This is a genomic window from Pantoea sp. SGAir0184 (assembly GCF_043544755.1).
Map to the genome: position 1 here is coordinate 3252106 of NZ_CP028050.1, position 113428 is coordinate 3365533.

General features: G+C 57.4%; 107 protein-coding genes, 4 tRNA genes, 3 rRNA genes and 1 pseudogene (2 of these 115 running past the window's edge). 40 read left to right on the plus strand and 75 right to left on the minus strand.

What is annotated here, in order from left to right; all coding sequences use genetic code 11:
* On the minus strand, positions 1 to 358 hold the 5' portion of the coding sequence (gene aroL, locus C1N60_RS15510; RefSeq protein WP_150058507.1) for a shikimate kinase AroL. 167 nt of this gene lie to the left of the window's left edge; only the first 358 of its 525 coding nucleotides appear in the window; its start codon is at positions 356 to 358; its stop codon lies beyond the left edge, outside the window.
* A gap of 332 nt (positions 359 to 690) precedes the next feature.
* Here aroL and C1N60_RS15515 point away from each other — a divergent pair, with 332 nt between their 5' ends.
* Positions 691 to 1377: a DUF2076 domain-containing protein gene (locus C1N60_RS15515; RefSeq protein ID WP_058775202.1), complete on the plus strand. Its 687-nt coding sequence runs from the start codon at positions 691 to 693 to the stop codon at positions 1375 to 1377.
* Here C1N60_RS15515 and C1N60_RS15520 read toward each other — a convergent pair whose 3' ends face one another.
* A complete protein-coding gene (locus C1N60_RS15520) occupies positions 1378 to 1821 on the minus strand; it encodes a YaiI/YqxD family protein (protein ID WP_010616571.1) in 444 nt (147 codons plus the stop codon).
* Between the two features lie 144 nt (positions 1822 to 1965).
* On the opposite strand from C1N60_RS15520, the gene proC reads away from it, so the two are divergent.
* On the plus strand, positions 1966 to 2778 hold the full coding sequence (proC, locus tag C1N60_RS15525; RefSeq protein ID WP_021507232.1) for a pyrroline-5-carboxylate reductase: 813 nt from the start codon (positions 1966 to 1968) through the stop codon (positions 2776 to 2778).
* Positions 2779 to 2851: 73 nt separating this feature from the next.
* Here proC and C1N60_RS15530 read toward each other — a convergent pair whose 3' ends face one another.
* From C1N60_RS15530 to iraP, 4 genes are all read right to left on the minus strand, one after another.
* Complete coding sequence (locus tag C1N60_RS15530) at positions 2852 to 4378, minus strand: FAD-dependent oxidoreductase (protein WP_282954321.1); 1527 nt, start codon at positions 4376 to 4378, stop codon at positions 2852 to 2854.
* A 146-nt stretch (positions 4379 to 4524) separates the two neighbouring features.
* The gene (lpxO, locus tag C1N60_RS15535) at positions 4525 to 5436 is read right to left on the minus strand and encodes a lipid A hydroxylase LpxO (RefSeq protein WP_021507234.1); all 912 of its coding nucleotides are present in this window, start codon (positions 5434 to 5436) and stop codon (positions 4525 to 4527) included.
* 199 nt (positions 5437 to 5635) lie between these two features.
* Entirely contained in the window at positions 5636 to 5941 is a 306-nt protein-coding gene (locus tag C1N60_RS15540) for a PsiF family protein (RefSeq protein WP_031279663.1), read from the minus strand.
* A gap of 85 nt (positions 5942 to 6026) precedes the next feature.
* Positions 6027 to 6281: an anti-adapter protein IraP gene (gene iraP / locus C1N60_RS15545; RefSeq protein ID WP_021507236.1), complete on the minus strand. Its 255-nt coding sequence runs from the start codon at positions 6279 to 6281 to the stop codon at positions 6027 to 6029.
* Positions 6282 to 6299: 18 nt separating this feature from the next.
* Here iraP and C1N60_RS15550 point away from each other — a divergent pair, with 18 nt between their 5' ends.
* On the plus strand, positions 6300 to 6452 hold the full coding sequence (locus C1N60_RS15550; protein WP_155519908.1) for a hypothetical protein: 153 nt from the start codon (positions 6300 to 6302) through the stop codon (positions 6450 to 6452).
* A 489-nt stretch (positions 6453 to 6941) separates the two neighbouring features.
* A complete protein-coding gene (locus C1N60_RS15555; RefSeq protein WP_394521069.1) occupies positions 6942 to 10028 on the plus strand; it encodes a beta-galactosidase in 3087 nt (1028 codons plus the stop codon).
* On the opposite strand, the gene C1N60_RS15560 is transcribed toward C1N60_RS15555, so the two are convergent.
* On the minus strand, positions 9961 to 11259 hold the full coding sequence (locus C1N60_RS15560; RefSeq protein WP_058775196.1) for a multidrug efflux MFS transporter: 1299 nt from the start codon (positions 11257 to 11259) through the stop codon (positions 9961 to 9963). The two genes, C1N60_RS15555 and C1N60_RS15560, sit on opposite strands and share 68 nt — an antisense overlap.
* Before the next feature lie 393 nt (positions 11260 to 11652).
* Between C1N60_RS15560 and C1N60_RS15565 the strand changes: the two genes are divergently transcribed.
* Positions 11653 to 11904, plus strand: coding sequence for a biofilm development regulator YmgB/AriR family protein (locus C1N60_RS15565; protein WP_021313231.1), 252 nt, complete (start codon positions 11653 to 11655; stop codon positions 11902 to 11904).
* 12 nt (positions 11905 to 11916) lie between these two features.
* Here the strand turns inward: C1N60_RS15565 and C1N60_RS15570 are convergent, their stop codons facing one another.
* Both C1N60_RS15570 and C1N60_RS15575 read right to left on the minus strand, forming a co-directional pair.
* On the minus strand, positions 11917 to 12234 hold the full coding sequence (locus C1N60_RS15570; protein ID WP_021507239.1) for a hypothetical protein: 318 nt from the start codon (positions 12232 to 12234) through the stop codon (positions 11917 to 11919).
* Positions 12235 to 12484: 250 nt separating this feature from the next.
* Entirely contained in the window at positions 12485 to 12784 is a 300-nt protein-coding gene (locus C1N60_RS15575; protein WP_058758053.1) for an I78 family peptidase inhibitor, read from the minus strand.
* 533 nt (positions 12785 to 13317) lie between these two features.
* Between C1N60_RS15575 and C1N60_RS15580 the strand changes: the two genes are divergently transcribed.
* Both C1N60_RS15580 and C1N60_RS15585 read left to right on the plus strand, forming a co-directional pair.
* Positions 13318 to 13965: a CPBP family intramembrane glutamic endopeptidase gene (locus C1N60_RS15580; protein ID WP_021507241.1), complete on the plus strand. Its 648-nt coding sequence runs from the start codon at positions 13318 to 13320 to the stop codon at positions 13963 to 13965.
* A 93-nt stretch (positions 13966 to 14058) separates the two neighbouring features.
* The gene (locus C1N60_RS15585; RefSeq protein WP_166710228.1) at positions 14059 to 15078 is read left to right on the plus strand and encodes a LacI family DNA-binding transcriptional regulator; all 1020 of its coding nucleotides are present in this window, start codon (positions 14059 to 14061) and stop codon (positions 15076 to 15078) included.
* Here the strand turns inward: C1N60_RS15585 and C1N60_RS15590 are convergent.
* On the minus strand, positions 15073 to 15957 hold the full coding sequence (locus C1N60_RS15590; protein ID WP_166709662.1) for a LysR substrate-binding domain-containing protein: 885 nt from the start codon (positions 15955 to 15957) through the stop codon (positions 15073 to 15075). The two genes, C1N60_RS15585 and C1N60_RS15590, sit on opposite strands and share 6 nt — an antisense overlap.
* Before the next feature lie 152 nt (positions 15958 to 16109).
* Between C1N60_RS15590 and C1N60_RS15595 the strand changes: the two genes are divergently transcribed.
* Positions 16110 to 17489 (plus strand): NAD-dependent succinate-semialdehyde dehydrogenase, encoded by a 1380-nt coding sequence (locus C1N60_RS15595; protein ID WP_215800338.1) that lies wholly within the window; start codon positions 16110 to 16112, stop codon positions 17487 to 17489.
* 51 nt (positions 17490 to 17540) lie between these two features.
* Here C1N60_RS15595 and C1N60_RS15600 read toward each other — a convergent pair whose 3' ends face one another.
* The 5 genes from C1N60_RS15600 to C1N60_RS15620 all read right to left on the minus strand — a co-directional run bounded on the left by C1N60_RS15600 (position 17541) and on the right by C1N60_RS15620 (position 21414).
* Complete coding sequence (locus C1N60_RS15600) at positions 17541 to 18980, minus strand: glycoside hydrolase family 1 protein (RefSeq protein ID WP_238561145.1); 1440 nt, start codon at positions 18978 to 18980, stop codon at positions 17541 to 17543.
* A gap of 12 nt (positions 18981 to 18992) precedes the next feature.
* Positions 18993 to 19307 carry a PTS lactose/cellobiose transporter subunit IIA gene (locus tag C1N60_RS15605; RefSeq protein ID WP_010618140.1) on the minus strand — a complete coding sequence of 105 codons (315 nt, stop codon included), beginning with the start codon at positions 19305 to 19307 and terminating at the stop codon, positions 18993 to 18995.
* The gene (locus C1N60_RS15610) at positions 19307 to 20623 is read right to left on the minus strand and encodes a PTS sugar transporter subunit IIC (protein WP_394521070.1); all 1317 of its coding nucleotides are present in this window, start codon (positions 20621 to 20623) and stop codon (positions 19307 to 19309) included. The genes C1N60_RS15605 and C1N60_RS15610 overlap by 1 nt, the downstream gene beginning before the upstream one ends.
* Before the next feature lie 88 nt (positions 20624 to 20711).
* Entirely contained in the window at positions 20712 to 21020 is a 309-nt protein-coding gene (locus tag C1N60_RS15615; protein WP_031279665.1) for a PTS sugar transporter subunit IIB, read from the minus strand.
* A gap of 208 nt (positions 21021 to 21228) precedes the next feature.
* On the minus strand, positions 21229 to 21414 hold the full coding sequence (locus C1N60_RS15620; RefSeq protein ID WP_021507248.1) for a hypothetical protein: 186 nt from the start codon (positions 21412 to 21414) through the stop codon (positions 21229 to 21231).
* A 211-nt stretch (positions 21415 to 21625) separates the two neighbouring features.
* On the opposite strand from C1N60_RS15620, the gene C1N60_RS15625 reads away from it, so the two are divergent.
* Positions 21626 to 21796 (plus strand): hypothetical protein, encoded by a 171-nt coding sequence (locus tag C1N60_RS15625; protein ID WP_190286072.1) that lies wholly within the window; start codon positions 21626 to 21628, stop codon positions 21794 to 21796.
* Positions 21797 to 21907: 111 nt separating this feature from the next.
* Positions 21908 to 22147 carry a hypothetical protein gene (locus C1N60_RS15630; protein ID WP_021507249.1) on the plus strand — a complete coding sequence of 80 codons (240 nt, stop codon included), beginning with the start codon at positions 21908 to 21910 and terminating at the stop codon, positions 22145 to 22147.
* Positions 22148 to 22258: 111 nt separating this feature from the next.
* Here the strand turns inward: C1N60_RS15630 and yniD are convergent, their stop codons facing one another.
* The 6 genes from yniD to C1N60_RS15660 all read right to left on the minus strand — a co-directional run bounded on the left by yniD (position 22259) and on the right by C1N60_RS15660 (position 27958).
* Positions 22259 to 22366, minus strand: a complete 108-nt coding sequence (gene yniD / locus C1N60_RS15635) for a small membrane protein YniD (protein ID WP_021507251.1) — start codon at positions 22364 to 22366, stop codon at positions 22259 to 22261.
* Between the two features lie 79 nt (positions 22367 to 22445).
* Positions 22446 to 22874, minus strand: a complete 429-nt coding sequence (locus C1N60_RS15640) for an OsmC family protein (protein ID WP_021313986.1) — start codon at positions 22872 to 22874, stop codon at positions 22446 to 22448.
* Between the two features lie 62 nt (positions 22875 to 22936).
* On the minus strand, positions 22937 to 24127 hold the full coding sequence (gene lldD / locus C1N60_RS15645) for an FMN-dependent L-lactate dehydrogenase LldD (RefSeq protein WP_058769356.1): 1191 nt from the start codon (positions 24125 to 24127) through the stop codon (positions 22937 to 22939).
* Positions 24127 to 24912, minus strand: a complete 786-nt coding sequence (gene lldR, locus C1N60_RS15650) for a transcriptional regulator LldR (protein WP_058757996.1) — start codon at positions 24910 to 24912, stop codon at positions 24127 to 24129. Before lldR ends, lldD begins: the two co-directional genes overlap by 1 nt.
* Positions 24909 to 26558 (minus strand): L-lactate permease, encoded by a 1650-nt coding sequence (lldP, locus tag C1N60_RS15655; RefSeq protein WP_088516210.1) that lies wholly within the window; start codon positions 26556 to 26558, stop codon positions 24909 to 24911. Before lldP ends, lldR begins: the two co-directional genes overlap by 4 nt.
* Positions 26559 to 26785: 227 nt before the next feature.
* Positions 26786 to 27958 (minus strand): cyanate transporter, encoded by a 1173-nt coding sequence (locus C1N60_RS15660; protein ID WP_394521071.1) that lies wholly within the window; start codon positions 27956 to 27958, stop codon positions 26786 to 26788.
* 87 nt (positions 27959 to 28045) lie between these two features.
* Here C1N60_RS15660 and C1N60_RS15665 point away from each other — a divergent pair, with 87 nt between their 5' ends.
* Both C1N60_RS15665 and C1N60_RS15670 read left to right on the plus strand, forming a co-directional pair.
* A complete protein-coding gene (locus C1N60_RS15665) occupies positions 28046 to 28906 on the plus strand; it encodes a LysR family transcriptional regulator (protein ID WP_031279666.1) in 861 nt (286 codons plus the stop codon).
* An 89-nt stretch (positions 28907 to 28995) separates the two neighbouring features.
* Entirely contained in the window at positions 28996 to 30357 is a 1362-nt protein-coding gene (locus tag C1N60_RS15670; RefSeq protein WP_394521072.1) for an amidohydrolase, read from the plus strand.
* Between the two features lie 109 nt (positions 30358 to 30466).
* Here C1N60_RS15670 and C1N60_RS15675 read toward each other — a convergent pair whose 3' ends face one another.
* Positions 30467 to 30664, minus strand: coding sequence for a hypothetical protein (locus C1N60_RS15675; protein ID WP_010618157.1), 198 nt, complete (start codon positions 30662 to 30664; stop codon positions 30467 to 30469).
* A 391-nt stretch (positions 30665 to 31055) separates the two neighbouring features.
* On the opposite strand from C1N60_RS15675, the gene dbpA reads away from it, so the two are divergent.
* The 3 genes from dbpA (at position 31056) to C1N60_RS15690 (ending at position 35894) form a co-directional block, all read left to right on the plus strand.
* On the plus strand, positions 31056 to 32435 hold the full coding sequence (dbpA, locus tag C1N60_RS15680) for an ATP-dependent RNA helicase DbpA (RefSeq protein ID WP_058758000.1): 1380 nt from the start codon (positions 31056 to 31058) through the stop codon (positions 32433 to 32435).
* A 141-nt stretch (positions 32436 to 32576) separates the two neighbouring features.
* A complete protein-coding gene (locus tag C1N60_RS15685) occupies positions 32577 to 33539 on the plus strand; it encodes a chemotaxis protein (RefSeq protein WP_394521073.1) in 963 nt (320 codons plus the stop codon).
* A gap of 798 nt (positions 33540 to 34337) precedes the next feature.
* Entirely contained in the window at positions 34338 to 35894 is a 1557-nt protein-coding gene (locus C1N60_RS15690; RefSeq protein WP_058758001.1) for a methyl-accepting chemotaxis protein, read from the plus strand.
* A 99-nt stretch (positions 35895 to 35993) separates the two neighbouring features.
* On the opposite strand, the gene C1N60_RS15695 is transcribed toward C1N60_RS15690, so the two are convergent.
* From C1N60_RS15695 to C1N60_RS15710, 4 genes are all read right to left on the minus strand, one after another.
* On the minus strand, positions 35994 to 37283 hold the full coding sequence (locus C1N60_RS15695) for an HAAAP family serine/threonine permease (protein WP_021507261.1): 1290 nt from the start codon (positions 37281 to 37283) through the stop codon (positions 35994 to 35996).
* Positions 37284 to 37681: 398 nt separating this feature from the next.
* Entirely contained in the window at positions 37682 to 38677 is a 996-nt protein-coding gene (locus C1N60_RS15700) for a glycosyltransferase family 2 protein (RefSeq protein WP_059011023.1), read from the minus strand.
* On the minus strand, positions 38674 to 39981 hold the full coding sequence (locus C1N60_RS15705; protein WP_058758004.1) for an oligosaccharide flippase family protein: 1308 nt from the start codon (positions 39979 to 39981) through the stop codon (positions 38674 to 38676). The genes C1N60_RS15700 and C1N60_RS15705 overlap by 4 nt, the downstream gene beginning before the upstream one ends.
* Before the next feature lie 16 nt (positions 39982 to 39997).
* On the minus strand, positions 39998 to 40975 hold the full coding sequence (locus tag C1N60_RS15710) for a glycosyltransferase family 2 protein (RefSeq protein ID WP_394521074.1): 978 nt from the start codon (positions 40973 to 40975) through the stop codon (positions 39998 to 40000).
* A gap of 1203 nt (positions 40976 to 42178) precedes the next feature.
* Here C1N60_RS15710 and C1N60_RS15715 point away from each other — a divergent pair.
* Positions 42179 to 44077 carry a flagellin N-terminal helical domain-containing protein gene (locus C1N60_RS15715; RefSeq protein ID WP_394521075.1) on the plus strand — a complete coding sequence of 633 codons (1899 nt, stop codon included), beginning with the start codon at positions 42179 to 42181 and terminating at the stop codon, positions 44075 to 44077.
* Positions 44078 to 44086: 9 nt separating this feature from the next.
* Here the strand turns inward: C1N60_RS15715 and C1N60_RS15720 are convergent, their stop codons facing one another.
* Positions 44087 to 45004: a LysR family transcriptional regulator gene (locus tag C1N60_RS15720; RefSeq protein WP_104189145.1), complete on the minus strand. Its 918-nt coding sequence runs from the start codon at positions 45002 to 45004 to the stop codon at positions 44087 to 44089.
* 104 nt (positions 45005 to 45108) lie between these two features.
* On the opposite strand from C1N60_RS15720, the gene C1N60_RS15725 reads away from it, so the two are divergent.
* The gene (locus tag C1N60_RS15725; protein ID WP_394521076.1) at positions 45109 to 46527 is read left to right on the plus strand and encodes an aldehyde dehydrogenase family protein; all 1419 of its coding nucleotides are present in this window, start codon (positions 45109 to 45111) and stop codon (positions 46525 to 46527) included.
* 183 nt (positions 46528 to 46710) lie between these two features.
* Here C1N60_RS15725 and C1N60_RS15730 read toward each other — a convergent pair whose 3' ends face one another.
* The 14 genes from C1N60_RS15730 to proB form a co-directional block, all read right to left on the minus strand.
* Complete coding sequence (locus tag C1N60_RS15730) at positions 46711 to 47433, minus strand: hypothetical protein (protein WP_394521077.1); 723 nt, start codon at positions 47431 to 47433, stop codon at positions 46711 to 46713.
* Positions 47434 to 47984: 551 nt separating this feature from the next.
* Positions 47985 to 48578: a hypothetical protein gene (locus C1N60_RS15735; RefSeq protein ID WP_264239402.1), complete on the minus strand. Its 594-nt coding sequence runs from the start codon at positions 48576 to 48578 to the stop codon at positions 47985 to 47987.
* Between the two features lie 3 nt (positions 48579 to 48581).
* On the minus strand, positions 48582 to 50096 hold the full coding sequence (locus tag C1N60_RS15740) for an RNA-directed DNA polymerase (protein WP_394521078.1): 1515 nt from the start codon (positions 50094 to 50096) through the stop codon (positions 48582 to 48584).
* A 484-nt stretch (positions 50097 to 50580) separates the two neighbouring features.
* A complete protein-coding gene (locus tag C1N60_RS15745) occupies positions 50581 to 50904 on the minus strand; it encodes an ogr/Delta-like zinc finger family protein (RefSeq protein WP_264239400.1) in 324 nt (107 codons plus the stop codon).
* A 302-nt stretch (positions 50905 to 51206) separates the two neighbouring features.
* A tRNA-Thr gene (locus C1N60_RS15750) sits at positions 51207 to 51282 on the minus strand.
* A 197-nt stretch (positions 51283 to 51479) separates the two neighbouring features.
* Entirely contained in the window at positions 51480 to 53225 is a 1746-nt protein-coding gene (locus tag C1N60_RS15755; RefSeq protein ID WP_021507268.1) for an amylovoran biosynthesis protein AsmF, read from the minus strand.
* A 50-nt stretch (positions 53226 to 53275) separates the two neighbouring features.
* Complete coding sequence (locus C1N60_RS15760) at positions 53276 to 53479, minus strand: hypothetical protein (RefSeq protein ID WP_125310414.1); 204 nt, start codon at positions 53477 to 53479, stop codon at positions 53276 to 53278.
* Complete coding sequence (locus C1N60_RS15765) at positions 53427 to 53720, minus strand: hypothetical protein (protein ID WP_136547604.1); 294 nt, start codon at positions 53718 to 53720, stop codon at positions 53427 to 53429. The genes C1N60_RS15760 and C1N60_RS15765 overlap by 53 nt, the downstream gene beginning before the upstream one ends.
* Positions 53717 to 54061: a DUF7940 domain-containing protein gene (locus tag C1N60_RS15770; RefSeq protein ID WP_031279668.1), complete on the minus strand. Its 345-nt coding sequence runs from the start codon at positions 54059 to 54061 to the stop codon at positions 53717 to 53719. Before C1N60_RS15770 ends, C1N60_RS15765 begins: the two co-directional genes overlap by 4 nt.
* A 2-nt stretch (positions 54062 to 54063) precedes the next feature.
* Positions 54064 to 54531, minus strand: coding sequence for a lysozyme family protein (locus C1N60_RS15775; protein WP_021507272.1), 468 nt, complete (start codon positions 54529 to 54531; stop codon positions 54064 to 54066).
* A gap of 178 nt (positions 54532 to 54709) precedes the next feature.
* Complete coding sequence (locus C1N60_RS15780; protein WP_394521079.1) at positions 54710 to 54988, minus strand: transcriptional antitermination N peptide; 279 nt, start codon at positions 54986 to 54988, stop codon at positions 54710 to 54712.
* 413 nt (positions 54989 to 55401) lie between these two features.
* Positions 55402 to 56133, minus strand: a complete 732-nt coding sequence (locus C1N60_RS15785; protein ID WP_031279669.1) for a S24 family peptidase — start codon at positions 56131 to 56133, stop codon at positions 55402 to 55404.
* Between the two features lie 353 nt (positions 56134 to 56486).
* A complete protein-coding gene (proA, locus tag C1N60_RS15790; protein WP_394521761.1) occupies positions 56487 to 57740 on the minus strand; it encodes a glutamate-5-semialdehyde dehydrogenase in 1254 nt (417 codons plus the stop codon).
* A gap of 10 nt (positions 57741 to 57750) precedes the next feature.
* Positions 57751 to 58854 carry a glutamate 5-kinase gene (gene proB, locus C1N60_RS15795; protein WP_159377483.1) on the minus strand — a complete coding sequence of 368 codons (1104 nt, stop codon included), beginning with the start codon at positions 58852 to 58854 and terminating at the stop codon, positions 57751 to 57753.
* 246 nt (positions 58855 to 59100) lie between these two features.
* On the opposite strand from proB, the gene ompC reads away from it, so the two are divergent.
* Positions 59101 to 60183, plus strand: coding sequence for a porin OmpC (ompC, locus tag C1N60_RS15800; protein ID WP_021507277.1), 1083 nt, complete (start codon positions 59101 to 59103; stop codon positions 60181 to 60183).
* Positions 60184 to 60264: 81 nt separating this feature from the next.
* On the opposite strand, the gene crl is transcribed toward ompC, so the two are convergent.
* The 3 genes from crl to gpt form a co-directional block, all read right to left on the minus strand.
* Entirely contained in the window at positions 60265 to 60666 is a 402-nt protein-coding gene (gene crl / locus C1N60_RS15805; RefSeq protein ID WP_021313042.1) for a sigma factor-binding protein Crl, read from the minus strand.
* A gap of 109 nt (positions 60667 to 60775) precedes the next feature.
* Positions 60776 to 62023 carry an esterase FrsA gene (frsA, locus tag C1N60_RS15810; protein ID WP_394521080.1) on the minus strand — a complete coding sequence of 416 codons (1248 nt, stop codon included), beginning with the start codon at positions 62021 to 62023 and terminating at the stop codon, positions 60776 to 60778.
* A 120-nt stretch (positions 62024 to 62143) separates the two neighbouring features.
* Positions 62144 to 62602, minus strand: coding sequence for a xanthine phosphoribosyltransferase (gene gpt, locus C1N60_RS15815; RefSeq protein ID WP_021507279.1), 459 nt, complete (start codon positions 62600 to 62602; stop codon positions 62144 to 62146).
* A 254-nt stretch (positions 62603 to 62856) separates the two neighbouring features.
* Between gpt and pepD the strand changes: the two genes are divergently transcribed.
* Positions 62857 to 64317 carry a beta-Ala-His dipeptidase gene (gene pepD / locus C1N60_RS15820; RefSeq protein WP_021507280.1) on the plus strand — a complete coding sequence of 487 codons (1461 nt, stop codon included), beginning with the start codon at positions 62857 to 62859 and terminating at the stop codon, positions 64315 to 64317.
* Between the two features lie 109 nt (positions 64318 to 64426).
* On the opposite strand, the gene dinB is transcribed toward pepD, so the two are convergent.
* Positions 64427 to 65482, minus strand: a complete 1056-nt coding sequence (gene dinB / locus C1N60_RS15825) for a DNA polymerase IV (RefSeq protein ID WP_058758014.1) — start codon at positions 65480 to 65482, stop codon at positions 64427 to 64429.
* A gap of 244 nt (positions 65483 to 65726) precedes the next feature.
* Here dinB and dpaA point away from each other — a divergent pair, with 244 nt between their 5' ends.
* Positions 65727 to 66470 (plus strand): peptidoglycan meso-diaminopimelic acid protein amidase, encoded by a 744-nt coding sequence (gene dpaA, locus C1N60_RS15830; RefSeq protein ID WP_021507282.1) that lies wholly within the window; start codon positions 65727 to 65729, stop codon positions 66468 to 66470.
* Here dpaA and C1N60_RS15835 read toward each other — a convergent pair.
* Positions 66441 to 67208 carry a class II glutamine amidotransferase gene (locus C1N60_RS15835; protein ID WP_132466338.1) on the minus strand — a complete coding sequence of 256 codons (768 nt, stop codon included), beginning with the start codon at positions 67206 to 67208 and terminating at the stop codon, positions 66441 to 66443. The two genes, dpaA and C1N60_RS15835, sit on opposite strands and share 30 nt — an antisense overlap.
* A gap of 48 nt (positions 67209 to 67256) precedes the next feature.
* On the minus strand, positions 67257 to 67835 hold the full coding sequence (gene lpcA / locus C1N60_RS15840; protein ID WP_021507284.1) for a D-sedoheptulose 7-phosphate isomerase: 579 nt from the start codon (positions 67833 to 67835) through the stop codon (positions 67257 to 67259).
* Between the two features lie 229 nt (positions 67836 to 68064).
* On the opposite strand from lpcA, the gene fadE reads away from it, so the two are divergent.
* The 3 genes from fadE (at position 68065) to C1N60_RS15855 (ending at position 72618) form a co-directional block, all read left to right on the plus strand.
* Positions 68065 to 70515 carry an acyl-CoA dehydrogenase FadE gene (fadE, locus tag C1N60_RS15845; RefSeq protein WP_394521081.1) on the plus strand — a complete coding sequence of 817 codons (2451 nt, stop codon included), beginning with the start codon at positions 68065 to 68067 and terminating at the stop codon, positions 70513 to 70515.
* A 184-nt stretch (positions 70516 to 70699) separates the two neighbouring features.
* Positions 70700 to 71860, plus strand: coding sequence for a pyridoxal phosphate-dependent aminotransferase (locus tag C1N60_RS15850; protein WP_394521082.1), 1161 nt, complete (start codon positions 70700 to 70702; stop codon positions 71858 to 71860).
* Positions 71848 to 72618 (plus strand): amidohydrolase, encoded by a 771-nt coding sequence (locus tag C1N60_RS15855; RefSeq protein WP_394521083.1) that lies wholly within the window; start codon positions 71848 to 71850, stop codon positions 72616 to 72618. The genes C1N60_RS15850 and C1N60_RS15855 overlap by 13 nt, the downstream gene beginning before the upstream one ends.
* A 47-nt stretch (positions 72619 to 72665) precedes the next feature.
* On the opposite strand, the gene katG is transcribed toward C1N60_RS15855, so the two are convergent.
* The 10 genes from katG to hpxU all read right to left on the minus strand — a co-directional run bounded on the left by katG (position 72666) and on the right by hpxU (position 82376).
* On the minus strand, positions 72666 to 74864 hold the full coding sequence (katG, locus tag C1N60_RS15860; protein ID WP_394521084.1) for a catalase/peroxidase HPI: 2199 nt from the start codon (positions 74862 to 74864) through the stop codon (positions 72666 to 72668).
* A gap of 294 nt (positions 74865 to 75158) precedes the next feature.
* Positions 75159 to 75494, minus strand: coding sequence for a hydroxyisourate hydrolase (gene uraH, locus C1N60_RS15865; RefSeq protein ID WP_021507290.1), 336 nt, complete (start codon positions 75492 to 75494; stop codon positions 75159 to 75161).
* The gene (uraD, locus tag C1N60_RS15870; RefSeq protein ID WP_058769329.1) at positions 75491 to 75985 is read right to left on the minus strand and encodes a 2-oxo-4-hydroxy-4-carboxy-5-ureidoimidazoline decarboxylase; all 495 of its coding nucleotides are present in this window, start codon (positions 75983 to 75985) and stop codon (positions 75491 to 75493) included. The genes uraH and uraD overlap by 4 nt, the downstream gene beginning before the upstream one ends.
* A gap of 12 nt (positions 75986 to 75997) precedes the next feature.
* Complete coding sequence (hpxK, locus tag C1N60_RS15875; RefSeq protein ID WP_058758022.1) at positions 75998 to 77257, minus strand: allantoate amidohydrolase; 1260 nt, start codon at positions 77255 to 77257, stop codon at positions 75998 to 76000.
* A complete protein-coding gene (locus C1N60_RS15880; protein ID WP_275026178.1) occupies positions 77254 to 78489 on the minus strand; it encodes a pyridoxal-phosphate-dependent aminotransferase family protein in 1236 nt (411 codons plus the stop codon). Before C1N60_RS15880 ends, hpxK begins: the two co-directional genes overlap by 4 nt.
* A gap of 21 nt (positions 78490 to 78510) precedes the next feature.
* On the minus strand, positions 78511 to 79242 hold the full coding sequence (locus C1N60_RS15885) for an amino acid ABC transporter ATP-binding protein (RefSeq protein ID WP_021507294.1): 732 nt from the start codon (positions 79240 to 79242) through the stop codon (positions 78511 to 78513).
* Positions 79223 to 79879, minus strand: coding sequence for an amino acid ABC transporter permease (locus tag C1N60_RS15890; RefSeq protein WP_021507295.1), 657 nt, complete (start codon positions 79877 to 79879; stop codon positions 79223 to 79225). Before C1N60_RS15890 ends, C1N60_RS15885 begins: the two co-directional genes overlap by 20 nt.
* Positions 79876 to 80544: an amino acid ABC transporter permease gene (locus tag C1N60_RS15895; RefSeq protein ID WP_021507296.1), complete on the minus strand. Its 669-nt coding sequence runs from the start codon at positions 80542 to 80544 to the stop codon at positions 79876 to 79878. Before C1N60_RS15895 ends, C1N60_RS15890 begins: the two co-directional genes overlap by 4 nt.
* Before the next feature lie 12 nt (positions 80545 to 80556).
* Positions 80557 to 81342, minus strand: a complete 786-nt coding sequence (locus C1N60_RS15900; RefSeq protein ID WP_031279673.1) for a transporter substrate-binding domain-containing protein — start codon at positions 81340 to 81342, stop codon at positions 80557 to 80559.
* A 194-nt stretch (positions 81343 to 81536) separates the two neighbouring features.
* On the minus strand, positions 81537 to 82376 hold the full coding sequence (gene hpxU, locus C1N60_RS15905; RefSeq protein WP_211726407.1) for a MurR/RpiR family transcriptional regulator HpxU: 840 nt from the start codon (positions 82374 to 82376) through the stop codon (positions 81537 to 81539).
* Positions 82377 to 82568: 192 nt separating this feature from the next.
* On the opposite strand from hpxU, the gene C1N60_RS15910 reads away from it, so the two are divergent.
* Genes C1N60_RS15910 through hpxZ form a run of 4 tightly spaced genes read left to right on the plus strand, consistent with a single transcriptional unit; the run spans position 82569 to position 86132 of the window.
* Positions 82569 to 84155, plus strand: a complete 1587-nt coding sequence (locus tag C1N60_RS15910; RefSeq protein WP_394521085.1) for a gamma-glutamyltransferase family protein — start codon at positions 82569 to 82571, stop codon at positions 84153 to 84155.
* Between the two features lie 11 nt (positions 84156 to 84166).
* A complete protein-coding gene (gene hpxX / locus C1N60_RS15915) occupies positions 84167 to 84352 on the plus strand; it encodes an oxalurate catabolism protein HpxX (protein WP_010616983.1) in 186 nt (61 codons plus the stop codon).
* Positions 84349 to 85746, plus strand: coding sequence for an AtzE family amidohydrolase (locus tag C1N60_RS15920; RefSeq protein ID WP_262256386.1), 1398 nt, complete (start codon positions 84349 to 84351; stop codon positions 85744 to 85746). The genes hpxX and C1N60_RS15920 overlap by 4 nt, the downstream gene beginning before the upstream one ends.
* Before the next feature lie 2 nt (positions 85747 to 85748).
* Positions 85749 to 86132 (plus strand): oxalurate catabolism protein HpxZ, encoded by a 384-nt coding sequence (gene hpxZ, locus C1N60_RS15925; RefSeq protein ID WP_058769325.1) that lies wholly within the window; start codon positions 85749 to 85751, stop codon positions 86130 to 86132.
* Between the two features lie 63 nt (positions 86133 to 86195).
* Here the strand turns inward: hpxZ and puuE are convergent, their stop codons facing one another.
* The 3 genes from puuE to C1N60_RS15940 are packed head-to-tail and all read right to left on the minus strand — an operon-like array spanning position 86196 to position 88635.
* A complete protein-coding gene (gene puuE, locus C1N60_RS15930) occupies positions 86196 to 87149 on the minus strand; it encodes an allantoinase PuuE (protein WP_021507302.1) in 954 nt (317 codons plus the stop codon).
* Between the two features lie 35 nt (positions 87150 to 87184).
* On the minus strand, positions 87185 to 87916 hold the full coding sequence (gene hpxA / locus C1N60_RS15935) for an allantoin racemase (protein WP_132466310.1): 732 nt from the start codon (positions 87914 to 87916) through the stop codon (positions 87185 to 87187).
* Entirely contained in the window at positions 87913 to 88635 is a 723-nt protein-coding gene (locus C1N60_RS15940) for a GntR family transcriptional regulator (RefSeq protein WP_058758029.1), read from the minus strand. Before C1N60_RS15940 ends, hpxA begins: the two co-directional genes overlap by 4 nt.
* 144 nt (positions 88636 to 88779) lie before the next feature.
* Between C1N60_RS15940 and C1N60_RS15945 the strand changes: the two genes are divergently transcribed.
* On the plus strand, positions 88780 to 90273 hold the full coding sequence (locus tag C1N60_RS15945) for an NCS1 family nucleobase:cation symporter-1 (protein WP_104092601.1): 1494 nt from the start codon (positions 88780 to 88782) through the stop codon (positions 90271 to 90273).
* A 100-nt stretch (positions 90274 to 90373) separates the two neighbouring features.
* Here C1N60_RS15945 and C1N60_RS15950 read toward each other — a convergent pair.
* Both C1N60_RS15950 and dnaQ read right to left on the minus strand, forming a co-directional pair.
* Positions 90374 to 90450: transfer RNA gene (locus tag C1N60_RS15950), tRNA-Asp, on the minus strand.
* Between the two features lie 134 nt (positions 90451 to 90584).
* Positions 90585 to 91316, minus strand: coding sequence for a DNA polymerase III subunit epsilon (gene dnaQ, locus C1N60_RS15955; RefSeq protein WP_021507306.1), 732 nt, complete (start codon positions 91314 to 91316; stop codon positions 90585 to 90587).
* Between dnaQ and rnhA the strand changes: the two are divergent.
* Positions 91270 to 91837 (plus strand): annotated as a pseudogene (rnhA, locus tag C1N60_RS15960) (ribonuclease HI). The gene dnaQ and the pseudogene rnhA overlap by 47 nt on opposite strands.
* Here the strand turns inward: rnhA and C1N60_RS15965 are convergent.
* Complete coding sequence (locus C1N60_RS15965) at positions 91822 to 92556, minus strand: class I SAM-dependent methyltransferase (RefSeq protein ID WP_021507307.1); 735 nt, start codon at positions 92554 to 92556, stop codon at positions 91822 to 91824. The pseudogene rnhA and the gene C1N60_RS15965 sit on opposite strands and share 16 nt — an antisense overlap.
* A gap of 40 nt (positions 92557 to 92596) precedes the next feature.
* On the opposite strand from C1N60_RS15965, the gene gloB reads away from it, so the two are divergent.
* Complete coding sequence (gloB, locus tag C1N60_RS15970) at positions 92597 to 93352, plus strand: hydroxyacylglutathione hydrolase (protein WP_262256387.1); 756 nt, start codon at positions 92597 to 92599, stop codon at positions 93350 to 93352.
* Between the two features lie 71 nt (positions 93353 to 93423).
* Entirely contained in the window at positions 93424 to 94800 is a 1377-nt protein-coding gene (gene mltD, locus C1N60_RS15975) for a murein transglycosylase D (RefSeq protein ID WP_394521086.1), read from the plus strand.
* Between the two features lie 193 nt (positions 94801 to 94993).
* Here the strand turns inward: mltD and C1N60_RS15980 are convergent, their stop codons facing one another.
* Both C1N60_RS15980 and C1N60_RS15985 read right to left on the minus strand, forming a co-directional pair.
* Positions 94994 to 95794 carry an endonuclease/exonuclease/phosphatase family protein gene (locus tag C1N60_RS15980; RefSeq protein ID WP_031279675.1) on the minus strand — a complete coding sequence of 267 codons (801 nt, stop codon included), beginning with the start codon at positions 95792 to 95794 and terminating at the stop codon, positions 94994 to 94996.
* A gap of 148 nt (positions 95795 to 95942) precedes the next feature.
* Positions 95943 to 97121 carry an MFS transporter gene (locus tag C1N60_RS15985; RefSeq protein WP_021507311.1) on the minus strand — a complete coding sequence of 393 codons (1179 nt, stop codon included), beginning with the start codon at positions 97119 to 97121 and terminating at the stop codon, positions 95943 to 95945.
* Positions 97122 to 97221: 100 nt separating this feature from the next.
* Here C1N60_RS15985 and yafC point away from each other — a divergent pair, with 100 nt between their 5' ends.
* The gene (gene yafC, locus C1N60_RS15990; protein WP_021507312.1) at positions 97222 to 98130 is read left to right on the plus strand and encodes a DNA-binding transcriptional regulator YafC; all 909 of its coding nucleotides are present in this window, start codon (positions 97222 to 97224) and stop codon (positions 98128 to 98130) included.
* Positions 98131 to 98142: 12 nt separating this feature from the next.
* On the opposite strand, the gene dkgB is transcribed toward yafC, so the two are convergent.
* The 7 genes from dkgB to gmhB all read right to left on the minus strand — a co-directional run bounded on the left by dkgB (position 98143) and on the right by gmhB (position 105423).
* Positions 98143 to 98946: a 2,5-didehydrogluconate reductase DkgB gene (dkgB, locus tag C1N60_RS15995; RefSeq protein WP_262256389.1), complete on the minus strand. Its 804-nt coding sequence runs from the start codon at positions 98944 to 98946 to the stop codon at positions 98143 to 98145.
* Between the two features lie 170 nt (positions 98947 to 99116).
* Positions 99117 to 99193, minus strand: a tRNA-Asp gene (locus C1N60_RS16000).
* Between the two features lie 100 nt (positions 99194 to 99293).
* Positions 99294 to 99409 (minus strand): 5S ribosomal RNA (rrf, locus tag C1N60_RS16005).
* Positions 99410 to 99631: 222 nt separating this feature from the next.
* Positions 99632 to 102537 (minus strand): 23S ribosomal RNA (locus C1N60_RS16010).
* A 215-nt stretch (positions 102538 to 102752) separates the two neighbouring features.
* Positions 102753 to 102827 (minus strand) — tRNA-Glu (locus C1N60_RS16015).
* Between the two features lie 88 nt (positions 102828 to 102915).
* Positions 102916 to 104457 (minus strand): 16S ribosomal RNA (locus C1N60_RS16020).
* Together the 16S, 23S and 5S rRNA genes with 2 tRNA genes alongside form the textbook arrangement of a ribosomal RNA operon.
* Before the next feature lie 405 nt (positions 104458 to 104862).
* Positions 104863 to 105423, minus strand: a complete 561-nt coding sequence (gene gmhB, locus C1N60_RS16025) for a D-glycero-beta-D-manno-heptose 1,7-bisphosphate 7-phosphatase (RefSeq protein ID WP_021507462.1) — start codon at positions 105421 to 105423, stop codon at positions 104863 to 104865.
* A 188-nt stretch (positions 105424 to 105611) separates the two neighbouring features.
* Here gmhB and metN point away from each other — a divergent pair, with 188 nt between their 5' ends.
* From metN to proS, 6 genes are all read left to right on the plus strand, one after another.
* Positions 105612 to 106643, plus strand: coding sequence for a methionine ABC transporter ATP-binding protein MetN (gene metN, locus C1N60_RS16030; RefSeq protein ID WP_058759540.1), 1032 nt, complete (start codon positions 105612 to 105614; stop codon positions 106641 to 106643).
* Entirely contained in the window at positions 106636 to 107289 is a 654-nt protein-coding gene (locus C1N60_RS16035; RefSeq protein ID WP_021507464.1) for a methionine ABC transporter permease MetI, read from the plus strand. Before metN ends, C1N60_RS16035 begins: the two co-directional genes overlap by 8 nt.
* Positions 107290 to 107326: 37 nt before the next feature.
* The gene (locus C1N60_RS16040) at positions 107327 to 108142 is read left to right on the plus strand and encodes a MetQ/NlpA family lipoprotein (protein WP_021507465.1); all 816 of its coding nucleotides are present in this window, start codon (positions 107327 to 107329) and stop codon (positions 108140 to 108142) included.
* A 127-nt stretch (positions 108143 to 108269) separates the two neighbouring features.
* Positions 108270 to 108671, plus strand: a complete 402-nt coding sequence (gene rcsF, locus C1N60_RS16045) for an Rcs stress response system protein RcsF (RefSeq protein ID WP_021507466.1) — start codon at positions 108270 to 108272, stop codon at positions 108669 to 108671.
* Positions 108668 to 109375 (plus strand): tRNA (N6-threonylcarbamoyladenosine(37)-N6)-methyltransferase TrmO, encoded by a 708-nt coding sequence (tsaA, locus tag C1N60_RS16050; RefSeq protein ID WP_058774790.1) that lies wholly within the window; start codon positions 108668 to 108670, stop codon positions 109373 to 109375. Before rcsF ends, tsaA begins: the two co-directional genes overlap by 4 nt.
* Before the next feature lie 91 nt (positions 109376 to 109466).
* Positions 109467 to 111185: a proline--tRNA ligase gene (gene proS, locus C1N60_RS16055; protein WP_058774791.1), complete on the plus strand. Its 1719-nt coding sequence runs from the start codon at positions 109467 to 109469 to the stop codon at positions 111183 to 111185.
* Positions 111186 to 111216: 31 nt separating this feature from the next.
* On the opposite strand, the gene arfB is transcribed toward proS, so the two are convergent.
* Positions 111217 to 111627: an alternative ribosome rescue aminoacyl-tRNA hydrolase ArfB gene (gene arfB, locus C1N60_RS16060; RefSeq protein WP_021507469.1), complete on the minus strand. Its 411-nt coding sequence runs from the start codon at positions 111625 to 111627 to the stop codon at positions 111217 to 111219.
* Between the two features lie 216 nt (positions 111628 to 111843).
* On the opposite strand from arfB, the gene C1N60_RS16065 reads away from it, so the two are divergent.
* Together C1N60_RS16065 and rof are read left to right on the plus strand one after the other, a co-directional pair.
* Positions 111844 to 112044: a YaeP family protein gene (locus C1N60_RS16065; RefSeq protein WP_021507470.1), complete on the plus strand. Its 201-nt coding sequence runs from the start codon at positions 111844 to 111846 to the stop codon at positions 112042 to 112044.
* Positions 112031 to 112294: a Rho-binding antiterminator gene (gene rof, locus C1N60_RS16070; RefSeq protein WP_021507471.1), complete on the plus strand. Its 264-nt coding sequence runs from the start codon at positions 112031 to 112033 to the stop codon at positions 112292 to 112294. Before C1N60_RS16065 ends, rof begins: the two co-directional genes overlap by 14 nt.
* Positions 112295 to 112333: 39 nt before the next feature.
* Here rof and C1N60_RS16075 read toward each other — a convergent pair whose 3' ends face one another.
* Positions 112334 to 112642, minus strand: coding sequence for a c-type cytochrome (locus tag C1N60_RS16075; RefSeq protein ID WP_394521762.1), 309 nt, complete (start codon positions 112640 to 112642; stop codon positions 112334 to 112336).
* 15 nt (positions 112643 to 112657) lie between these two features.
* Positions 112658 to 113428, minus strand: partial view of a tRNA lysidine(34) synthetase TilS gene (tilS, locus tag C1N60_RS16080; RefSeq protein WP_394521087.1) — the 3' portion only. 528 nt of this gene lie beyond the right edge of the window; the window shows 771 of its 1299 coding nt (coding positions 529-1299); its start codon lies beyond the right edge, outside the window — the gene reads right to left on this strand; its stop codon occupies positions 112658 to 112660.

The following is a 113428-nucleotide window of genomic DNA, read 5'->3' on the forward strand; positions in this document are numbered from 1 at the left end:
GCTGTGCCGCTTCTGGCTGGCGCTCCAGCCGATCGGCCAGCACGCCAGAGGGCGCGTTGAGCCAGATGACCTGGCCTTGCTCACGCATGAAGTGGCGATTGACATCAGCCAGCACCATGCCGCCGCCGGTGGCGATTACGCTGGCAGGCGCGGTAACCGCTCGCAGCGATTCACTTTCACGCGCGCGAAAGCTGTCCCAGCCTTCCGTTGCCACAATCTCTGCCACGCTACGCTGTGTGGTGAGCTGCAGGTGGTGGTCGGTGTCACGAAAGGCATAGCCCAGCGCTTGCGACAGCGCCTGGCCAATGGTGGTTTTACCGCAACCGCGTGCGCCGATCAGATAGATGGGTAATGACATCCGGGCTCATCCTCCGCCGTAGTCTGCCGCGCGGGCAACGTCATCAGGTCAATAATGCGTCGCATGATACCTGGATTTTATTTTATCAGCCAGCCGCGAAGCACGAATTACGCGTATTTCAGCGATAGCTAATGCCATTAGTTTGATTTTTAACGGGAAACCGATGCGCATTTCGTGCATCAGGCGATTTGTAAGCGCGGGGCAACATTTGCTTACCAGGCCGCTGATTTACTTTCTGTCACGCAGCCCGCATATACGCTTTATAGTTCAGGCAACGGACGTCCTGTTGGTCGCCTGAAGAACAACACGCTATGCCTAACCGGAGGTTCACCATGCAGAGCCAGGAACAACAACTTATTGAAAGCCTGTTCAGCCGTCTGAAACAGGCAGAAAGCCAGAGCGGCCCGCGTGATGCCGGTGCCGAACAGTTAATCAATCAGCATTTACAGAGCCAGCCCGGTGCGCCCTACTACATGGCGCAGGCGATCCTGATTCAGGAAGCGGCGATGAAAAAGCTCAACGCGCAGGTGTCTGAGCTGGAGAGCCGTCTGGCGCAGGCGCAGCAGCAGGCCCCGCAGCAAAGCAGCGGCGGTTTCCTGTCGAGCCTGTTTGGCGGCGGTTCACGCCCGGCGCAGCCGCAACAGCCGGCATGGAACAGCGCACCGCAACAGCCACAATATGCCGCACCGCCTCAGCAGCAGTATGCTGCACCGGCGCGCGGTACCGGTTTCCTGGGTGGCGCACTGCAAACGGCTGTCGGCGTGGCCGGCGGTGTGGTGATGGCGGACATGCTGACCAGCCTGTTCCACCATTCGCAGCCGGAAGAGATCGTCAATATCATCAACGAACCGGCGCTGCCGCAGGTGGATGATAATCTGGATACCTTCAACGGTAATGACAGCAACAATGCCTTCCTGAATGATAATTCAGGCTGGGACAACAACAGCTTTGCCGATAACAATGATTTCAACGATTTCGGCAGCGGCGGTGATTTTGACGACGACGACAGCTTCGTCTGATTAACGCTGACGTAACCATTTATCCAGTTCGTTGGCAAACTGCTGGCGGTCACGTGGGCTTAATGCCGATGGGCCGCCGCTCTGAATGCCGCTGGCGCGCATTGTTTCCATAAAATCGCGCATGGTCAGACGCTGGCGAATGGTATCGCTGCTGTAACGCTCCCCGCGCGGATTCAGCGCTGCCGCCCCTTTCTCCAGCACTTCTGCTGCCAGCGGAATATCGCCGGTAATCACCAGCTCGCCCGGCTGTACGCGTTTCACAATCTCGTTATCGGCCACGTCAAAGCCGGCAGCTACCTGCAGCGTTTTCAGAAACGGCGACGGCGGTACGCGCAGCGGCTGGTTAGCAACGAAGGTCACGGTGACTTTGGTGCGCTCAGCGGCGCGATACAGCACCTCTTTGATGACATTGGGACACGCATCGGCATCCACCCAAATCGACATGTTTAATCCTTATTAACGGGCAATGCCTGCGATCTTGCCGCGCTGACCGCGAATGGCAAATGTTATTTGTGCGCGACTTGTTATTCACCGCCGCTGACGTAAGCTAACCCACTGAGAAAACCGAACCACGTTAAGGATAAAGCGATGCTGGAGAAGAAAATCGGGTTTGTCGGCTGCGGCAATATGGCGAAAGCCATCATCAGCGGCCTGGTAAACAGCGGGCAGATCGCCCCGGCCAATATCTGGGTGCACGATCGAAAACCCGACACCAACCAGGCGATGGCGCAGCAGTATGGCGTGACGGCGGCGGAAAGCGTCGAGAGTCTGGCACGTGAAGTGGACATTCTGTTTGGCGCGGTGAAACCCAACGTGATTCTCAAAGTGCTCAAGGATCTGGCCGGCCAGCTGAAGAAAGATGCGCTGGTGGTGTCGATTGCTGCAGGTGTGACGCTGGATTCGCTGGCGGCGGTGCTCGGCCACGACCGTAAAATCATCCGCGTGATGCCGAATACGCCGTCGCTGGTCAATGAAGGCATGACCTCTATTACGCCGAACGTGCTGGTGGAACCGCAGGAAGTGGACGAGGTGGTGACCATTTTTGAGAGCTTCGGCAAAGCGGCGGTGGTGAACGAGTATCTGATTCATGCCGTGGTGGGTGTCAGCGGCTCGGCACCGGCTTACGTGTTTATGTTTATCGAAGCGATGGCTGATGCCGCCGTGCTGGGCGGCATGCCGCGGGCGCAGGCTTATCAGTTTGCGGCGCAGGCGGTAAAAGGTTCCGCCCAGATGGTGCTGGAGACCGGCAAACATCCTGGCGAACTGAAAGATATGGTGTGCTCACCGGGCGGCACCACCATTGAAGCGGTGAAGGTGCTGGAAGAGAAAGGCTTCCGCGCTGCGGTGATGGGCGCGATGCAGCAGTGCATGGCGAAGTCCGAGGCGCTGAGTAAGCAGTGATGGTGCGGATTTCCCCTCACCCTAACCCTCTCCCGCAGGCGGGAGAGGGGACTGTTGGGTGCGGACTTGAACCTTAACCCTGATACGCTTCAAACAGCGCCAGGCCTTGTTCCAGCGTCATTGGCTGCTGCATCTCATGCACCAGCGCGGCGGTGAGCGTATACATGCCGGCTGAACACACTGCCGCAATCATGCCCTGCTGGCAGTAAAAAGCGATGAAGCGTTTGTCCTGCAGCGATCCCAGCAGGCGATAATCGTCCCACTCCTCTGCATGCCCCAGATACTCATAGCGGGTGCCGTAATGCGCAGTCCAGAAGAACGGCACGCGATCGTACATGATGCGTTTGCCCAGCATATTCAGCGCGGCAATGCGCCCCTGCTGATGCGCCACGCGATAGTGCTCAATGCGCTGCACGCCACGCGGCGTGAGATAGCTGGCAATATCTCCCGCGACCCAGATGTTTTCACTGACCCGCAGCTGACTGTCGGCCAGCAGGCTGCCATCCTTCTGTAAGGGCAGGTCGTGAATAAAATGGGTGGCCGGCACAATGCCGGTGGCAAACAGCACCTGGCTGGCTGGCACGGTTTTGCCACCTTTGAGCCGCACGCCACTCACTGCGCCTTCGCCGGTCAGCGCTTCCGGTTCACCCTCGACAAATTTCACGCCGTTGCTGCGGTGCAGCTCATAAAAATGACGGCCAATCTCTTCGCCGAACTGGCTGGCAAACGGCAGCGGATGACGCGCCACCACCGTGACATCAATGTCACGGTTTCGCAGCGCACCGGCCACTTCCATACCGATAAAACTGTTGCCGATAATCACCAGCTGCTGCGCCTCATCCACCTGGGAAATCAGCGCATCGGCCTGGCGCAGTGAACGCAGCAGGTGCACGCCTTCCAGATCCTTGCCCGGGATATCAAGCGGCTGCGGCACGCCGCCGGTCGCGATCAGCAACTGGTCAAACTTCACCTGCTGCCCGTCTTTCAGCACCAGCGTCTGCTCCTGCGCCTTCAGCTGCACCACCTCCCCCTGCAGCCACACCACCGGGCCCAGCACATCCTGTTTCAGCAGCTTTGGTACCTCATCGATGGCCATCTTGCCGGAAGGGACAAATTTACTCAGCGTGGTGCGATCGTAAGGTGCGTCGCTTTCACGCTCGATACGCACAATACGGCCGCTAAAGCCTTCATCGCGCAGCGTCCAGATCGCAGCACTGCCCGCCGCGCCAGAGCCGAGAATCACGCACACCGGCGCTTCACCCTGAGCTACCGGCGCACTGGCCGGCGACATCGCCTGCGGATTGATCAGCACCTGCCCCTGTTCAATGCGCACCGGATAGCGTTTGAGATTGGCCAGCGCCAGCGGCTCGCACATTTTGCCATCGCGCAGCTCAAATACCGCCTTATGCCACGGACACACCAGTTTGTCGCCGCACACTGCGCCCTGCTCCAGCGGCGCGCCCGCGTGCGGACATTTTGCCTGCAGCGCCTGCACGCGGTCGCCGTCGCGAATCAGCACCATATCCGTTTCGCCGACGGTCACTTTAGTGGGTTTACGCTGCGCCAGCGCCTTGAGTTCCACGACAGATTGATAGCTCACGGTTCGCCTCCTTCGGGGTTATTCGTCTGATACGACAATTCCTTACAAAGAGTAAGTGTGGCAAAGCGTGAGGATTTAGCAGGAGAAACAAAGCGAAACGGCGGTTAACTGACTGTTAAACCGCCGTTTTAAGCGGCACGAAAGGATCAGAAGAAGACGCTGGGCACGATGATCAGCGCGAAAATCGCCACAATCAGTCCATGTTTGACCCAGTAATACAACCGGCGATTGCGTTTCTTCAGGTTCTGACCGGCATCGCGCAGCGCATAAACGTATTTGAAGATGCGGTTGAGGAAGCCGGTACGATCGTTTTCGTCGTTGGGCGATGCCGCTGCTGACATTAACGTCGAGCCCACCCAGTGATTGACCGCCTGCGCCCAGCGCCATTTCATTGGCCGCTCGATATCGCAAAACAGGATGATACGCGTCTGCTCGCTTTCATTCTGCGCCCAGTGCACGTAAGTTTCGTCGAAGATCACCGCCTGACCGTCGCGCCAGCTGTGGCGCTGACGATCCACTTCAATAAAGCAGCGATCGTCGTTCGGCGTTTGCAGCCCGAGGTGATAGCGCACCGAACCGGCATAAGGATCGCGGTGTTTGCCCAGATGGCTGCCCGGCGGCAGTTCAGCAAACATGGCCGCTTTAACGCCGGGAATGTTGCTCACCAGTTCGGTGGTTACCGGACAGAGTTCGCGCGCTGACGGATGTGCATCGCTATACCATTTTAAATAGAAACGCTTCCAGCCACGCTTGAAGAAGGTATTAAATCCGGCATCGTTATGCGTCTGCGCCGCTTTAATGTGATCCTGCAGGCGAATGGCTTCATCGCGAATCACCTGCCAGTTATCGGTCAGCTGACGCAGCTCAGGAAAATCCTCAACCGGAAAATAGGGCTGTTTAGCCGGCAGTCGCGACAGCCCGGTCATAAACATATTGATCGGCGCCATAAAAGTGGAGTGATCAAATAACTGACGGGAAAACTTTTGCTTTTCCACGCCGCGTGAGTGAGCGTAAAGCACACTAATAATAAATACACCAATAATGATCGCAGCGACCATACAACAGGTTCCTTATGTTGCACGTAAAGCCGCTCTGGCCACGGTTAAGCGTCAGAGAGACTGGATGGGGAGAAATGGAATTTTATGTAAGGATTTTGTAAAGTTTTGGCAACGCGTGCCGTTTATGACAGAAAAAATACCTCGCGCGTTAACCCTGCGAGTGCGGACACAAAAAAGCGGCCCGCAGGCCGCCAGAGGTTTAAGCACTCTTCTTCAGACAGTTGCTCATAAAGGTTTTACGCGCATCGCCGCTGAGTTTTTTCTCTCCTGCTTCGCTATTACAGCTTTTCATTTTCATCTGCTGCGGCGTCATATTGCCCATTTTGCTGTCTTTCTTCAGGCATTCGCTCATAAAGCTTTTACGCGCATCGCCTTTCAGATTTTGCGCGCCTGCATGCTGATTACACAGCGTCATTTTTTCCTGCTGCGCGGTTTTCTCCGCCGCGCCCGCACCGCCAGCCAGCAGCAGGCCTGCTGCCATTATTGCCACAAGACACGATTTCATTGCCGGTTTCTCCGTGTGATTATTGCCTGTTAAGCATGGCACGGAATAAGCAAAGCGGAAAAAAATCTATGCGCGTACGGCGGGATTATTCGCGCGGGTGGTTGAGTAACTTTTCGACGTAATTGCGCAGCATCAGCGCGTCCGGATTTTCCTGCACGGAAGCGGCGGGCGGCATCGCGCGATCAATACCCGCCGCGATGTCGCTAACCTGGGCGGCATCCAGTCTGCGCAGCATGGCGGTGAGCACGATTTCCAGCGCCTCAACCTGGACCACTAATTCTTTAGACTCTTCTTCTTTTTCTGCCAGCTTGAGCAGGAGTTCCGCAATCAGGTTTTTCATGCGATGGACTCAGTCAGAATGGGAAAACAAAAATTAGCATTGGCAGGATTAAAACAACAAGAATTTTTGCCGGCCAGAGGAAAAATAATGGTTAGCCGAAGCGTAAAAAAAGTGGCTGAAATTCAATATATAACGGCGAAACGTTTCACTGACAAAATACGCCGCAGATAAAACGTTTCGCATCGCTGCATTAATTATGCGCTGGCGCTAAATTAACGCGGACCCTGATACCCATGGCCGGGACCGCCACCGCCAGGACCACCCCAACCTCCTCCGCCGCCGCCCGGCGGGGGAAAAAGACAACCGCTTAACGCGGACACCAGCGCCACAACGGCAGCGAGCTTAACGATACGGATCATATTGACCTCAGGTTGCTGAAATTGCGCTGAGTGTATGAAGCGGCGGTTAACACGACAATACAGAATGCTCCGCAACCCGGCGCTATTCATGCCTGCTCACCACGCTTAACGTTTTAGTGGCAAGAAACCGCTAAAAAAGCCTCACAGACCGCTCAATACGCCAGCTTAAGTTACAGCGAACGCTGTGCCGCAAACGTCAGTGCTGCTCGCTGTGCGCGCAGTAACAAAATTGCGCGCTGCGTCTTTACAGCTAACGCCATTTCACGCAATGTGAGCGCAATACAATTAATGAGATCTCACTATGACCTTAGCGGCTATTTCTCTGAGTGAAGTGCTGGCGCGCCGTGACTGGGAAAACCCGGTTATCACCAGCCTGCATCGCCTGGACGCGCATCCACCGTTTGCCAGCTGGCGCGATGAAGTCAGCGCGCGCGATGGCCATCCCTCACCTGCGCAGCAGCGGCTGAATGGTCAGTGGGCCTTCAGCTATTTTACCGCACCGGAAGCGGTGCCGCACAGCTGGCTGCTACAGGACTTACCGGACGCCGCAACGCTGCCGGTGCCTGCCAACTGGCAGCTGCACGGCTACGACGCGCCCATTTATACCAACGTGCAGTATCCCATTCCGGTCAATCCCCCTTTAGTGCCACGCGAGAACCCCACCGGATGTTACTCGCTCACATTTACAGTTGATTACGGCTGGTTAAGCCAGGGGCAGACGCGCATCATCTTCGATGGTGTCAGCTCGGCCTTTTATTTGTGGTGCAACGGACAGTGGATGGGCTATTCGCAGGATAGCCGCTTACCCGCCGAGTTTGATCTCAGCCACGCGCTGCAGCCGGGAAACAACCGTCTGGCGGTCATGGTGCTGCGCTGGAGCGACGGCAGCTATCTGGAAGATCAGGATATGTGGCGCATGAGCGGCATTTTCCGCGACGTGACGCTGCTGCACAAACCGGACACCCGCCTGAGCGATGTGCAGATCGAAACCGCGCTCAGCCCGGAATATCTGCGCGGCGATTTACGCGTGAGTGTCAAAATCCATGCCGGCGCGCGCCCGCTCAGTCAGTGTCGGGTGCGCGTCACGCTATGGCGCAACGGCGACTGTATTGCGCAGCACGAACAGCCGCCGGGCAGCGCCATCATTGATGAACGTGGCCACTATCCGGAACGCACCCTGCTGGTGTTGCCGGTGCTACAACCGCTGTTGTGGAGCGCCGAAACGCCTCATCTCTACCGCGCGGTAGTCACGCTGCTTGATGATGCCGGCGAGGTGATTGAAGCCGAAGCTTATGATGTGGGTTTCCGTCGCGTCAGCATTGAGCACGGCCAGCTGTGCCTCAACGGTAAGCCGCTGCTGATACGCGGCGTTAATCGTCATGAGCATCATCCCGAACGCGGTCAGGTGGTGGATGAAGCCAGCATGCGTCAGGACATTGAACTGATGAAGCGCCACAACTTTAACGCGGTGCGCTGCGCTCACTATCCTAACCATCCGCTGTGGTATCGGCTGTGCGATGAGTACGGCCTGTACGTGGTTGACGAAGCCAATATCGAAACGCACGGCATGCAGCCGATGAACCGCCTCTCCGACGACCCGCGCTGGTTTGCCGCCTATAGCGAACGCGTAACGCGCATGGTGCAGCGCGATCGTAATCATGCCTGCATCATCATCTGGTCGCTGGGCAATGAGTCCGGCCACGGCAGCACGCACGATGCGCTGTACCGCTGGGTGAAAAGCAGCGATAGCACGCGCCCGGTACAGTATGAGGGCGGCGGTGCCAACACGGCGGCCACCGATATTCTGTGCCCGATGTATGCGCGCGTCGATCAGGACCAGCCCTTTCCGGCGGTGCCGAAGTGGTCACTGAAAAAATGGATCAGCCTGCCGGATGAAGCGCGTCCGCTGATCCTGTGTGAATACGCCCATGCGATGGGAAACAGCTTTGGTGGCTTTGCCAAATACTGGCAGGCGTTTCGTCAGTTCCCGCGGCTGCAGGGCGGCTTCGTCTGGGACTGGGTCGATCAAAGCCTGACGCGCTATGACGCACACGGCCAGCCGTGGCAGGCGTACGGCGGCGATTTCGGTGACACGCCCAACGATCGCCAGTTCTGCATGAACGGGCTGGTGTTTGCCGATCGCACGCCGCATCCGGCGCTGTTTGAAGCACAGCGCGCCCAGCAGTTTTTCCGGTTTACGCGCGATCCCGGCGATGCGTATCGCGTGACCGTCACCAGCGAATATTTATTCCGCCGCAGCGACAACGAACGGCTGCGCTGGTGGATTGAGCAGGACGGTGTAACCCTCGCGCGCGGTGAATGGGTGCTGGATCTCGATGCCGAAGGCAGCCACACCTTTACCGTGCCCGCGCCTGAAGCGCTGCAGGGTGAAGCGTGGCTCAACCTCGCGGTGCATCAGATCGCCGCCACGCCCTGGTCTGAGGCGGATCATCGCGTGGCCTGGGATCAGTGGGCGCTGCCGGCCGCGCTGCCGGTTACGTTGCCGCCGCTCAGCGCCTGCACGCCCCAGCTGGAAACCAATCACAATCTGGTGGCGGTGGTGCTGCCCACGCAGCGCTGGCACTTCTGTCGCCGCAGCGGCGCGCTGCTGCAGTGGTGGGTGAACGATCGTGAAACCATGCTGACACCGCTGGAGGAGTGCTTTATTCGCGCACCGATCGATAATGATATCGGCACCAGCGAAGCTGCCAATATCGACCCTAACGCCTGGGTCGAGCGCTGGAAACGCGCGGGCTATGATCGGCTGCAAACAGAGCTGCTGGCGATGCAGGTCGACAGCCTGCAGCACGGCGTGCAGATTGAAACCTGGCATCGCGTACTGGGTGAGGGTCAGCACCTGTTTACCAGCCATAAGCGTTATGGCATTAGCGGCGATGGCGAACTGACTATCAGCGTCGATGTACAACAGGCCGCTGGTCTGCCGCCGCCCGCGCGCATCGGCCTGCGCTGCCAGCTGGCTCAGGTCCCGCACCAGGTGAGCTGGCTGGGACTGGGGCCTCATGAAAACTATCCGGATCGCCAGCTGGCGGCGCAGTTTTCACGCTGGCAGCTGCCGCTGGCGGCGCTCAGCACCGGCTACGTCTTTCCGGGTGAGAATGGCTTGCGCTGCGGCACGCGCCAGCTGGATAGCGGCAGCTGGCAGATCAGCGGCGACTTTGCCTTCTCGCTCAGCCGCCACAGCCTTGAGCAGCTGCGCGCCACCTCACACCGCCATTTGCTGCAGGACGAACCCGGCTGCTGGCTGCATCTCGACGGCTTCCATATGGGCGTCGGCGGCGACGATTCGTGGAGCCCGAGCGTCAGCCCGGAGTTTTTGCTTTCTCAGCGGCGCTGGCACTATGCGCTGACGCTGCGTCAGCCGGTTTAGTAGCGGCCGCCGGGCTAAGGGGTTTCAGCTCGGTTTTTGGCCGGCGATAGAAGCGCTGCAGCAACAGCACATTGAGCAGGACGACGACCGCGGTAGCGAAGAATACCCAGCGGTAACCGGTGGCGGCAGAGACCGCTGCGCCCAGCAGCGGTCCGGCGACGTTACCGAGGTACATGAACGACTGGTTATAACCAAAAATACGGCCGGTGACGTTATCGCGTGAATGACGCACCAGCAGGGTTTGCACCGCCGGCATCATCGCGCCATCGGCAAAGCCGAGCAGAAAGCGCAGGACGCCCAGCTGCGTGGCGCTGGTGACAAACGACATGGCAATCAGCAGCAGCAGCGAGGCGATCATGGTCGCCAGCAAAATACGCTGGGTACCGATGCGATCGCCGAGTTTGCCGAGACGCGGTGCGGCGATGAGTGCCGACACGCCGGGCAGTGCGGCAATCACACCACTGAGAAACGCGATATTCTGCGCATCCGGCGCCAGCTCACGCACGAACAGCGTCAGGATAGGATTCACCGAGCCGTTACACATCTGAATCACCATGGTGGTGACGAACAGGCAGAACATCAGGCGTGGATTATCGAGGCTGCGCATTACCTCGCGTCCGCTCAGTTTGTCCTGCTTGCTCACCGGCGTGTAGCCGGTCTCCTTAATCAGAAACAGCGTCACCAGAAAGCTGACCATCAGCAGTACCGCGGTAACGATAAACACCATGCGCAGGCCCAGCCAGTCAGCCAGCAGACCGCCAATCATCGGCCCGAGGATCACGCCGCCAATTTGTCCGGTCGACACGCAGCTCAGCGCCCAGCCGCTGCGCTCACGCGGCACCTGCGCGGCCACCAGCGCCATGGCGTTGGGAATATAACCGGACGTCAGTCCCATCAGCGCGCGCAGCAGCAACAGCTGCCACGCCTGAGTGACAAACGCCTGCAGCAGAATCACCGCGCCCATGCCAAACGAAGCGCGCAGCAGCATCAGCTTGCGTCCTTTGCGATCGGCAAGGCTGCCCCACAGCGGCGCCACGGCGGCAGAAACAATAAAGGTGACACTGAAGGTCAGGCCTGACCAGATACTGAGTGCGTTGCCGCCACGGATACCCAGCTCTTCCACGTAAAGCGGCAGGAAAGGAATGATCTGACTGATGGCCAGGCCGGTAAAAAAGCAGCCAAACCAGACGGATATCAGATTGATCTTCCAGGATTCGATGGAGCGTAGCATGAGCGCAGATGTCAGAAAAAATGAAACGAGGGTTCAGTCTAACAACCTCGTAACATTACCGGACGGCAAAACATGGCATGAGGATGAAAACGCAGTTTTTCGCTGCCGGGCGTGATTCTGCTCACAGCAAATAGGGCGATGCCTCACTTTTGTAGTGTCTTTATGTGCGGTTACCTGGCATAAGGCCCGATAAGCGCATCGCGAAAGACGGCAAACGTGAAAAAATATGACGATTCGTTACTGACAATATTCCACACCGCATCTATGTTTAAAAAATCACCAGTCATCACTGGCGAGGCGCTGCCCGTCCTGGACAGTCCGCATGCTTAATTCAGGTTTTCAGATGCTGCCCGTCGTGGGTGGCAGGCTTCGTTGTCTCTGCGGAGGTCGGCTATGAGAACGCACCATGACAGCGCCAGTCGGGCGATTACCGACTATTTCAACAGCCCCGCCTGGCACGCGCCGCACGAGAGCGATTTGCTGGCCGCCATCATGCGCGAGCTGATGGATGATGGCCAGCCCGCCACCAATAAAGCGGTAATTGCCCGCGTGATTACCCGGCTGGAAGTGGAAGGCGATGAACAGCGCCTGCAGAGTTACCGCAACCTGCTGGCGCAGCTGTTAGAAGCAGGGCCGCAAAAATAGCGGCCCCGGAGATTATTTCACCACCCGCAGCTGGTCGGCTTCGCTGACCACTGCTTTACCGCTCTGACGCTGATACAGGCACAGTTCCCGCCCCAGCTGATTTTTCATGTGCTTTTGCGGATAGCGGCCTTCGAGCAACAGCGCATCGTAGCCAACGCTGTCGTCGTACATGATCGGCTTGCCCACCACTTTCACCGCTTTCAGACCGCTGGCCTGCACACATGCCTGCTGCAGGTTTTTATCGTGCTGCTGCCATGCCGCCTCGCTTGAGGCCTGCGCCAGCGGGCTGAGCAGCAGCGTCAAACACAGCGTTCGGGTCAGGTATTTCATCGTCACTCCTGTAAGGTCAGTCTGTTATTGCTGCCTGTACGCCTGACGCCGCAGAACCGCGATTAAACGCGCGCTATGGCGGGGGCAATATGGCGCAGCAGGCAGGTTATAGCGAAAAAAATTCCCGCCGTAGCGGGAAGAAACAAGACGAGCATTGCATATTCGAGAGTGACGAGGAAATCTCCGTAATGCGCAGCTATCCTCGCCCGCCGCCGTGACAGCCCGATGACAATGCCGTGTCCGTTTGGTGTTACCCGCAGTAAACCCGGGAAATTTTCCCGTTCTGATCGCCGAGGAAATTCAGGCGGCGCAGATTGAAGTCCATGGTGGCGGCACCGTTCCACGGAATCGCGCGCACCGGTACGGCAAAGCGCTGGGTATCAAGCGCGCTCAGCGGCTGACCGAGGTAGTTCTGATACTGCGAGGCACCGCACTGGTCGGTTTCCGGATCGTGGCTGACGGCGTGACTGCTGTCAGTTTTACTGGCTGACTGACAGGCCGTTAAGGCGAGCATCGCCGTGAGCAGCAGCGCTTTTCCATAATGGTTCACAATTTTCTCCTCCTGGATAATGAACAAGCGGTTCCTGAGAGTAACAAAGCGTGCCGCCGATGCGAAAATTTTTCCAGCAGACTGGTCGCATTGCGTGACAAAAGGCGCGATTTTCTGCTCACATTTTCGGATTAATCGCACGCTGTGTCTAAAAATCACCCGCGCAGACGCTACAATTATCTAAGACTTTTCTGAGGAGATAATGATGGAACTGGCTATTTTTATCGGCTTCGCCATCGTGATGACCTTCGTGGCCGTCCGGGTGCGTTAAGCCTCGTTAATTTTCTCTCTGCCGTTGTGCACCAAACGGTGCCAGCGGCATCCTCCGCGCCAGATAAGTGATTCGGTTCCCTCTCCGCCTGCTCGTCAGCGATGAAAGCGCAAGCTACCATGCCGCGCATCGCCTGCGATGAGACGGTCGGTTAGCGCCGCGATTGTGGCGTATCTGAACCGGCGAAAATCTCCGCAAACGCACCTCGACAGCACCGATCGCCGTTGCTACTATGCGTCTTCCTCTGCCCGCTGAGTCGCCTATGGACACCCAATCCGACAAAGTTACGTTGACCCTGTTTTACGTGGGTAGCTTTGTGGTTTATTACCTCGTGACCATGCTGATTACGCTGTTTCCCAATTACGGGACGCTGCGCAATAACGGCTTGCTGGTGCCAGTGCTGTGCCTGTTTGAATTTGCCGTGATTTATCCCCTGTACCGTTTCTACTGCCAGCGCCGCAGCGACATTCCCCTGGGCTTTCTGCGTCCCGGCCAGGCACTGCTGTTTATCGGCGCGCTGTTTGTACTGATGGTGGCGCAGACGCAGTTCCTGCAGCCGGAAGGCTGGCTGATTGAACAGAGCCAGCAGGGACGCAGCTCAATGCTGATTCTGCTGCTCACCGCCGTGCTGCTGGCGCCGGTGTTTGAAGAGGTGCTGTTCCGCGGCTTCCTGCTGCAGGCGTTTTTGCTGTGGGCGCCCAAAAGCCGTTTTGCCTGCATGTTGCTCACTTCGCTGCTGTTCGCTGCGTTACACACGCAGTACGTGCACTGGGAAACCATCGTTGCGCTGACGCTGTTCTCACTGCTGCTGTGCTACGCGCGTCTGCGCAGCAACAGCCTGGCGTTGCCGATTTTTCTGCATACGCTGAATAACCTGATCGCCATCCTGCCCGCCTGGTTCTACGCCTGATCCCTCTCACTGTTTGCTAACGATGCCATTAATTTCCCTGCATTTTCAGGTACTATCGCTTTTTAGCCTGCAGGAATGATGGTCGAAGCGCTGATGATTACTATGCTGGATGTGGCCCGCAAAGCGGGCGTTTCTAAAGCCACCGTGTCGCGCGTGCTGGCGGGCAACCGCTATGTGAGCAAATCCACGCAGCAGAAAGTGTTTCAGGCGATAGAGGAAACAGGCTACCGCCCGAATCTGCTGGCGCGCAGTCTGGCGACGCAAAAATCGCAGAATATCGGCCTGATCGTCACCCATTCGCTGTTTAACGGCCCCTATTTCAGCGAGCTGCTGTACCAGACGGCCACGCTGACCAATAACTATGGCCGCCAGCTGATCCTCGCCGATGGCAAAACCAGCGCTGACGATGAGCGCGCGGCAATCGAGTTTCTGCTCGATCTGCGCTGCGACGCCATCATTATCTACCCGCGTTTTCTCGACACCGCCGCGCTGGAAGCGATCATCGACCAGCACGATATCCCAATCATGGTGGTTAACCGCCGTCTGACGCAGCACGCGGCGAACTGCGTCTGGGCTTCGCACCAGCAAAATACCCGTGATGCGGTGAACTACCTGATTGCGCGCGGTCACCATGACATTGCGTTTATCACCGGACTGGCGGGATCGCCCACCGCCGCCGCGCGTCTGGCTGGCTATCAGCAGGCGCTGGCCGACCATCAGCTGCCGTATGACGCGGCGCGCGTACTGCCGGGCGCGTGGACGCCGGAGAGCGGTCAGGCGGCGGCACGCCAGCTGCTGAGTGCCGGCGTACCGTTCAGCGCGCTGATGGCCAGCAATGACGATATGGCGATTGGTGCCGCGCTGGCGCTGAATGCGGCGGGCAAACGGCTGCCGCAGGATGTATCGCTGATGGGCTTTGATGATATTCGCATGGCCGAATTTTTCCTGCCGCCGCTCACGACGGTTCATGTGCCGGTGGCGGAGATGATTCAGCACACGCTGGCGCAGCTGGTGGCGATGCTGGAGGGCGAAGCGATTGCGCCTTTGCCGCCGTTCAGCGGACGGCTGATTGAGCGCGCTTCCGTGGCCGATGGACCGTTTCGCTGCTCATAACGCCTCGCCGGCATCCTGCGTGACCAGCCACTGCTCCAGCTGCTGTAGCGTAGCAGCCTTAACGCTCTCCTGCGGGCGCACCAGGTAATAGGTGTGCCGGCCACAGTCCAGCTGGTAATCCTCCATGGCGATCAGCGTGCCCGCCTTCAGCTCCGCTTCCACCAGCACGCGCTGCGCCAGCGCAATCCCCTGCCCTTCAATAGCGGCCTGATAGGCCAGCGCCGAACTTTCCATCTGCCGCCGGTGCGGCAGCGCGTCCATTTCCACGCCAAATGCTTCGCACCAGCGCTGCCAGTCATCAGGACGTCCGCGCACCAGCAGCAGGGTATGCTGCGCCAACCCGGCCAGATGCATGCTGGCGCGCCGGTCAGCCGTCGGACGACACACCGGCACCAGCACGTTTTTCACCAGCGGCGTGACGTGCTGCTGCGGCCACGTACCGTCACCAAGCCGAATCGCCGCGTCGCAATCCACCGTATCGTCCCATTCCGACGCGGTCGTCAGGCGCACGTCAATCGCCGGATGCGCCAGCTGAAACAGTGCCAGCCGCGGAATAAGCCAGCGGGTGGCGAAGGTGGTGAAGGAGTGCAGCCGGATGACCGTGCGGCCGGCATTGCGCTGCAGCGTGGCGCTCGCCTGGCGAATACCGTCGAGGTGCTGGCTGATTTGCAGAAAATAGGCATTGCCGGGCAGCGTCAGTACCAGCCCGCGCCCCTGACGCTGAAACAGCGCCGTGCCAAAGTACTCTTCCAGCAGACGAATCTGACGACTCACCGCGCCTGGCGTCACCGACAGGCCATCAGCCGCTGCCCGCACGCTGCCGCTACGGGCGACATATTCAAACGCCAGCAAGGCATTCAGGGGTGGCAAATCACGCATCAGTTAACCGTTCAGTTTTTCTCAATGATGGAGCAATTTTAATCGATTGTGGCGAAAAGGCCAGACGCGCATCATTTCTGCACAGCGGCAGCCAGCCCGATAACGCTGACTGCCAGGTTGTCACATTGATTCTGACACTGGAGCACACTGGAATGATTAAAGTCACCAATCCTGCCGACGGCAGCCTCGTCGGCGAAGCACCGTTCATGCGCCACGACGAGGTCACGGCCGCTATCGATCGCACCTGTGCCGCGTTTCCGGCATGGGCGGCAAAAAGCGCAAAACAGCGCAGCGACCTGCTGCGTGGCTGGTACGATCTGGTACGCGCCGATAAGCACCTGTTTGCTGAACTGATGGTCAGGGAGAACGGCAAATGCCTGAGCGAAGCGCTGGGCGAAATCGAGTACGGTCTCGGCTTTATTGAGTGGTATGCGGAAGAGGCCAAACGCGTCAACGGTGATACCCTGCCGTCGCACGATGCTAACGCCTCCGTGCTGGTGGTAAAAGAGCCGGTCGGCCCGACCGCGGCCATCACGCCGTGGAACTTCCCGTTTATGATGATCACCCGCAAAATTGCTACCGCGCTGGCCGCAGGCTGCACCATGATCATCAAACCGGCAGAAGAGACGCCGCTTACTGCGTATAAACTGCTGGAGTATGCACGTCAGGCCGGTATTCCCGCTGGCGTGTTTGAGATGGTGACCGGCGATCCGCAAGCCATCGGCGAAGCTTTTACCAGCGATACGCGCATCCACAAAATCTCCTTCACCGGATCTACCCGCGTCGGCAAACTGCTGGCGCAGCAGTGCGGGGCCACGCTGAAAAAGATGACCATGGAGCTGGGCGGCAACGCGCCGTTTATCGTGTTCGCCGACAGCCCGCTGGAAGAGAGCGTGGCCGGGCTGGTCAGCGCCAAACTGCGTAACTCCGGCCAGGTGTGTATTTCGCCTAACCGCATCTTTGTGCATGACGCGATTTACGATGCCTTTGTGCAGCAACTGGTGAAAACAGTCAGTGAGATCCGTGTCGATCAGGGTATGCAGCAGGAATTTGTGGTTGGCCCGCTGATTAACCGCATGGCGCTCGATAAAGTCACCGCGCTGGTGGATGATGCGGTAGCGCAGGGGGCGACGCTGCGCCTCGGCGGCAAGCCACACGCGAAGGGCGGGCTGTTCTATGAACCCACCATCCTGTGCGATCTGGACGCCTCGTTTGCCGTGCACAACACCGAGATTTTCGGACCGGTATTTGCCCTGTACCGTTTCAGTGATGAAGAGCAGGTGATTCGCTGCGCTAACGACACCGAATACGGTCTGGTGGCATATGCGTGGACGCGGGACGTTGGCCGCGCTTTCCGCCTGTCGAAAAAACTGGAAGCCGGCATGGTGATCCTCAATTCCGGCTCAGTCGGTACGGCGTCAGTGCCGTTTGGCGGTATCAAGCACTCCGGCTACGGCCGCGAGGGCGGCCATTACGGTATTGAAGAGTATGTGCAGGTAAAATATGTGCTGATGGCGGGACAACACCGCTAATCACGCTGCTGGCGCGGCGGCGACCCAGCCGGGATGCCGCCGCGCCGCGCGTTAGTATTCCACCTCCGCATCAGGCTGTGCACCGTTATTGCGGATCAACTGCTGATACCAGAAAAAGCTCTTCTTGCGATAGCGCGCCAGATCGCGCAGATCGTGTTCATCGCGGTTAACGTAGATAAAGCCGTAACGTTTGCTGATGCCCTGGTGGGTGCTGACCAGATCGATGGCCGACCACGGACAGTAGCCAAACAGCTCGACGCCATCGGCAATGGCCAGCCGCAGCTGAGTGATATGCTCGCGCAGATAGGCAATGCGATAGTCGTCATACACTTTGTTGCCCGCCTCCAGCGTGTCGAACGCACCGAGACCGTTTTCTGTCACAATCAGCGGCAGGCGATAGCGCGCGTAGATCTCCCGCGCGGTAATGCGGAAACCGACCGGATCGATATACCAGCCAAACTGATTCTGCTGCAGATGCGGATTGTTGCAGCCGACGTACACCGATTTGTCGATGCCGGCCATCTGCTGGTCGGCCTGCTGCTTGCTGTTCAGCTCACCACGCGCGACCTCAGGCATGTCAGCACTGACTGTGGCCGATGCATAATAGTTGAAGGCGATAAAGTCCGGCTGACCGGCGGCGATGGTCGCCATATCCTCCGCCTCAATGTGCGGCAGCCAGCCGCGCTGCTGCAGAAACGCCCACACCACGTTGTTGTAATGACCGTGCACCGCCAGGTCGAGGTAGAGCCAGTTGCGGATCGCTGAAAAGTTATCGGCGGCCAGCACATCTTCCGGTCTGGCGCTGGCGGCATAGATACAGGAGATGTTCGGTGCCGGGCCAATTTTGGCCTGCGGCAAGCGCTGGTGACAGGCAATCATCGCTTTAGCCTGCGCCAGCATCATATGGTGGTTCTGCTGATACAGCGTTTTCTGCGCATCCACCGTGCCGGCCGGCAGCGTGCCAATCACCTCGCCTTTGAGGATCATCATGTTCTGTTCATTGATGGTCAGCCAGTATTTCACCCGGTCGCCATAGTGCTCGAAACAGGTGATGGCGAAGCGCTCAAAGGCGGCCACGGTGCGCCGGTTTGACCAGCCGCCATCCTGCTGCAGCGCCCACGGCAGGTCGAAGTGATAGAGCGTGACCAGCGGCTCAATGCCGTGGCGGCAAATTTCATCAATCAGCTGCTGATAAAACGCAATGCCCGCCGGATTCAGCTCGCCGTCTCCCTGCGGATAGATGCGGCTCCAGGCGATGGAGAATCGATAGGTTTTCAGGCCAAGCTCCGCCAGCAGCGCGATATCTTCCCGGAAGCGATGATAGTGATCGCTGGTGACGGTGAAATCCGTCATCCCCTCAGGAAAATGGCCTTTATCGATCACCGACGGCCCTTTGCCGTCTTCGTTCCAGGCGCCCTCAACCTGATACGCCGAGGTTGAAGCGCCCCACAGAAAGCCGTGCGGAAACGCACCGGGGTTAGGATGTTGCATACTGCCTCCTTGTTAGTCCGCAGCCAGCTCGCGCCGCAGCTGGATGATCTCTTCCGCCAGTTCACGGCACAGCATGGCGTTCATCAGATGATCCTGCGCATGCACCATGATCAGATTGACCGGAATTTTGCCGCAGCCTTCGTCGGCACCGATCAATTCGGTCTGGATACGGTGCGCGGCTCTGGCCGCCTCGCTGGCTTCGCTCAGCAACGCATCGGCGCGTGGCCACTCTTTGCGCCGCGCCGCGCGCAGCGCTTCCATCGAGCAGGAGCGCGCTTCTCCCGCCTGAATAATCAGTTCCATGACCGTGCTCTCATCAATTTCCATCATGCCTCCTTAACCGGTTGCGCTGCGGCGGCCTGCTCAAGCTCCTGCAGCAGCAGTTGCCGCTCATAAATTTTGAAAAACGGGTAGTAAATCAGCGTGGCGATGGTTACCAGCACGGCAATCAGCACGATGACGCGCCAGTCCCAGCCGGTCGACCAGGCCGCCCCGATCGGTGCCGGCGTGGTCCAGGGGGCCAGCGACACCACGTGGTTAATCAGCTGGGTTTTGGTGGCTGTCCAGGCGAGCGTGGCGTTGACTAACGGCGCGCAGATAAACGGAATGAACAGAATCGGGTTCATCACCACCGGCGAACCGAAGATGACCGGCTCGTTGATGTTGAACATACTGGGCACAATGCTCAGCTTGCCAATCGAGCGCAGATGGGCCGAGCGGCTGCGCAGGTAAAGCAGCACCAGCCCCATGGTGGAACCGGAGCCGCCAATAACGATGAAAAACTGCCAGAACGGCTCGATAAACACGTGTGTGATCGGCTCACCGGCGTTGAGCGCCTGCTGGTTGAGGCCAAGGTTAGTCAGCCAGAACGCCTGCAGAATGCCGCCGACAATCACCGCACCGTGAATGCCAGCGAACCACAGCATGTGGCACAGCAGCACCGCCACCAGCACCGCCGGTAACGAATCCGAGGCGGAGATAATCGGTGCGAACAGCGCCATGATCGCCTGCGGCAGCAGCAGGCCAAACTGCGCCTGCACCCACAGGCTGAGCGGAAACAGCGTGATGAAGATGGCGATGATCGGGATCAGCAGATCGAACGACTGACGAATTTTGGGCGGCACCTGCTCCGGCAGCTTAAAGCCGATGTTGTGCTTTTGCAGGAAGTGCATCAGCTCAGTGGCGAACAGCGCCACCAGAATCGCGGTGAAAATGCCCTCGCCGCCGAGTGAGCCAACCGGCAGCGTGCCGTTGCTCTGCGGCGCGGCCACCACCAGAAACGCCATCAGCGCCAGGCTGGCCGCCATAAAGCCGTTCATCTTGTAGCTGTTCGCCAGGTTATAGGCGATGGCGCTGGCGATATACAGCGCCATGATGCCCATGGTCATGTTATACGGCATCATGATTTGCGCTTCATGCGCGCGCACCATACCGAGCCACCACTGGGCAAACGCCCATGAACTGTCAGCTGAGAACGGCGGATGGGCAAACAGCAGCATAAACGAGCCCACAATCAGAAACGGCATCGAGGCGATAAATCCATCGCGGATGGCAATCACATGGCGCTGGCTGGAGAGGCGTCCGGCCAGCGGGCTGATGCGGTTTTCAATCACACCAAATAACGATTCGCTTATGCTGCTCATCGGCGAGCTCCTTGCATCAGGCAACAACAGAATAAGCCTGTGCATTGGCGCACAGGCGTAAACAATTATTTTATTTTCGGAACAATCGTCAGGCGTGAATCAGCTTTAGCGAATCATCTAATATTTTCGCGCCATTCATCATGCCGTAATCCATGCTATTAATCACAGTGATAGGCTTATTTAGCTGCTGCGCCAGCGGCTGGAAGTCCGCCAGTTTGTATTTAATCTGCGGCCCGAGCAGGCAACAGTCAAAGTTCGCGATCTGATCGTTAAACTCTTCAATGCCAACGGCTTTTATCTCAACCTCGACGCCCTTCTCTTTGGCGGCCTTCTCCATTTTCTGCACCACCATGCTGGTGGACATTCCGGCGGCGCAGCAGAGTAGAATCTTTGGCATCATTCAATCCTCAGTGTGGGGTTTAATTAACGAATACCCGCGCTAAAGATTTTCTGCAACCGGTTTCAGATTTGCGTTACGGATCTGTGAGAAATATCAAAAAGCGCACTGCAAATTTAATCGGGATGCAATAATAAACGGAAGAGATTATGTGAAAGTCGGGGAACAGTGGCGCGGCCAGACACAGCGCGCCACCGGGGGCAGAACGTCAGGAGATGGCGGAATCTTTTTGCTTGTCGGCTTCGAAGTGTGCCTTGAACTGTTCGTAGATGGAGATCATATTGGAAGCATCGCCGTGCAGCGGGCTCAGTTTACCGGCGCGTACCAGTTCGATGACCAGTTGCAGGGCGGCCTGTTTTGGGCTGCTGGCCGGATGGGCAATTTCATGAGACATCAGATATCACTCCTTATTGTTGTCAGTGCCGCACAGTTTAGCCCAGATTGTGCTGCTAATGGGCGCGGCGCTGGTTATCATCATCCTGTTCGGACAAAAAAGCCGCTCAGGCTGTTCATTGACGCCTGAGGCGTTTAGCTATACTGGATCAAAAAAAGGAACACACAGCCACGCATTCCGTACCACGGGAATGGTGCAGAAGGAGTCGGTTATGTTGATTGGTTTTGTCTTGTTAGTGAGCGCCTGCGGCCACGATGCCTGTGATGCCCTGCCGGTGTCGGAGCGGATTTACCCCACGAAAGTGGCCTGCGAAGAGATGGCCGATCGCATCCATAAAGTCCGGCCGAACGTGGTGCTGCTTTGTGGGGAAGTGCACCGTTAATTCGGTGCCAGTGCGTCATCAATTGCATAAAAAACAGCCAGACGGCATTGCAACCTGGGCCCGCAGCGTTCAAAATATAAGCTGCTTTACACTATTACAGTTGTGAATCCCATGAAAAAAACTCGCCCCCGTCGTCCCAACGGACGCTGGGTTTATTACATTTTGTATGACGGCATTCTCTGGCCCTGTCCGGTGCGCTGGGAGTGGGAGAGCGGCTTCGGCGGCTGGCTGCCGTTTTACTATTCGCCCACCTTTGAATTTGTCGCGGGCGATCCGCGCAAGGCCTACCGCATTGCGCGCAGCAGCGTGCGCAATCTGCGCCAGCATGAGCATGACGGCGAATATGCCTGAGGCGTCAGAACTGCCACGGCAGCCACGAGGCCGTCAGCAGGTAGTGCACCAGTTCCAGCACCAGAATAATCATCACCAGCACCCCGAGCTTGTGGCGGCATACCCAATCCTTTAGCCCCATATCATCGCCGCCCAGCGAATCAGCATCAGCGCGCCGCAGATGCACAGCAACACCACAATCATCTTCCAGTGTTTTGTCGCAGCCAGTTTTTTTGCCACGTTTCCTCCAGACAGCAGAAAGCAACGATGCGCCCGCAGGCGCATCGCATAGTCTACCGCTGGTCACCCGTGAGGGCGATTAATTATTCAGCGTATAGTCGAGGGTGATTTCGGCATTCAGCACCTGAGACACCGGGCAGCCGGCTTTGGCTTTCTGAATGATTTCATCAAATTTGGCATCATCGATGCCCGGCAGCGCAATGGTGCTGTTGAGGGCAATTTTGGTGATGGCGAAGCCGTCGCCCTTTTTGTCCAGTGAAACATCGGCGGTGGTGTCGATGCTTTTCGGTGGATGACCGGCCTGGCCCAGCATCAGCGACAGCGCCATGGAGAAGCAGGCGGCGTGTGCCGCGCCAATCAGCTCTTCCGGATTGGTGCCCTTCTCGCCTTCAAAACGGGTGTTAAAACCGTATGGCTGGTTGCTGAGCACGCCGCTTTCAGTGCTAACCGTGCCTTTGCCTTTGATGTCGCCTTCCCAATGGGCCGATCCTTTCTTATGAATGGTCATGTCATTCCTCCTGTTAGTCAGACAGCTATTCAGTATAGACAAGAGCCGGCGCTTTGCCTGGCTTAGCGCACCGCGTGTGGGCGCGCCGGGCTGAGTCCGGCTTCGCTCAGCAGCGCATTCGCCTGCACCAGCGAATCCTGCGTGATGTCCGCAATGGTTTTCGCGCCGGTCAGCGTCATCGCCACCCTCATCTCTTTCTCAACCAGACTCAGCAGATTCTCCACGCCGCGCTGGCCGTGCGTCGCCAGCGCATAGATAAACGCGCGTCCCAGCAGCACGCTGTCAGCCCCCAGCGCAATCATGCGCACCACATCCAGCCCGTTACGAATGCCGCTGTCGGCCAGAATGGTGATGTCGCCCTTTACCGCGTCGGCGATGGCCGGCAGCGCGCGCGCCGACGACAGCACGCCATCCAGCTGACGTCCGCCGTGGTTGGAGACCACGATGCCATCGGCGCCAAACCGCACCGCATCGCGCGCATCTTCCGGGTCGAGAATGCCTTTGATCACCATCGGCCCTTCCCAGAATTCGCGAATCCACTCCAGATCCTGCCACGAGATCGACGGGTCGAAATTGTTCGCCAGCCAGCCGATATAATCTTCCAGTCCGGTAGGGTTACCGAGGTACGTGGAGATATTGCCGAGATCGTGCGGACGCCCGTGCAGCCCGACGTCCCACGCCCACTGCGGATGGGTGACCGCCTGCCAGTAACGGCGCAGCGCGGCATGCGGGCCGCTCATGCCGGAGTGCGCATCGCGGTAGCGCGCGCCCGGCGTCGGCATATCGACGGTAAACACCAGCGTCGAACAGCCTGCCGCTTTGGCCCGCTCCAGCGCGTTGCGCATAAAGCCGCGATCGCGCAGCACATACAGCTGAAACCACATCGGGCGGTTAATCGCCGGTGCCACCTCTTCTATCGGGCACAGCGACACCGTCGACAGGGTAAATGGAATACCGCGATTGGCTGCCGCACGTGCCGCCTGCACTTCACCGCGTCGCGCGTACATGCCGCACAGGCCGACCGGCGCCAGCGCCACCGGCATCGACAGCGTTTCATTGAACAGCCGTGTTTCCAGGCTCAGCTCAGCCATGTTTTTCAGCACGCGCTGACGCAGCGCCACGTCAGAGAGATCGGCCACGTTGCGCTTCAGGGTATGTTCTGCGTAGGCCCCGCCGTCCAGATAGTGAAACAGGAATGGCGGCAGGATACGTTGCGCCGCGGCGCGATAGTCACTGGCAGCAGAAATAATCATCAGTTGTCTTCCTTACGGGTAGCCTGCGTGGCGCCCGGTAACCGCGTGATGCGGGCCTGGCGCGCTTCGTCTTCATGCAGCGTTTTCATGGTGGTATGAACAAAGCCGAGGTGATCCATCGCCGCCTGGCGCGCCGCGTCGGCGTCGCCCGCCATCACCGCATCGAACATCGCCTGATGCTGGGCGTTGAGCTGGTTAAAAATCACCGGCTGGGTGTACATACGCTGGCGGCTGTGCAGCACGGAGGATTGCAGCAGATCAAAAAATCCGCGCATGGTCTGCAGTAGCACCAGATTATGCGAGGCTTCGGCAATGGCGAGGTGGAAGCGCAGATCCGCCTGCGCGGCCAGTTCGGGATCGTCGCAGTCGTTCATTTGTATCAGCGCGTCAAAGGCATAGCGCAGCCGCTCTTTATCCGCCTCGGTGGCGCGCTGCGCGGCGTGCCAGGCGGTGCTGGCCTCAATCGCGTGGCGCGCCTCAAGAATATCCCAGCGGTAGTCAGGATCGGCGGCCAGCAGCTGGCGAATCGGCTCGACGATGCGCTGTTCTGACCACGGCTCCTGCGGCTCGCACAGCCAGGTGCCGCCGCCGCGTTTACTGATCAGCACGCCACTGCTGATCAGCTGCTGAATGGCCTCACGCACCGACGAGCGCGACGCGCCGAAGCGGGCGGCCAGCGCACGCTCCGAAGGTAAACGCATGCCGGGTTTCAGCTGATGCTCTTCAATCCAGGCGCTAAGACGCGCGCGCAGCGTATCCGCCAGCCGCGGTGTGGGTTCAGTCATGGAATCATCCAGGTAAAGACATACGCCTGCAGCGTGGTGATCACGCCGACCATACAGGTAAAAATCAGGCTGTGTTTAACGGTAAACCGGAACAGATCGGACTCGCGCCCCACCAGCCCCACGGCGGCGCAGGCGATGGCGATCGACTGCGGCGAAATCATTTTACCGGTGACGCCACCGGTGGTATTGGCGGCCACCAGCAGCACATCCGACACACCAATCTGCTGCGCGGTGGTCGCCTGCAGCGCGGCGAACAGCGCGTTGGAAGAGGTATCGGAGCCGGTCAGAAAGACGCCCAGCCAGCCGAGGAACGGCGAGAAGAAGGTGAAGGCCTGGCCGGTGTGCGCCAGCGCCAGGGCCAGCGTGGCCGATAGCCCGGAGTAGTTTGAGATGAACGCAAAGGCCAGCACCATGCCGATGGAGTAGATCGGCAGCGCCAACTCCTTCAGGGTTTCGCCAAAGGTGCGCAGCGCCGCCGCCGGCTTCATGCGCAGGAAAATCACCGAAATCACCGCTGCCAGCAGAATCGCAGTGCCGGTGGCGGAGACCACGTCAAATTTGAACAGCGCCGCATACGGCGTTGCTGCGCTCACTACCGGCGGCATGCGTGCCACCAGCTCGTGCAGCAGCGGCACCGGCACGCTAAACACCCAGTCATACAGCGCGCCGCCTTTAGCGAACAGCGCTTTAAACGGCGGAATACTCCACAGCGTAACGGTCGCGGTAAGGAACAGGAACGGCATCCAGGCACGCACAATCTGCGCCAGCGTGTAGCGTTGCGTCCCTGAGGGCGCAGCCTCTGGCGCGGGTTCTTTAAAGCGGAAGATGCGCACCGGCTGCCAGCGGCGCAGAAACAGCGTCAGGCAGATCAGCGAAGCCAGCGACGAAATAATGTCCGGCAGCTCCGGGCCAAGGAAGTTAGAGCTGAGGTACTGAGCGATGGCAAACGAGCCGCCGGCCACCATTACCGCCGGCCAGGTCTCTTTGATGCCGCGCCAGCCATCCATGATCGCCATGATCCAGAACAGCACGATGAGGGTGAGAAACGGCAGCTGGCGTCCCGCCATCTGGCCAATCTGGAAGCTGTCCAGCCCGGTGACCTGACCGGCGACGATGATCGGAATCCCCATCGCGCCGAATGCCACCGGCGCGGTATTGACGATCAGGCACAGGCCGGCGGCATAGAGCGGATTAAAGCCCAGCCCGACCAGCAGTGCGGCGGTGATCGCCACCGGTGCCCCAAAGCCTGCCGCGCCCTCTAAAAACGCGCCAAACGAAAAGCCGACGATCAGCATCTGCAAACGCTGGTCTGGCGTGATGGAGAGAATCGAGGCGCGAATGATATCGAACTGGCCGGTTTTCACCGAGATCTTGTAGACAAACACCGCCGCCACGATGATCCAGGCAATCGGCCACAGGCCGTATAAAAAACCATACGCCACCGACGCCAGCGCCTGGGGCACCGGCATGCCGTACAGCAGCAGCGCCACCAGCAGCGCCAGCACCACGGTGATCGTACCGGCCTGATAGCCTTTCAGCTTGAGCTTAATCAGCGCGAAGAAGAAAAAAACAATCGGGATCACCGCCACCAGGCTGGATAGCCACAAATTGTTGAGCGGATCGTAGTTTTGTTGCCACACCTGCATGCCGTTTCTCCAGAGGTCACCAGAGGGATGCGGCGCATCGGCAAAAGCAGGCGTGCGCCGCAGATTGTTGCCCGGTTCCGCACCACAATTGGTAGGACCACATTGCGGCTGACGGGCTTTCTGGCTCCAGATAGTTAATGCATTGTTAACCCAAAGCAACGCGGCAGGCGTGATTTTTCGTGTTATGTGACCATGTGGCTACATTTTTATAACATTGGTAGGACCAATCAGCGCGCTGCCGCACCAAAGGCGCGCGCATAGCTGCGCGGATGAAAACGCAGATTGAGTCCGATCAGCCCCAGCGTCACGATGCCCTGCATCAGCCATACGCTGGCAAAGCTATGGGTGAGCACCTGCAACTGACCGGCAATAAACGGCATGCAGCCGGCGATGATGAATCCTGCGCCCTGCATGAAGGCCACCAGCCGCGCGCCTGCCTGCGGCTGCGGCAGATGATCGAGCGCCAGCACCATCGCCAGCGGGAACGCGGCACCGAGACCGAAGCCGGCGATGGCGGCCCACAGCCACGGCGCCAGCAGCGGCGCAAAAAGAAACCCGCTCATCCCGGCCAGCTGGCACAGCAGACTGACAATCAGCTGCGGACGGCGATCGGCACCGCGCGCCAGCAGCGGCATCAGCAGCGCGCCGGCAACCTGGCTCAGAATCATCACGCCCAGCAGCGAGCCGCCGGCCTGCGCCGACCAGCCCAGCCGGTGATACGCATCCGGCAGCCAGGCAACGCAGGTGGCATAGCCGCCGTTGACCAGGCCAAAGCTCAGCGCCAGCGACCAGGCGCGCGGCTTACGCCACAGCGGCGGCAGCGTTACCTGCGCGGCATCCGGCGCAGCAGGCACGCGCACCCGTAGCCACAGCAGGATAGCCAGCAGCACCGGCAGCGCCCAGCCGCTGAGCGCCAGCGGTACGCCAAGCTGCGCGCTGAGCCACGGCGACAGCGCCGCGCCCAGTCCGCCGCCGCCCATCAGCGCGCCCGCCCACAGCCCGGTAACCGCCGCGCTGCGCCGGCTAAAACGCTGTCGAATCAGTCCCGGCATCGCCATCTGCACCACGCCGACACCGATGCCAGCAAACAGCGCGCTGAGCACCAGCCCGCTGCCGCTATCGATCACGCCGCGCGCCGCCAGTGCCAGCAGCAATAACGTCAGCCCGGCCAGCAGTAAGGGCTTTAAAGCCATGCGCTGCATCAGCGTGGCGCTGAACAGCGCCACCGCGCCCATCATCACCATCGGCACCGCCGGCAGCAGCGAGGCGGCCAGCCCTGACAGATGCAGGCTGTGGCGCAGCTGGCCCAGCAGCGGACTGACCGAGGTCAGCAGTGGGCGCATGTTCAGCCCGGCCAGTACCAGCGCAGCCAGCGTTAACGTATTGGCATGTCGGTTCATAACCCATCCTGCAGTGAAAAGGTTGTCAGCATCGCAGCAGACAGTACTATTTGGAAATGAAATAACACCATGATGGGCAGTGGATAAATGAATCGTCAGCCAATGTTTACGCCGCAGCAGCTATTAAGCTTTGTGGCGGTGTGCGAGACCGCCAGCTTTACCCGCGCCGCCGAGCGTGTGCACTTGTCGCAGTCGACGGTCAGTCAGCAGGTGCGGCGGCTGGAAGAGATGGTGGGTAAAGCGCTGTTACAGCGCACCTCACATCAGGTGGCGCTGACCGAAGAGGGAGAAAAATTGCTCGGCTACGCGCGTCGCATCATCGCCCTTAACGGCGAAGCGCACGATGTGCTGAGCGATAAGTGGCGCGACGGCATTGTGCGCATTGGCGTGCCGGAGGATTTTGCCGCCCCGACCGCCAGCCTGCTGGCCGGATTCAGCCGACAGCATCCGCAGCTGCGTCTTGACGTGATGAGCGGCATGTACGTCGATTTGCATCGCGCATGGCAGCGCGAAGAGCTGGATCTGATGCTGATCAAGCAGCCGGGCGGCGATCGCCCGCTGGCCGCCCGGCCCGAGCCACTGCTGTGGCTGGACAGTGCCGAACACCCCTGCTTTGACCAGACGCCGCTGCCGCTGGTGGTATTTCCGCAGCAGGGGCTGTATCGCGAAGAGATGTGTCAGACGCTGGATGCGCTCGGCCGCAGCTGGCGCATCAGTTACAGCAGCGCCAGCCTGGTGGCCCTCGCCAGCGCCAGCGCCGCTGGTCTCGGCCTGACGCTGCTGCCCGCCAGCTGCCGCCTGCCCGGTCACCGCGTGCTGGGCAGCGCTGAGGGTTTACCGGTCATCAGCCATTTCGAGCTGGCGCTGTTCTGCCGTAAGCCGCAGGATGCGCTGCAACAGGCACTGGCCGCTGCGCTGGTGCAATTCTGCCAGCTACAGTGGCAGTGATTTTTCCACTGCCAGGCAGTGGGAAATATCGCAGCGCGGCGGCGTCGGTTTTGCCAGATTAGGTTTTTTCCTTTTGCCTGGAGTTTCCGATGCCTCTGACCGCTTCCAGCCGCCGTGATTTTCTCAGCCACGGCGTCCGCCTTACTGCCGCAGGCAGCCTGATGATGGCTGGCATGAGCAGCGCTGCCCGTCCCGACACACCACCGGTCTCGTCCACCCCGCCGCCTGCCGTGGCGCACTATCAGTTGCTGAATGTGCGCCTCGAAGAGGGATTTGAGCGCGACGGCGCGGAGATAGTAGCCACTCGCACTGCGCTGTACGACATCACCATTAAAGAAGGCAAGTTCAGCGCCATTAGCGCCGCCGGCCAGGCGCGCCAGCCTGCCCTGCCGCAGTGGGATGCCGGCGGTGCGCTGCTGTTACCGCGCACGCGGGACATGCACATCCATCTGGATAAAACCTTTTACGGCGGACCATGGCAGGCACCGCGTCCGCGGCAGGGCAAGACCATCATGGATATGATTGCGCGCGAGCAGGTGCTGATTCCCCAGCTGCTGCCAACCTCGCAGGCGCGCGCCGAAGCGCTGATTGGCCTGCTGCAAAGTAAAGGCAGCACCGAAGCGCGCAGCCACTGCAACATCGATCCAGTCAGTGGCCTGCAAAGTCTCGAACATCTGCAGCTGGCGCTGGCCAACCATCCGGCGTTTCGCTGTGAGATCGTTGCTTTTCCGCAGCATGGTTTGCTGCATTCGCAGGTCGATGGTCTGATGCGTGAGGCGATGCAGCTCGGCGTGCAGTATGTCGGTGGGCTGGATCCCACCAACGTGGATGGTGCCATGCAGGCTTCGCTTGATGCGATGTTTCGCATCGCGCTCGATTACGATCGCGGCGTGGACATTCATCTGCATGAGACCAGCGCCGCCGGCGTGGCAGCCATTCAGTACATGGTCGCCACCATCGCCCGTAACCCGCAGCTGAAAGGCAAAGTGACACTGAGCCACGGTTTCGCGCTCGCCACGCTGGAAGGTAAGGCGCTGGATGAGATTATCGCCGGCATGGCCGAACAGCAGATGAGCGTGGCATCAACGATTCCGATTGGCAAGCTGACGATGCCATTGCCGCAGCTGCAGGCAGCGGGCGTGACAGTGATGACCGGCACCGACAGCGTGATCGATCACTGGTCGCCGTTCGGTACCGGCAGCATGCTGGAGAAAGCCAATCTGTATGCCCAGCTGTATCGCGGATCGGATGAGTTTGGCCTGAGCCGCGCGCTGCATATCGCCACCGGCGGCATTCTGCCGCTCGCCAATAGCGGTGAGCGCCAGTGGCCGCAGCTGCAGGATGAAGCCAGTATGATGCTGGTCGACGCCAGCTGCTCGGCGGAAGCCGTGGCGCGCATTGCGCCGGTGCGCGCTACGTTCCAGCACGGCACGCCGATATTCAGCGCCTGAAGGCGCATCGCAGCCAGCACCAGCACGCCAGACCCGGCCACAAAAAAGCCTCCCGCAGGAGGCTTTGGAAGGTGACACCGGCGCGGCAAGCCCGATGATAATGCTGGATTTAAGACAACATCTGAATCGCCAGCGCATACAGGCGCTGGTGCTCATCGTCATTAACAGGCTCTTCTTCCGCATAACAGGCAATCATGGAGCTGACTTTATCGGAGGATAACGTCTCTCCATGCAGATGCAGCGTTAGCACGGCGCGGCCGACGATTTTCAGAACGTCTTCGTTTTGTCCCTGGACATAGTGACTCAATGAGGTGACCTCTGAAGTAATTATTAATTGCCAAATGGCGCGCTAAATATAAAGCAAAGCGGTTAGGATTTTTACTCAGATTTTCCGCATAACGCGTAACATATAAGCGAAATCTTACTGAAAATAGCCGTAACATGCCGCGATATTGCCGCTTACCTGCCGCTAATATCATTTTTTCCCTCGAAAAAGCGTTTTTACCGTTCGTGCTGCTTCGTGTGAAATTCGGAACATTCATTAAAACTTTGCGATAGTTGCACCTCATCATTGACCTGACAAAGCGCAACGGCTGACTAATTTCACCGCGTGATTATTGCCGCAATTGCCGTTGCCGATAGCCCGCCTTTCTGCCAGACTGGCCGCCGCTATTCCTGCTACTACCTGAGATGCTCCTGTGACTGCTTTTTCTACCCTGACGCAACTGCCTGCCAGCCAGCTCGATAACCTGCGCGAGATGGGCTTCGACGCCATGACGCCGATTCAGGCCGCTTCCCTGCCGGCCATCCTTAGCGGACGCGATGTGCGGGCGCAGGCGCAAACCGGCAGCGGCAAAACCGCCGCCTTCGGTATTGGCGTGCTGAACCGCATCGACAGCGGACGTTTTCATACCCAGGCGCTGGTGCTGTGCCCGACACGTGAACTGGCCGACCAGGTCAGCAACGTGCTGCGTCAGCTGGCGCGCTTTACCCGCAATATCAAGATCCTGACGCTGTGCGGCGGCCAGCCGATGAGCGCGCAGCGCGACTCGCTGGTGCACGCGCCGCATATTGTGGTCGGCACGCCGGGGCGCATCCTCGATCATCTCAAGCGTGACAATCTCGATTTGAGTCAGTTGCAGAGCCTGGTACTGGACGAAGCCGATCGCATGCTGGAGATGGGTTTCCGCGACGATATGGAAGCCATCATTGGCTTTACGCCGGATTCGCGTCAGACGCTGCTGTTCTCCGCCACCTGGCCCGATACCATTGCCAGCCTGAGTCAGCGCTTTCAGCGCGATGCGCTGGCGGTAGCGACCGAAGCGCAGTCGGAACTGCCGGCAATTGAGCAGCAGTTTATTGAAGCCAGCGCCAGCGAGCGTATTAACCTGCTCAGCGCTCTGCTCAGCCAGCAGCAACCGGCTTCCTGCGTGGTGTTCTGTAACACCAAACGGGAATGCGATGAGATTGCAGCCGCGCTCAACGATCGCCAGATCAGCGCGCTGGCGCTGCACGGCGATCTGGAACAGCGCGATCGCGAACGCGTGCTGATTCGCTTTGCCAACGGCAGCATCCGTGTGCTGATCGCCACCGACGTCGCCGCGCGCGGCCTCGACATTAAATCGCTGGCGCTGGTGGTTAACTTCCAGCTGGCGTGGGATCCGGAAGTACACATTCACCGCATTGGCCGTACCGGCCGCGCCGGCGAACAGGGGCTGGCGGTCAGTTTTGTGGCGGCCGACGAAATGGTGCGCGCCCATGCGCTGGAAGATTACCTGCAGCAGAAGCTCAACTGGCAGCCGGCCAGCACGCTGAAAGGCAAAGGCGCACAGCCGCTGCCGGCGGCAATGATGACGCTGTGCATTGACGGTGGGCGCAAAGCCAAGATGCGTCCCGGCGATATTCTGGGCGCCCTGACCGGTGAAGCCGGTTTCAGCGGCGATCAGATCGGTAAAATCGATCTCACCCCGACCCATGCGTATGTCGCCATCGACGCCGCGCAGGCGAAAAAAGCGCTGATCAAGCTGAAAGAGGGCAAGATCAAAGGCAAAAGCGTGCGCGCGATTCTGCTGAAGTAACTGTCGTGAGCGTGAGGGCGATCGCCCTTACGCTAAATTTTCATCGCCCTTCCCTTCATTTTTTTCCTCCGCTGCCGATAAGTTAATCATGGCGCTATTGCCCTGCCCTTTACTCCGCCCAGATTCTGCCCCGAGGCCACAATGGATAATTTTCAGAAAGAGATCGATGAACGCGCTAACCTTGCGCTTTCTAACAAATTCGAACTGCTGCTGTTCCGGCTGGGTTCCGATCGGCTGAAAGGCAAATCTGAGCTGTACGGCATCAACGTATTCAAACTGCGTGAAATTGTGCCGATGCCGACGATTACCCGCGCCGCCGGCATGAATTCACCGCTGCTCGGCATGGCCAGCATTCGCGGCCAGTTTATTCCGGTGATCGACCTGCCGGCCGTAACCGGCTGCAAACCGGAAACCGGCCTCAACCTGCTGCTGGTGACCGAATACGCGCGCAGCACCCAGGCATTTGCCGTGGAATCGGTGGAGAACATTGTGCGTCTCGACTGGAATCAGGTGCACACGGCGGAAGCGGGCATCGGCAGCCGTAACATCACCAGCATCGCCTGTCTGGACACCGACGGTCAGAGCAACAATCTGGCACTGGTGCTCGACGTCGAGCAGATTCTGTATGACATTATTCCGTCGGTGCGCGGCGTTGAGCCGAGCGAAGAGACGGCGAAGAATTTCAACCTTAAACCCGGCCAGGTCGCGATTGTTGCTGAAGACTCGAAAGTGGCGCGTCAGCTGCTGGAACAGGGGCTGAAAAGCATGGGCATTCCGGCCATCATGCACAATACCGGGCTTGAAGCGTGGATTAAAATCAGCGAGATGCAGAAAGAAGCGCAGGGTAACGGCGAGTCGATTCACGACAAAATCGCGCTGGTGCTGACCGACCTCGAAATGCCGGAGATGGACGGCTTTACCCTGACGCGTAACATCAAGCGCGACGACGCACTGCGGCAGATTCCGGTGGTGATTCACTCGTCGCTTTCCGGCAGCGCCAACGAAGATCACGTGCGCAAAGTGGGCGCTGACGGTTACGTCGCTAAGTTTGAAATCAACGAGCTTTCCAGCGTGATTTATCGCGTGCTGGAGAAGAAGCGCTAAGCGCTTACCCCGATTATCCCCTCAGGCGCGATGTTCGCGCCTTTTTTGTGCCCGCTCGCCAGCCTTCAGCAGCGTTACCGTAACGGCGTATTTATCCTGTCTTACTGATCTATTAATCGTCCCAGGTCACCATGAATGGTGACCCTACAGGGTCTCTGCGCGTTTTTTGCAGGGGGCATAATTTATTGCGCATTCCGCCACGGTGCGGGAAATGAAATGCGCGATGAATCGCGCCGCTACGGTTTGTGCGACGGGATAATGCAGATATCCCATCCGCAATGAATCATGATGGCGCGACTTATCGTGCAGATATTCCTTTCATGTGATGCCGCTGATAACCGCACGGTTGACTGATATTCCTTCCATGTGATGCCGCTGATAACCGCACGGGTGGTAGCGGCGCAATTTATTGCGCATTCCGCCACGGTGCGGGAAATGGAATGCGCGATGAATCGCGCCGCTACGGTTTGTGCGACGGGATAATTCAGATATCGCATCCGCCTCTGCGCGTTTTTGTAGGGTGCGCAATTTTGCGCACCGGCATAGGCCGTGATGCCACCTAATTACGACCAGTGATTAATCAACCTTAAGCCCTCTTAACCGTTTTGTGACAAATCCCTAAAAAATTAAAGTTAAAACATTAGCAACCGATAACTTTAGCGCCTGCGCAGGTGGCGCCAGACCCGTCTCGCCGCAACGGCAAAAAATCTTTCCTTTACACATCATCGACATATTGCAGACCCATCGTCTGCGTTTCCGTTTTAATACAACAGCATTCTGGCATTGCGGGGAGATCCAATGTTGAGCTTAAAGAATATGAAGGTCGGCGTCCGCCTGGGCATCGCCTTTGGTTTAGTGGTGGCACTACTGGTGGTGATTGGTATTACCTCAATCATGAAGATCAACAACATCAAGAGCGGCATTACCTCGATTGTGGAAGATCGCTATGTAAAAGTGCGGCTCGGCTTTGACGTGCGCGATGGCGTCAACGATCAGATCAAATACCTGCGTGGCATCGTCATCGATACCACCCGACCGCAGTTCAACGTGCAGCGCTTTCAGCAACTGGCAGACGCCACCGCCCGCACCAACGCGGCGATGAAGAAGATCGAAGCGATTCAGATTACCGCCGTGGGCAAGAAGAAAATTGCCAGCCTGCTGGCTGCCAGTCAGCAGTTTGAACAGCAGAAAAATGAGGTGCTGGATCTGGTGCGGGCCGGTAAAGCCGATGACGCCAGCTACTACGTGCTGAAAAAAATTACCGCCGTGCAGAATGCCTACCTCGACCTGGCGGTGGCGTTTGCTGATTCCCAGTCCTCGCAGCTCCAGCAGGAAGGTGCCGGCATTATCGACGATGGCACCACGGCGATTGAAGTCACGCTGGTGTTCTCCGCGCTCGCCATTCTCGCAGCCGTGGTGATGGGCTGGCTGCTGACCCGTTCGATTGTGCATCCGCTGAATGAAGCGGTGACCATCGCCAGCAAAGTGGCTGCCGGCGATCTCAGCTCGCGCATTGAAATACGCAGCAAAGATGAAACGGGCGCGCTGATGCAGGCTCTGCAGGCGATGAACGATAACCTGCTGACCATTGTTTCCGACGTACGCGCCGGATCCGACACCATCGCGGTGGCGTCCAACCAGATCTCCAGCGGCAACATCGATCTCTCTTCGCGCACTGAACAGCAGGCCAGCTCGCTGGAAGAGACGGCGTCCGCGATGGAGCAGATGACCGCTACCGTGAAGCACAACGCCGACAATGCGCGCGAAGCCAACTCGCTGGTGGCGAAAACCTCCGGCGTCGCCAAAGAAGGCGGTGAAGTGATGGAGCAGGTGATTGTGAAGATGGAGGCGATTGCCCTCTCCTCGAAGAAGATTGTCGACATCATCAGCGTGATCGACTCTATCGCCTTCCAGACCAACATCCTGTCGCTCAACGCGGCGGTCGAAGCGGCGCGCGCTGGTGAACAGGGTCGCGGATTTGCCGTCGTCGCCACCGAAGTGCGTAACCTGGCGCAGCGTTCTGCCTCCGCGGCGAAAGAGATCAAAGTGCTGATTGAAGACTCGGTGGCGAAGGTGGATGAAGGCAGCCGTCTGGTGACGCACGCCGGTTCAACCATTGGTGAGGTGGTCAATAGCGTAAGCAGCGTGGCGGAGATCATGAGCGAAATCACCATTGCCAGCAGCGAACAGAGCAGCGGCATCAGTGAAATCAATCAGGCCATTACGCAGATGGAAGCGGTGACGCAGCAGAACGCCGCGCTGGTGCAGGAAGCGTCCGCTGCGTCTCAGGCACTGCAGGAGCAGGCCGATCGTCTGGCGCAGTCGATGAGCGTGTTTAAAACCGCTGCGGTTTAAAACAGACAGCCCCGTTCTGCATGCGTCAGACGGGGCCGTTTAGTGTCGCTGGCGTTGTCATGGCGGTGCGCATCGGGTCCGGCGCACCGCGTCCTGCTGTTAATTCATCAGCGAATAAGCGATGGATGAAATCGCCAGAATCCCCACCAGCACCACAAACAGGTTGCTGATTTTGCCGCTGTACTGGCGCATCGCCGGGACTTTATGAATAGCGTACATCGGCATCAGGAACAGAATCATCGCAATCACCGGCCCGCCCAGCGTCTCAATCATGCCGAGAATGCTTGGGTTCAGAGTGGCAACCAGCCAGGTGGTCAGCAGCATAAACAGCGTGGTCAGGCGATTCATTTTCTGCGGCGTGATGGTTTTACCGCGGCTGCGCAGCGACTTCGCTACCATGCCGTTGAAGCCTTCACGCGCGCCCAGATAGTGGCCGAGGAACGATTTGGTGATCGCCACGATGGCGACAATCGGCCCCATCCAGGCAATCATCGGCACGTTAAAGTGGTTCGCCAGATAGGACAGAATGGTGATGTTCTGCGCCTTTGCTGCCTGTAAATCGGCGGGCGACAGGCTCAGCACGCAGCTGAACACAAAGAACATCACGGTCACCACCATCATCAGATGGGCGCTGGCCAGAATGCGTGAACACTTCTTCTCCGCGCCGGCGCCGTACTCGGCGCGTTTCGCCACGGCAAAAGACGAGATAATCGGCGAATGGTTAAAGGAGAACACCATCACCGGAATCGCCAGCCACAGCGTCATCCAGATACTACTGTCGCTGCCGCTTTGCGCAAACGATAAGGTCTCCAGCGCCGCGCCGTGCCAGTGCGGCACCAGATACGCAGCCAGCAGCATCAGCACCGCCACAAATGGAAACACCAGCACGCTCATCGCTTTGACAATCATCTGCTCGCCGAAGCGCACCACCGTCATCATGCCAGCAATCAAAATCAGCGACAGCAGCGCACGCGGCGGCGATACCAGCCCGAGCTGGTGCACAATAAAGCTGTCCACGGTATTGGTGATCGCTACGCTGTACATCAGCAGGATCGGGTAGATGGCAAAGAAGTAGAGCAGCGTGATGATCTTACCGGCGCCGACACCGAAATGCTCTTCCACTACGTCCGTGATATCCGCACCGGGATTTTTGCCGGAGAGCACAAAGCGCGTCAGCGCACGGTGCGCAAAGAAGGTCATCGGGAAGGCGAGAATCGCCATGATGAGTAATGGAATCAGCCCGCCCGCGCCGGCGTTAATCGGCAGAAACAGCACCCCTGCGCCAATCGCGGTGCCGTACAGGCCCAGCATCCACACTGTATCACTCTTGCGCCAGCCGGTTGCTGCCGCCTCCACCGTACCGAGGGTACCGGTTTGTGAGTTATCCATCTGTCTCTCCAAAATTGTCTCAAATGCAGCCGGAACGACGGCTAAAAATTCGCGGCGGCCTGCAGCGTGCGGTCGCTTCACAAAACGCGCCTATGCTACCCGTTTTTGCCCGGCGTGGATTGCCGCAACGCAAGACATGCATCACAAAGGCGGTAAAAATGCGCGAGATGGCGATAAAAGCAACAATAACGCACGAAACACGCACGCAATCGATTGCCTGTGCGCTATTTGACCTGAGAAGCGTCAGGAGTGCAAGACTCAGCGCGAAGTGGACATGAGCGGGAGAATGAAGTGCGGGGATGTTGCCAGCAGCAGAGCGCTGTGAAGGAAACTCCCCCGGCAGCTAGCCTCGGGCAATGCTTTACTTCGCCAGAGGATAACGCCGGGAGAATTGAAAATCAGAACGCCCGCATTCTGTAGAGGGCATAAAGGAAATAGTACGCTGTGATAGTATTCAAATTCATAATCATGTACTTCAGTTTTTCATTTTTATTCAGCAGCGTAAAAATACCTTTAGAATATTTTCCGCGCTTGATTTGATTAATTTCCTGCGCAATATCAGCAGGTGAAAACGAGGCGTGATACATAGCGGTGACAATCTGCATATCCAGTGCCAGCACGCGTTTCGAGATTGCTTTTAAAAAATGGTCGAGATTACCCGACGCGTACTTTTCCACAATCGAATCGTACAAATCGGTAAGCGACTGTTTACGCACTTTCAGTTCGCTGTACTGCACTTTACGTTTCGACAGCGATCCCGCCACATCCTCATAATGATAAGCCGCGCCTGGGGTAATGAGAAAATTACTGACGCAGCTGAAAAACTTCAGGTTAAACAGCAGGTCCTCACTCATCGAGACGCCTTCCATGAAGCGCAGATGAAGATCGTCAATAATCTGGCGGCGATAACATTTGTTGTGCAGATAACCGATGTTATCGCTCATTTCCAGTTCACCCAGCACGTAAGGAATGTCCTGCTGGCTGAAGAATCCCGCCTGCGAAATCTTACCGATGCGATTGTCGTTGAGATTTCCCACCATTAAATCCACCGACTCGGCCGGCCAGGCATTGAGATTGAGTTTGAAACTCATCAGAAAGTTATCGTCGACCCAGTCGTCGGCATCGAGAAACAGGACATATTCCCCGCAGGCCTGCTGCAGCCCGCTATTGCGTGCCGCACTGACGCCTGCATTAATTTGATTAAGCACCGTAACCTGCGGATAGTGCGCAAATTCCTGCAAAATCCGGGCACTGTTATCGCGACTGCCATCGTTGACAACAATTATTTCATAGCTACTGAAGGTTTGATTTAATACGCTTTGCAGCGTACGCCGGATAGTGTTTTGCGCGTTATAGACGGGAATGATAATACTAAATAGCGTTTTTTCATTCATGATAAACTCTCTTTACTGTCTGAGGTTTTGATAGTGCTAAAGAGCTGCCATAGTTTCCTGGGGTTGAAAAAGATCAGATGAATACGCATGACCGGCTGTGCCGGGAAAAAGTAATTCAGCAGGGAGAACGATAAAAACTCGGTTAATACCACGCTCATGGCGGCACCGGTTAAGCCGAAATGCGGCACCAGCAGCAGCGACGACAGCAGGCAAATGACTAATACCGCGAAGGTTTTCTTCACCAGATAGCGGTAGCCGTTATATTTAATGATGAAGCGATCCATAACGCTGCTCAGCACCGCGCACATCGCACCGAGGCTGAGTAATAACGTCGGCGCGACCGCATCAAGATATTGCTCACCGTAGAAGTCACGAATAAACCAGCCCGACAGCAGCCAGATCGCCACAATTACCGCAGCGGAAACGCCAATTACCAGCAGATGCAGTTTCTGCGCTTTGACGATCGCCTGCTGGTCATTCCGCTCAGCAAAAAACGCCGGATAAAACGACGCCAGCAGCGCGCTGGGTAAAAATACCCAGGCGGTTGACAACGTCAGCGCCACGGAAAAAATGCCCGCCTCTTTCACGCCGAGAAAATAAGAGACGCTGATTTGATTCACGCGGGTATAGAGCGCAACGGCAATCGCAGAGAAGATCAGCGACATGCCGGACACCAGCATGTAGCGCGAATACTTTTTCACGTGGCGCAGCGCCGGAAGCGGTGCACGCCGCTCATACAGCAGAAACAGCGTTAACTTGATGGTGAAAGGAATAAAGGTGGCGAGCACAATCGGAATCGCCAGCCAGGCCGGTTCCAGCTGGTAATAGGAGATCAGAAAGCGCACCGTCAGGCTGATAGCCAGGCCAATGACGTTGGCAATCACATTGAGACGCGCGTTGAGCCTCGCTTCGTTGTAAATATTGACCAGGTCAATGGATGAGAACAGGCAGGCAATGGCTGCCGCGCAGATAAAGACCAGCGCGTCGGCGCTCCACTCCTCTTCCATAATCGCCATGCCAACAATCGACAGCACGCAATACAGCACCAGTACCAGCAGGAAGGTCGCCATCATCAGGCGCAGGCCGGAGTGATGATTCTGCGCGATGCGTTTCAGCAAAATCACATCGCTGCCCATCAGTGCGATGGTCTGAATAAACTGAAATACCAGCATGGCGATGGAGATAATGCCGAAGGTGGTGGGCCCGACGTATTTCGCCACGTAGGAGGTGACAAAGATCAGGCCGAATACCGCAATCAGCTTTTCGGCAATCATCCACATGGAGTTTTTTAATTTGTCTTTCACAACGCCTCCGGTGCGATTATTTCTCTGCCAGCCGGCGCAGCCGTGAAACCAGGCGCGGGCTAATGAAAAACAGCGCAAAGTACAGGCTCCACGGATTAAGTAGCGGTCCGGCGGAGCACCAGCTGCGGAAACTGCGGCGATAGAGCGTGATGTATTCATCAATAAAGGCGCGGCTCAGGCTGTCGCTGTGCAGCCCTTTGTGGATGTAAGACGCCGTGACTTTTAAATAGAGGTGGTAATAACAGCGATAATGCTGGCTCGATAAAAATGCTTTCATGCCGCTGAACGAGCGGGCAAAAGAGAAATGTTTTTCCCGCAGCGCCGAACGCGTGGCGGAGTGCGTGGATTTGACGTAGTGATAAACCACCCGCTGCGTTATCACTACCTGGCGATCCTGCTGCAGATGCAGGTAGTTCATGACAAACAGCAGGTCTTCGAAATTGGCGATCTCTTCGTTGAACCGCAGTCGGTGCTGACGAATGACATCGCCGCGAAACACCTTGTCGCAGATACCGTGGCGCGGGTGGTAATAGAGCAGATCGTTAATCGCCGCCGACACCGACAGCACGTGCGCCTGTTCACGGTTGGCGGGAAAATCCAGCGGTGCGCCGTCCGGGTTGAAGTGTTGTGACTCGCCCACCACCATCGCCGTTTCATCACTCATCAGCCGCACATACGTCGAGAAGGCCTGGGGCGGCAGGAAGTCATCGGCGTCTAAAAAACACAGCAGCCGGCCGCGCGAGGCGCGAATGCCCCGGTTGCGCGCCGCCGAGACGCCCGCGTTGGCCTGGCTGATAAGGTGGAACTGCGGATAACCGGCGTAACGCTGCAGGATCGCCAGCGAGTCATCGCTGGAGCCGTCATTAATAAAAATGGCCTCAAAGCGAACCTCATCCTGCTGCAGCAGGCTGTCGATGCATCTTTCCAGATAAGCTGCGGCGTTATACACCGGCACAATGACGCTAATCAGCACGTCGTTAACGGGAGTTTGCATATGACCTCAAAACATAATTTATTGCGGGTTGAACCCGCCGTGACAAAATAAAAATCGATACTGAACCGTTAATGCTTAACGTTTAACGGCCTATGCTTTCATGCGGCTTAACATTAATACACCGCTGTTTTCAGAGTTTCCTCAGCAAAATATGACCGCCGGAATAAGACTATTTTTCGCTGGCGCCAGATAAGAATTTCGCTATATATTCAGGTCAGGTTTATCTGGCGATTTAAAGGGTAAAAACCGCAGGCTACCGCCCCTGGCTTACAGCGACCAGCGTGCTGGAATTCTCTTTGGTGCATTTTCAGGCGTAAAGAAGGGGCGCTGCACTCCGCAGAGTTCAGTTATTTATCAGCCAGTTAGCCCCAACATCTCCTGCGCAGCAACGTATTTATTGCGTTGCTGCCGGGTAAAACATTTATCAGATAGAGGTTTATTCGTTATCCTGATCGGCGCTACCTCTCCAGCTATTTTTTGCCGCATCAGGAGAACGGGAACTGCCGACCGCGGTTGAAAAGGTGCATCTTTCGACGGGCCTTCGCAACGAGCGTCACGACATTAACGATATTTGCTGTATGCCCTGCACTTTTATTACGCCGCGATGTGTGTTGCGCGGCGCGGGGTGCAAGTGGCGTTAATTCAGTCCGGCTATCGCAGCCGGACTGCAAATGGCACAAGGCCAAAAATTGCGATCTGATTCAAAACTTTTACCGCATTCTTACCAGGCGCAGTTATAAGGTCAATGCCTTCCAGACCAAAACGGAATTTACTCACCCGCCCCGCCACAATATTTCGCGCTGACTGATTAGCATGGATAAAGCGCAACCGCGGCGATTGATAAGGGCGGCGCGCGCTGCTGACCAGGAATAAGAGCAGGGAAACCGGCGGATAAGTCCAGTAGCGTCCCAAGCGGTTGTTATTGCAATGGGTTACGCCCTCGCCGTCCCGCTTAAGCAGTAATAATCTTTATTCATTCTGCTGACCTGCTATTTTTAGTAGTCGTCAAGCCCTGCCTCTATAAATTAGCGCCGTGCAGAAAAATACAGATCCTTACTGCAGCACAAACTCAACTTAGCGCGATTTCATGCTGCTTATTTTAACAATCAGCGCTTCGCTGACGTGACTTAGGCCAAATATTTTTTTAAAGAAAGCCGGTAAATGCCGATAACGCTATCAGTGTATTTATCAGTGAGCCCGGAAATGATCAGCCTGCAAACCAATCTCTCTGCCCTCAACGCCAGCAAGCAATCTGCCAGAAGTGGCGCGGCGCTGGGCGATGCGATCCGCCATTTATCGTCGGGTATGCGCATCACCAGCGCGCGTGACGATGCGGCAGGTCAGGCGATTGGTAACCGTTTTAGCAGCCAGCAGAACGGCCTGGCGGTGGCGCAGCGTAATACCGGTGACGGCCTGTCACTGGTCGAAACCGCGGAAAGCGCGCTGGATGAGATCAATAACCGCCTGCAGCGGATTCGCCAGCTGGCGGTTCAGGGATTAAACAGCACCAATTCGCAGAGCGACTCAGACGCCATTCAGGCGGAGATTAACCTCAATCTGAAAGAGATTGACCGGCTCAACACCACCAGCAGCTTTAACGGCATCAGGCTGCTGGATGGCAGCGCCGGTAAGCTGGGATTCCAGGTTGGCGCTAATGACAACGAGAAAATCAGTCTCGACCTGTCGGCACCCGGCTTCAGCGTGGAGGCACTGGGACTTAAGGATTTGGTGATCAGCGGCATCAGCGGCAAAGTGACCAATGTCACCACCCTCACCGGCCTCGCCACCAATATGGCGTTCAGCAACCCGGCGATCACCGTGAACTATCTGCCCGCCAGCGGCTCACCGCAGCTGGTGCGCAGCAGTGGTGATAACCGCCAGTACGTGCAGAGCAGCGATGCCGACGGCAAGCCGGTCTATTATCTGGCCGCCGTCAGTGCGCGCTGGGACACCGCCACGGCTGCCGGTAACGTCTCGATTAGCCGCAGCAATCCGGCGCCGCTGTACAGCAACGTCAGCAGCATTGCGTCGCGCACCATCCCGGCGGTTAATTTTCAGGACAGCAGCGGCAGCGCGCTGAGCACCACGCCCGCAGCCACGTTAACGCAGGATAATGGCCAGTATTATATTGAGCAGAACAACAGCTGGTATCCGGCCACGCTCAGCTTTGGCAGCAGCGGCGCGGTAACGGCACGCATGACCGGCGGTGCCGCCAAAACCGACAGTGATTTCGCGACCCTGCCGACCACGGTGACCGACACGCCGGCGATCGACACCAGCACCGCCAGCCTTAGCTTCAGCGATGCCAGCGGCAACGCGGTGAGCAATGGCCGTCTGCTGCGCACCAGCGGCGGGCAGTATGTAATGGAAGTGGATAACGGCGGTGGTAACTACCAGTATTATAACGCCGCCGTCAGCGCGACCTCGGATGGCACCAGTAATGCCCTGAGCATCGTCGCGACCAGCGCCAGCAGCATTAATAGCTTCAGTGCGGTAAACAGCGTGACCGGCACCTCTTACATCACGCTCGATCCGGCCAATGTGGATGTGCGCTATACCGATGTCGATGGCAACAGCAGTAATGATGTGCTGAAACTCGACGCCGACGGCAATTACTACATGGATGTGCCGAACGGCAATCTGGATAAAACCGCCACCTTCGTCCGCAGTGACAATAGCGGCAACCTGATGCTGAAAACCCTGCAGGGCGTGGGTGACGTGCAGATTTACTTCCAGGCGGCTTTGTCGTCAGTGACGGATGCCTCCACCAACTTTACGACGCTGCGCGTGGCCGAGACCGGTTCAGAGATCCGCCTGAAGCATCCGGACGATCCGCTCGCCACGCTGGATCGCGCCATCGGGCAAATCGACAGTCAGCGTACCCGCCTGGGCGCCGTTGCTAACCGGTTGCTCTCGGCGCAAACGCTGCAGGGCAACGCCACCGCCGCGATTGCGGCATCGCGCTCCCGTATTGAGGATGCGGATTACGCTACGGAAGTCTCCAGCCTGTCGCGTCAGCAAATTCTGCAGCAGGCCAGCAGCGCCCTGCTGGCGCAGGCTAATCAGCTGCCGCAGCAGGTGCTGAAGTTACTGAACGCCTGATAAAGGACGTCATCCGGCTTCAGATGAGGCAGAAGCATCACGCTGCTCACGCACAAATTCGCTGAGCGCCCGCAGCGCCGGCGGCACCAGCCGGTGTCCCGGATAGTAGAGGCACAGCGCACCGAGAGGCACCTGCCAGCCGGGCAGCAGGTGCACCAGTCGGCCCGCCTGCACATCCGCCGCGACCTGCTGTTCCGTCATGCAGGCAATGCCCAGACCCGCCAGCGCCGCCTGGTGGATGGCGCTCATGTCGCTGGCCGCCATACGCGGCTCGCCCTGCAGCCGATAACGCTGCTGCTGCTGGCTCAGCTCCCAGCGGTAAACGCTGCCGTCCGCCATGCGCATACACAGGGTTTGATGCTGCCCGAGCGCCTCTGGCGTCTGCGGTGTGCCCGCGTGTGCGAGGTAGGCTGGCGCGGCCACCACAATCATGCGCATTTCCGGCGTCAGCCTGACGGCAATCATATCGCCCGGCACGTCCTCTGCCAGCCGAATACCGGCATCGAAGCCGTCGGCCACGATATCCACCCGCTCTTTCTGGCTGTAAATATCGACGCGAATGCGTGGATAGCGCTGCAGGAACGGCAGCAATATCGATGCGTACCACAGCGCACTGCTCTCGGGCGGCACGTTGAGACGCAGCATGCCGGCCGGATCGCCCGGATCGCTGCCGGCTTCCTCAGCCGCGCTGCGGATCATCGCCAGCGCTGGCACAATTTTCTCGCTGAAACGCCGTCCGGCATCGGTCAGCGCGACGCTGCGCGTGGTGCGGTTGAAGAGCCGCACGCCCAGCCGTTTCTCCAGCGCGGCAACCGCATTGGTCACCGCCGAAGGCGACATCTCCAGCTCGCTGGCCGCCGCTTTAAAGGTGCCGCGCCGCGCGACCGCCAGCACAATTTCCAGTTCAGTCAGACCTGTCCGGTTCATCTATTATTCCGTTTCGCGCAATACCCTTTGCAGGCGGAGGCGGATTATCGCCGCCGGTGGTGCGTGCTACTTTGCCGCCACGCAACATGCAAAGGAGCATAGCCATGCACATGATTGAACACATCTATATCAACGGCCAGTTTGTCACTCCTGACGGCGATGAATGGCTGGATATTATCAAACCTGCCGACGGCAGCGTAATCGGTAAAGCGCGTCTGGCCGATGCGCAGGATGCTGAACGCGCGATTGCGGCGGCCGCGGCGGCGTTTCCCGCCTTCGCCGCGACCACGGTGGCGCAGCGCATCACCCTGCTGGAACAGATGTACCATGCGGTTAACCGAGCCGAAAGCGAGCTGCGCGCGGCGATCCTTGAGGAGTACGGCGCGCCCACCGCACGCTCCGAGTGGATGAGCCGCTATCCGGCTGACGTGATTCTGCAGGTCATTGAAGAGCTGAAACGCTATCCGTTTGTACAACAGGCAGGCCGCGCGCAGGTGCAGATGCTGCCGCTCGGCGTTGCCGGCCTGATCACACCATGGAACAGCAACGCCGGCTTTATCTGCCACAAACTGGCGACCGCGATTGCCGCAGGCTGTACCGCCGTGATCAAACCCAGCGAGTTCAGCCTGTTGCAGACCCAGGTGATCACCAGGGCGCTACACACCGCCGGTTTGCCTGCGGGGGTGTTTAATATCGTCACCGGACGCGGTGCCAGCGTTGGTGAAGCCCTGAGCCGCAGTCCGCAGGTGGCGAAAATCTCCTTTACCGGCTCGACCGCCACCGGCAAAGCGATTTTGCGCAGCGCCGCCGACACCTTTAAACGCGTCACGCTGGAGTTGGGCGGTAAATCACCGACGCTGATTTTGCCGGATGCCGATGCCACGCAGGCAGCCGGGCTGGCGGTTCAGGCCGGCTTTATCAACAGCGGCCAGGCCTGTATTGCCGGCACGCGCATTCTGGTGCCGGAGCAGCGCAAGGCCGAGTTCGAACAGGCGCTGACGGCGGCAGTCGCTGCGGAGGTCTCCGGCGATCCGGCTGACGCGCGCACCACCATCGGGCCGATGGTCAACGAGAAACAGTGGCAGCGCGTGCAGCACTATATTGCGCTTGGCGAACAACAGGGCGCGCGCCTGCTGACCGGCGGCAGCGGCCGCCCGGACGGGCTGCACCACGGCTGGTATATCCGCCCGACGCTGTTCAGCGATGTCACCAATGAAATGCCGCTGGCGCGCGAAGAGATTTTTGGCCCGGTGCTGAGCATCCTGACCTACCGCGATGAAGCCGAAGCCATCGCCATGGCCAACGACAGCGATTACGGCCTGTCGGCACTGGTGATCGGGGCGGATGAACAGCATGCGCGCAACGTGGGAGAACAGCTGATCGCTGGCCGCGTGATGATCAACACGCTGGCTCACGAACCGCGCGCGCCGTTCGGCGGTTTCCGCCACTCCGGCATCGGCCGGGAAATGGGTCAGGCGGGTATCAGCGCGTTTCTGGAACCGCGGGCGCTGATTGCTGGTTAAGGATGAGGTGAGCGCTGCAGTTGATCGCACTGCGGCGCAGGGTGTAATGCCAGAGCCGTGTTCCTCTCTTTAGATCGTCACTTTACCGATCTTCTCAAGTGAGTATTTTTCTATGGCAGGCGCCAGGGCGATCCAAAATTTTATTACCACGAAATACGAAGGTAGTAATCCTCTTGTGCCAACTCAGGCTGATCGCATTTCAGCCTGCACCAGTTCATGCATTTGAGAAATCGCGGCTTTAATATAGTCCTCCTGAGGTTTAAATCTCGACATGTGTCGAACGCAAACAACAGGAACAGATTTATCGTTGAATCGGCCAACGAAACCAAACGTTGTGAAATAACCCTTTGGATGGGAATACATCAATGTATCTTTATCGCCAAAATGCTTCAGTAACAGGCTTGCAGCAGAGAGTGATGACAGCCCGTTGCTGTGAGCAATAATCAACTCCGGATGACACATTGCCAGTGTTACTTCCTCAAAAAAAGACATTGAGTTTTTTATTAGCCCTTCCATTGTCTGGTGATGTTTGATGGCTTCCTGTTTTAAGGATGCTGCGTTTTCGGAACACATCATCAAAGCATTGGTGTAAACCACATCCTGCCAGTTATAACCCAGACTGGCTGGAATTTGCTGTAAGCGTCTGGCCAGATGGGTAATTCCCCACGATCCCTGCGTTCCCTTTACTACGTTTGAAACGTCAGGTTCTTCATAATCTTTAATTATCGAGCTTGCATTCGACATATGAGCATCCACCGCAGAGCCATTGAATCCCAGCATGATAAGACGCTTTCTGGCTGGAGGAGCCGCTAAAAGCTCAAATGCGTTATCAAAAGGTCTGCCGGGAAGATTGCTAAGATCAAACCTGGCTAATCCATCTAAAATAAATTTTTTTGTTATTTCCATATCACCCTCAATTCTACGGTTATGTCAAAGCTGTCTTCTGTTCTATCGGGGCGGTCTTCTCCTTACCCGAATGGCGTTGAGTTTAACCGCCACATTAGAGTGATTAAAATGGCTTAAAGAAAGATCATTCTGGACGGTAAGCATTATCCTGATGGATTTGTGATTAAATCGCTAAAACAGATTATTAATTGTGGCCATTCTGTTTACAGCGTGACAACACTTACAGGAATGACTTTCCGCAATCTCAGGCCTGAATAAAAGCGCGATCACTTTACCATACTGTATAGATAGCGGGTACGCACATCCAACGCCCGTCACCTTTCTGCGCACGCAAAAAAAATCGACAAGCTTATAGATGCTTCGGCCCCAAATCTGTCCCACAGGCTGAATCGGGACGGTAAGAATAATAGATAAGGGATTGATTTAACTGGTGCCGGAAACAGTAATAAAACATCATGTTAAGTCATTGTTTTTATTGATATTTTATTTATATGTTTTTAAAGTACCCCCTTAAACACCCCCCATTGAACTGCTGCTTAGGGGCATTTTGATCAATTATGGTCTCTCTTGTAGTTGCGGGTAAACTCAACAAACATATTGTGAGCAGCCTGCTCATCACCTAAAGCAACTTCGCGCATGACCTCTAAGAGAAGTACGGTCATAGGCATCACTTCAGCAAGGTCCAGATCTGCGGGATAGCTATCTGGGTCAATGGCCATATCGAGATTATAAAACCACCATAATTCAATCTTTCGTGTGAGAGAGATTATCGTATTAATCTCATCGGTTACATTAAGTAAATCAGCCTCCGGAATCAAGTCAAACATTTCGTGAGAAAGTTTATTCCTGATTTTTTTTAGGCGTTCAAATGTCTCGATATCACTCTGTTCTAAAGCATTATTTTCCGTCAACCAACTTATCGATGCATAAAGTCTACTTTTATTTCTATCTAATACTTTTTTCCTATACTCTACGAATTCATCTTCGTTTCCAAAACTTAAGTAAAAACGCTCTAACTTTCCAATTACTATCTCCTTTAGTAGCTCAAACGATGCAATAAATATAGAATAAGAAATAACCCTTTCCTTTAATGTTTTTGGCTCTAATATTCTCACCCATTTTTCATAATTCTCATCGTTATTCATTACTCAATCCCGTTTAAATAAATCAACATATTCAATCAACATGTTTTCATTAAGGTCTTTAGGTTTTTTAAATAATGTATATTTATCATCAACGAATATAGATTTATTATTAACAAGACATTGATAAAGCTTATTGCCATTGATAATCGCGCTATCAATATACTTTGATACATCACCTATTCCAAACTGCCTAAATTTGGCAAAAAATACCAACCAAAGAACATCAAAAACAGAATCTTTGTCTGAAGAACGTTTAATATCATCGACAATAATGTTTTTAATAAAGTCTTTTAATTCAAGATGTCTTTTTTTGTGCCCAATAAAAACCAGATCGATAATAGCAAGAACATTACCCATTACTTTCCCAGACTCTCTTTTTATCATGAAAAGCAGGCTTATTAATTTCTTGATTTCTTTGAGTTGCTTGGTCTTATCTTTGGAAAAGGCAACTTTCAATTTATCTTTTCTGGTTAATTCAGAAATGAATTTATTTAGTATACTTGTGCCAGGATACTCATAATGAATGTCCAACGCCTTGAGTGCCGCTTGTTCAAACTCTCTAAATGAAAAAGACTCTGCTCCTGACAATGAATATGGGTGATACCTTTTAGAATGTTCTCTATAAAGCCCATTTGGGAGTTTATGTATTTTTGTTTTAGATTCATTGATATTTAAGTTGTACTTGTTCAGTTCATCAGAAATGTTTTTTAAGATTTTTTTAGCATCAGACTCACTATTACAAAGGATTCTATAATCATCTTTAAATCTAACACCAACAAATTCAATACCTTTGAGTTTTAAAGATACATCTCTATCAACTTTGGAAAGAACTATTTCCGCAATCAAATCACTTAAAGAAGATCCAACTGATATGCCGTTAGTTTTTTTATCATTTGAGTATTGTAGCAATCTATCAAGTTTATTACCTAAAAGAGTATATTCTTTATCGTCAAGTGATTTATTTTTCTCATGTAATGCCCAAGGAATGCTATGAGTATAAATTGAGGCATAAAAATTGGTAATATCAGTTCTAACTAAATAGCTATAGTTTACAGCATCAACAATCAGATCCCTTTCTGCCATCTCAATCCACTCATATATCATCCTCCCAGAACGTATGGGTGATAAAGACAAATCCTCTGCTTTAGTAACCGGAATAGGCAAACTGTAAGTAAAAATTTTAGTTTCATCATTAAAAAGGTGGTTGACTACTAACTGCCAATCTTTGACAAGCCAATAAACCATATCATGATAATATTTGGGATGCAGTATACCAAAAATACGATGAGTGAGTGATGTTTTAGGGTATGACACATTAACAATCTCTTTCTCTTTAAGATTGTTTAGGTTATCAAAATACGGTTCTCGATTTAATTTATTCCTTCTGGCTTTGAAGCTAGGGGGTAAAACGTATTCCTCTGGGAAATAGCCATCATTCAGTAACCATTGACCAACTACTTTTGGCTTAATACCATTAAGAAGTTTTTTAGTTTCTTGATAATGCTCCCTAACTAGCATGCAACCCTCGCCGACTCAAACGTTATGGTTTTACCATGAAAATGATAGTCTTATTCTACAACACTTTTCAAGTGACGCATCAACATAGTTACTTACTGCATAGATTATTTACCAACACATTAAAAGCATGCAATGCGGCAGCCTGAAAAAATAAACACTCCTCTGACCAAAAAGGCACTACACCGCAACCGCCTGCCACTTTCATACCAGTAAATTTTTTTAGTTTTATTTTTCTACAAACCGGTAAGCCAGCCCGCGCCAGTACAGGTTCTTTGGCATGAAAACCGGACTGGAAAAATAGAAACGAATTTCACTTTTTTTCAATTTCTGCACTTTCAGGGCTGGCACTAATTATTTCAGATGCTTGTTTCAGAAGGGATTTTTAATTTTACGTCACTGTTCGGTAAGAGGTAACGCCTAACATGAAAATAATAATATTATTAAACTCAGATGGTTATTAAAGGGGGATACTGAAAAATTTTCATCACATTTTAGCAGTGCCGGGCATGCGTTTCGCCTCCCGGTCTGCTGCCTTTAAGCCCGTTTTTTTCGCCCTTAACAGAAGTTCCAGCGCCTTATCGCTATCTTGTTCCGGCAGGGCATCGATCAGTTCTTTAACCCTTCCCTGCCCCTTAAGGGCGCTGGGGCTGATGGTATGCGAAAAGGACGCGCTTATCACAAATGTGTGGCCGCATTCAACGTTGGTACAGCTACAGTAAACGTCCGCCAGTTGCGGATGCCTACGGTTGGTCTTGCGGATCGTGGCGTCAGCAAGACATTCAGGGCAGGTCATTTTCATTATGCGCATGCAGTTTACTTAATTAATTGCCTGACAGAATAAGTCTGTTTACCTGAGAGCGTGTAACAGCGGCAATACTGGCAACATCATTGATTTATAACGATAAATACCGTTACCCCTGCATTTCTTGTCGAGGTAACGTGTGGTAACACCCGGTTTTTGTTACCTTTGTTACCCCCCCTGTTTTTTAACCGGTAACACCCACAGCCCCTGTGGTGCCTGGCTTTGACGTCAATTTACTAAAATTAGGATCATATATATGTTTTAAAAAGGATTTTATTGATGTGAGTTGACTTGAGAAAACTAGGGTGTGGTGCCGGAAACAGGAGTCGAACCTGCGACCTTCGCATTACGAATGCGCTGCTCTACCAACTGAGCTATACCGGCATTGGGTGGGAACTACGGGGAGTAAACATAGAAAAATCGGGGGGATGAGTCAAGATGGTGCCGGTTAAGTGCTGCGTTTTTCAGCATCAGCCGGGCTGGCCTTGGATTTTGACGCGGAATAACCGCCGCGATCAGCGCCCTCTCACGCCGGGCACACAAAAAAGGCGAGGCCGCAGCCTCGCCAAAAGGTGCTGGCTTCAATCGTAATAAGGAAGCTTACGATCGACACCGTTGATATTGACCAGCACAAAGCCCGTCGGCGTGGTTTTATTGGTCGGCGTACCTGCTGCCGTCGCGACAGTAAGCACGCCTTTCTCGTTCGCCCCAATGCCCGCGACGCCATTGTGCAGGCCAAAGCGCGCCGCTGGTTTGAGGGTGCCCATTTTGGTGGTATCCGTCACCACCGAGAAGTCAGGCTGGAACAGCGAGCAGGAGCCGGCTTCAAAACGCGTCGGCCCGGTGGTCTTCAGGTTAATCAGCGTGTCGCCGCTGTTGGCGCGCAGCTTCACCCATACCACGGCATAGGTGGTGCCGACGCGGCTGTAGCGAATATCCAGCACCGCCGGCTGCCCCATATGGCAGGCGTCAGCCCATACCGTTTCCAGCCGCTGCAGGTTAATCCACGTTTTCCCGGTGCCTGCCAGATTGACCGGCGAGGCGGCCGTTCCGGTTGGCTGGGTAGCGTCGGCTTTACCAATCAGCTCCATCACCCACTGCTGATTCGCCGTCGGAAAGAACAGCTGGCCGAGGCGATACCAGTTATCGGTGTCGGTATTGTTGGTGACTTTGTGGCCGCTGTAGTAGCCCGCGCGGAATGAGCCGGTGATCAGCGTGCCGTGATGCTCTTCACGGCGATAGCCGTAGTCAAAGGTCGACAGCCAGCGCGTGCCGGCCATATCGTTCGAGATCTTCGCTCCGGACTGCAGGCCAATCTGGCGCATGATGACGCGCGCATTATTGAGATTGAACGGCGTGCCGCAATCCTCAATGTTCAGCGTATCAATGCTCCAGGCACCGTCCGACAGATCGCCCGGATTACGCGTGTGCTCAATCCACACGTTACGCATGATGCCCTGCGTCACGCGCGGCATGTACAGCGTGGCGTCGCCATAGCCGGTCTGGAAGTTACAGTTGCAGATCTCGATAGCCGTTGAGTGGTCCCACTTGCCGTTTGGCGAGTTCGACCAGCCAATGTCAAACACCCGGCCATAGGTCCACAGCGTGTAGATCTGGTCAAATTTACTGTCGAGCGTATCCAGCGCTTTAATCACCGTGCCGCCGCTGTTTTGCGCGCGGAAACAGTAAATATTTAACGTGGTGCCTTCGATGCAGGTGTTTTCGAAGAACGGCTGCACGTTGGTACACATCTCGGCGGTAATGGTACCTTTGTTGGTGGTGACGTCGGCCGATGCCTGACCGTGCCAGGTGATGCCTTTGATCGCGGTCCGCCGTGCCTTCACTTTGAACACCGTGTTGGCACTTTTGTCGGAGATGATGGTGGTGCGCGGCAGCGAACCCAGCTCCACGTCATCCCCCTGCAGACCAAAAAAGGCGATCTCGGTAGCGCTGATGTCGATCGGGTTAATCAGGAATTTACCGCCCGGGAAACGCACCGGCAGGTCACGGATATTACCGCTGTAACCCTGCGTCCACGCCAGCATGCGGTTAAAGGCGTCGGTATCGTTAGCGTAACCGTCACCTTTCGCGCCGAAGTGGTAGACGTTGACGTCGGCCGGATCGTTGATCACGCGTTTCCAGTAAAAGCCATTGCCGACCGCCAGCGTACCGCCGTCATCGGCGGCCGTAGTGGTGCCGATAAAGCCGGTGAAATCCCCACCGCCACGGAAGGTGGAGTCCGGGTTGTAGCGGCGCAGGAACGCCAGATCGCCGTTTTTGGCCGGCACAGTGGTACGCAGTTCAGCAAAAGAGTTAACTTCGATCATCTTAGCCTCCTCGGCATTTCAGGTTTGCAATACAAAGCGAGAGAACAGCGTTAGTGCGCCGCCGGGCGGCAGTGCTGGTCCCAGAGATCGTTGTGGTTGTTGATGGCGCGCACGGTGCGAATGTCCATGCGTTCGGCGTCATTGCCGTGGGTGTAAATCGGGGAAAATAACGAACAGGCGGAGTCGATAACGACGGGCGCCTCAGGGTTGGTGGTATTTCGACTGCTGCAGCTTGTCACGAGCAGCAGCGTCATCAAGATTACCGTTGCGGGTTTCCACACGTCTGGCCTCCTCACGCAGCTGTTGCTGCTGCTGATTAACTTCAACCGCCTGCGCGGCGGTCTTTTTGGCCTGCGCAACATCAGCTTTCGCCTGCTGCTGCACCTTGCCGATTTTTTTGCCGCCGGCGTAGCTGGCAATCAGCGCGGCAATCACGCCGCCAATCGCCGCCAGCCAGTGCCAGCTGCCGGCAAGCTGAGAAAGAAGAAAGCTCATGGTTTGTCCTCCAGCGTTTTTCTCTGCTCCACCAGGTTCTTCTGACGCACGAACTGCGCCAGTACGCCCATCGCCACCATGAAGGCGCCGATCAGGCCGAGATAGTTGTGCGGCAGGATCTCTTTGATATCCGCCGGCAGCGCGTTCCACGCATCCAGCGCTGACGAGGGAAAAGACTGCACCCAGGCGCTGAGCATCGAACCCAGCGACGCCAGCCACACCGACCAGGTTTTAAACAGCAGGCGCGCGTGTTTAACAAACTCCAGCGTGGTGAAGCGCTGCAGCAACAGCAGCAGGATGATGGCCGCCAGTACGGCGATAACGAACAACAGCCAGCGCATGTTCATAACAGCCCCCGATAAATGTCGTAGGTGCCCGTGCGCATCACTTCGGCATGACGCCGGGCGCGCCCCGCAGTTTGCCGCGCCCACAGGCTATCGAGCATGGCGTTCGCCGCCGCGTCGAAATCGCGTTGCGTCACCGCGGTGAGCATGCCGCGAAACAGCGCCAGACCGTCGACGCCCATCTGGTAGGCCATGCTGATCAGCACATCGCTGCGCGCCTCGTTGCATTGACTCAGTGCCTGCTGCACCAGCGCGCGCTGCTGCATCTCCTGCACCTTGCCCTCAACGATGCACTGCTTCCACACGTCACCAACGCGGCGCGGCACGCGGAAGATATAGTGGCTGAGCGACGCGCCTTTCGGCCCGATGCGAATACCGCCCGCAACGGTGGGAAACCCCTGCGTGTCGAGGTAAGGCGCTTCGCGGTATCCCTCTTCGAAATTCAAAATGGCAATGATTTGGCTCATAACGGTTCCTCTTTGACGGGCGCAACGGCATGAAAAGCTGCGCAAATAACCACAACACATAAACCTCGCTGATCGGTTGCGCCGGGCGACAGGCAGCCGTTAAGCGCAACGCTCAAGCGCAACTAAACAGTGAGGAAAGGTGAAACGTTCCGTTCAGAACTGGGAAAACAGCAGAGAATTAACGCACGGCGTACAAATGAACATGGGGCAAACAGCAGTTATCAAAGCTGGGGTTGTCGTTGCAGGGCCGCGTGGGCGCCAGTACTGCGCGGTCTACCCGGGAGCGGATTTCCCGCTGGCAGATGCGCTCAGCGGTGCGCAGGGTGATCTTATCACACTCCAGGCCCAGGGCACTGTCGATGCTGCGCTTCAGTCGGCTGAGCGGCTGACGCCGCCGGTGGCGACGGGTGCGCGCGTTTCCGCTAAAGACTGATTTGCCATATTGAATAATCGCCATAACTCCTCCTGTGAATGAGTCTTTGGCGATGGGGTGGTGAGCACGGCGATTCGGCACAGACCGGGACGTCCGTGGCCCCTCTGCAATCACCCGCAACTGGCTTGCCCGGCCGTAAAAAACGGCCAGGCGTAAGCAGAGGAGAGTGAAAGCAGAGGACAACTGACGACGCTGCTAAGTGCGTATCCACCCCATCCCAAAATTCACTGACTTTGGGTGGGTTGTCTCGCGCTTGTGCAGCGCCTCAATTGTTTAAGAGCGGGCTCATCCGGGAGCAGAGATGTCGTCCATCTATGGTCAAATTATTAACAGGTTCTAATGCATTGGCAAACACTGACGGTTAATTTTTTATTTACCGTCAGTTAAATTTTTGATTTCAGCCGGATTATTTTTTTTGCCGGTTAGCGCACTGCTGCTCAGCCCAGAATCTGATAGTCACGCGCCTGGCTCATGATGACGCGGGCAATCACCTGCAGCGACGCCGCTTCGTCCAGCGTCAGATACCAGGTCTCGTAGCGTTTATTGTCGGAGATCACCGCCACCTTCTTGTGCTGTAACTGCAGCCGCTTGAGGTAGAGCTGGTTGTCGAGATTGAACAGATAGATGCCGTCACCGTCGAAGCGGTGCACGCTGATATCGACGAACAGCTGATCGCGCGGAGCAAAAGTACCGGCCATGGAGTCACTGTTCAGGGCAATCAGCCGGATATTTTCGGCCGGACGACCGTTAAACAGCACGCGCGCCTCATCCAGACCGTATTCAATCGCCTGAATGGTCTCGACCAGTTCGTCGCGCGCGACAATACCCTGTGCGCTGCGTTGCCCGATGTCCAGGCTTTCGACGCGGAACATGTGCTGCGGATCGATCAGGCGCTGACGGGCAAGCGCCACATCCGGTTTTTCCATGCCGAACTGCAGCCACTCCACGCGCACGCCTAACAGCTGGCTGAGCGCCAGCAGATTACTGTCATCCGGAATGGATTGCGCGTTAAACCATTTCCAGACCCCTGGAGTTGAGATCCTGCATCCCCGTTGTTGCAGTGCCTGAGCGACCTGTTTGTTCCGTCCATGTCCGACAATTCCCGCGCTCTCGCATGCGGCAATCAGCCTGGCAGTAAAAGCTTGTCTCGTACTCTCTTTTTTAACCATCAGTTAATAGTCTGCCATCAGTAAAAGACTGAATGTTATTTTCATTTTTGCTACCAGTTCATTTTATATTACCGCTAGTTTACTACCCAACCGCTTTTATCAATAAAGCTGGACGATCATTATCCTCTTCGCCCTGGTGGAAACCAGTAATGAATCTCTGACAGCTTGTTCTGACAGGGGTTTTCAGGATTGTTCTGTAACGCTGAGACCAGCACCCACAGCAAAAAATGGGCGAAAAGCCGCAGGCGCGCCACAGATGACAGGAATAAAACGAAAAGCTCTGAAAATAACTGGATCGAAAGCGATCAAAAAGGGCACCGCGTCAGGTGCCCATTATGATGCCGGAGAGAAAACTAACGGCGCAGGGTATCGTCGCCCCAGCCAATCCATTTGTAGGTGGTGAGTGCTTCGAGGCCCATCGGACCGCGCGCATGCAGTTTCTGCGTACTGACCGCCACTTCAGCGCCGAGACCGAACTGGCCGCCGTCGGTAAAGCGGGTGCTGGCGTTGACGTATACCGCCGATGAGTCGACCTGATTCACGAAGCGATTGGCATTGCCAATACTGCGCGTCAGAATGCCGTCGGAGTGCTGGGTGCCGTGCGCGCGGATGTGCGCGACCGCTTCATCGAGGTCCGCCACCAGCTTGACGTTTAGATCGTTCGACAGCCACTCATCGTCGTATTGGTGCATCTGCACCGCCACCACGCTGGCCGGGCCCTGCTGCAGCAGCGCCAGCGCGTTTTCGTCGGCGTGCAGCGCAATGTTCTCCTGCGCCATACGCTGCAGAAACGCCGGAATGAAGCGTTCGGCCTGATCGCGATGAATCAGCAGGGTTTCCAGCGAGTTACAAGCGCTGGGACGCTGTTTCTTGGCGTTAACAATCACCTCCAGCGCGGCGTCCGTCTCCATGGTTTCGTCGAGATAGAGATGGCACACGCCGATACCGCCGGTGATCACCGGAATGGTGGAATTTTCGCGGCACAGCTTGTGCAGCCCGGCACCGCCGCGCGGGATCAGCATGTCAACGTAGCGATCGAGCTTCAGCAGCTGATTCACCAGTTCGCGATCCGGGTTCTCAATCGCCTGCAACGCTGCTGCCGGTAAACCATGCTCAATGAGCGCGTTCTGGATCACCCGCACCGTGGCGGCGTTGGTGCGCCAGGTCTCTTTGCCGCCGCGCAGAATCGCCGCGTTGCCGGTTTTCAGACACAGTGACGCCACATCGACCGTGACGTTCGGGCGCGCTTCGTAGATCACCCCGATCACGCCGAGCGGCACGCGACGTCGTTCAATGCGCAGGCCGCTGTCGAGCAGCCCGCCATCGATCAGCTGGCCAACCGGATCGGCCAGACGGCACACCTGGCGCACATCATCCGCGATGCCTTTCAGGCGCTGCGGGTTAAGCGTCAGACGATCGAGCAGCGCCGCACTCATGCCGTTAGTGCGCGCATCGGCCAGATCCTGCTGGTTAGCCGCCAGAATGTCGGCGCTTTCCGCTTCCAGCCGATCGGCGATGGTCAGCAGCACCTGATTTTTTTGTTCGGTGGAGAGCTCCGCCAGTTTGTACGACGCTTCACGCGCCGCTTTACCCATCTGTTCTAACATCATCCGCTCCTTAACTGACGATCATATCGTCGCGGTGCACCGCAACCGGGCCATATTCGTAACCGAGGATCTCACCGATCTCCTGACTGTGATGACCGGCGATCATGCGCATCGCATCGCTGTTGTAGCGCGTGACGCCGTGGGCGATATCGCGCCCCTGCAGGTTACGAATGCGGATCACTTCGCCGCGCGAGAAATTGCCCTGCACGTCACGGACGCCTTTCGGCAGCAGCGAACTGCCGCGCTCCAGCATCGCCGCCAGCGCGCCGTCGTCTATGGTGATCTCGCCCGCTGGTGGCGCGCCGAAGATCCAGCGCTTGCGGTTTTCCAGCGGTGACTGCTGCGCGTGGAAGCGCGTCCCCACCGGTTTGCCGTGCAGCACATCCCCGATTACATCCGGGCGGCTGCCGGCCGCAATGATCACGTCAATGCCGGCGCGGCAGGCGACATCCGCCGCCTGCAGTTTGGTGGCCATGCCGCCGGTGCCGAGACCGGAGACGCTGCCGCCAGCCAGCGTGCGCAGCGCATCATCAATCTGATGCACATCGCTGATCAGTTCTGCCTCGGGATTGGTGCGCGGATCGGCGGTAAACAGGCCAGGCTGATCGGTCAGCAGCAGCAGTTTATCGGCACCGCCGAGCATCGCCGCCAGCGCGGACAGGTTGTCATTATCGCCAACCTTGATTTCTGCGGTTGCCACCGCGTCGTTCTCGTTAATGACCGGCACGATATGGTTGTCGAGCAGCGCGCGCAGCATATCGCGCGCGTAGAGGAAGCGTTCACGGTCTTCCATGTCGGCGCGCGTCAGCAGCATCTGCCCGATATGGATACCGTAGATGGAGAACAGCTGCTCCCACAGCTGGATTAAACGACTCTGCCCCACCGCAGCCAGCAGCTGCTTTGAGGCGATGGTCGGTGGCAGTTCCGGGTAACCAAGGTGTTCGCGACCGGCGGCAATCGCGCCTGAGGTGACGATGATAATGCGATGACCGGCGGCGTGCAGTTGTGCACACTGCCGAACCAGCTCCACCATATGCGCCCGGTTCAGCCGGCGCGATCCGCCGGTGAGGACGCTGGTACCCAATTTGACCACCAGGGTCTGACTGCCACTCATGTTTTTCCTGCCATGTAAGAAAAAAATCTGCGAAGGGACGTTTTAACAGGAGTCAGCAAGGAAGCCAACAGCGGCAAGGGGAAAAGCACAAAAAACGCCTGACAAGCGGGTAGACCAAAAGTTCGCGATTAACAAGAAATCAGAAAAAATGTCATAAAACCTTCATTGCCAGTCGGTAAAACGTCCCGTGTTTTACAAACCTTTTCACGGGTACAACAAATTTTACTCATTGGGATTGATAGCAAAATGAAGAAAAGCACACTGGCACTCATCGTTTCCGCGCTGGCTCTGGCCTCAACCGCACAAGCCGCAGAAGTTTATAACAAAGACGGTAACAAACTGGATCTGTACGGTCGTGTGAAAGGCATGCACTACTTCAGCGACAACGCAGCCGCTGACGGCGACAAAACTTACATCCGTCTGGGCTTCAAAGGGCAGACGCAGATTAACGACCTGATGACCGGCTACGGTCAGTGGGAATATCAGTTCCAGGGTAACCGCGCAGAAACCAACACCGACGCTAACATCGGTAACAAAACCCGTCTGGGCTTTGCCGGTCTGAAGTTTGGTAACTACGGCTCTGTTGATTACGGTCGTAACTACGGCGTGGTTTACGATGTGCTGGCATGGACCGACGTGCTGCCAGAATTCGGTGGCGACAGCGCCTACACCGACACCTACATGCTGGGCCGTACTTCTGGCGTCGCCACTTACCGCAACAGCAATTTCTTCGGTCTGGTGGATGGCCTGCGTTTCGCGGTGCAGTATCAGGGCAAGAACGATTCCACCAGCGCCAACGGCCGTTCAGAGATTCCTAAGCAGAACGGCGACGGTTACGGTGCGTCACTGGGTTACACCCTCGGCGATAGCGGTGTCAGCCTGATGAGTGCGATCTCCTCTGCTGACCGTACCAACTCGCAGGACGTGGCGACCCGTCTGGGCCGTGGTGACAAAGCGGAAGCCTGGGGCGCGGGCATCAAATATGACGCGAACAGCATCTACCTGGCATCAACCTACTCTGAAACCCGCAACATGACGCCAATCACGGGCGGTGTGGCGAATAAAACGCAGAACTTTGAAGTGGTTGCGCAGTATCAGTTCGACTTCGGTCTGCGTCCATCGCTGGGCTACGTGCAGAGCAAAGGCAAAGACATTGAAGGCATTGGCGATGCGGACATCGTGAAATATGTCGATGTGGCGATGACGTACTACTTCAACAAAAACATGTCGGCCATGGTTGACTACAAAATCAACCAGCTGGATGACAACAACCCGCTGGGCATCAACAGCGATGACGTGGTGGCGGTCGGTCTGACCTACCAGTTCTAAGCGTCAGCATTACCCTGTCTGTGTCTGTAAAAAAAGAGCCGGCTCATCACCGGCTCTTTCTTATTCTGGTCTGACTCAGGTTCAGGCGCTGAGTTTAACCGGCTCTTCTTTGAACCCCGCCGCGGGCCTGAGATCAAGCTTAAACTCATGCAGCGTGGCTTTCAGGCGCTCGTGGAAATTACGCAGCGTGCTCTCCACTTTCTCATTGTTCTCTTTGCCCTTGATGGCGGCCACGCTCCAGTCGCCGTCTTTATCAAACAGGCCGAAGTGGTATTCGTAGGTGAAGTGATCTTCATAGGCGTTCAGCGTCATCCACCAGCCCCAGAACTCGCGGCTTTCCGGCGCCGGTTTGACGTTGACGCACGCCGCCAGGCAATCAAAAAAGAAACGCGTCTCTTCACACTGTCCTTCACGGATGTACGGCCCCAATTCGGTGAAGCGCTTAAGCAGGCGACTACGGGGGTGACCACTCGGTAACGTCATGCTAACTCTCTCCCTCAAATAAACCGTATAAAACGCAGCGCGGCGGCAAAACGCCACCGCACGTATTTTCCCGAAGATAAGTTGTAGCAGAGTCTGCGTATTTCGCCAGTTAGCGCTGCAACTGTTTTGCCAGCCAGTCGCAAATTTGATTGAGCGCCTTATCAAAGCTGGCAAACACTGGCGTGGCGGGAATCGCCAACGCCTTGCCCTGCGCCGAGGAGTTGACGATCAGCTGCGCCTCCTCTTCCGGGCTGAACAGATCGTTGGGCCAGTAAGCGGCCAGCATCGGCACCGGCGTCCGGCGACCCAGCAGGCCCTGCACTTTGAGCGAATAGCGGTTGAGCTCGATGCGCAGATTGCTGTCGGAGGTCGACGACATGCCCAGCCGGCTGGCCAGCATGTCCATATACATATCCGGCAGTTGCTGCTGGCGCTGCGCATCGACAAACACGTGATGCACCATCGGCCCGAGCGACGCCACCGCGCGCAGACGCGGCACCTCAAGGTAAGCCAGCCGCGTCGCCACGTTGGCGCCAAAGCGGTAACCGAACAGCGCCACGCGCGTGTGGTCAATCCACGGCACGTTGCTCAGCTCGCGCAGCACCTGCTGATGCAGCTGGCTGGTGTCCTGATTAAGCGTCCATTTGCTGCTGAAACCCACCGACGGCATATCCAGCGTCAGCATGGCGATGCCGCGCGGTGCCAGATAATCATGAAACAGCCGGTAATGGTCGCTCTGCAGCGAGTCGAGGCCACCGCACAGCAGCACGGTCGGATACGGCGCGCTGGCCTGCGCCGGCATATGCAGGAAGCCGGTGACCGGACTGCCGCCGCTGATGGGAAAGGTCAGGGATTTCAGCTCGCCGGGCAGGCGCTGGGTGGCTTCTTCATAAGCGCGATTCGCCAGCACCTGCGCCTGATCCGCCAGCTCATCGCCTTTAATGTAGGGATACGCGGCCAGGCTGTAGAGACTGGCGGCATGCAGCCACTGCTGGCCGGCCTCATCTTGATCGGCGTTCTGCATTGCACGCTGCTGCCACAGCGCCGCCTGCTTCGACCACTCATAGTTCCAGTTGCCGCCGCGATAGCCAATCACCGTGTCCAGCAGCGTTTCGTCGGTGTGTTCAAACTTACTGACGGCAATGCGCGCCAGCACTTCACTGATCTCCTGCGGCGCCAGGCCGCGCCACGTCCACAGCAGCTTATTCAGCATGCGATACCAGCCGCGCTGGGTATCGCCTTCCAGGGCATTGTGCACCTGCGCCGTCGGGTGGTGCTGGCGATGCACCAGCGAGGAGGTTTCCGGGTGTTTGAAGCGGGGTTTGAACAGTTCTTCGCTGAGATTTTTCTCGGCCATCTTAAGCTTCTCCTGCGGCAGTCGCATAGATGGCTAAGAGTGTACTGCACCCGCCGCACGGGCGCGAGGCGCAGAAAGCACAACGCCCGGCATAACCGGGCGTTGTTTGCGTTGCATCAATCAGCTTTTTACAATCGGCGGAATGTACACCACGCCCATGTCCCACGGCTGCTCGATCCAGGTGTTCTGCGGAATATCGACAATATAGTCGTCCACCAGCGCGCGGCCAGCCGGCTTGGCGAAGATGGTGCAGAAACGCGCTTTTGGATACATATCACGAATCGCCTGCGCGGTACCGCCGGTATCCACCAGATCGTCGATGACCACAAAACCTTCACCGTCGCCTTCTGCGCGCTTCAGCACTTTCATTTCACGCTGGTGATCGTGATCGTAGCTGGAGATGCACACGGTATCGACGTAGCGAATCCCCAGTTCACGCGCCAGCAGCGATGCCGGAACCAGACCACCGCGGCTGACCGCGATGATGCCTTTCCACTGTTCCACAGGAAGCAGGCGCTGGGCCAGTTTACGGGCATGAATCTGCAGCATGTCCCAGGTAACGACGTATTTTTCGCTCATAAAAGGAATCCCGGCCAATGAGATTGGCTTAAAAATATGCAAGGGGGAAAAGGTTGCGCGAGATTATAAGGATCTGACGCGTTAAAAACCAGCACCCGTCACATCGGTTGCAGGTTTTTAGCGCGCCCGATGGCGCACCCGGCAGGAAACAGTGATATTCTCTGGCCCATCACGTCAGATGTGCTGACGGCGATCTTTCACTGGAAACCCGCGTGCGAGCGGTATGTCCGCCGCGCTGACACAGGAGACGCGTTGTGTCTGAATTGTCTCAACTTTCCCCGCAGCCGCTGTGGGATATCTTCGCAAAAATCTGCTCGATTCCGCACCCTTCTTACCATGAAGAAGCGCTGGCCGAATACGTTGTTGGCTGGGCTAAAGAGCAAGGTTTCTGGGTTGAACGCGATCAGGTCGGCAATATCCTGATTCGTAAACCTGCTACCGCAGGCATGGAAAACCGTACTCCGGTGGCGCTGCAGGCGCACCTCGATATGGTGCCGCAGAAGAACAATGACACGGTACACGACTTCACCAAAGACCCGATTCAGCCGTACGTTGATGGCGAGTGGGTGAAAGCGCGCGGCACCACGCTGGGTGCGGATAACGGTATCGGTATGGCCTCTGCGCTGGCGGTGCTGGCTGACAACAGCCTGACCCACGGTCCGCTGGAAGTGCTGCTGACCATGACCGAAGAGTCGGGCATGGACGGCGCCTTTGGTCTGCAACCAAACTGGCTGCAGGCGGACATCCTGATCAACACCGACTCGGAAGAGGAAGGTGAGATCTACATGGGCTGCGCCGGTGGTATCGACTTTATCACTACCCTGCCACTGAGCCGCGAGGCCGTGCCTGCCGGTTTCGAAACCCTGAAGCTGACGCTGAAAGGTTTGAAAGGTGGTCACTCCGGCGCGGACATTCATCTTGGTCTCGGCAACGCCAACAAGCTGCTGGCGCGCTTCCTTGCCGTGCACGCGGCTGAGCTGGATATCCGTCTGATTGAGTTCACCGGCGGTACGCTGCGCAATGCGATTCCGCGCGAGGCGTTCGCTACGCTGGCCATCGACAGCCATAAAGTGGATGCGCTGAAGTCTGCTGCCGCCCATTTCCAGGCCACGCTGCAGAATGAGCTGGGCAGTAAAGAGAAGAACGTCGCCGTGCTGAGCGAGCCGCTGGCGCATCAGGGCCAGGCGCTGACCGCAGACAGCCGCGATCGCTTCATTAACCTGCTGAACAGCACGCCAAACGGTGTGATTCGCAACTCGGACGTGGCGAAAGGCGTGGTGGAAACCTCGCTTAACGTCGGCGTGGTCACCATGGAGCAGGACAGCGCCGAGATCATCTGCCTGATTCGCTCGCTGATCGACACCGGTAAAGATTGGGTGGTCGAAACCCTGACCTCGCTGGGTGCGCTGGCCGGGGCGAAAACCGCGCCGAAAGGCGGTTACCCGGGCTGGCAGCCGGATGCCGACTCGCCCATCATGGCGCTGACGCGTAAAACCTATGAAGCGCTGTTTGGTAAGACGCCAAACATTCAGGTGATTCACGCCGGTCTGGAGTGCGGTCTGTTCAAAAAACCGTATCCAGACATGGACATGGTGTCGATTGGGCCAACCATCACCGGTCCACACTCGCCGGACGAGCAGGTGCACATCGACAGCGTCGGTCTGTACTGGAAACTGCTGACCGCGCTGCTGAACGTGGTGCCGGAAAAAGCGTAACGCCGTTGCGATAAAAAAAATCCTGCCTCCGGGCAGGATTTTTTATTTACGGTAACGGTGCCGCGTCAGGCGACCGCGCTGTAGCTCTCTTCCAGCGGCAGCTCAGCCGTTACAACCCCAGCACCAGCTGGCGCTCCAGCTGCGGATTTACCAGCGTGACGTGCAGCCCCACCAGCCGCACACCGCGTCCGGCGCGGCGCTCGTCCCAGGCCTGACGCGCCACGGCGATCATGTCGTCTTTATTCAGCACCGGCCAGACATGCTCCTGGGTGGTGAGCTGGAAATCGTTGAACTTCAGCTTTACGCCCTGACGTGCAATCTGCTTATCCGGGCGGATCGCGCTGAGACGGCGATCGAGTTCGGCGTAGAGAAAATCAATAATCTCCAGACACTGCTCCCAGTGATGAATGTCCTCACCCAGCGTACGCTCGACGCCCAGTGATTTGCGTTCGCGCTCCACTACCACGTCACGATCGTCGATGCCGTTGCTGCGCTCCCACAACACGCGGCCAAATTTTCCAAAGCGCTTCAGCAGCTGCGCCAGATCGGCCTGTTGTACGTCAGCGCAGGTGCGCAGCCCCATCTCTTCCAGCTTTTTGGTGGCCACTTTGCCGACGCCGGGAATCTTGCTCAGCGGCAGCGTCAGCAGAAAGTCCGGCATCGCCTGCGGCGTGATCACATACTGGCCGTCTGGCTTGTTCATGTCTGAGGCGATTTTGGCGAGGAACTTGATCGGCGCAATGCCGGCGGACGCGGTCAGGCCGGTTTCACGCAGGATATCGGCGCGAATCGCCTGCGCCATCAGCGTGGCCGATCCCTGGCAGTGTTCACTGTCGGTGACATCCAGGTAGGCTTCATCCAGCGACAATGGCTCAATCAGTGGCGTATAGCGGGTAAAGATGGCGCGAATCTGCTGCGAAGCTTCTTTATAGGCGTCAAAGCGGCCGGGCAGCAGTTTCAGATGGGGACAGAGGCGCAGCGCCGTGGCGGTCGGCATCGCGCTGCGCACGCCGTATTTCCGCGCCGGATAATTGGCGGTGCTGATCACCCCACGCTGCACGCGGCTGCCACCGATGGCAATCGGGATATCACGTAATGAAGGATCGTCGCGCATTTCTACTGCCGCGAAAAAGCAGTCCATATCGACATGAATGATTTTGCGCATACGCCCCTCCGGATACTGGATAAGTATACAGCAGAGAAAAACAACGGCAATATTTGTGGCGCGTGCGATTAAAGTTTACAAATTTGTGGTCGTATTCCCTTTAGGATTGCACCATTTTCTCGGACTCCGGCTTGATTAAACGCCAGACAATGATAATGTTGCGCTGCGGTAGCGGATATTTCCGATAATGCAATACAGTGACGCACTGCGTCAGCGTTCCTCTTCACTTCAAGGTACACACAGAATGGGCAGAATCGCATTATTGTTTGCGATGATTCTTATGCCGCTCCTGAGCTGGGCAATGACGCCTGAGCCAATGCAGCCGCTGGCTCCGGTGAGCAAAGAGTTAAAGAAACAATTACTGGGTACACCGGTATTTATTCAGATCTTCAAGGAAGAGCGTACGCTGGAACTGTACGGCAAAATCGGTAATGAATATCGTCTGCTGGACAGCTATCGCATCTGTAACTTCTCCGGCGGCCTCGGGCCGAAACGTCGTCAGGGCGATTTTAAAAGTCCGGAAGGCTTTTATAACGTGAAGATGAATCAGCTTAAGCCGGACAGCCGTTTTTACCGCGCCATCAATACCGGATTTCCGAATCAGTACGATCGCGCCAAAGGCTATAACGGTAACTATCTGATGATTCACGGCGATTGCGTGTCCGTGGGCTGCTATGCCATGACCAACGCATCGATGGATGAGATCTTCACTTACGTGAACGCCGCGCTGCGTAACGGTCAGCAGGATGTGCAGGTCAACATCTTCCCGTTCCGCATGACCGACAGCAACATGCAGCGTCATCGTTACTCGACTTACATCAGCTTCTGGCGTGAACTGCAGCCGGGCTATGCTTACTTCGCCAAATACCACGTGCCGCCAACGGTCAACGTGACGGCAACCGGTCAGTATGCGGTGAACAACACGCCGGTCATGACCACGCCGGAAGCGGCGTCGAAATCATTCCTGGCGCTCACCCAGGTAAAATAATGCCCACTCACCTGGCACGATGCGGTGCCAGGTTTCATTACCGGTCAGCGGCTGCGTCGCAATCACCGTCACCACGTCTTTCGGCGTGGTCTGCTGCAAAAAATCAATCTCCACATCCTGATCGAGCAGCTTCGCTTTGCCAAACGGCGCGCGGCGCGTAATCCAGTACAGATTCGTTGAGCAGAAGGCCATCAGATAGCGTCCGTCAGACAGCAGCATATTGAATACGCCCTTCTGGCGCAGCTCCGCCGCCAGTTCCGCCACATAGCGAAACACCGCCGGCCAGTTGCCCGGCGTGCGCGGATAGCGCTCAGCCAGCTTATGCAGAATCCAGCAAAACGCCTTTTCGCTGTCGGTTTCGCCTACCGGACGGAAATGCCCGGTCTCCAGCTGGCGATAGCCCTTTAGCTGGCCGTTATGCGCGTAAGTCCAGTTGCGGCCCCACAGTTCGCGGGTAAACGGATGGGTATTTTCCAGTGATACCTGGCCGCGATTGGCCTGACGAATATGCGCCACCACCGAATGCGACTTGATCGGATACTCCTGCACCAGGCGGGCAATCGGCGAGTTGTAGCTCGGCAGCGGATCTTTAAACGTGCGGCAGCCTTTATCTTCGTAAAAGGTGATGCCCCAGCCATCTTTGTGCGGCCCGGTTGCACCGCCACGCTGCACCAGACCGGTAAAACTGAAACAGATATCCGTGGGGACATTGGCGCTCATCCCGAGCAATTCGCACATAGCAACCGCCTTATCAGAACCTCCCGCGGGCGCGGGAGGAGCACGTCATCACTTAACCATCTCTTTTTCGATTAACAGCATCAGGATGTGGATCACTTTGATGTGAATCTCCTGGATGCGATCGGCATAACCAAAGTGCGGCACGCGAATTTCGATATCGGCCGTACCGGCCATTTTGCCACCGTCTTTGCCGGTCAGGGTAATCACTTTCATGCCTTTGGCGCGCGCGGCTTCTACGGCTTTGATGATGTTGGCCGAGTTACCCGAAGTGGACAGCCCCAGCAGCACATCGCCCTCGCGCCCGACCGCCTCGATGTAGCGGGAGAACACGTAGTCGTAGCCAAAATCGTTGCTGACGCAGGAGAGATGGCTGACATCCGAAATGGCGATGGCCGGATAGCCAGGACGATTTTCGCGGTAGCGCCCGGTCAGCTCCTCAGCGAAGTGCATGGCATCGCAGTGCGAGCCGCCGTTGCCGCAGGAGAGCACTTTGCCACCGGCTTTGAAGCTGTCGGCCAGCAGCACGGCTGCGCGCTGAATGGCGTGAATGTTGGCTTCATCACTCAGGAACTTATTGAGCGTATCGGCGGCTTCATTGAGTTCTGAGCGAATAATGTCCTGATACATAGGGATGTCCTTTAGAGGAAAATTGACCCAGCAAGTTTAACGGAATGGGCCAGAGCCGCAAAGCGCCCGCAGCAGGGAAAAGCGCGACGCCGCGCTGACGTCCGCTTGCCGGCGCGATTTTGTGAGTTCGGTTGTAATTGCGATGTAAACAGATTGATAAATTTCGTGCGCTGCTCTAAACCTTATCACTAACAGGTCAGACCTCTTACAACTTACGGAGCGGTTCATTATGTTGCTTGCCTCGATCATCGCGACGCTGGTGTTAATTAGCGCCCTCTTCTACCATCAGGTTTCACTGCGGCTCAGCAGTGCGATTGTGCTGCTGTGGACCGCGGCACTGGCCGCCACCGGCCTGTGGACGCCGTGGCTGCTGCTGCCGCTGGCCATTATTCTGCTGCCTTTCAACCTGCCGGCGATGCGCCGCAGCATGTTCTCTAAGCCGGCTCTGCACAGCTTCCAGAAGGTGATGCCGCCGATGTCGCGCACCGAAAAAGAGGCGATCGACGCCGGTACCACCTGGTGGGAAGGCGATCTGTTTCGCGGCAAACCGGACTGGCAGAAACTGCACAACTACCCGCAGCCGCGCCTGACCGAAGAGGAACAGGCGTTTCTGGATGGCCCGGTAGAAGAAGCCTGCCGCATGGCTAACGACTTCGAAATCACCCATGAAATGGCCGATCTGCCGCCGGAGCTGTGGGCTTACCTCAAGCAGCACCGCTTCTTTGCCATGATCATCAAAAAAGAGTACGGCGGTCTGGAGTTTTCCGCTTACGCGCAGGCGCGTGTGCTGCAAAAACTGGCAGGCGTGTCCGGGATCCTGGCGATCACCGTCGGCGTGCCGAACTCGCTGGGTCCGGGTGAACTGCTGCAGCATTACGGTACCGATGAGCAGAAAGATCACTACCTGCCACGCCTCGCGCGCGGCGATGAAATCCCCTGCTTTGCGCTGACCAGCCCGGAAGCGGGCTCCGACGCCGGTGCCATTCCGGATACCGGCGTGGTGTGCATGGGCGACTGGCAGGGCCAGCAGGTGCTGGGCATGCGCCTGACCTGGAACAAGCGCTACATTACCCTGGCGCCGATTGCCACCGTGCTCGGCCTCGCCTTTAAGCTCTCCGACCCCGATCATCTGCTGGGCGAAACCGAAGAGCTGGGCATTACCTGTGCGCTGATCCCGACCCATACGCCAGGCGTTGAGATTGGCAGACGTCACTTCCCGCTGAACGTGCCGTTCCAGAACGGGCCGACGCGCGGCAAAGATATCTTTGTGCCGATCGATTACATCATCGGCGGTCCGGCGATGGCCGGTCAGGGCTGGCGCATGCTGGTTGAGTGCCTGTCGGTAGGACGCGGCATTACCCTGCCGTCTAACGCCACCGGCAGCCTGAAAAGCCTGGCGCTGGCGACCGGTGCCTACGCGCACATTCGCCGCCAGTTCAAAGTCTCTATCGGTAAAATGGAAGGGATTGAGGAGCCGCTGGCGCGCATCGCCGGTAACGCTTACGTGATGGACGCGGCGGCGACGCTGATCACCAGCGGCATTATGCTGGGCGAAAAACCGGCGGTGCTGTCAGCGATTGTTAAATACCACTGCACCCATCGCGGCCAGCGCGCCATCATTGATGCAATGGATATCGCCGGCGGTAAAGGCATCATGCTTGGCGAGAATAACTTCCTGGCGCGTGCCTATCAGGGCGCCCCGATCGCCATCACCGTTGAGGGCGCGAACATCCTGACGCGCAGCATGATTATCTTTGGCCAGGGCGCAATCCGCTGCCACCCGTGGGTGCTGGAAGAGATGAACGCCGCCGCGAAGAACGATCTCGTCGCCTTTGACCGCGCGCTGTTCAGCCATATCGGCCACGTCGGCAGCAATAAAGTGCGCAGCCTGTGGCTTGGCCTGACCGGCGGCCGCACCAGCGCTACGCCAACCCGTGACGCAACCCGCCGCTACTATCAGCAGCTGAACCGCCTGAGCGCCAACCTTGCGCTGCTGTCGGATGTGTCGATGGCGGTGCTGGGCGGTAGCCTGAAACGTCGCGAACGTATTTCGGCACGCCTCGGCGATGTGCTGAGTCAGATGTATCTGGCATCCGCCACGCTGAAACGCTATGACGATGAAGGCCGCAACGAGGCGGATCTGCCGCTGGTGCACTGGGGCGTGCAGGATGCGCTGCATCAGGCGGAAGTGGCGATGGACGATCTGCTGCGTAACTTCCCGAATCGCCTGGTTGCAGGTGCGCTGCGGCTGGTGATTTTCGCCGGCGGCAAACACTGCCCGGCACCGTCCGATAAACTGGATCATAAGCTGGCCAAAATGCTGCAGCTGCCGTCCGCAACCCGCACCCGTCTGGGCCGTGGCCAGTATCTGACGCCGAGTGAGCATAACCCGGCCGGTCAGCTGGAGCAGGCGCTGCAGGATGTGATGGCGGCGGAAGTGATTCACGATCGTCTGTGTCAGCAGCAGAAAAAACACTTTTCCTTCACCCGGCTGGATGCGCTGGCCCAGCGCGCGCTGAAAGAAGGCTGGATTGACGAGAGTGAAGCGAAGGTGCTGACGCGGGCCGAAGCCAGCCGGCTGAAGGCCATCAACGTGGATGATTTTGCACCCGAGGCGCTGGCGGTGGCCAAACCGGAAAGTAAACCCAAACCGAGCGCCCGCCCCAGCGAAGCGGCGTAACCGTAAAAAGCCTCCAGCCGGAGGCTTTTTTTATGGCCTGCGGCGCGGGATAAGCGCGCTCAGCGCCTGCGCCATTCGCGTTTAGACGTCTAAGCGTCTCGATTGCCAAGTGTTAACATCCTGTTTATAGTGGCTGCTGCACAAGGTTACTCCGCAACGACATTCGCGCTTAAGGCACCCGATAATGACGCAGCCCAACCTGATCCCCGAGAGCAAACTACCGGCGCTCGGCACCACCATTTTTACCCAAATGAGCGCCCTCGCCGCCCAGCACAACGCCATCAACCTGTCACAGGGCTTTCCCGATTTTGACGGCCCGCGCTATTTGCAGCAGCGCCTGGCACATCACGTCAGCGAAGGCGCTAACCAGTACGCGCCGATGATTGGCACCCTGCCGCTGCGCGAGGCGATCGCCGAAAAAACCGCAGATATGTACGGTCACCGGCCGGATATCAACAGCGACATCACCGTGACGGCGGGCGCGACCGAAGCGCTGTATGCCGCGATCACCGCGCTGGTGCGGCCGGGCGACGAGGTGATCTGCTTCGATCCCAGCTACGACAGCTATGCGCCGGCGGTTCAGCTGGCTGGCGGCGTGCTGAAACGCATCGCGCTGCAGCCGCCCGCTTTTCAGGTCGACTGGCAGGCCTTCAGCAGCCTGCTCAACGCGCGCACCCGGCTGGTGATCGTCAACACACCGCATAATCCGTCCGCCACCGTGTGGCACGCCAGCGACTACGCCGCGCTGTGGCAGGCGATCGCCGGACAGGAAATTTATGTGCTCAGCGATGAAGTCTATGAGCACATCTGTTTTGATGAGCAGGGCCATGCCAGCGTGCTGGCACATGCCGACCTGCGTCAGCGCGCCATCGCAGTCTCATCCTTCGGCAAAACCTTTCATATGACCGGCTGGAAAGTGGGTTACTGCATCGCTCCGGCGGCGATCAGCGCCGAAATCCGCAAAGTGCATCAGTATCTCACTTTTTCAGTGAATACCCCGGCGCAGCTGGCGATTGCCGATATGCTGCGCCAGCAGCCGGAACATATTGATGCGCTGCCGGCATTCTATCGCGCCCGGCGTGACCGCCTGACGCAGGCGCTGGCCGCCAGCCGGTTTAAGGTGCTGCCCTGTGCCGGCACCTATTTCCTGCTGGTGGATTACAGCGCCATTTCCGATTTGGATGATGTCAGTTTCTGCCAGTGGTTAACCCGCGAAGTAGGCGTGGCGGCGATTCCGCTGTCGGTGTTCTGCGCGGACCCTTTCCCGCACAAGCTCATTCGCCTGTGCTTTGCTAAACAGGAAGCGACGCTCGACGCCGCTGCGGAGCGTTTATGTCAGCTTTAAAACTTACCGTATTACAGGAAACCCTGAGCTGGATGGATGGCGCGGCCAACCTGCGCCATTTTGATGAGGTGCTGCAGGGCTTGACGGGCCGCGATGTCATCCTGCTGCCGGAGATGTTTACCACCGGCTTTGCCATGGAGGCGGCGGCCAGTTCGCTGCCGCAGGATCAGGTAGTGGCGTGGCTGCACGGTCATGCCAAAGCCCTGAATGCCCTGGTCGGCGGCAGCGCGGCGATTCAGAGCGACCAGGCCGCGGTAAACCGTTTCCTGCTGGTGGAGCCCGACGGCACGCTGCACCAGTACGACAAACGCCATCTGTTCCGCATGGCCAATGAGCACCAGCACTATGTGCCCGGTGAAACGCGCGAGGTGTTCCACTGGCGCGGCTGGCGTATTCTGCCGCAGATTTGCTACGACCTGCGCTTCCCGGTGTTTTCGCGCAACCAGAATGATTATGATCTGGCGCTGTACGTCGCCAACTGGCCGGCACCGCGCGCGCTGCACTGGCAGGCGCTGCTGCTGGCGCGCGCCATTGAGAATCAGGCCTATGTAGCCGGTTGTAACCGCGTCGGCAGTGACGGCAATCAGCATCAATACAGCGGCGACAGCCGGATTATCTCGCCGCAGGGTGAGATCCTCGCGGCCGCTGAACCCTTCGCCCGCGCGCGCCTCGACGCCGAGTTATCACTGGAGGCGCTGCAGGACTATCGCGAACGCTTCCCGGCCTGGCGCGACGCGGATGAATATACGCTGAAGTAATAAAAAACCCCGGCCAGGCCGGGGTTCGCGTTATTCACGTCAGTTGCTTACAGATCGAACCGGTCGAGGTTCATCACTTTGGTCCAGGCGGCCACGAAGTCGTTAACGAACTTCTGCTTCGCATCGCTGCTGGCGTAAACTTCCGCCAGCGCGCGCAGGATGGCGTTAGAACCAAACACCAGATCGGCGCGGGTGGCGCTGTACTTCACTTCTCCGCTCTGACGATCGCGGCCTTCGAACAGCTCAGCGCTCTCATCGGTGGCGCGCCATGCGGTGCGCATATCCAGCAGATTGATGAAGAAGTCGTTGCTCAACACGCCCACGCGATCGGTAAACACGCCGTGCGCGCTGCCGTCGAAGTTGGTGCCCAGCACGCGCAGACCACCCAGCAGTACCGTCAGCTCTGGCGCGCTCAGCGTCAGCTGTTGCGCTTTGTCCAGCAGCAGGGTTTCGGTGGAAGAACCGCCCTGTACGCGGCGATAGTTACGGAAACCATCGGCCAGCGGCTGCAGTACGTTGAATGACTCGACATCCGTCTGGTCCTGACGCGCATCCACGCGGCCCGGCGTGAACGGCACCTGCACCGCGACACCTGCCGCTGCTGCCGCCTGCTCAATCCCGACGCTGCCCGCCAGCACAATCACATCCGCCAGCGACGCTTTACCTGACTCCTGCTGAATCTTCTGCAGCACCGGCAGCACATCGCGGGAGACGCTGGCGTTGACCGCCCAGCCGTTCTGCGGTGCCAGCGCCAGACGGGCACCGTTCGCGCCGCCGCGTTTATCGCCGCCACGGAAGGTGGAAGCAGACGCCCAGGCCGCAGAGACCAGCTGGCTGACGCTCAGACCCGAAGCGGCAATTTTCGCTTTCAGATCGGTGATGTCATCCGGCGTCGGCTGATGCGTGGCCTGCGGTAACGGATCCTGCCACAGCAGATCTTCCTTCGGCACTTCCGGACCGAGGTAACGCGCTTTTGGTCCCATATCGCGGTGCGTCAGTTTGAACCAGGCACGGGCGAAGGCTTCGTTGAACGCCTGCGGATCGTTGAGGAAACGACGCGAAATCTTCTCGAATTCCGGATCGAAGCGCAGCGTCAGGTCGGTGACCAGCATGGTCGGCTTGCGTTTTTTCTCTGGATCGAACGGATCCGGGATAATCGCTTCGGCATCAACCGCTTCGAACTGAATCGCGCCCGCCGGGCTGTGCGTTTGTACCCACTCATATTTGAACAGGTTCTCGAAGAAGTAGTTGCTCCACTGCGTTGGGGTTTGCGTCCATACCACTTCCAGACCGGAAGTAATGGCATCAGCACCAGCACCGCTGCCGTAGCTGCTGTGCCAGCCCAGACCCTGCGCTTCCAGCGGCGAGGCTTCCGGATCGACGCCCACGTGGCTGGCCGCAGCGGCACCGTGCGTTTTACCCAGCGTGTGACCGCCGGCAATCAGCGCGACGATCTCTTCATCGTTCATGCCCATGTTGCCGAAGGTGGCGCGAATCGCCGGGGCCGCCGAGCGCGGATCGCCGCTGGCTTCCGGACCTTCCGGGTTCACGTAGATCAGGCCCATTTCCGTCGCACCCAGCGGCGCGTTTGCCAGGCTCTCCGGATGGCGGTGCGCCAGCCATTCGGTCTCATGTCCCCAGTCCACGTCCATGTCCGGTTCCCAGACATCTTCACGACCGGCACCAAAGCCAAAGGTACGGAAGCCGGCGTTTTCCAGCGACACGTTACCGGCAAGAATGTAGAGATCGGCCCAGGAGATTTTCTGGCCATACTTCTGTTTCACCGGCCACAGCAGACGACGTGCTTTGTCGAGGCTGACGTTATCCGGCCAGGAGTTGAGCGGCGCAAAGCGCTGCTGGCCACGTCCGGAACCGCCGCGACCGTCGATGGTGCGGTAGGTGCCGGCGCTGTGCCATGCCATACGGATAAACAAGCCGATGTAGCTGCCCCAGTCGGCAGGCCACCAGGATTGCGAGTCGGTCAGCAGCGCACGAATGTCGGCTTTCAGCGCGGCGTAATCCAGCTTGCTGAACTCTTCACGGTAGTTGAAAGTGTCACTGAGGGGGTTAGAACGGCTGGAATGCTGGTTTAACAGATCGACGCGCAGCATGTTTGGCCACCAGTCGCGGTTAGTGGTCCCGCTTCCGGCGCCACGCGCTAAAACGCTTTTCTCTTCCGATGCTCCATGATGAAAGGGGCATTTTCCTGAGGCGGCTGCATTATCATTATTTTCGGGCGTGCTCATTTCTCGGCTCCATTGGCTTCACGTTGTCCGGTTAAGATAACCGCACCGTGTTGCAGAATATATTTGGATGGACCGAAGGTTTTGATAGTTACTGGCTTTCAAGCGCGAGGTTTGTGATAGAGAGCACGAATTTCAGCGGGCCTGAGAGGGTGTGAAGCCGGTACTGCAAGTCGCACAAGATTCGTAGCGGCGCGATTTATCGCGCAATAAATTGCGCCGCTACCAAAACGCAACCGTTGTTAAGCGGATTTACAATTTAAAAGACAAGCATTGCGCCATTGATGGCGACCTGGATTAACTTCCGCGGTAAGTCGACCACGACCATGGGGAAATGAGGAACGGCAGGTGATAATGGCTGCCGGCGGAGCCAATCACAAAATCAATCTGCGCGCTGACGTACAGCGCATCACGCCCGTCGGCGGCGAAATAGTCACCGATCTCCGCAGTTAAGCGATAGTGGCCCGGCGCCAGCGGTTCAGGCGTGAGATCTTTGATGCGCCCGTCGCTGTCGGTTTCGCCCTCGGCCACCGGCAGCCAGCCTTCAGGGCTGTTCTGCTCCAGCGACATCGCGACGCCAATCGCCGGTTTGCCCAGCGCGGTGTCGAGAATATGGGTGGTGATGGTGCTCATGTGATGCTCTCCTTAAGCCGTAACAGGGTAATTTCCCGCAGCTGCGCCAGCGCTTCCTGCTGCTCAGTCTCTTCATCATTGTTGAGCCTGCGCTGCAATTCCGCCAGCATCTGTTCACCGCTGCGCCCCTTGGCGCGAATCAGAAACACCCGGCCGAAGCGCTGCTCATAGCGCTCATTACCGGCCAGCATCGCCAGCTGCAGCGCGCCGTTAGCCTGCTGCATCGCCGCCTGTTCCTGCTGCGACAGCGCGGCCTCTTTACCCGCGCCCTGCGCTTTTTCGCCGATGCGCGGATGGGCGCTCAGCGCCTGCTGCAAGGCGTCGCCCTGCCACGCCTGCGCCAGCTGTTGCGCCGTGGTGTACAGCGCCGTCAGGCTGGCGAACGGCCGCGCCGCCACCAGCGCCTGCTGCCAGGCGGGAATCGCCACGCAGTGGGCAATCGCCGCCTGCGCCTGCGCGGCGCTCGCCTGATTAAAATCGTTCAGATCCATTTCGCGGCTCCTTTAGCTGCGCGCCAGATCGCACACCGCCTGCAGATAGGCCTGCACGCCGAGCGCCACATCGGCCACCTGCACCGATTCCGCCGGATGATGGCTGATACCGCGATGGTTGCGCACAAACAGCATGCCCACCGGCCAGCGCTCAGCCATCGCGATCGCGTCGTGACCGGCTCCGCTCGGCAGCGCCAGACTGCGCCCCTGTACGGTTTCTACCGCATGGCTCAGCGCCTGCTGCAGCCGCGTATCACAGGCGGTGGCCGCGATGCGATAGTACTCGTTAGCGCTGAAGCTGAGCCCGCGCCGCAGCGCGATGGCTTCCGCCTGGGTCAGCAGGCTGGAGAGCAGACGTTCCAGCGGTTCATCCTGCGGTCCGCGCACGTCCAGCGACAGCTGCACCTCGCCGGGGATAACGTTAACGGCGCCCGGCAGACAGCTCAGCGTGCCCACCGTTGCCACCAGCTGCGCATCCTGATCCTGCGTGGCCTGTTCCACAAACACCATCCACTCTGCCGCTGCTGCCAGCGCGTCTTTGCGGTGCGTCATCGGCACCGTGCCGGCATGACCGGCCTCCCCGACAAAGCGGCAGTTAAGACGGCGCGCGCCGTTAATCGCCGTCACCACACCAAGCGCCAAATCGTCCTGTTCCAGACACGGTCCCTGCTCAATGTGCAGTTCGAGATAAGCCACAATGTCGCTCACCTCACGTGCCGCCTGCGGGATCAGCGCCGCGTCCAGGCCGAGGTCCTGCATCGCCTGCGCCACCGTAATGCCGTTGCCGTCCGGATGCGACACCCAGCTTTCCGGCCAGCTGCCGGTGAGGCCGCGGCTGCCGAGCAGCGTGATGCCAAAGCGCGTGCCCTCTTCGTCGCCGAAGCCGACGATTTCAATCGCCAGCGGCAGGCGCTGCTGATGGTCGTGCAGCCACTGTACGGTTTCGATGGCGCTCAGCACGCCCAGCATGCCGTCGTAACGTCCGGCGTTGCGCACCGTATCAAGGTGCGAGCCGAGCAGCAGCGCCGGTGCACCCGGCTCTGCCGCCTCGTAGCGTCCGCAGATATTGCCGACCGCATCCTGCCAGGTGTGCATGCCCGCCGCCTGCATCCACTCAGCAACGCGCGCGTTGGCGCGCACCTGCTCCGGCGACAGATAGACGCGGGTCAGTCCCTCTTCGCTCTCACTGATTGCTGCCAGCGCGTCACAGCGCGCCATCACCCGCGCCGCCGCTGACTGCGCCTCACCGGCGCTCATCAGGCTATGACTCATGCGTGGCTCCCGTAGTGGTCCCAGGCGGCCTGCAGCGCCGCACCCTGAGTGGTGCGGAAACCGACGTGATTCAGCACGGACTCCAGCGCGCTCAGCGTCAGCATCACGCAATCTTTGCGCGCGTTGTAGCCCATGGTGCCGATGCGCCACACTTTGCCGTGCAGCGGACCGAACGAGGTGCCAATCTCAATGCCGAAATCGTCCAGCATCAATTTGCGTACCTGGTCGCCGTTGATGCCCTGCGGGATCACCACGCCAAGCACGTTGTTCATCTTGTGTCTGAGATCGCCAAAGGTTTCCAGCCCCATGCCCTGAATGCCTTTCAGCAGCGCATCACCGTGCAGTTTGTGGCGTGCGATGCCGTTATCCAGCCCTTCCTGCAGGATCAGGCGGGCACATTCACGTGCGCCAAATAGCGCAGAGGTGGCTTCGGTATGGTGGTTGAGCCGCTCTGGTCCCCAGTAATCCATGATCATGCCGAGATCGAAGTAGTTGGAGTAGATCATCTCGTCGTCGCCATCCTGATGCGCATCGGTGCGGATGCCCTGCTCAACGCACTTACGCTGGCGGATCACCGCTTCCATCTGCGGACTCAGGGTGATCGGCGAGGTGCCGGACGGACCGCCGAGGCATTTCTGCATGCCGGCAGAGACCGCATCCAGCCCCCAGGCATCGGTTTCCAGCGGATTGCCGCCCAGTGACGCGGTGGCATCGGTGTATAACAGCACGCCGTACTGGCGGCAAATCGCGCCGAGCTGCTCCAGCGGCTGCAGCATGGTGGTTGAAGTATCGCCCTGCACCGTCAGCAGCAGGCGCGGTTTGACTTTTTTGATCGCATCTTCGATCTGGTCCGGCGTAAACACCTCGCCCCACGGTACCTCGATGGTGTGCACGTCCGCGCGGCAGCGACGGGCGATTTCGCACAGCAGATGGCCGAAGCGGCCGAACACCGGCACCAGCACTTTATCGCCCGGGCGAATCGCCGACAGCAGGATGGCTTCGATCCCGGCGCGTGAGGTGCCATCAATCAGCAGAGTCCAGCGGTTTTCGGTGCGGAATACGCCACGGTACAGCGCCATCACCTCGTTCATATAGTGCGTCATCGCCGGATCGTACTGCCCCAGCAGCTGGCTCGACATGGCGCGCAGCACGCGCGGATCGGCGTTGATCGGGCCCGGTCCCATCAGCAGACGCTGCGGCGGATTGATTTGCGAAAACTGGCTGATATCCATGAGGGGTTCCTTATTGTTCGGTTACAGACGCACGGTCGAAATAAACTGCTTCAGCTCGGCGGTTTGTGGGTTAGCAAACAGCGTTTTGCTGTCGCCCTGCTCCCACACGCGCCCCTGATGCATAAACACCACGCGATCGCCCACGTCGCGGGCGAAGTTCATTTCATGGGTGACGAGGATCAGCGTCATGCCTTCGGCAGCCAGCTGCTCCAGCACTTTCAGCACTTCACCCACCAGTTCCGGATCGAGCGCCGAGGTGATTTCGTCACAGAGTAAAACTTTTGGCTGCATTGCCAGCGCGCGGGCAATCGCCACACGCTGCTGCTGACCGCCCGACAGGTTGGCCGGGTAATAATTGAGGCGCTCGCCGAGCCCGACTTTTTCCAGCATCTGCGTCGCCAGCGTGCGGCACTCCGCCTCGCTCTTTTTCAGCACGCGGCGCGGTGCCAGCATCACGTTTTCCAGCGCGGTCATGTGCGGAAACAGGTTGAAGTTCTGAAACACCATGCCCACCGAGCGGCTGATTTCACGCGCCTGCGATTCACGATCGGTAATCGTCATGCCGCCCAGTTTAATGCTGCCTTCCTGATAGCCTTCCAGCCCATTCATGCAGCGCAGCAGGGTACTTTTGCCAGAGCCGCTGCGGCCAATGATGGAAATCACTTCGCCGTTGTCGATATCCAGATCGACCCCTTTCAGTACGTGGTTATCACCGTAGTACTTCTGGACCTGATTAATGGTGATGAGCGGCATTGAATTTTTTCTCCAGGTACTGGCTGTAACGCGACAGCGGATAACACATCAGGAAGTAACCGAGCGCCACCAGGCCAAACACCTTGAAGGGCTGATACGTCACATTGTTAAGAATGGTGCCGGCTTTGGTCAGCTCGACAAAGCCGATAATCGACGCCAGCGCGGTACCCTTGATCACCTGCACGGCAAAGCCAACGGTCGGCGCGATGGCGATGCGGATCGCCTGCGGTGCCACCACGCGATACAGTGTCTGGCCAAAGTTCAGGCCGAGGCAGCGCGACGCTTCCCACTGCCCTTTTGGCAGCGCGCGAATGCTGCCGTACCAGATATCCAGTAAAAACGCGCTGGTATACAGCGTCAGCGCCAGCGACGCTGCCGTCCAGGGCGCGACATCGATGCCGAACAGGCCGACGCCGAAGAAGGCAAGAAACAGCTGCATCAGCAGCGGCGTGCCCTGAAACAGCTCGGTATAACAGCGAATCAGGCGGGTGAGCCAGCGACGCTGCAGCAGACGCAGAAACAGCAGCGGCAGTGTCACCAGCGTGCCGCCGAAAAAGGCCACCAGCGACAGCAAAATCGTCCAGCGCGCCGCCAGCAGCAGGTTGCGCAGGATGTCCCAGTCAGTAAACGTTGTCATGCCGGCTGCGCTCCAAACCATTTGCGACCCAGCGCCAGCAGCAGCTGACGCATGGCAATCGACAACGCCAGATAGATCAGCGTGGTCACCAGATAGACTTCAAAACTCAAAAAGGTGCGCGACTGAATCAGGTTGGCGGCAAACGTCAGCTCTTCATACGAGACCTGCGACACCACCGACGAGCCGAGCATCACAATGATGCACTGGCTGACCAGCGCCGGATAAATGCGCTGCAGCGAGGGCGGCAGCACCACGCGGATGAAGGTTTGCGTGCGGCTCAGCCCGAGCACGCGCCCCGCTTCCCACTGCCCGCGCGGCGTGACCTGGATACCGGCACGGATGATTTCAGTGCTATAGGCGCCAAGGTTAATCAGCATCGCCAGCAGCGCCGCTTCACCGGCCGTCAGTTTCAGCCCGAGATTAGGCAGACCAAACACGATAAAAAACAGCTGTACCACAAACGGCGTGTTGCGAATCAGCTCGACGTAGATGCCCCACAGGCGGCTGGCCCAGCCCGGTTTGCCGCTGCGCAGCGCCGCGCCGAGAATACCCAGTCCGACACCGCCCACCGTTGCCAGCACCGTAAGCTGCACCGTGACCCACAGTCCGGCCAGCAGCTCTGGCCAGTGCGGCCAGAGATCTGCAAAGTTAAGTTGCCCAATCATTGGCCGTTCCTGTTATGCGCCGAGGTTGGCAGGCAGCGGCGCTTTCAGCCACTCTTCCGACAGCTTGTTCAGCGTGCCGTCTTTAATACCCTGCTCAATCAGTGCGTTCACTTTCTCTTTCAGCGCTGGCTCATTCTTTTTCAGGCCGATAAAGCACGGTGAATCTTTCAGCATAAACTGCGGCACCGGGGCTTTTTCCGCGTTCTGGCGCGCAATCGCCGCGACCACCAGGTTACCGGTAGCGACATACTGCACCTGACCGGAGAGATAGGCGGACAGCGTGGTGTTGTTATCTTCGTAGCGCTTCACCTGAGCATCTTTCGGAGCAACATCGCTCAGTACCATGTCCTCTACCGCACCGCGCGTCACGCCAATCGATTTACCGCTCAGCGCCGCCGCATCTTTCAGCGTCTCGCCTTTCGGGCCGAACACGCCGAGGAAGAACGGTGCGTAGGCGCGGCTGAAGTCGATCACTTTTTCGCGCTCGGCGTTTTTGCCCATGCTGGAGATCACCAGGTCGACCTTGTCGGTCTGCAGATACGGCACGCGGTTGGCGCTGGTCACCGGCACCAGCTGCAACTTCAGTTTCATCTGCTTCGCGAGGTATTTCGCCATGTCGATGTCATAGCCCTGCGGCTGCAGATCGGTACCAACCGAGCCAAACGGCGGGAAGTCCTGCGGCACCGCCACGCGAATCACGCCACGCTTCTGGATATCCTGCAGCTGATCGGCCATGGCGCTGCCTGCCTGCGCCAGCAGCAATGCTGCTCCTGCTACTGCCAGTAATACTTTGTTCATTATGCACCCCGGTGAGTTAATGGTGAAACAAAAGATTCTTGATAAATTGATTTGCAACTAATGTGCCAACCACAACGGGCAGCAAACGCAGCGGCTAAGCGGAGGATTTGAGGCGGTTGTGGGCGCATCATAACGGGGATCACCCCGTCAGCGGACGCGATCAAAAAAGGTGCAAAGCACCAAAACAGTGCCCTTTAGCGGTGTTCCAGCTCATCGAGCTGCTGGTAAAGATCGGCAATCTGGTGGATGCGCTGACGCCCCTGCGACAGCATTTCGTGCAGCAGCGCGTTAGCCAGCAGGTTGATCAGGCTCATTGCCGAGGCGTAGCTGTCAAAGGCGGAAACGCTGTCGAGCGGTGCGCACAGCTGCCAGCGCGCCAGGGTGAGAATGCCCTGCGCCTGCGGTTCACACAGCGCCAGCACCGGGATGCCGCTCTGCTGCAGCTGCTGCATCAGTGGACGAATGATGCGTGGCCGGCGGCGAAACGCCATCACCACCACCACATCTTCCGGCGTCATGTCCACCAGCTCTTCGCCCAGCGTCTGCCCTGGCTGTGGCAACACCTGCACCTGGGCGCGCGCCTGCAGCAGCTGCTGACGCAGGTGCAGCGCCACCGGATACGCGTTGCGCATCCCAATGATGAACACCCGCCGTGCGGCGCCCAGCGCAGCAATCACCTCGCTAAACTGCCGGGCGTCAATGCTGTTGACCCACTGCGTCAGATTCGCCATCTCCTGCTTGTAATGGCGCGACAGCAGCGTGTTGCCCTGCACCGCGTCGCGGTTATCGGTCAGCGGCATTCCGCTCTGGCGCAGGGTGCGCAGCTCATCACGCATGTCTTTGTATTTTTCATAGCCGAGGCGTTTGAACAGCCGACTCACCGTGGCCTTTGATACGCCGCTGAGCCGCGCCAGCTCAGCGCTGTTATAGCTAATCAGATCATCAAAATGGTCAAACACAAAGTCAGCAATGCGCTGCTCCTGCGGCGACAGTTGCGGATAGTGACTGCGAAGGCGTTCATCGAGCTGTTTCATCATCGGTCCTGTAACTTTCGTTTCATCACAAGCTAGCATAAATCGATCCAGGCTGGCGTAACACCAAAACTGGAACGGCTCTTGCTTTACCATTGCTACAGACTGGTAGCGGCGCAATTTGTTGCGCTTGTTTTCCCTATCCAGCGCGCCAAATCGCGCCGCTACAAAAGAATAATCCGGGAACAGTTCATTATGATTCAAAGCAATATGGCCCCGATGGGCATGGCGGTGACGCCGCATCACCTTGCCAGTGAAAGCGCACTGGCGGTACTGCGTGAAGGCGGCAACGCGCTGGAAGCGATGGTGGCGGCTGCGGCGACCATCGCGGTGGTCTACCCACACATGAATGGTCTCGGCGGCGACGGCTTCTGGCTGGTGGTGCCGCCCGGTGGCGATCCGATTGCTATCGATGCCAGCGGCGCCGCCGGTTCGCTGGCGCACCCCGACTTCTATCACGGTGAGAGCCATATTCCGCATCGCGGCCCTAAAGCGGCACTGACGGTTGCCGGCACCGTCAGCGGCTGGCAGGAAGCGCTGACGCTGGCGCAGGAACTGGGCGCGACGCCGCTGCCGCTGAGTCGTTTGCTGCGCGATGCGATTCGCTATGCGGCCGATGGCATTCCGGTCACCGCCTCGCAGGCAGCAGCGACGGCGGCAAAACAGCATGAGCTGCAACATCAGCCCGGTTTTGCTGCCACCTTTCTGCCTGATGGCGCACCGCCTGCCGCCGGCAGTCGTTTTACCCAGCCGGCGCTGGCGCAGACGCTGAGCGTGCTGAGCGAGCAAGGGCTGGAGAGCTTTTATCGCGGTGAGCTGGCGCACCATCTGGCGCGCGAAATGGGCGCGCTCGGCATGCCGATTACGCTGGACGATTTACACCGGCAGCGCGCCCGGCGCTGCACGCCGCTGCACCTCGCGCACAGCGAAGGCGATATCTGGAACATGACGCCGCCAACGCAGGGGCTGGTGTCGCTGGCGATCCTCGGGATCACCGATCGTCTGGCGATGGCCGACGCCAGTGAAGCGCAGACGGTGCACCGCATCGTTGAAGCCACCAAACAGGCCTTTGCCTTGCGCGATCAACACATCACCGATCCGCGTCACATGGCGATTGATGTGCAGTCGCTGCTGAATGCCGATTATCTCGGCACGCTGGCCGCGCAGGTGCAGGACGATCGCGCCGCGCCCTGGGGCACCGGACGCGGACCGGGCGATACCGTGTGGATGGGGGTGATGGACAGCAGCGGCCTGGCGGTCTCCTTTATCCAGAGCATTTACCACGAATTTGGCAGCGGCGTCGTGCTGCCCGGCACCGGCATTACCTGGCAAAACCGTGGCGCGGCGTTCAGCCTGCAGCCGGATCACCTGCTGACGCTGGCACCGGGCAAACAGCCGTTCCATACGCTCAATCCAGCGGCGGCGCGCCTGAAGGATGGCCGCACGCTGGTGTACGGCTCAATGGGCGGTGATGGCCAGCCGCAAACCCAGGCGGCGATCTTTACCCGCTATGTCATTCAGGGCCAGCCGCTGCAGCAGGCGGTCAGCGCACCGCGCTGGCTGCTTGGCCGCACCTGGGGCCAATCCTCGGACTCCCTCAAGCTGGAGGCGCGCATCGCGCCTGAAACCGTGCAGCAACTGCGCGCGCTCGGTCATGAGGTCGAACTGCTGGCTGAATACAGTGAAGTGGTGGGCCACGCCGGCGCCATCGTCAGACACAACAATGGCATGCTGGAAGGCGCGTTTGATCCGCGCAGCAACGGCAGCGCTGCCGGTTTTTAACGGAGACAATCATGAGTGCACAACCGGACTGGGCAACCTATATCGCCCAAATGGAACAGATTCTGGCGCTGGAGCTGGACGACACGCGCCGCGCCGAACTGCTGACGCAGTTTAACCGTATCGCCGCGATGGCGCAGCCGCTGATGGCGCTGCCGCTGGACGATCGCCTGGAAGTGGCGGGAGTGTTTCATCCATGACGCTGGCAGCCTTATCGATTAGCCAGCTGCAGCAGGCACTGGCGCAGGGCGATCTCAGCGCGCGCGACATCGCACAACAGACGCTGGCCGCCATTGAACAGCATAACCCGGCCATCAACGCCTGGACCGCCGTCACCGCGCAGCGCATGCTGCGGGAAGCCGATCGGCTGGATCAGCAGCGTCAGCGCGGCGAGCCGCTGCCGGCGCTGGCTGGCATTCCCTATGCGGTAAAAAACCTGTTTGACGTCGCCGGTCACAGCACGCTTGCCGGTGCCAGCCTGTTCAGCGAGCGACCGGTGGCACAGCAGGATGCGTGGGCGGTCTCTAAGCTGCAGCAGAGCGGCGCGCTGCTCTCCGGCATGCTGAATATGGACGCCTACGCTTACGGCTTTACCACCGAGAACACCCATTATGGTGCCACCCGCAACCCGCGCGATCTGTCGCGCGTGGCCGGTGGCTCATCTGGCGGTTCCGCGGCAGCCGTCGCTGCCGGGCTGGTGCACTTTTCACTCGGCACCGACACCAACGGCTCGATTCGCGTGCCTGCTTCGCTGTGCGGCATTTTCGGCCTGAAACCTACCTTTGGTCGTCTGTCGCGCAGTGGCAGCCATCCGTTTGTCGCCAGCCTCGATCACATCGGTCCGTTTGCCCGCTCGGTGGAAGATTTGAGTCTGGTCTACGATGCGCTGCAGGGCGGCGACGCCAGCGATGCATTCCAGGCGGCGCGGCCTGCGGAACCGGTCAGTGACAGGCTCTCTGCAGGTAGCGAAAAGCTGCGCAGCGCGGTGCTGGGCGGCTTTTTCGCTGACTGGTGCAGCGATGAGGCGCGCGCGGCGGTGGCGGTAGCGGCCAGTGCGCTCGGCGCGACAGAAGAAGTGACGCTGCCCCAGGCCGAACTGGCGCGCTCGGCCGCGTTTATCATGACCGCCGCGGAAGGCGGCAATCACTATCTGCCGGCGCTGCGCACCCAGCCAGAACGCTTTGAGCCGAATTCACGCGAACGCCTGCTGGCTGGCGCGATGCTGCCCGCCACGTGGTATGTGCAGGCCCAGCGTTTCCGCCGTCACTTTCAGCAGCAGGTGCTGCCGCTGTTCGACCATTACGACGTGCTGATCGCCCCGGCCACGCCCTGTACCGCCACCCTCATCGGCCAGGAAACCATTCACATCAACGGTCAGAATTTGCCGACACGCGCCAGCATGGGCATGCTCACGCAGCCGATTTCGTTCCTCGGCCTGCCGGTGTGTAGCGTACCGCTGCTCACCGCCAGCGGTTTGCCGATTGGCCTGCAGCTGATTGCCGCGCCGTTTAACGAACAGCTGGCGCTGCGCGCCGCCTGGGCACTGCAGCAGCAGGGTGTGACGCTGCCACAAACCTCTTTTATGGATGCCTGAAGATGACACCTGAACATATCGATCGTCCGGCGATACTGGCTGAAGTCACCGCCGCGTTTTACCGCTACGAGCAGGCGCTGGTGAGCAATGATGTCGCCGTGCTGGACGAGTTGTTCTGGCACGATGCGCGTACGGTGCGACTCGGTGCCGGAGAGAATCTGTACGGGATTGACGAGATTCGCGCCTTTCGCGCGGCGCGTCCGTCAAAGGGGCTCGATCGCACGCTGCGCAATACGGTCATCACCACTTTTGGCGATGACTATGCGGTGTGCAGCACCGAGTTCACCCGCGAGGGCGTAGAAAAGATCGGCCGTCAGCAGCAGACCTGGGTACGGCTGCCGTGCGGCTGGCGCATCGTGGCAGCGCAGGTGAGTTTGATGAGCTGAGCGGACGCGAGTGTTGCCCTCTCCTGGCAAGAGAGGGCACACATCCGTGAAAGGTAAGGCCGCTCAGGCAGCCGGATGCGTCTTCATCCAGTGATCGGCAATCTGCTGACGCGTGCACACCCACACCTTGTCGTGCTGCTGGATATGGTCGAGGAAACGCTGCAGCGCGCGGAATTTCCCCGGACGCCCCAGCAGACGGCAGTGCATGCCAATCGACATCATCTTCGGCGCCGTCGCGCCCTCTTCATACAGCACATCAAAGGTATCGCGCAGATAGGTATAGAACTGCTCGGCGGTGTTGAATCCCTGCGGCGTGGCGAAGCGCATATCGTTGCACTCCAGCGTATAGGGAATGATCAGATGCGGCTTCACCGTGCCGTCCTGACAGGTGACCTGCGTCCAGAACGGCAGATCGTCACCGTAGTAATCGCTGTCGTAGCTGAAGCCGCCCTGCTCGACCACCAGCCGCCGCGTATTGGGGCTGTCGCGCCCGGTATACCAGCCGGTGGGCGCTTTACCGAATAACTCGGTGAGCACGTCCACTGCCTGCTGCATGTGCTGACGCTCGGTTTTGGCATCCATCCCCTGATAGTGAATCCAGCGCCAGCCGTGGCTGACCACATCGTAATCGGCGGCTTTGATGGCCTCGACAATCTGCGGATGCCGCGCCAGCGCCATCGCGACGCCAAAGATGGTCAGCGGCAGGCCGCGCTGCTGAAACTCCTGATGGATGCGCCAGAAACCGGCACGCGAACCGTACTCATACAGGGAATCCATCGACATGTGGCGATCGGCATAGCTGGCGGCTCCGATGATGTCGGAGAGAAACTGCTCAGAGCCCGCGTCACCGTGCAGCACATTGTTTTCAGCTCCCTCTTCATAATTGAGCACGAACTGCACCGCCACCCGCGCCTCACCCGGCCACTGCGCGTGCGGCGGCTGGCCCGCATAGCCAATCAGATCGCGCGGATAATTTTTGTTGAAGCTGTACTCTTTCTTTTCAGATACATCACTCATTCTGCAAGTTCCTGTCATCAGTCCTCAACCAGCCCTTAGTTTAGGTGCTGAAATGCCGCGCTGAGCGGTTTTTTAATCGGGTAAGCCAGATCGCCGTGTTTGCTGGTACCAAAGCCCAGCGCCAGTAATGACTCGACCATTTTCACCGCCGCGCTGACGCCATCAATCACCGGCAGGCCCAGTTCTTTAGTCAGATCCTGCGCCAGCGACGCCATGCCGCCGCAGCCCAGCACAATCGCCCCGCTGCCATCTTCACGTTTCGCCTGCAGGCAGCGCTCGCGCACTTTCTCCTGCGCGACGCCGCTGCCGTCCTCAAGCGCCAGCACCGGCAGATCAATAGCGTGCAGCGCGGCACAGTGATGGCTGAATCCGTACTGCTGCAGCAGATGGCGGGCGATCACCAGCGTGCGCGGCAGCGTGGTGACAATCGAAAAGCGCGTCGCCACCAGCGTCGCGGTGTGCATCGCCGCTTCGGCAATGCCAATCACCGGCCCGTTCGCCAGTTCGCGTGCCGCCAGCAGTCCCGGATCGCCAAAGCAGGCGATGATGTGGCCGCTGACGCCCTGCTCTTTGCCGCGTTTTACCTGTTCCAGCACGCCCACCGCGGCAATCGCTTCATCAAAGTGTCCTTCAATGGAGGGCACGCCCTCGCTCGGGCACACCGCCACAATCTCCGTGCCAGGTGCGGCCACGGCGCGCGCCGCTGCACCGATGGTCGCCGTCATGGCGGCGCTGGTATTCGGGTTGATCACCTGGATCAGGCTCATGATGCCGCTCCTTTATGACCGGCAAATAACCGGGTGAAATCAGGCAGGGTTTCGCCGCTGCGTTCAAAGTGCAGGCTGGCGACGATATGTTCGAAGTGATGCTGCAGCGCCGTAGTTAACGCCGGCAGATCGTTTTGCCGCAGCAGATCCACCAGCCGATCGTGATGATCGCAACGACAGCCACGCTGCCACGGTGCACCGTAAGCGGCGATCACCAGTGAGGAGCGCTGCGTCAGGCGCGTCACCATGTCAGTCAGCACCTGGTTGCCGGAAATCGCCTGCAGCTGGATATGAAAAGCCGCAGACAGACGGATGGCGGCGGCTCCGTCGTGCTGCTGGTGCGCCTGCTGCTCGTCGGCAATTAAGCCACTGAGCGCGGCGAGATGCGGCGGCTGCAGATGCGCCAGCACCGCCGGCAGGTTGGCGCACTCCAGCAAGCTGCGCGTGGCGAAGATGTCGCGCGCTTCCTCCACGCCCGGCGTCGCCACCTGTGCACCACGTCTGGGCGACAGGGTGATCATTTGCACCGCCGCGAGGCGCTGCAGCACCTTACGAATGCCGGTACGGCTGACGCCAAACACCTCCGACAGCGCCTCTTCCGGCAATTTGCTGCCCGGCGGCAGCTGGTGCTCCACGATGGCGTTCAGCAACGCCTGATAGATAGGTTCGTCTCTGTCATTCAGATCGGCAGCCGTTTTCTGGCCTGTTTCACTCTTCATTACCCGCTCCGGCAAGTGACTGTATGCAGACATCGTATACGTGAAATTCATTTTTTGTATACAATAAATCAATTCTGGCCTGGATCCTGCAATACCGTTTCACGCTGTCATTATTTTTCCATGAAGTTAAGAGGAGCAGGTTTCATGCCAAATCATTCTGAAGTGACCTCTGCGGTGGCCTCTGAAGCCAACGCCCATTACAGCCCGCGTCTGTGTAACGACGACCTGGCGCCGACCCGCAACCAGAACTGGTCGTGGTACAACATTTTTTCGTTCTGGATGTCGGACGTGCACAGCATGGGCGGCTATGTGGTGGCGGCCAGCTTCTTCACCCTCGGTCTGGCCAGCTGGCAGGTGCTGCTGTGTCTGCTGGTGGGAATTTGCATCGTGCAGCTGTGCGCTAACCTGGTGGCGAAGCCGAGCCAGATGGCCGGCGTGCCTTATGCGGTGATTTCGCGTCAGGCATTTGGCGTGTTCGGGGCCAACATCCCGGCGGTGATCCGCGGGCTGATCGCCTTCGCCTGGTACGGTATTCAGACCTATCTGGCGGCGAATGCGCTGATGCTGGTGCTGCTGAAGTTCTATCCGTCGTTAAGCAGCATGACGCAGAGCAGCTGGCTCGGCCTGTCGCAGCTTGGCTGGTGCTGTTTCGGCGTCATGTGGCTGCTGCAGGCGATGGTGTTCTGGCACGGCATGAGCGCGATTAAACGCTTTATCGATATCGCCGGTCCGGCGGTCTACGTGGTGATGGTGGCGCTGGCGGGCTGGATTGTATACAAAACCGGTTTTGACGGTATCTCCTTCACCCTCGCCAGTAAATCACTGAGCGCGGGCGAGCAGACCTGGCAGATGATTACCGCGACCGCGCTGGTGGTCTCTTATTTCTCCGGTCCGCTGCTCAACTTTGGTGACTTCTCGCGCTACGGCAAAAGCATGGGTGAGATTCGCCGCGGCAACCGCTGGGGCCTGCCGTTCAACTTCCTGCTGTTTTCGATTGTGACCGTGGTCATCGTCTCGGGTACTCAGTCGCTGTTTGGCAAAATGATCACCGATCCGATTGAAACCGTGAGCATGGTAGGCAACGATGTAGCGGTCGCTATCGGGCTGCTGACCATGATTACCGCCACCATCGGCATCAATATCGTGGCGAACTTCGTTTCGCCAGCGTTTGATTTCTCTAACTGCTCACCGCAGAAGATCAGCTTCCGCGCCGGTGGCATGATTGCCGCCGTGGGTTCAGTGCTGCTGACGCCGTGGAATCTGTTCCAGTCGCCAGAGCTGATTCACTACACGCTGGATGTGCTGGGATCATTTATCGGACCGCTGTTTGGCATTCTGATCGCCGATTTCTACCTGATCAAACGCAGCAAGGTATACGTTGATGACCTGTTCAACGATACGCCAAAAGGCCGCTACTGGTACCGCGGCGGTTTCAATCCAAAAGCGATTGCTGCGCTGCTACCTTCCGTGGGTATTTGCCTGGTGATTAGCTTTATTCCTTCCCTGCACGCGGTGGCAAACTTCAGCTGGTTCATCGGCGTGGCGCTGGGCGCTGGCTGCTACCGCTGGCTGGCGCGCGCTGAACGTGAGGTGCCGCAAGCCACCTATCGTGCGGAAGTGGCGGTACAGAAGGATTAATGCGCTGGCGGTCGCCATGAATGGCGACCGTACGCCAGATGGGTATGATTTAGAAAAGCAAAAAGCCGATGCATTGCTGCATCGGCTTCTTTAAAGAGATTGGCGGAACGGACGGGGCTCGAACCCGCGACCCCCTGCGTGACAGGCAGGTATTCTAACCAACTGAACTACCGCTCCGCGCTTTGTTCCCCGTCGGGAACGAGGCGCATATTAATGGCAGCCTCATCCCTCGTCAACGCTTTTTGCAGGGGAATCTCTCGTTTGGCGGTTTTTTCAGCTTAACGACGCTTTTCCACGCAAAATCAGCGGCTTCAGGCGCGCCACAGGCAGCTGCCGCCCTTCTTTTGCACCAGATCGAGCCGGCTCTCATGCGCCATTATTTCTTCATCGCTGGCGCTAACCACGCGCAGGCCGGCGCCCGGACGAACGATGCGCTGTATATGCTCGCCTGCCACCTGATTGCTCTGCTCGCCTTCCATTGAAAACGCCAGCGAGGTCTGGCCGCCGGTCATGGTGAGGAACACTTCGGCCAGAATCTCGGCATCAAGCAAAGCGCCGTGCAGCGTACGTTTGCTGTTGTCGATCTCGAAACGGTTACACAGCGCATCCAGGCTGTTGCGTTTGCCCGGGAACATTTTACGCGCCATCGCCAGGCTATCGGTGATCTGACAGAAGGTTTCTGTCTTGCCGATGTCGCGCTGCAGCATGGAAAATTCGTAATCCATAAAGCCGATGTCGAACGAAGCGTTATGGATCACCAGCTCCGCGCCGCGAATATAATCGAGGAATTCGTCGGCGATTTGCGCAAAGGTCGGTTTATCGGCGAGGAATTCATCGGCAATACCGTGTACGCCGAACGCTTCCGGATCCACTAGCCGATCGGGCTTGAGATACATATGGAAGTTGTTGCCGGTCAGGCGACGGTTGATCACCTCAACCGCACCGATTTCAATGATGCGATGTCCTTCGTAATGCACCCCGATCATGTTCATGCCGGTGGTTTCGGTATCGAGGACGATCTGGCGGTTATTTGCAGTGCTCATAGGACTCGTTTTATGTCAGACTTGGCGTTTTGTCAGAAGGAAGTCTACCAGAGATGCGCAAACAGGTAGAAATATTCACCGATGGATCCTGCCTGGGCAATCCCGGTCCCGGCGGCTACGGCGCCATTCTTCGCTACCGCCAGCACGAGAAATTATTCAGCGCCGGCTACCGCCTTACTACCAATAATCGCATGGAGCTGATGGCGGCCATTGTGGCACTGGAAGCGCTGACCCAGCCGTGTGACGTGGTACTCAGCACCGACAGCCAGTACGTGCGCCAGGGCATCACCAGCTGGATTCACAACTGGAAAAAGCGCGGCTGGAAAACCGCAGAAAAGAAGCCGGTGAAGAACGTTGATCTGTGGCAGCGACTCGACGCGGCGCTCAGTACCCATCAGATTCAATGGGAGTGGGTAAAAGGCCATGCCGGTCATCCCGAGAACGAACGCTGCGATGAACTGGCACGCAGCGCTGCCGGCAATCCTTCCCTCGACGATATTGGCTATCAGGTTGAGTCCTGATCGCTGGCTTCACGAAACTGCCGCGTGGCATTGACCGCTGGCCGTAACTGGGTTTTGCCGGGCATCATCTTCACTTTGCCCGGCGTCAGCGGGAAGGTGCGCTTACGCGCAACCACGATGTTCAGACAGCCCAGCGCCGGCAGGTGCGTGCTGATCATCTTGCCGCCCTGGCGGTGCCACGGCACCACCTGAAAGCGCGTACGATACACCACTTCATAGTTGAGTAAGCTCAGCCAGTCGAGCAGGCGCACCTGGCTGAACATCCGTCCGCTCCACGGTGCGCGGCGCTGTAATCCGGGCAGGCCTTTACTGATGCCCAGCAGGCTGAACGGATTGAAGCCGCTGATAATCATCCAGCCGTCATCAATCAGTACACGATCCACTTCGCGCAATACGCGGTGCGGATCCTGGCTCCAGGCCAGCGTGTGCGCCAGCAGACAGGCATCAATCGATTTGGCTTCAAACGGCAACTGCGTTGCGCTGGCGATGACGTGCAGCCCATCGCCCTCATCGCCCACATTAACCTGATGCGATATGGCACACTGGCGGGTATTGATTTCTGCGCTGAGGCTGCCAATTTTAAGCATATGAAAGCCGTACAGCTTGCCGAGATACGGTTGCAGTTGCTGGGTTAACGCGTCGCGGAAATAGTCGCCCCAGGGCATATCCTGCCAGGAGCGCGGCGCAGTCAGGATTTGGCGTGTTTTCGCTGGCTTCATGCTCTACCATTTTCCTTTTTCTACGACCTGAGAGGTGTTTATGAATCTTACCAGTATTCCCGCGTTGCAGGATAACTACATCTGGACACTGAACGATGAACAGGGACGCTGTCTGATCGTCGATCCGGGTGAAGCCCGGCCGGTGCTGGAAAAAATTCGCGCCAATCACTGGCAGCCGCAGGCCATTCTGCTGACCCATCATCATCACGATCACGTGGGCGGCGTTAGCGAACTGCTGGAGCACTATCCGCAACTTGAGGTTTATGGTCCGCAGGAGACCGCCGATAAAGGCGCGCGCACTATTCTCACTGACGGTGATGAATTTACCCTGCTCGGGCTAAATTTCCGCGTCATCGCAACGCCTGGACACACTTTAGGACATATCTCATATTTCAGCTCACCTTATCTTTTCTGTGGCGATACGATGTTTTCGGGTGGCTGCGGACGACTGTTCGAAGGCACTGCGCAGCAAATGTTTGAGTCGTTTCAGGCGCTTAATCAACTCCCTGCCGATACGCTTATCTGCTGTGCGCATGAATACACTTTATCCAATATGAAGTTTGCTGCGGCTATTCTGCCTCAGGACCCGAAAATTTTGGCAAGGTATCAGCAAATTAAGGACTTACGCGCAGAAAATCGCATTACTTTGCCGCCAAAACTGGCGCTGGAGCGTGAAATAAATTTATTCCTGCGTACGCAAGATCCTGATTTGCAAAAGGCTTTGGGCATTAATGTGTCGTCGGCTCCGTTATGGCAGACTTTTGCCGATCTACGCGAGAAGAAAGACCGTTTTTGATATTTCTGGTTGTGTTGTGCCGGTCGCTAACGTATAGTTGCTCGTCTTTTAAGCGAACTATTGACACACACATGAAGGCTAAAGCGATATTACTCGCCTCGGTCTTGCTGGTTGGATGTCAGGCATCAAGGAATGACGCCAGTATCCCGGTACAGCATGCACAGAGTCTGTCTTCAGCTGGTCAAGGTGAAAATGGAAAGTACGGAGATCGCTTGTTGTCGCCGCGCTGGCAAGATGATGGAACCAGCCTCGCAGAAGACACTGATCTCTGGAATCACATTAGTGACGAGTTGAAGATGGGGATTCCGGAAAACCCGCGAATCCGCGAACAAAAAACAAAGTACTTAAAAAATAAGAGCTATCTCCACGATGTAACATTACGGGCAGAGCCGTACATGTACTGGATTGTCGAGCAGATACAGAAACGTAAAATGCCGATGGAACTGGTACTGCTACCCATAGTGGAGAGCGCTTTTGACCCACACGCAACCTCTTCTGCGAATGCCGCTGGCATCTGGCAGATCGTTGCGCAAACGGGCAAAAACTATGGTTTGAAACAGAACCAATGGTACGACGGACGCCGCGATGTGGTGGCCTCAACCAAAGTTGCGCTGGATATGATGCAGCGTCTGAACGGTATGTTTGACGGCGACTGGTTACTGACCGTCGCCGCCTATAACAGCGGTGAAGGACGTGTGCTGAAGGCGATGAAGCAGAACAAGGCGCGCGGTAAGCCGACCGACTTCTGGCATTTGTCGCTGCCACGCGAGACCACGGTTTACGTACCTAAAATGCTGGCCCTGAGTGATATTCTCAAGAACAGCAAGCGTTACGGTATCAAGCTGCCGACCGCCAACGAGAGCCGTGCACTGGCGCGCGTTGAAGTAGGACAGCAAATGGAACTGACGCAAGCCGCAGATATGGCCGGTATGTCGCTCAGCAAGCTGAAGACATTCAATGCCGGCTATAAAAACGGCACCACCGCGCCAAACGGACCGCACTACATTATGGTGCCTAAGTCCAACGTGGCTCAGCTGCGCAACTCACTGGCTTCCGGTGATATTGCTGCGGTTCAGCCCGGCGAGCTGGCGAAAGTCAGCGCTGCAGGCAACAGCTATAAGGTCCGCAAAGGCGACACCTTATCCGGCATTGCCAGCAAGCTTGGTGTGAGCGTCAGCGCACTGAAACAGCAGAACAACCTGCGCAGTGCGTCAGTACGCATCGGTCAGACGCTGACCGTTGGCGGCAAAGCTGGCGCGTCGCAGCTGGCGGATAACGGCAACAGCATCACCTATCGTGTACGTAAGGGTGATTCTTTTGCCAGTATCGCCAAACGTCATGGTGTTAACACCAAAGACGTGATGCGCTGGAACAGTGACGCTAAAGACATTCAGCCCGGCGACAAGCTGACGCTGTTTGTGAAGAATAGCGCAACACCTGATACCTGATGCACCGAAAAGGCTGACTTTTGTCAGCCTTTTTCATTATTTACCTTTTCCCGTTCCCGCAGTCCGACACACTCACGCGTAAACCTCGTTATTATCGCCGTTGCGCCATGCCTTTAGCAGTCTGAAGTGGCTTATTGAGCAGGGTGCGGCATCAGCGCAGTGAATCATTCGCCTTTGGCGCGCCGCGCCTGGCTTAACGTTTAGCCGCGCCGGGACTGAATTCAACCAGCAGAGGATTGTGGTCAGAGGCACGCGTCACCAGCACCGATGCTTCGCTGACTTTCATGTCGCGGTAAAAGACAAAATCCAGCGGGCGGCCGAAGGCTTTGCGTCGATGATCATCAGTAAAGTTTACTTCGCGCAGCGCCATCTCACGGGCAAAGCGGTAGAGCGCGTTCATACGCTGACGGCTCCAGGCATTGAAGTCGCCGGCCATGATCACCGGCCCGCGATGATGCTGGATTTGCTCGCCAATCGGCCCCAGCTGTTTGCTGTACACATCAACGCCGAGGCTGAAATTGACCGCATGAATGTTGACCACCATCAGCATTTCGCCGGTGGGAAGCGGATAGGCAGTGACCAGAGCGGATTTAGACAGCCTCAGTAGCGGCTCACGTTCACGCAGCGGACAGCAGTAGACCGGATGGGCAGAAGCCAGCGTCATGACGCCAGAGGGGTGTTGTGGCAGCACAAAGGCCGGTACCTGATCGGCCGCCAGATAATTGCTGGTGGCGAACTGCACCAGTTCCGGTGTGGTCTGCGCCTCCTGCAGCAGCACCAGATGGGCATCTTTACCGAAGCCCTGCAGTACTGACATCCAGTCTGCCCGCTGCTGTTTGAAGATATTCCACACCAGCACGCGCAGGGTTGGGTCGGCTGGCAGCGGTGCACCGGGCGGTAACGCCTGCCCAAGATGCAGCATCGCCCCTGGCGGAAAAATCCGCTCAGCAGGCTGACCTGCTACATACCGCATTGCATAAGTTTTTTTTCGCACTGTCCCGCCTGGCTGATTTACGACTACAACTTCACCTGACTGTTATAGGGATTTTAGCGCGGGGTTTCAATTGCTGTTATTGATTGTCGGAATTCGCCTCACAGCCAGCAACGGCAACAGCCCGCCATGCGGCAGGCTGTTGTGCGGCTTATTCAGTAATGGCTGCCGTGCGCGGCTTATCCAGCTGGCCGCTGAGGCGGACCAGCAGCAGAGCCGCAAACACGATGACGGCACCCACCCATGGCGTCTGCGCCAGACCGTAATGTTCCACGATGTGACCGCCGACGGTTGAACCCAGTGCGATGCCAATATTAAAGGCCGCGATATTCAGCCCTGACGCGACATCAACTGCGCCTGGCGCATAGTGTTCAGCCTTTTGCACCACGTAAACCTGCAGGCCAGGTACGTTAGCAAAGGCAAAGACGCCCATCACCAGCACCGTGAGCAGCGCGAGGTAATGCATGCTGGCGGTGAACTGGAATACCACTAACAGAATGGCCAGCGCGATAAAAATCAGCGTCAGCGCCGGTACCGCACCGCGGCGATCGGCCAGCCTGCCGCCCCAGATATTCCCGATCGCCACCGCAATACCGTACCCCAGCAGCACGCCGCTGACGGCGGTCGGTGAGAAACCGGCCAGTGACTGCATCATCGGTGCCAGGAAGGTGAAGGTGGTAAAGATGCCACCGTAGCCCAGCGCGGTAATCGCGTAAATCAGCAGCAGACGCGGATTGATCATCACCGCGGCCTGTTGTGCCAGTGAAGTGGCAGGCGGCTGTGCGATGTTACGCGGTACCAGTATCATACTACTGACCAGTGCAATCACACCCAGCAGAGAGACCGCCAGAAAACTTTCACGCCAGCCAAAATGCTGACCAATCAGTGTGCCAAGCGGTACGCCGGTGACCAGCGCCACGGTTAAGCCGCCAAACATGATGGCTATCGCACTGGCGGCCTTCTCTTTGCTTACCAGGCTGGTCGCAATGGTTGAGCCGACGGAGAAGAAAACACCGTGCGCCAGACCGGTCAGCAGACGCGCCATCACCAGCGTTTCATAGTTGGGTGCCAGCCAGGCCACCAGATTACCGACGGTAAACAGCGCCATCAGCCCCATCAGCAACTGCTTGCGCGGCAGCTTGCCGGTTAAGGCGGTGAGCACTGGCGCACCGACGGCTACGCCAAGCGCGTAGATGGATACCAGCATCCCGGCGGAAGGTAACGTAATGCTGAGCTGTTCAGCGATGGTCGGAATCAGCCCGACGATAACAAACTCGGTGGTTCCGATAGCGAAGGCGCTGATGGTCAGCGCCCAGAGTGCAAGTGGCATGGTTGACTCCCAATAATGTTTTGATGGGCGCCATTATCGACTCGTGCTTTAATAACAAAAAGAAGCAAAGTAACAATAAACTTTTGCCTGAGGAGGCATAATGAAGGCATCTTCAGAGGAGTTAAAAGTCTTTATCGCTGTGGTGGAAAGCGGCAGTTTTAGCCGTGCAGCGGAGCAGTTACAGATGGCCAATTCAGCGGTGAGCCGCACGGTGAAGAAGCTGGAGAACAAGCTTGGCGTGTCGCTGCTGACGCGTACCACCCGTCAGCTGGCGCTGACTTATGAAGGCGAACTCTATTTCCGGCGCGTGCAGAAGCTGATCCTTGAGATGGCGACAGCAGAGAATGAGCTGATTGAGCGCCAGCAGGCGCCACAGGGCGTGCTGCGCATCGACGCGGCAACACCGGTGATCCTTAACCTGCTGATGCCGATGATTAAGCCTTTTCGCGAGCGCTATCCGGCGGTCACGCTATCGCTAATCTCCTCTGAAAGCTTTATCAACCTGATCGATCGTAAAGTGGATGTCGCTATTCGTGCCGGGGATTTAACCGATTCCACGCTGCGTGCCCGGCTGCTGTTCACCAGCTATCGTAAAATGGTCGCTACGCCAGCTTATCTGGCGAAATATGGCACGCCGGCGTCGGTGGAGGCGCTGGCACAGCATCAGTGCCTCGGCTTTGTCGAAACGCCTCGTCTTAATCGCTGGCCCGTGTCGGCCAATGGCAGCGATCTGTATGAAATTGACGCGGCGATGTCATCAAACAGCGGAGAGACGATTAAGCAGCTGTGCCTGAACGATCAGGGTATCGCCTGCCTGTCGGACTTTATGGTGAATGCGGAAATTGCGGCGGGCACTTTTGTTGAGGTGCTCGCGCACCAGTCGGTACCGGTTGAGATGCCTTTTAATGCGGTGTATTACAGCGATTTAGGGGTGAGCCAGCGCGTGCGGGCCTTTATTGATTTTCTCAGCGAGTGGGTCAGAGATCAGCCCTGGCGCGTGCAGGGCTGATGCATGGGAGAATTAATCCCAGTCTGGTGCCAGGCCTTCCGGGCTGACCAGACGCTGCTGGCGATCCAGCGCGGCGATCTGCGCCATGTCGTCCGCATCCAGTGTCAGATCCTGCGCCGCCATATTGCTGGCCAGGTTCTCACGTTTGGTTGAGGAGGGGATCACGGCATAACCCAGTGCCAGTGCCCACGCCAGGACGACCTGCGCGGGTGTGGCCTGATGTTTCTGCGCAATCTGCTTTATCACCTGTTCTTTTAACGCTTCGCCATATGCCAGCGTCATGTATGAAGTGATGTGAATGCCCTGATGTTTCGCGAAGTCCACGACCTGGCGATTTTGCAGGAACGGGTGCAGCTCAATCTGGTTGGTCGCAATGTTCTCTGCGCCCACAGCGGTAATGGCCTCTTTCATCAGGGCAATCGGGAAGTTAGAGATACCAATCTGACGCGTCAAACCCTCCTCTTTCGCTGCCATCAATGCCTGCATGCTCTCTTTGACTGATACCGCTGCACCCGGCGATGGCCAGTGGATCAGCGTTAAATCGACATAGTCGGTACGCAGTTTCGCCAGGCTCTGCTTTAAGCTGGGGATCAGTTTGTCGGCGGCGAGATTCTCAATCCAGATTTTAGTGGTGATAAATAGCTCATCACGTGCCACGCCGCTTTCGGCAATAGCCTGACCTACGGCAGCTTCGTTTTCATAAATTTGAGCGGTATCGATAGTGCGATAACCGAGTTCCAGTGCGGTTTTCACTGAATGAATAACGACATCGTCCTGCAGACGAAATGTTCCTAAACCAAAAGCGGGGATTGTCATGTTTTCCTCATCATTGCGTTGAATGTTGCGATGAGGCGTATTGTGGCAGGATTATTGTTGCTGAAAAATCCGCTTATGAGCAGAGGAATTTTGCGTTTTACTCAACAATGGCGGGTTTTTAGCGGACATGAAAAAGCCCTGACTTTACAGTCAGGGCTTCTCAATTTAAGTGGCGGAACGGACGGGGCTCGAACCCGCGACCCCCTGCGTGACAGGCAGGTATTCTAACCAACTGAACTACCGCTCCACCGATTCTGTACTGATATCAGACCGTCGCTGATTTCAGGTGTTTCGCCCTTTCCGCGTCACCGGGAAGGTCATGACCCGATTAGGGGTCTTAAATTGATGCCTGGCAGTTCCCTACTCTCGCATGGGGAGGCCCCACACTACCATCGGCGCTACGGCGTTTCACTTCTGAGTTCGGCATGGGGTCAGGTGGGACCACCGCGCTGTTGCCGCCAGGCAAATTCTTTGTGCCCTGTCCCGCGTCTTTCGCACTGATGCCGCGTTGGCTGCGCTCGCAAAGTCAGTCACATACTTCTGTATGCTCCTTCCTTTCCTTCGCTTGCCGCCTCGCCTCAGCGCAAAATCCTCCGGACTCGCGTCCGCAGAACAAAGCTGATTCTTTATCCGTCACAAGCTGAAAATTATCCGGTCTCTCGGACCAAAACGCCTCTGGCGTTGTAAGGTTAAGCCTCACGGGTCATTAGTACCGGTTAGCTCAACGCATCGCTGCGCTTACACACCCGGCCTATCAACGTCGTCGTCTTCAACGTCCCTTCAGGACCCTTAAAGGGTCAGGGAGAACTCATCTCGGGGCAAGTTTCGTGCTTAGATGCTTTCAGCACTTATCTCTTCCGCACTTAGCTACCGGGCAGTGCCATTGGCATGACAACCCGAACACCAGCGGTGCGTTCACTCCGGTCCTCTCGTACTAGGAGCAACCCCCCTCAATTCTCCAGCGCCCACGGCAGATAGGGACCGAACTGTCTCACGACGTTCTAAACCCAGCTCGCGTACCACTTTAAACGGCGAACAGCCGTACCCTTGGGACCTACTTCAGCCCCAGGATGTGATGAGCCGACATCGAGGTGCCAAACACCGCCGTCGATATGAACTCTTGGGCGGTATCAGCCTGTTATCCCCGGAGTACCTTTTATCCGTTGAGCGATGGCCCTTCCATTCAGAACCACCGGATCACTATGACCTGCTTTCGCACCTGCTCGAGCCGTCACTCTCGCAGTCAAGCTGGCTTATGCCATTGCACTAACCTCCTGATGTCCGACCAGGATTAGCCAACCTTCGTGCTCCTCCGTTACGCTTTGGGAGGAGACCGCCCCAGTCAAACTACCCACCAGACACTGTCCGCAGCCCGGATTACGGGCCTACGTTAGAACATCAAACATTAAAGGGTGGTATTTCAAGGTTGGCTCCACGCAGACTGGCGTCCGCGCTTCAAAGCCTCCCACCTATCCTACACATCAAGGCTCAATGTTCAGTGTCAAGCTATAGTAAAGGTTCACGGGGTCTTTCCGTCTTGCCGCGGGTACACTGCATCTTCACAGCGATTTCAATTTCACTGAGTCTCGGGTGGAGACAGCCTGGCCATCATTACGCCATTCGTGCAGGTCGGAACTTACCCGACAAGGAATTTCGCTACCTTAGGACCGTTATAGTTACGGCCGCCGTTTACCGGGGCTTCGATCAAGAGCTTCTCCTTGCGGATAACCCCATCAATTAACCTTCCGGCACCGGGCAGGCGTCACACCGTATACGTCCACTTTCGTGTTTGCACAGTGCTGTGTTTTTAATAAACAGTTGCAGCCAGCTGGTATCTTCGACTGGCCTCGGCTCCGGGAGCAAGTCCCTTCACCTACGCGCCAGCGTGCCTTCTCCCGAAGTTACGGCACCATTTTGCCTAGTTCCTTCACCCGAGTTCTCTCAAGCGCCTTGGTATTCTCTACCTGACCACCTGTGTCGGTTTGGGGTACGATTTCGTGTTACCTGGAGCTTAGAGGCTTTTCCTGGAAGCAGGGCATCAGTTACTTCACCGCCGTGGCGGCTCGTCGTCACGCCTCAGTGTTAAAGAAGACCGGATTTGCCTGGTCTTCACACCTGCACGCTTAAACCGGGACAACCGTCGCCCGGATAACCTAGCCTTCTCCGTCCCCCCTTCGCAGTAACACCAAGTACAGGAATATTAACCTGTTTCCCATCGACTACGCTTTTCAGCCTCGCCTTAGGGGTCGACTCACCCTGCCCCGATTAACGTTGGACAGGAACCCTTGGTCTTCCGGCGAGCGGGCTTTTCACCCGCTTTATCGTTACTTATGTCAGCATTCGCACTTCTGATACCTCCAGCATGCCTCACAGCACACCTTCAGCGGCTTACAGAACGCTCCCCTACCCAACAACACATAGTGTCGCTGCCGCAGCTTCGGTGCATGGTTTAGCCCCGTTACATCTTCCGCGCAGGCCGACTCGACCAGTGAGCTATTACGCTTTCTTTAAATGATGGCTGCTTCTAAGCCAACATCCTGGCTGTCTGTGCCTTCCCACATCGTTTCCCACTTAACCATGACTTTGGGACCTTAGCTGGCGGTCTGGGTTGTTTCCCTCTTCACGACGGACGTTAGCACCCGCCGTGTGTCTCCCGTGATAACATTCTCCGGTATTCGCAGTTTGCATCGGGTTGGTAAGCCGGGATGGCCCCCTAGCCGAAACAGTGCTCTACCCCCGGAGATGAGTTCACGAGGCGCTACCTAAATAGCTTTCGGGGAGAACCAGCTATCTCCCGGTTTGATTGGCCTTTCACCCCCAGCCACAAGTCATCCGCTAATTTTTCAACATTAGTCGGTTCGGTCCTCCAGTTAGTGTTACCCAACCTTCAACCTGCCCATGGCTAGATCACCGGGTTTCGGGTCTATACCCTGCAACTTAACGCCCAATTAAGACTCGGTTTCCCTTCGGCTCCCCTATGCGGTTAACCTTGCTACAGAATATAAGTCGCTGACCCATTATACAAAAGGTACGCAGTCACACCCTAAAGGTGCTCCCACTGCTTGTACGTACACGGTTTCAGGTTCTGTTTCACTCCCCTCGCCGGGGTTCTTTTCGCCTTTCCCTCACGGTACTGGTTCACTATCGGTCAGTCAGGAGTATTTAGCCTTGGAGGATGGTCCCCCCATGTTCAGACAGGATACCACGTGTCCCGCCCTACTCGTCGGACTCACAGCTCATGCATCTTCGTGTACGGGGCTGTCACCCGGTATCGCGCGACTTTCCAGACGCTTCCACTGATGCACAAGCTGATTCAGGTCCTGGGCTGCTCCCCGTTCGCTCGCCGCTACTGGGGGAATCTCGGTTGATTTCTTTTCCTCGGGGTACTTAGATGTTTCAGTTCCCCCGGTTCGCCTCGTTAACCTATGTATTCAGTTAACGATAGTGTGTCGAAACACACTGGGTTTCCCCATTCGGACATCGACGGCTGTAGCGGTTCATATCACCTTACCGTCGCTTTTCGCAGATTAGCACGTCCTTCATCGCCTCTGACTGCCAGGGCATCCACCGTGTACGCTTAGTCGCTTAACCTCACAACCCACAGGCGTTTTGCAACGCTGCGGACTGCAAGCATTTGAGAGACTCGAACGCATCGTAAATTTCATTCTTATTACGGAGAATGAACACGACGCGTCGTTTCAAATTTTCAGCTTGTTCCGGATTGTTAAAGAGCAATATCTCAAACACGACGTTACCGTCAGTTTTGAGATATTCTGTGGAGACACCTTTCACCTGTCACCAAGCAGTGGCGTCCCCTAGGGGATTCGAACCCCTGTTGCCGCCGTGAAAGGGCGGAGTCCTAACCGCTAGACGAAGGGGACACAAAGTGTCACGACTTCGCAGCCGTCCTGCTCGTTACTTTTCTATCAGACAATCTGTGTGAGCACTTCGCGGGAAGGTATCTTCAGGTAAGGAGGTGATCCAACCGCAGGTTCCCCTACGGTTACCTTGTTACGACTTCACCCCAGTCATGAATCACAAAGTGGTAAGCGCCCTCCCGAAGGTTAAGCTACCTACTTCTTTTGCAACCCACTCCCATGGTGTGACGGGCGGTGTGTACAAGGCCCGGGAACGTATTCACCGTAGCATTCTGATCTACGATTACTAGCGATTCCGACTTCATGGAGTCGAGTTGCAGACTCCAATCCGGACTACGACGCACTTTATGAGGTCCGCTTGCTCTCGCGAGGTCGCTTCTCTTTGTATGCGCCATTGTAGCACGTGTGTAGCCCTGGCCGTAAGGGCCATGATGACTTGACGTCATCCCCACCTTCCTCCGGTTTATCACCGGCAGTCTCCTTTGAGTTCCCGGCCGAGCCGCTGGCAACAAAGGATAAGGGTTGCGCTCGTTGCGGGACTTAACCCAACATTTCACAACACGAGCTGACGACAGCCATGCAGCACCTGTCTCAGAGTTCCCGAAGGCACCAAAGCATCTCTGCTAAGTTCTCTGGATGTCAAGGCCAGGTAAGGTTCTTCGCGTTGCATCGAATTAAACCACATGCTCCACCGCTTGTGCGGGCCCCCGTCAATTCATTTGAGTTTTAACCTTGCGGCCGTACTCCCCAGGCGGTCGACTTAACGCGTTAGCTCCGGAAGCCACGCCTCAAGGGCACAACCTCCAAGTCGACATCGTTTACGGCGTGGACTACCAGGGTATCTAATCCTGTTTGCTCCCCACGCTTTCGCACCTGAGCGTCAGTCTTCGTCCAGGGGGCCGCCTTCGCCACCGGTATTCCTCCAGATCTCTACGCATTTCACCGCTACACCTGGAATTCTACCCCCCTCTACGAGACTCAAGCCTGCCAGTTTCAAATGCAGTTCCCAGGTTAAGCCCGGGGATTTCACATCTGACTTAACAGACCGCCTGCGTGCGCTTTACGCCCAGTAATTCCGATTAACGCTTGCACCCTCCGTATTACCGCGGCTGCTGGCACGGAGTTAGCCGGTGCTTCTTCTGCGGGTAACGTCAATCGGCAAGGTTATTAACCTCACCGCCTTCCTCCCCGCTGAAAGTACTTTACAACCCGAAGGCCTTCTTCATACACGCGGCATGGCTGCATCAGGCTTGCGCCCATTGTGCAATATTCCCCACTGCTGCCTCCCGTAGGAGTCTGGACCGTGTCTCAGTTCCAGTGTGGCTGGTCATCCTCTCAGACCAGCTAGGGATCGTCGCCTAGGTGAGCCATTACCCCACCTACTAGCTAATCCCATCTGGGCACATCCGATGGTGTGAGGCCCGAAGGTCCCCCACTTTGGTCTTGCGACGTTATGCGGTATTAGCTACCGTTTCCAGTAGTTATCCCCCTCCATCGGGCAGTTTCCCAGACATTACTCACCCGTCCGCCACTCGCCACCCAAAGAGCAAGCTCTTCTGTGCTGCCGTTCGACTTGCATGTGTTAGGCCTGCCGCCAGCGTTCAATCTGAGCCATGATCAAACTCTTCAATTTAAGTTTGATTTGCTGCAACGAGTGCAGCGATGCTCTGTGAATTAAACTTCGTAATGAATTACGTGTTCACTCAGCAAAGACTTGATATTTTTTACGTCCGGAGACGCTGATATCAATCCTGCGAGTGCCCACACAGATTGTCTGATAAATTGTTAAAGAGCGGTGCGACGCGGCGTTCGGCCTGCTGTCGCGAGGTGGCGTATATTACGCCTTCCTCCTTCAGAGTCAAACACTTTTTTCAGCGTTTTTCTCCGGCGGGGTGAATCACTTCACGCCCTGCTGAGCCGCCTGCGTTGCCGCTTTGCCGTCTCAGTGGTGGCGCATTATAGGGCGAACTTATGGAAGCGCAAGTGCAAATTTCAACTTTTTTACTGTTCGCTTAAGATTTGTGCAGAAGGCCTGATTTCAGGCCTTTTTCATGCGCGCCGGCAGCTCTGCGAGACTATCAATTACCCAGTCCGCGGCCGCTTCGCCTTCGGCGGTGACTGGCTTACCGCTGCGCACCAGCACTTTGGTTCCCACGCCTGCCGCCTTTGCTGCCAGCATATCTTCCAGCTTATCGCCCACCATATAAGAAGCTGCCATATCGATGTTCAGGTGTTTCTGCGCCGAAAGCAGCATGCCCGGTTGCGGCTTGCGGCAATCGCAAGTCTGCCGGTACTCCACGACCGTTGCATCAGGCAGATGCGGACAGAAATAGATGCCGTCGAGATCGACATCGCGATCGGCCAGCGACCAGTCCATCCACTCGGTGAGTTGCATAAACTGATCTTCGGTAAACATGCCGCGCGCGATGCCAGACTGGTTGGTCACCAGCACCAGCGCGTAGCCCATCTTCTTTAACGCCTGCAGCGCTTCAATGGTGCCATCAATAAACTGAAAATTATCGATCTCATGAACATAGCCGTGATCGACATTCAGGGTGCCATCACGATCGAGAAAAATAGCCGGGACTGGGTTCGCCACGTAGAAACTCCTGCTGCAAATAGTGCCGCGCAGTATCGCATGATTGCGCGTACCGTGAGAATGGCAGATTGAATGACTTTGATTGATTTAGCCGTCTGGATGCCTTACCATCCATCCAGATTTCGCCTGCCCCGGCGGCGCGAAGACCGATACACCACGGACAACGCAACACGATAACAATTAAACTAATGATTAAACTCGAAAATATCACCAAAGTGTTCCAGCAGGGTTCACGCACTATTCAGGCGTTGTCAAACGTTAGCCTGCACGTGCCTGCCGGACAAATTTATGGCGTCATCGGTTCATCCGGTGCCGGTAAAAGTACGCTCATCCGCTGCGTCAATCTGCTGGAGCGCCCGACATCCGGTCGCGTGCTGGTTGACGGTCAGGATCTCACCGCGCTCTCTTCCGGGCAGTTGACGCTGGCGCGCCGCCAGATTGGCATGATCTTCCAGCACTTCAACCTGATGAACTCCCGCACCGTGTCGGGCAACGTTGCGCTGCCGCTTGAGCTGGGTAACCTGTCACGCGAGGCGATCAAAAAGCGCGTCAGCGAACTGCTGGAGCTGGTCGGTCTGGCGGACAAACACGACAGCTGGCCGGCGAATCTGTCCGGCGGTCAGAAACAGCGCGTCGCGATTGCCCGTGCGCTGGCCAGCAATCCGAAGGTCCTGCTGTGTGATGAAGCCACCAGCGCGCTGGACCCGGCCACCACCCGCTCGATTCTGGAGCTGCTGAAAGACATCAACCGTCGGCTCGGCATCACTATTCTGCTGATCACCCACGAGATGGATGTGGTGAAACGCATCTGCGATCAGGTAGCGGTGATCAGCAACGGCGAACTGATTGAAAAAGACAGCGTCAGCGAAGTGTTCTCGCACCCGAAAACGCCCCTGGCCCAGCAGTTTATTCAGTCAACGCTGCATCTGGATATTCCGGATGATTACCAGCAGCGCATGCAGGCGAGCGCGGGCAGCGAGAGCGTGCCGCTGCTGCGGCTGGAGTTCACCGGTAAATCGGTGGATGCGCCGCTGCTGTCAGAAGCCGCGCGCCGTTTCAACGTCAATAACAACATTATCAGTGCCCAGATGGATTACGCCGGTGGCGTGAAGTTCGGCATCATGCTGGCCGAAATGGACGGCAGTGAAACAGATACACAAGCCGCTATTGCCTGGCTGAAAGAAAATCATGTGAAAGTAGAGGTGCTGGGTTATGTCTGAAGCGATGCTGTGGTTACTGACGCGTGGCGTCTGGGAAACGCTGATGATGACCTTCGTTTCTGGTTTCTTTGGCTTTGTGCTTGGCCTGCCGGTTGGCGTACTGCTGTACGTCACGCGTCCGGGGCAGATTCTGGCCAACACTGCGCTGTATCGCGTGCTGTCAGCCATCGTCAATATTTTCCGTTCTATTCCTTTCATTATCCTGCTGGTGTGGATGATTCCGTTTACCCGCGCCATCGTCGGCACCTCTATTGGTCTGCAGGCGGCCATCGTTCCGCTGACCGTGGGCGCAGCGCCGTTTATCGCCCGTATGGTGGAAAACGCGCTGCTTGAGTTGCCGACCGGACTGATTGAAGCCTCGCGCGCCATGGGTGCCACACCGCTGCAGATCGTGCGTAAGGTGCTGCTGCCGGAAGCGCTGCCAGGGCTGGTGAATGCCGCTACAATTACCCTGATTACGCTGGTGGGCTACTCCGCCATGGGCGGTGCTGTGGGCGCGGGCGGTCTGGGCCAGATTGGCTATCAGTATGGTTACATCGGCTATAACGCCACCGTGATGAATACCGTGCTGATTTTGCTGGTGGTGCTGGTGTATTTAATTCAGTTCTGTGGTGACCGCATCGTGCGTGCGGTGTCACATAAATAAGCAAACAACATCAATAGTCCTCTATTAAGGAAAGGATATGTCTTTCACATTTAAAAAGATTGCCGCTGTGGGTGCTCTGATTGGCGCGATTGCGCTGGCAGGATGCGATCAGAAAGAGAAAGATCCCAACCACATTAAAGTGGGTGTGATTGTCGGGGCTGAGCAGCAGGTTGCGGAAACTGCCGTGAAAGTCGCGAAAGAGAAATACGGTCTCGATGTTGAACTGGTTACCTTTAACGATTACGTGCTGCCTAACGAAGCGCTGAGCAAAGGCGATATTGACGTTAACGCCTTCCAGCACAAGCCGTACCTCGATCAGCAGATCAAAGACCGCGGTTACAAACTGGTGCCGGTCGGCAACACCTTCGTTTATCCGATTGCCGGCTACTCGAAAAAAATCAAATCGCTGGATGAGCTGCAGAACGGTGCGCAGATCGCTATCCCGAACGATCCAACCAACCTCGGTCGTTCTCTGCTGCTGCTGCAGAAAGTGGGCCTGATTAAACTGAAAGATGGCGTGGGCCTGCTGCCAACCTCACTGGATATCACTGAGAATCCAAAGAACCTGAAGATTGTTGAGCTGGAAGCGCCACAGCTGCCACGTTCACTCGACGATCAGCAGATTGCGCTGGCGGTGATCAACACCACTTACGCCAGCCAGATTGGCCTGACCCCGGCGAAGGACGGCATCTTCGTAGAAGATAAAGACTCGCCGTACGTGAACCTGATCGTTAGCCGCGAAGACAACAAAGACGCGGAGAACGTGAAGAAGTTTGTTGAGGCTTATCAGTCAGACGAAGTGTCTGAAGCCGCCAACAAAATCTTCAACGGCGGCGCAGTGAAAGGCTGGTAATTATCCCTTTCATGCGGTGCAGGGCGGCTTCGGCCGCCCTTTCTATTTCAGCATGTGGCAGCTGACTTGTTATTTCTGGTCGTCCTTGTTTCAATAACGCCACTTTTTATTACATGAGGATGTTGCCATGCGTTTTTTACCGCTCTGCTTGTTGGCATTGATGCTGACCGGGTGCGTGCGTGAATATCACCCAATAAGCAGTGCTCCGTCTCGCCCGCAGCAATCAACCAGCGAACCTCAACGCAAACCGGCTGCGCGTCCGGCCCCGGTGAAGATCTATACCGATGCGACCGATCTGGTCAGCAATCCGTTCCGCGATCTGGGTGAAGTGTCGGGTGATGATTGCCAGAGCAGCACCCAGGACTCGCCGCCGAACCTCAATACCGCGCGTAAACGCCTGCAGATTAAAGCGGCTGGCATGAAAGCCAACGCCGTGCTGCTGCACAAGTGTGAAATTGTCTCCAGCACGCCAGGCTGCTATCGCCAGGCCGTATGCCAGGGCTCCGCGCTGAAAGTCTCCAATCAATGAGTGAATTTGCCTTTGCGCAAATCGGCGTGATCCGTTCGCCGTGGAAAGAGAAATTTGCCGTACCGCGCCAGCCGGGTCTGGTGCAGGACGGCGGTGGCGAACTGCATCTGCTGGCGCCGTATAACCAGCCGGAAGCGGTGCGCGGACTGGAGGCATTCAGCCATTTGTGGGTGTTGTTCGTCTTTCACCAGACCATGGCCGGCGGCTGGCGCCCAACCGTACGCCCGCCGCGCCTCGGCGGTAATGCCCGCATGGGCGTATTTGCCACCCGCTCGACCTTTCGCCCCAATCCTATCGGCATGTCGCTGGTTGAGCTCAAAGGCATTCGCTGCGAGCAGCAACAGGTGATTCTGCAATTAGGCAGCCTCGATTTGGTGGACGGCACACCTGTGGTGGATATCAAGCCTTACCTGCCCTTCGCCGAAGCGCTGCCTGAGGCGCGCGCGGGTTTCGCCCAGAGCGCGCCCGACGCCAGCATGCCGGTGCGTTTCTCCGCGCAGGCGCAGCAGCAGTTGCAACAGCAGCAACGCCACTACCCGCAGCTGGCGCGCTTTATCACTGAAGTGCTGGCGCAGGATCCGCGCCCGGCTTATCGCAAAGGTGAAAGCCCTGGCCGTGAATATGCCGCCTGGCTGCTCGACTTTAATGTGCGCTGGCGCATTGACGCGGCGGGAACCGAGGTGATCGCGCTCGATCCGCGCTAAAACAAGCTTTTGAGTGACGGATCTCGCTGGTACACTAGCCGCCAGCAAATTTTTTGTTCGTATCCTTCCGTACAACTGGAATCGTAAATTAATGCGTACTACTCAATATCTGCTCTCCACCCTGAAGGAGACGCCTTCCGATGCTGAAGTGATCAGCCACCAGCTGATGCTGCGCGCCGGTATGATCCGCAAACTGGCTTCCGGTCTCTATACCTGGCTGCCGACCGGTATTCGCGTGCTGCGAAAAGTTGAAAACATCGTGCGCGAAGAGATGAACAACGCCGGTGCGATTGAGATCTCCATGCCGGTGGTTCAGCCAGCCGATCTGTGGGAAGAGAGCGGTCGCTGGGAGCAGTACGGCCCGGAGCTGCTGCGCATTAAAGACCGCCACGAACGTCCGTTTGTGCTGGGTCCGACCCATGAAGAAGTGGTCACCGACCTGATCCGCAACGAGCTGAGCTCCTATAAGCAGCTGCCGCTCAACGTCTATCAGATCCAGACCAAATTCCGTGATGAAGTACGCCCGCGTTTTGGCGTGATGCGTTCGCGCGAATTCATCATGAAGGATGCGTATTCGTTCCACACCTCGCAGGAGTCGCTGCAGGAAACTTACGATGCGATGTACCGCGCCTACAGCCAGAGCTTCAGCCGCATGGGGCTGGATTTCCGTGCCGTGCAGGCCGATACCGGTTCGATTGGCGGCAGCGGCTCGCATGAGTTCCAGGTGCTGGCGCAGAGTGGTGAAGATGATGTGATCTTCTCCAGCGAGTCCGATTACGCGGCCAACATTGAGAAAGCCGAGGCGCTGGCACCTGCCGGTGAGCGCCCGGCGGCAACGCAGGCGCTGACGCAGTTCGCTACGCCAAACGCGAAAACCATCGCCGAGCTGGTCGAACAGCACCAGATCCCGGTAGAAAAAACGGTGAAAACGCTGATTGTGAAAGCCAGCGAAGAGAGCGGTCATTCGCTGGTTGCGCTGCTGTTACGCGGCGACCACGAGCTCAACGAAATCAAAGCCGAGCATCTGGACATTGTGGCCGCGCCACTGGAAATGGGCAACGAGGAAGAGATTCGCGCCGCCATCGGTGCCGGTTTTGGCTCTCTCGGTCCGGTCGGTCTGACCATCCCGGTGATTGCTGACCGCACCGTGGCAAAAATGAGTGACTTCGCGGCAGGCGCCAACATTGATGGCCAGCACTATGCCGGCATCAACTGGGGCCGCGATCTGCCAGAAGCACGCGTAGAAGATATTCGTAACGTGGTAGAAGGCGATCCGAGCCCGGATGGCAAAGGCGTGCTGATGATTAAGCGCGGCATTGAAGTCGGCCACATCTTCCAGCTCGGCACCAAATATTCGGACGCGATGAAAGCAGCGGTACAGGGTGAAGATGGTCGCAATCAGATCATGACCATGGGCTGCTACGGTATCGGTATCACCCGCGTCGTGGCGGCGGCTATCGAACAGAACCACGACGAGCGGGGGATTATCTGGCCAGCGGCGCTGGCACCGTTCGAAGTGGCGATTCTGCCAATGAACATGCACAAATCCTTCCGCGTGAAAGAGCTGGCGGAACAGCTGTACAACGAGCTGCGCGCCAAAGGCATCGATGTCATTCTTGACGATCGTAAAGAGCGTCCGGGCGTGATGTTCGCCGATATGGAACTGATCGGCGTACCGCACACTATCGTGATTGGCGACCGCAACCTGGATAACCAGGAGATCGAGTACAAAGCCCGCGCCGCCAGCGAGAAGCAGATGATTAAGCAGCACGACATCGTCGACTTCCTCAGCCGCGCCCTCAACAAGTAATCCCCTGACGCCTCCTGCCGGAGGCGTTTTTTTAGCGCAGCTTGCCGCGCAGCGCCTTCACATTGCTGCGTCGTGATTTACCTTCCAGCCGCCGCTCTCTCGACGCCCGCGTCGGGCGCGTCGCGCGGCGCACTTTCTCCACCGTCGTCAGCTCGCGTATCAGGTTGATCAGCCGCTGCAGCGCCGCTTCGCGGTTCATCTCCTGGCTGCGATACTCCTGCGCTTTGATAATCACCACGCCATCGGCGCTGATCAAATGGTGGTTCGCCTCCAGCAGCCGCTGTTTATAAAACGGCGGTAGCGACGAGGCGTGAATATCGAAGCGCAGATGGATAGCGGTCGACGTCTTATTGACGTGCTGGCCGCCCGCGCCCTGAGCGCGAATGGCACTGAGCTCCACTTCATTGTCCGCAATTGAAACACTACGTGACAGCACAATCATCTGCCACCTGCCGTTATCAGCGCGGTTGTATCCGGAAATAACCTGTTCATCAACTTAACCTTTTGTGCGCCGCCAGGCTGGCTGAGACCAGTGCTGGCTGTCACTTTTTGCCCTTTCTTTGCCACCTTCCCTGCGCCCCCTGGCTGATTTCCAGCGAACCCCTGTGATATAGTCGCATATCAACCAGAGTATTGATGCTCTGCTGAGGAGGTGTATGTGCAAAAGTATTGTGAGTTAGTTCGCCAGAAGTATGCCGGGATTGGCAGCGGCGACCTGGGGTATGTGCCAGACGCGATCGGATGCGCACTGAAAGCACTCAATGATATTGCCGCTAATTCTGCGCTAAACTCTTCTGTCAGGGAACAGGCAGCGTATGCCGCTGCAAACTTATTGGTGAGCGACTATGTTGACGAATGAAGCCTACAAACCCATCAACTGTGATGACTACGACAACCTCGAGCTCGCCTGTACCAAACACTGGACGCTGTCGCTGGAGCTCAAAAACGGCGACCAGCTGAAAGCGAAAGCCGTGGACATGGTCTCACGTAAAAACGTCGAGTATCTTGCGGTCGACCTCTCCGGTGAAACGCGCGAGCTGCGTCTCGACCACATCGCCAGCTTCAGCCATCCTGAGCTGGGCACCGTTATCGTCAGCGAAGACGAATAATCTCTCCCCGGGCGGGAAAGCTGTTCCCGCCCACCTCGCTTAAGGCTGCAGCGAAGCGTAGTACGCCGCTAAATCATCCATATCCTGATCGCTCAACCCGGCAACAAAGGCTTTCATCACCTCTGCCTGACCGCCACTGCGCTCGCCTTTTTTGTAGGCCTGCAGCGAATGCAGCAGGTAGGGCGCATGCTGCCCGGCCAGATTAGGGTAAAGCGGCACCGCGCTCTTACCTTCCGCGCCATGGCACGCCATACAGCTGGCGGCTTTCTGCGCGCCAGCCTTGACGTCGCCCTGCGCAAACGCCGGCAGCGCAGCAGACAGTAGCGCCGCGACAATCCACTGTTTCATCATTGCTGTTCCTTTTTAGGGTGTTGACCAGATTGCCTGCCAGCCTTGTGTCTCGCCCGCCGCGCCTGCGCGGGTGACAAACAGCCCCGGCGCGGCAATCAGTGTCTGGTTGTAGTAAATCAACGGAATGCGTTCGCGCTGCCACGGCGGGACGCCCAGCTCCTGCCACAGTTTTTTCATTTCGCGACCACCAGCCCGGCCGACAACATGGTGATAGCCGTGGGCCTGAAAGCGCACAATAACCTGCTCATCCGCCGCCGGCTGGCGCAGTTCCGCCTGCGCCGGACTGGCGCGCAGTTCACCCAGCCCATCAGGCAAAATTAATGGCTGCGTCAGCGGCTGCCAGGTTAGCGAGTGCTGACTCAGTGAGTGCTGTCGCGGCAGCCAGTAAAGCCGTTCCCGGTAGCGCCGCAGTTCATGCGCGCCAAAGCGCAGACACGGCTGCGCATCTTCACGGCTGTGCATCACCTCGTCGGTAATGCGCTGCAGCGCGTCGCGCGCGGGCATTGCGCCACCGCGTTCGCTAATCCAGCGCCGCAGCAGCGCGTGCCGCCGCGCCTCGCTACAGGCCAGCAGCGGCGGAAAATGCAGTGCGCCCTGGGCATCGGTCAGCTGCGCCAGCTGCTCGCTGAGCAGCTCATCCAGCAGTTGCTCCTGCTCACCGCATAGCGCTGCGCTGCGGGCACTGGCCGCGCTGAAGTGCGGCCAGCGCGCCTGCAGCAGCGGCAGCACCTCCTGGCGCAGGAAATTGCGATCGTAGCGACGGTCAGCGTTGCTCTCATCGTC

Excerpts from the sequence above, each read along its gene's own strand:
- C1N60_RS15515 (WP_058775202.1), top strand. The coding sequence starts at position 691 with ATGCAGAGCCAGGAACAACAACTTATTGAAAGCCTGTTCAGCCGTCTG.
- C1N60_RS15520 (WP_010616571.1), bottom strand. The coding sequence starts at position 1,821 with ATGTCGATTTGGGTGGATGCCGATGCGTGTCCCAATGTCATCAAAGAG.
- proC (WP_021507232.1), top strand. The coding sequence starts at position 1,966 with ATGCTGGAGAAGAAAATCGGGTTTGTCGGCTGCGGCAATATGGCGAAA.
- lpxO (WP_021507234.1), bottom strand. The coding sequence starts at position 5,436 with ATGGTCGCTGCGATCATTATTGGTGTATTTATTATTAGTGTGCTTTAC.
- C1N60_RS15540 (WP_031279663.1), bottom strand. The coding sequence starts at position 5,941 with ATGAAATCGTGTCTTGTGGCAATAATGGCAGCAGGCCTGCTGCTGGCT.
- iraP (WP_021507236.1), bottom strand. The coding sequence starts at position 6,281 with ATGAAAAACCTGATTGCGGAACTCCTGCTCAAGCTGGCAGAAAAAGAA.
- C1N60_RS15550 (WP_155519908.1), top strand. The coding sequence starts at position 6,300 with ATGGGAAAACAAAAATTAGCATTGGCAGGATTAAAACAACAAGAATTT.
- C1N60_RS15555 (WP_394521069.1), top strand. The coding sequence starts at position 6,942 with ATGACCTTAGCGGCTATTTCTCTGAGTGAAGTGCTGGCGCGCCGTGAC.
- C1N60_RS15560 (WP_058775196.1), bottom strand. The coding sequence starts at position 11,259 with ATGCTACGCTCCATCGAATCCTGGAAGATCAATCTGATATCCGTCTGG.
- C1N60_RS15565 (WP_021313231.1), top strand. The coding sequence starts at position 11,653 with ATGAGAACGCACCATGACAGCGCCAGTCGGGCGATTACCGACTATTTC.
- C1N60_RS15570 (WP_021507239.1), bottom strand. The coding sequence starts at position 12,234 with ATGAAATACCTGACCCGAACGCTGTGTTTGACGCTGCTGCTCAGCCCG.
- C1N60_RS15580 (WP_021507241.1), top strand. The coding sequence starts at position 13,318 with ATGGACACCCAATCCGACAAAGTTACGTTGACCCTGTTTTACGTGGGT.
- C1N60_RS15585 (WP_166710228.1), top strand. The coding sequence starts at position 14,059 with ATGATTACTATGCTGGATGTGGCCCGCAAAGCGGGCGTTTCTAAAGCC.
- C1N60_RS15590 (WP_166709662.1), bottom strand. The coding sequence starts at position 15,957 with ATGCGTGATTTGCCACCCCTGAATGCCTTGCTGGCGTTTGAATATGTC.
- C1N60_RS15595 (WP_215800338.1), top strand. The coding sequence starts at position 16,110 with ATGATTAAAGTCACCAATCCTGCCGACGGCAGCCTCGTCGGCGAAGCA.
- C1N60_RS15600 (WP_238561145.1), bottom strand. The coding sequence starts at position 18,980 with ATGCAACATCCTAACCCCGGTGCGTTTCCGCACGGCTTTCTGTGGGGC.
- C1N60_RS15605 (WP_010618140.1), bottom strand. The coding sequence starts at position 19,307 with ATGGAAATTGATGAGAGCACGGTCATGGAACTGATTATTCAGGCGGGA.
- C1N60_RS15610 (WP_394521070.1), bottom strand. The coding sequence starts at position 20,623 with ATGAGCAGCATAAGCGAATCGTTATTTGGTGTGATTGAAAACCGCATC.
- C1N60_RS15615 (WP_031279665.1), bottom strand. The coding sequence starts at position 21,020 with ATGCCAAAGATTCTACTCTGCTGCGCCGCCGGAATGTCCACCAGCATG.
- C1N60_RS15620 (WP_021507248.1), bottom strand. The coding sequence starts at position 21,414 with ATGTCTCATGAAATTGCCCATCCGGCCAGCAGCCCAAAACAGGCCGCC.
- C1N60_RS15625 (WP_190286072.1), top strand. The coding sequence starts at position 21,626 with ATGTTGATTGGTTTTGTCTTGTTAGTGAGCGCCTGCGGCCACGATGCC.
- C1N60_RS15630 (WP_021507249.1), top strand. The coding sequence starts at position 21,908 with ATGAAAAAAACTCGCCCCCGTCGTCCCAACGGACGCTGGGTTTATTAC.
- C1N60_RS15640 (WP_021313986.1), bottom strand. The coding sequence starts at position 22,874 with ATGACCATTCATAAGAAAGGATCGGCCCATTGGGAAGGCGACATCAAA.
- lldD (WP_058769356.1), bottom strand. The coding sequence starts at position 24,127 with ATGATTATTTCTGCTGCCAGTGACTATCGCGCCGCGGCGCAACGTATC.
- lldR (WP_058757996.1), bottom strand. The coding sequence starts at position 24,912 with ATGACTGAACCCACACCGCGGCTGGCGGATACGCTGCGCGCGCGTCTT.
- lldP (WP_088516210.1), bottom strand. The coding sequence starts at position 26,558 with ATGCAGGTGTGGCAACAAAACTACGATCCGCTCAACAATTTGTGGCTA.
- C1N60_RS15660 (WP_394521071.1), bottom strand. The coding sequence starts at position 27,958 with ATGAACCGACATGCCAATACGTTAACGCTGGCTGCGCTGGTACTGGCC.
- C1N60_RS15665 (WP_031279666.1), top strand. The coding sequence starts at position 28,046 with ATGAATCGTCAGCCAATGTTTACGCCGCAGCAGCTATTAAGCTTTGTG.
- C1N60_RS15670 (WP_394521072.1), top strand. The coding sequence starts at position 28,996 with ATGCCTCTGACCGCTTCCAGCCGCCGTGATTTTCTCAGCCACGGCGTC.
- C1N60_RS15685 (WP_394521073.1), top strand. The coding sequence starts at position 32,577 with ATGGATAATTTTCAGAAAGAGATCGATGAACGCGCTAACCTTGCGCTT.
- C1N60_RS15690 (WP_058758001.1), top strand. The coding sequence starts at position 34,338 with ATGTTGAGCTTAAAGAATATGAAGGTCGGCGTCCGCCTGGGCATCGCC.
- C1N60_RS15695 (WP_021507261.1), bottom strand. The coding sequence starts at position 37,283 with ATGGATAACTCACAAACCGGTACCCTCGGTACGGTGGAGGCGGCAGCA.
- C1N60_RS15700 (WP_059011023.1), bottom strand. The coding sequence starts at position 38,677 with ATGAATGAAAAAACGCTATTTAGTATTATCATTCCCGTCTATAACGCG.
- C1N60_RS15710 (WP_394521074.1), bottom strand. The coding sequence starts at position 40,975 with ATGCAAACTCCCGTTAACGACGTGCTGATTAGCGTCATTGTGCCGGTG.
- C1N60_RS15715 (WP_394521075.1), top strand. The coding sequence starts at position 42,179 with ATGATCAGCCTGCAAACCAATCTCTCTGCCCTCAACGCCAGCAAGCAA.
- C1N60_RS15720 (WP_104189145.1), bottom strand. The coding sequence starts at position 45,004 with ATGAACCGGACAGGTCTGACTGAACTGGAAATTGTGCTGGCGGTCGCG.
- C1N60_RS15725 (WP_394521076.1), top strand. The coding sequence starts at position 45,109 with ATGCACATGATTGAACACATCTATATCAACGGCCAGTTTGTCACTCCT.
- C1N60_RS15730 (WP_394521077.1), bottom strand. The coding sequence starts at position 47,433 with ATGGAAATAACAAAAAAATTTATTTTAGATGGATTAGCCAGGTTTGAT.
- C1N60_RS15735 (WP_264239402.1), bottom strand. The coding sequence starts at position 48,578 with ATGAATAACGATGAGAATTATGAAAAATGGGTGAGAATATTAGAGCCA.
- C1N60_RS15740 (WP_394521078.1), bottom strand. The coding sequence starts at position 50,096 with ATGCTAGTTAGGGAGCATTATCAAGAAACTAAAAAACTTCTTAATGGT.
- C1N60_RS15745 (WP_264239400.1), bottom strand. The coding sequence starts at position 50,904 with ATGCGCATAATGAAAATGACCTGCCCTGAATGTCTTGCTGACGCCACG.
- C1N60_RS15755 (WP_021507268.1), bottom strand. The coding sequence starts at position 53,225 with ATGATCGAAGTTAACTCTTTTGCTGAACTGCGTACCACTGTGCCGGCC.
- C1N60_RS15760 (WP_125310414.1), bottom strand. The coding sequence starts at position 53,479 with ATGACGCTGCTGCTCGTGACAAGCTGCAGCAGTCGAAATACCACCAAC.
- C1N60_RS15765 (WP_136547604.1), bottom strand. The coding sequence starts at position 53,720 with ATGAGCTTTCTTCTTTCTCAGCTTGCCGGCAGCTGGCACTGGCTGGCG.
- C1N60_RS15770 (WP_031279668.1), bottom strand. The coding sequence starts at position 54,061 with ATGCGCTGGCTGTTGTTCGTTATCGCCGTACTGGCGGCCATCATCCTG.
- C1N60_RS15775 (WP_021507272.1), bottom strand. The coding sequence starts at position 54,531 with ATGAGCCAAATCATTGCCATTTTGAATTTCGAAGAGGGATACCGCGAA.
- C1N60_RS15780 (WP_394521079.1), bottom strand. The coding sequence starts at position 54,988 with ATGGCGATTATTCAATATGGCAAATCAGTCTTTAGCGGAAACGCGCGC.
- C1N60_RS15785 (WP_031279669.1), bottom strand. The coding sequence starts at position 56,133 with ATGGTTAAAAAAGAGAGTACGAGACAAGCTTTTACTGCCAGGCTGATT.
- proA (WP_394521761.1), bottom strand. The coding sequence starts at position 57,740 with ATGTTAGAACAGATGGGTAAAGCGGCGCGTGAAGCGTCGTACAAACTG.
- proB (WP_159377483.1), bottom strand. The coding sequence starts at position 58,854 with ATGAGTGGCAGTCAGACCCTGGTGGTCAAATTGGGTACCAGCGTCCTC.
- ompC (WP_021507277.1), top strand. The coding sequence starts at position 59,101 with ATGAAGAAAAGCACACTGGCACTCATCGTTTCCGCGCTGGCTCTGGCC.
- crl (WP_021313042.1), bottom strand. The coding sequence starts at position 60,666 with ATGACGTTACCGAGTGGTCACCCCCGTAGTCGCCTGCTTAAGCGCTTC.
- frsA (WP_394521080.1), bottom strand. The coding sequence starts at position 62,023 with ATGGCCGAGAAAAATCTCAGCGAAGAACTGTTCAAACCCCGCTTCAAA.
- gpt (WP_021507279.1), bottom strand. The coding sequence starts at position 62,602 with ATGAGCGAAAAATACGTCGTTACCTGGGACATGCTGCAGATTCATGCC.
- dinB (WP_058758014.1), bottom strand. The coding sequence starts at position 65,482 with ATGCGCAAAATCATTCATGTCGATATGGACTGCTTTTTCGCGGCAGTA.
- dpaA (WP_021507282.1), top strand. The coding sequence starts at position 65,727 with ATGGGCAGAATCGCATTATTGTTTGCGATGATTCTTATGCCGCTCCTG.
- C1N60_RS15835 (WP_132466338.1), bottom strand. The coding sequence starts at position 67,208 with ATGTGCGAATTGCTCGGGATGAGCGCCAATGTCCCCACGGATATCTGT.
- lpcA (WP_021507284.1), bottom strand. The coding sequence starts at position 67,835 with ATGTATCAGGACATTATTCGCTCAGAACTCAATGAAGCCGCCGATACG.
- fadE (WP_394521081.1), top strand. The coding sequence starts at position 68,065 with ATGTTGCTTGCCTCGATCATCGCGACGCTGGTGTTAATTAGCGCCCTC.
- C1N60_RS15850 (WP_394521082.1), top strand. The coding sequence starts at position 70,700 with ATGACGCAGCCCAACCTGATCCCCGAGAGCAAACTACCGGCGCTCGGC.
- C1N60_RS15855 (WP_394521083.1), top strand. The coding sequence starts at position 71,848 with ATGTCAGCTTTAAAACTTACCGTATTACAGGAAACCCTGAGCTGGATG.
- katG (WP_394521084.1), bottom strand. The coding sequence starts at position 74,864 with ATGAGCACGCCCGAAAATAATGATAATGCAGCCGCCTCAGGAAAATGC.
- uraH (WP_021507290.1), bottom strand. The coding sequence starts at position 75,494 with ATGAGCACCATCACCACCCATATTCTCGACACCGCGCTGGGCAAACCG.
- uraD (WP_058769329.1), bottom strand. The coding sequence starts at position 75,985 with ATGGATCTGAACGATTTTAATCAGGCGAGCGCCGCGCAGGCGCAGGCG.
- hpxK (WP_058758022.1), bottom strand. The coding sequence starts at position 77,257 with ATGAGTCATAGCCTGATGAGCGCCGGTGAGGCGCAGTCAGCGGCGGCG.
- C1N60_RS15880 (WP_275026178.1), bottom strand. The coding sequence starts at position 78,489 with ATGGATATCAGCCAGTTTTCGCAAATCAATCCGCCGCAGCGTCTGCTG.
- C1N60_RS15885 (WP_021507294.1), bottom strand. The coding sequence starts at position 79,242 with ATGCCGCTCATCACCATTAATCAGGTCCAGAAGTACTACGGTGATAAC.
- C1N60_RS15890 (WP_021507295.1), bottom strand. The coding sequence starts at position 79,879 with ATGACAACGTTTACTGACTGGGACATCCTGCGCAACCTGCTGCTGGCG.
- C1N60_RS15895 (WP_021507296.1), bottom strand. The coding sequence starts at position 80,544 with ATGATTGGGCAACTTAACTTTGCAGATCTCTGGCCGCACTGGCCAGAG.
- C1N60_RS15900 (WP_031279673.1), bottom strand. The coding sequence starts at position 81,342 with ATGAACAAAGTATTACTGGCAGTAGCAGGAGCAGCATTGCTGCTGGCG.
- hpxU (WP_211726407.1), bottom strand. The coding sequence starts at position 82,376 with ATGAAACAGCTCGATGAACGCCTTCGCAGTCACTATCCGCAACTGTCG.
- C1N60_RS15910 (WP_394521085.1), top strand. The coding sequence starts at position 82,569 with ATGATTCAAAGCAATATGGCCCCGATGGGCATGGCGGTGACGCCGCAT.
- hpxX (WP_010616983.1), top strand. The coding sequence starts at position 84,167 with ATGAGTGCACAACCGGACTGGGCAACCTATATCGCCCAAATGGAACAG.
- C1N60_RS15920 (WP_262256386.1), top strand. The coding sequence starts at position 84,349 with ATGACGCTGGCAGCCTTATCGATTAGCCAGCTGCAGCAGGCACTGGCG.
- hpxZ (WP_058769325.1), top strand. The coding sequence starts at position 85,749 with ATGACACCTGAACATATCGATCGTCCGGCGATACTGGCTGAAGTCACC.
- puuE (WP_021507302.1), bottom strand. The coding sequence starts at position 87,149 with ATGAGTGATGTATCTGAAAAGAAAGAGTACAGCTTCAACAAAAATTAT.
- hpxA (WP_132466310.1), bottom strand. The coding sequence starts at position 87,916 with ATGAGCCTGATCCAGGTGATCAACCCGAATACCAGCGCCGCCATGACG.
- C1N60_RS15940 (WP_058758029.1), bottom strand. The coding sequence starts at position 88,635 with ATGAAGAGTGAAACAGGCCAGAAAACGGCTGCCGATCTGAATGACAGA.
- C1N60_RS15945 (WP_104092601.1), top strand. The coding sequence starts at position 88,780 with ATGCCAAATCATTCTGAAGTGACCTCTGCGGTGGCCTCTGAAGCCAAC.
- dnaQ (WP_021507306.1), bottom strand. The coding sequence starts at position 91,316 with ATGAGCACTGCAAATAACCGCCAGATCGTCCTCGATACCGAAACCACC.
- C1N60_RS15965 (WP_021507307.1), bottom strand. The coding sequence starts at position 92,556 with ATGAAGCCAGCGAAAACACGCCAAATCCTGACTGCGCCGCGCTCCTGG.
- gloB (WP_262256387.1), top strand. The coding sequence starts at position 92,597 with ATGAATCTTACCAGTATTCCCGCGTTGCAGGATAACTACATCTGGACA.
- mltD (WP_394521086.1), top strand. The coding sequence starts at position 93,424 with ATGAAGGCTAAAGCGATATTACTCGCCTCGGTCTTGCTGGTTGGATGT.
- C1N60_RS15985 (WP_021507311.1), bottom strand. The coding sequence starts at position 97,121 with ATGCCACTTGCACTCTGGGCGCTGACCATCAGCGCCTTCGCTATCGGA.
- yafC (WP_021507312.1), top strand. The coding sequence starts at position 97,222 with ATGAAGGCATCTTCAGAGGAGTTAAAAGTCTTTATCGCTGTGGTGGAA.
- dkgB (WP_262256389.1), bottom strand. The coding sequence starts at position 98,946 with ATGACAATCCCCGCTTTTGGTTTAGGAACATTTCGTCTGCAGGACGAT.
- metN (WP_058759540.1), top strand. The coding sequence starts at position 105,612 with ATGATTAAACTCGAAAATATCACCAAAGTGTTCCAGCAGGGTTCACGC.
- C1N60_RS16035 (WP_021507464.1), top strand. The coding sequence starts at position 106,636 with ATGTCTGAAGCGATGCTGTGGTTACTGACGCGTGGCGTCTGGGAAACG.
- C1N60_RS16040 (WP_021507465.1), top strand. The coding sequence starts at position 107,327 with ATGTCTTTCACATTTAAAAAGATTGCCGCTGTGGGTGCTCTGATTGGC.
- rcsF (WP_021507466.1), top strand. The coding sequence starts at position 108,270 with ATGCGTTTTTTACCGCTCTGCTTGTTGGCATTGATGCTGACCGGGTGC.
- tsaA (WP_058774790.1), top strand. The coding sequence starts at position 108,668 with ATGAGTGAATTTGCCTTTGCGCAAATCGGCGTGATCCGTTCGCCGTGG.
- proS (WP_058774791.1), top strand. The coding sequence starts at position 109,467 with ATGCGTACTACTCAATATCTGCTCTCCACCCTGAAGGAGACGCCTTCC.
- arfB (WP_021507469.1), bottom strand. The coding sequence starts at position 111,627 with ATGATTGTGCTGTCACGTAGTGTTTCAATTGCGGACAATGAAGTGGAG.
- rof (WP_021507471.1), top strand. The coding sequence starts at position 112,031 with ATGTTGACGAATGAAGCCTACAAACCCATCAACTGTGATGACTACGAC.
- C1N60_RS16075 (WP_394521762.1), bottom strand. The coding sequence starts at position 112,642 with ATGAAACAGTGGATTGTCGCGGCGCTACTGTCTGCTGCGCTGCCGGCG.